Source organism: Methylobacterium oryzisoli (assembly GCF_046557895.1).
Taxonomy (GTDB): Bacteria; Pseudomonadota; Alphaproteobacteria; order Rhizobiales; family Beijerinckiaceae; genus Methylobacterium; species Methylobacterium oryzisoli.
Map to the genome: position 1 here is coordinate 54,913 of NZ_JBKIBX010000009.1, position 111,004 is coordinate 165,916.

Sequence of the window (111,004 nt, forward strand, 5' to 3'; positions counted from 1 at the left end):
TCGGCATCCTGCTCACCGTCACGGGCACGCTCGGCGCCTTCCTGGGCGGCCGGCTCGACGATCGGCTCGGGCCGCGCCGGGTGATCCTGGGCAGCCTCGGCCTCCTCGCCCTGGTCTGCGTCGGCCTGATCTCGCTCGGGCGCGAGCACGTGCTGTTCGCGATTCCCACCGCGCCGGCCCGGCCGGGCCACCTCTACGACAGCGCGCCGGAAAAGATGTTCGTCGGGCTCGGCCTCCTCATCGGCCTCGTCGCCGGCCCGCTCCAGGCCGCGTCGCGCAGCCTGCTCGCGCGCATCGTGCCCCCTGGCGAGGCCGGCCGCTACTTCGGCCTCCTCGCCCTCTCGGGCCGCCTGACCTCCTTCATGGCCCCGCTCTGCGTCGCGCTCGCCACCTCGCTCACCGGCACGCTGGGCGCAGGCCCCGCGGTGCTGATCGGGTTCTTCGGGCTGGGCGCGGCGCTGGTGTGGGGCGTCTCGGACGCCGCGAGGGCACGGAATGGGGCCTGATGCATCACTCTTCCCTCCGGCGGCGACGCCCGTGGGAAGTCATCCGCCCGTGTCCATTTGTGCCTCACACAACCCTTCAGACGAAGGAGCAAGGGCCGCGCGGGGCACACCTCTCCCGTGCGGGCGATGAGCTTCGCGAAAAGGGTCCGGTTGCGGCGAGTTGGGCATCTTTGCGGGTCAGCGGAGACGGCCGATGCGCGGACGGGGATCAGGCGTCGTACGGCACCGAAGCGCGCGGCGCGTGACCGTTCGAGCGGATCGTCACCACGGGCAGCGCGGTCCTGAGCACGGTGGGCGGCCGCTGGTTCGTCGGCGCGAGCTACCGGAAGGCTGAGCGCCGCCGCCCCTCACCGCCCGCGCGCCGCGATCGCCTCCGACCACGCCACTGCGCGGCGCGCCATGCCGATGTGCTGGCGCTCGAACATCCGTCCGTTGATCTGGATCGCGCCGCGCTTGGCGTTCTCGGGCCGGTCGAAGGCCGCGATCACGCTGCGGGCCGTCTCGACCTCGGCCTCGGTGGGCGCGAAGGCGGTGTTGGCGGGCTCCACTTGGTTCGGATGGATCAGGGTCTTGCCGTCGAAGCCAAGGATGCGCGCCTGGCTGCACTCCTCGCGCAGGCCGTCCACGTCCGCGAAGTCGTTGAACACGCCGTCGAGGATCGCGAGGCTCTCGGCGCGGGCGGCGGCGAGCGCGGTCATCAGCCAGGGCATCATCGGGGCGCGGCCCGGGACGATCTGCGTCCAGGTGTCCTTGGCGAGGTCGTTGGTGCCGAGCACGAAGCAGCTGAGCCGGGTGGCGGCGTTGCGCCGCGCCGCCGCGATCGCCTGGATGTTGAGGATGGCGGCCGGCGTCTCGATCATCGCCCAGACCCGGATATGGGCCGGCGCGTCGAGGGCCTCCAGGCGGTCGGCGATACTTTCCAGCACCGCGGGCGAAGAGACCTTCGGCATCAGGATCGCGTCGGGCCCCGCCTCGATGGCGGCCTTGAGATCGGCCTCGCCCCAGGGCGTCTGCGGGGCGTTGACCCGGATGATGAGCTCCCGGTCGCCGTAGCCGCGCCCGCGCACCGCGGCGCAGACCTGCTCGCGGGCGGTCTCCTTGGCGTCGGGCGCGACCGCGTCCTCGAGGTCGAGGATCAGCGCGTCGGCCGGCAGGGTCTTCGCCTTGTCGAGCGCACGCTGGTTGGAGCCGGGCATGTAGAGCACGCTGCGGCGCAGGCGGAGGTCGGTCATGGCGGTCGGTTTCCTCGGATGGCCGGCGGAGCACACGCGTCAATCGGCGAAGCGATCACCGGCTCGGCGGCGAAACGAATGCACAAACAAGACTTCGAGCGGAGCGGCCTTCGGTTCCGCTTCAAGCACAGTGCGCGACAGGCGCCCACCCGGCACCCGCTACTCCGCGGCGATGCGGCGGGGGGCGAGGTCGAGCGGCAGGCCGGCGACCTCCGCAAAAACCCCCATCAGGTTCTCCGTGAGCGCCGCGAAGCCGGGCTTCGGGGTGAGCGAGCGCTCGTCCATGTAGAGCGCGCGGTTGATCTCCACCTGCAGCGCGTGGCGGCCGAGCGCCGGCTCCCCGTAATGCTCGGTGATGAAGCCGCCCGCATAGGGCTTGTTGCGGATCACCCGGAAGCCCCGGCGGCGCAGGGCCACCTCCACCGCGTCCACGAGGGCGTGTCCGCAGGCGGTGCCGAAGCGGTCGCCGAGCACCATGTCGACCCGCGCCGCCTCGTCGCGCCCGAGACTCGTCGAGGGCATCGAGTGGCAGTCGATCAGGACCGCGTGCCCGAAGGCCACGGCCGTGCGCGAGACCAAGCCCCGCAGGGCGCGGTGATAGGGCTTGTAGAGGCCCTCGATCCGGGCGGTGGCCTCGGAAACCGGCAAGCGCCCGCGGTAGATCTCCTGCCCGTCCGCCACCACGCGGGGCACGGTGCCGAGCCCGCCCGCGACGCGCATCGAGCGGATGTTGGCGAAGGCCGGCAGGCGCCCGTCGAACATCCGCGGGTCGAGTTCGTAGGGCTCGCGGTTGACGTCGAGATAGGCGCGCGGGAAGCAGGCGCGCATCAGCGGGGCGCCGAGCCCGACCACGGGCGCGAACAGGCGGTCGACGAAGGCGTCCTCGGACCGGCGCAGCGACACCGCGTCGAGGCGCGAGGCGGCCAGGAACGAGGCCGGATAGACCGCGCCGGAATGGCCGGTGTTGAAGACGTAGGGCAGGCTGTGCCGCGCGGGCTCGTCGATGACGAAGGGCGGTGAGAACAGGCTCTCGGGGGCCGTCGTCTCTAGCATGCGGCCATCCGGGCTCGCTCGGCGGAGAAGGGGCGTTCGCGCGACAGCATCCCACCAATGTGACGCTGCCACCACGGCCTGTCCACTGCCGCGGTCGCGGTCGCGGGGCCGCATCTCACCGGCCGCCGGGCGGCGCGGCAGGCGTCGGCGGAAAGGCCCGGTCGGGCGGGCCGAGCCGGTGGCGCAGGCCGTCGGCAAGGCCCCGGCCGATCGCCCGGCGGACTTCGCGCGAGAAGCGGTTGTGGATGAGGTAGATTGCGAGCCGCGCGGGCATCAGCGCCAGGGTCTTCGCCTTGTGGCCGGGCGGCACGTGGGCGAGGCGGAGCATCGCCAGCTGGTTGCGGATGAAGGTGTAGAGCCGCCGCGGCGGCTGGTCGGTCAGGGTGAGGCCGAAGGGCATCCGGATGATTCCGCGCCCGAGGTCGTGGGCCATCGGCACGCCCGGCGCGACCCAGACCGAAAAACCGCGCGCCGCCGCCCGCATGCCCCATTCCACGTCGATCGCGTCGATGAAGAAGTCGGCCCGGAAGGGACCGACCGTTTCCAGGGCGGCGCAGGCGACGAGCGAGCCCGACGAGTAGGCGAAGCGCGCCCGCCGGGCCGGCGCGCCCGCCCCGGCCGGGGCGGCGGCGAGCGGCAGCGCCGCGCCGTCGGCGGCGACCGGCTGCGCCCCCACGAGGGCGGGACGCTCGCCCGACGCCGCGAGCTGCCGAAAGATCCCGGCGAGCGCCGGCACGGCCCCCGTCGCGGGCAGGCTGTCCTGATCGAGCAGGAACAGGAAGGCGTCGCCCTCGGCTTCCGCGCGGGCGGCGAGCGCGTTGTAGGCTTCGCCGAGCCCGTGATTGCCCGGCTGGTCGAGGATCGCGACCGGCGTGTCGCCCGCGGCGCGCACCAGGCGCTCCGCGAGGGCGGGATCGACCGGCGAGTTGGCGTAGACCGCGACCTCGCGCACGTCCGGCGCGACGGCCGCCACCAGCCGGGCGAGGTGCGCCTCGTCCGGATGGTAGACGACGATTCCCGCCAGCACGGCCGACCGCTCGCTCATGCCCGCCTCCCGCGGCGCCTCCGGGGAGGCGCGGTGGGCGGGGGGCATCGCCCGGGGAGCGGCCCCACGTCAACGCCTTGTTTACCAAGCCGCCGCTTTATGAAAAGAAATCCTCGAATCGACAGCCGGGACACCGCTCGATGAAGATCCTCCTCGCGGAAGACGACAACGACATGCGTCGCTTCCTCGCCAAGGCGCTCCAGAACGCCGGCTACGACGTGGCGTCGTTCGACAACGGGCTGTCGGCCTACAACCGGCTGCGCGAGGAGCCGTTCGAACTCCTCCTCACCGACATCGTGATGCCGGAGATGGACGGGATCGAGCTCGCCCGCCGCGCCACCGAACTCGACCCCGACATCAAGGTGATGTTCATCACCGGTTTCGCGGCGGTGGCCCTCAACCCGGATTCCAAGGCCCCGAAGGACGCCAAGGTCCTCTCCAAGCCCTTCCACCTGCGCGAACTCGTCAACGAGGTCGAGAAGCTGATGGCGGCCTGACGGTCCGCAGTTCCGTTTCGCGCCCGATTGCCTATATGCGGCGGCGAGCCTCATGGAGCGCGCGAACCGCCGGATGCAGCCCGTTACGATCTACACCACGAGCTGGTGCCCCTACTGCGCGGCGGCCAAGTCCCTCCTGCGGGAGAAGGGCGCCGCCTTCACGGAGATCGACGTCGAGGTGAAGGCCGGGGCGCGCCGCGAGATGATGGAACGCGCGGGCGGGCGCACCAGCGTGCCGCAGATCTTCATCGGGGAGACCCATGTGGGCGGCTGCGACGACCTCTACGCCCTCGACCGCCGGAGCGGGCTCGACCCGCTGCTGAAGGGCTGACCGGACAGCGCCGCCTGCGCTAAGGTGGGGCTCAACCGCCGCCCCGGAACACGCCCATGTCCGCACCCCGCTTCGTCGCCGCCTGCGTCCAGATGCGCTCGGGCCGCGATCCCCTGCGCAACCGGGACGCGGCGGTCGCCGCCATCCGCGAGGCGGCCTCGCGAGGGGCGCAATACGTGCAGACGCCCGAGATGACCTCGCTGCTGGAGCGCAGCCGCGAGGCCCTGTTCGACAAGATCACGGTGCCCGAGCAGGATCCGACGCTCGCCGGCCTGCGCGAGGCGGCGCGCGCGCGCGAGGTCGTGGTCCATGTGGGCTCGCTGGCGGTCCGCAACGGCGACAAGGTGGCCAACCGCGCCTTCCTGATCGACCGCGAGGGCAACATCGCGGCGACCTACGACAAGCTCCACCTCTACGACGTGGACCTGCCGAACGGCGAGAGCTGGCGGGAATCCGCCACCTATACGGGGGGCGCCTGCGCGGTCGTCGCCGACCTGCCATGGGCGCGGCTCGGCCTCGCCATCTGCTACGACGTGCGGTTCCCCGCCCTCTACCGGGCCCTGGCCGAGGCCGGGGCGGAGATCCTGACCGCGCCCGCCGCCTTCACCCGCCAGACCGGCGAGGCGCACTGGCACGTGCTCCAGCGCGCCCGGGCGATCGAGACCGGCTCCTTCATGATCTCCGCCGCGCAGGGCGGCCTGCACGAGGACGGCCGCGAGACCTACGGCCATTCGCTCATCATCGATCCGTGGGGCCGGGTGCTGGCGGATGCGGGCGGGGCCGAACCGGGCGTGATCCTGGCCGAGATCGACCTCGGGCTGGTGGCCGAGGCGCGTGCCCGCATCCCGGCCCTGCGCCACGCCCGCGCCTTCACCGTCGAAGCGGTGCGCGACTGAGCGGAATCGCACTGGGCAATTCTGCTTAGGCTTTAGGTACCGCGTCATGTCCGCCGCCGAACCGGTGACCCCTTCGGCGAAAGATGCCTGGGGTTGCGGATCGTCGCCGCACCCGCCCCGCGCCGCAGGAAATTCGCCGCGCGACCCCTCGCGCCACTCCCGTCCCGTGCCGATATTGACCCGCATGATCCGATACGCACTGGCCTGCGAGACCGGCCACGACTTCGAGAGCTGGTTTCCGTCGAGCGAGTCCTACGACGCGCAGGCCGCGCGCGGCCTCGTGACCTGCCCGCATTGCGACAGCCCGAAAGTGGCCAAGCGCATCATGGCGCCTGCGCTCGGCCGCGGCGAGACGCCGTCCGTGCCGGTACCCGCCGCGCCGCAGGCGGCGCCCGAGCCGGTACGGCTGATGTCGGAGCCCGAGCGGCAGTTGCGCACCATGCTCAAGAACCTGCACGACCACGTCGCGCGCACCTCCGACAATGTCGGACCGCGCTTCGCCGAAGAGGCGCGGCGGATGCATTACGGCGAGGTCGAGAGCCGCTCGATCCACGGCGAAGCCAGCCTCGACGACGCCCGCGCCCTCCTGGAAGAAGGCATCGCCGTGCAGCCCCTGCCGCCCCTGCCCGACGACCGCAACTGACGGGCGCCGGCCTTTTTCTTCGCGCCGCCACCGAACCTCGGGTGCGCCCCGGCGTCTACCCGCCTGAGGGGCGGCAGCGACGGGGCCGGTCATGCATGACGTCATCATCGTGGGCGGCGGGCCGGCGGGCCTGAGTGCGGCGCTCGTTCTGGGGCGCTGCCGGCGCCGCGTGCTCCTCATTGATGCGGGACGCCCGCGCAACGCCGTGACGCCGCGCATGAACGGCTATCTCGGCCACGACGGCACGCCGCCGGGCTCCCTGCGCGAGACGGCGCACGCCGAGATCGCGCGCTATCCCACCGTGACGGTGGATGCGACCGAGGCGGTGGACGCGCAGCGCGCCGAGCCCGGCTTCGCGGTGACCCTGGCGGACGGCCGCCAGGAGCGCGCGCGCCGCCTGGTGCTCGCCACCGGCCTCTCGACCGAACTGCCGCCCATCACGGGCGCCGAGGCCTTCTGGGGCCACGGCGTCCACCATTGCCCCTACTGCGACGGCTACGAGAACCGGGACGCGCCCATCGCGGTCTATGGCCCCGGCGCCCGGGCCAAGGGCCTCGCGCTGGAACTCACGGCCTGGAGCCGCGACCTCACGCTCTGCACCGACGGCCCCGCGCCGGACCTGTCCGACGAGGACCGCGCCCGCCTCGCCCGCCAGGGCATCCGGCTCGATGAGCGCCCGCTGGAGGGGCTCGAAGGCGAGGACAGGCGCTTGGCGCGGGTGCGCTTTCGCGATGGCGGCGCCCTCGCCTGCCAGGCACTGTTCTTCGCGCCCGCCGAATGCGCCCCCTCGGACCTCGTGCGCCGCCTGGGCTGCGACCTCAGCCCCAAGGGCACCGTGCCGACGCGCGACTACGAGCAGACCAACGTGCCGGGGCTCTACGTGGCGGGCGATGCTTCGCGCCGCGTGCAATTCGCGATCGTCGCCGCCGCCGAGGGCGCGATGGCGGCCTTCGCGATCAACACGGAGCTTCTGCAGGAAGATACACGCTGAGGGCGAACAGCTGAGCCGTTTCGCGCCAAGATTGCTTCCGGCGAGGCACCGGATCGCCGTGGAAGCCGGACATGCGGCGGGATTCGCCTCCGGCCGGCCAGGGTAGGGCAGCATTCCTACGCTTCAAGAATGTCGCATATGGTGAAGCTTTGGTAGCGTCCGGTCACTTTCCGAAGCCCGGGGGCAACAATGAGAGCTTTGGCAAAGGCTTGGCACATCGGCGTTTTCCGGGATCAGGGACGCCGCGTTGCGCCCGAATCGGCGCCCCGGCCGGCAGCCAGCCCGCCGCCCGAGCGGGTCCAGGAGCATCGCGGCCTGACTGCCCGCGAACTGATCCGCATGGCGCAGGCGGCCCGCACCGCGCGCGACTGAACCGGCCGCCCGTCCGGGCGTTCCTCCGGCCCGCCCTGCGCGCCGGAGGACCCCGATGCCGCCCCTTATCCATCCGCAGACGCCGCGCGTGGCGGTGCCGTGCGGCTGCGCGCTCGGCGAGCAGGCCGTGTGGGATCACCGCACCGGCACGCTCCTGTGGGTCGACATCGAGGAACCGGCGCTGTGGCGGCATCGGCCGGAGGGCGGCGAACCCGCGCGTCTGGCGCTCGACGAACCGCTCGGCTTCGTGGCGCTGACGGAGGATCCCGACACGGTGGTGGCGGGCTTCCGCTCCGGCCTCGCGCGCCTGCGCCTGTCCGGCGGCCCGCCGGAGACGATCCTGGTGCCGGAGCCGGACCGGCCCGGCAACCGGCTCAACGGGGGCACGGTCGCGCCGGACGGGGCGCTGTATTTCGGCAGCATGGACGCGGCCGAAGCGCAGGCGACCGGGACGTTCTACCGCTGGGACGGGCGGGACCTCACCCGGTTCGGCGGGCAGATGCCGGTCACCAACGGACCCGCCGCTTCGCCGGACGGGCGCACGCTCTACACCGTCGACACGGCGGCCGGGACGGTCCGCGCCCATGGGCTGGCGCAGGGCGGCGTCGGCGAGGCGCGCGCGCTCGTGCAGTTCGAACCCGGCTGGGGCAAGCCCGATGGCCTGACGGTGGATGCGGAGGGGTGCATCTGGGTGTGCCACTACGGCGGCTCGCGCGTCACGCGCTTCACGCCCGATGGCGAGGCGATCCTCGTCGTTCCGGTGCCGACCGCGCTGGTGACGCATTGCGCCTTCATCGGGCCGGATCTCGCGACGCTCGCCATCACCACTGCCCGGCGCGACCGCGATCCCCGGATCGATCCGATGGCGGGCCACCTGTTCGTGGTCGAGACCGGGAACCGCGGGCAGCCCTCCCGGAGCCTCGCGGTCTGACCCGGGATCGGTGTTCGCTGCACCGCACTCCAGTGTGCGCGTGCGTTGCCGCACATCCGACTTGTGATCATCCGCTTAGGACTTGGGTAGGCAATGGCGCCCGTCGCGCGGCTTCTTGCGCGGCGGGATTAGAACTTTTTCTCTACGCACCTGACCGGAAGCGGAACTGTTCAAGCCCGAGCCCGTTGGTGAGTATCCAGTATGCGTGTGCGTATCCCGATCAGCCACGGGCGATCCGCCCGGGGGAACCCATGCCCGACTTCGACGTCCGCCACCTCGACGACCTCCAGGCCCTGGCCCGTCTCGCCGAATTGCTGCATCCGAACGCGGCGGAGCGCGGGAAGGCCGTGGCGCGCGGCCGTCGGCGGCTGCGCGAGGGGCTGACTGTTCCGCCCAAGGGGACGAAGCCCGTCGTGGCCGCCTGAGCCCCGCTTCGCCCGAGCGCGTCCCCGCCTGCGCCTCACCATGCGTGCGGCGTGATCACGCCCTTGCTGGTCACCACCACCCAGGTCTTGCCGCGCCGTTCGACCGCCTCGACGCGTCCGACGCCCGGCACCGTGTCGCCCGGCCCGATCTCCAGCAGGCGCTGGTTGCGGTTCTCGATGATCGCGACCCCGTCGTAGACGTCGCGCAGGATCCAGGTCTCCACCGTGGCCGGCGCGGGCTTCGCGGCGGGACGCTCCGGCAGGCTGCCTGTCAGGGCGGGCTCCGGTGCGGCGGGTTTCGCGGCCGGCGCGGGCGCCGGGGCCGCGGCCACCGGGGCCGGTGCCGCACTGCGCGTCTTCTCCACCCTCTCACCGAGCGCGGCCACGCGGGCGGCCTGTTCGCGGTCGGTGTGGTCGAGTTTCTCGCCGAGCCCAACCATCTTCGCGGTGGTCTCGGTGCCGAGTTTCTGCAGCTTGTCGAGCCGGTCGCCGATCTGCCCGAGCCGCGTGGTGGTGTCGGCCCGGCCCTTCTCGGCGGCCGCGGCGGCTTCGGCAGCGCGGTCGCGCAGCAGCTTCAGGTCGGTGGCGAGGCGGGCCGATTCGGCCGCCTGCGCGTTGAGCCGCGTGGCGAGTTTCTTCCAGTCGGCCTGAGTGATCGCGGGACGCTCCGCCCGCGCGCCCTTGGTGAGCAGGGCGGCCCCCGCCCCACCTCCGAACGCGCCCAGGCACATCCCCCCGAAGAGCGCCGCCGCCACGGGCGGGCGCAGCTTCAGGCGGGGGAACGGGCGCCTGAACGGGCCCTTGGGCGTCGCCGTCTCAGGGTTCGCCGTCGCATCCTTGGCCGGGGTGGCAGCACCGGCCTGATCCTTGCCGTCGCTCATGACGAAGCTTCCCAACTCACTGGAAGCTTTTGGTAACGACGTTTGTTTACCGAACCCTTACCGGCTCACGCCGCCAGCAACCCTCGCTTGCGCAGCAGCGGCTCGATGCTCGGCAGGCGCCCGCGGAAGGCCGTGTAGGCCTCGCGCGCGTCGCGCAGGTTGCCCGCCCCGTAGACGAACTCGCGCAGCCGTCCGGCCGTCTCCGGGTCGAAGATGTCGCCGGCCTCCCGGAAGGCGTCGAACGCGTCCGCGTCCAGCACCTCCGACCACAGGTAGGAGTAGTAGCCCGCCGCGTAGCCCTCGCCCGAGAAGATGTGGGCGAAGTGCGGCGAGCGGTGGCGCATGCTGATCTCGGCCGGCATCGCGATCCGCCGCAGGGCCTCGGCCTCGAAGGCCGGGACGTCGAGCCCGGCTTCCGCCTCCTGCGACAGGTGCAGGTCGAGGTCGACGATCGCCGAGGCGGTGTACTCCACCGTGGCGAAACCCTGGTTGAAGGTGCGGGCGGCCAGCATCCGCTGGAGCAGCGCCTCCGGCATGGGCTCGCCCGTGCGGTAGTGGCGGGCATGCGCGCGCAGTACCTGCGGCTGCTCCAGCCAGTGCTCGTAGAGTTGCGAGGGCAGTTCCACGAAGTCGCCCGCCACCGCGGTGCCGGCGAGAAGCGGGTAGGTGACGTCCGACAGGAGTCCGTGCAGCGCGTGGCCGAACTCGTGGAAGAGGGTGCGGGCGTCGTCGAAGGACAGCAGGGCCGGCTCGCCCTCCCCGCCCTTGGCGAAGTTCATCACGTTGACGATGATCGGCGTCACGTCGTCGGTCAGGCGCTCCTGCGAGCGGAAGGCGCTCATCCAGGCGCCCGAGCGCTTGTTGGCGCGGGCGAAGTAGTCGCCGAGGAAGAGGCCGATCTCCGAGCCGTCGCGGTCGCGCACCCGCCAGGCCCGCACGTCGGGATGGTAGCGCGGAAATTCGTCCACCTCCTCGAAGGTCAGGCCGAACAGGCGCTGCGCCGTGTCGAAGCTCGCCGCGATCACGCCGTCGAGCGGCAGGTACGGCTTGATCTCGCCCTCGTCGAGGTCGTGCTCGGCCTTGCGCAGCTTCTCGGCGTAGTGGCGCCAGTCCCAGGCGGCGAGGTCGAAGTTGCCGCCCTCGCGCCCGACCATCTCCTGCAGCCGGTCGCGCTCGGCCGCCGCGCGGGCGCGGGCCGGCGCCCAGACGTCGCGCAGGAGCGCCATGGCGGCCTCGGGGGTCTGCGCCATCGTGTCGGCGAGCTTGAAGGCCGCGAAGGTCTCGTAGCCGAGGAGCCGCGCCCGCTCGGCGCGCAGCCGCATGGTCTCGGCGATGATGGCGCGGTTGTCGGTCTCGCCGCCGTTCTCGCCGCGGCGGATCCAGGCCGTGTAGGCGCGCTCGCGCAGGTCGCGGCGGGTCGAGAAGACCAGGAACGGCTCGATCAGCGAGCGCGACAGGGTGATGACGTGGCCGGGAAGCCCCCGCTCCTCGGCGGCGCGGGCCGCGGCCGTGCGCAGGAAGGGCGGCAGGCCGGCGAGATCCGCCTCGCTCTCCAGCGGCAGCACGAAGGCGCTCTCGTCGGCGAGCAGGTTCTGCGAAAAGCGCGTGCCGAGTTCGGCGAGCCGCGCGCCGATGGCGGCGACCCGCTCCTTGTCGGCGGGCGCGAGGTCGGCGCCCGCGCGCCGGAAGAGCGTGCGGTAGCGGTCGAGCACGCGGCCCTCCTCCGCGGAGAGGCCCTCGTCGGTCACGGCCGAGACGCGCGCCCACAGGTCCGGGTTGAGGAAGAGCGCGCTGCGATGGCGCGACAGCCGCGGGGCCATCACCCGCTCCACCGCCTGGAGGTCGGGGTTGGTGTGGCTGCCCGCGACGTTGAAGAAGGTCGCGCCGACGCGCTTGAGCGCCTGCCCCGACCGCTCCAGCGCCGCGACCGTGTTGGCGAAACCGGGCGGGGCCGGATCGGCCGCGATGGCGGCGATCTCGGCCTCGTGCGCGGCGAGCGCCTCCGTGAAGGCCGGCTCGTAATGGGCCGGCGCGATCCGCTCGAAGGGCGGCAGCCCGAACGGCGTGGTCCAGGCCGCCTCCGCGAAGGGGTTCGCCCCGGGGCGGGTGTCCTGACGCTCGGTCGTGCTGTCGGCCATGCTGGGCGATCCTGGAGAGGTGGAGGGCATGGGGCGACGATAGGGCCGGACGCGCTGGGCGCAAGCCGCCGGGCCGAACGGTCGCGGAACGGTCGCGCTTGCCCGCCGTTGGGCTCGGGCGGCGGGTTCGACCGTTGATGCTGAGAGGGCCGGACGCGGCTGCAGCGGCGAGGCTATGAAGAGCGCGGGTAACCCCTCTCCCGTGCGGGAGAGGGGCAGGGGTGAGGGTCCCGGAAGGGAGCCGCAGTGAAACGCTGCGTGTCGTGAGGGGAGCGGAACGGTTCCGCCTCACGCTCGGAAGGCAGTGCTGGTAGCGGCACGGTCCAGACTTCTTGCTGAACCCTCCCAGGACCCTCACCCCTACCCCTCTCCCGCACGGGAGAGGGGATCCCGCGCTGCCTGTGAGTCATTCGGAGGGGGCGCGGGATGCACCAAAGGTCGGCCACGCGGATGCTCGTGCTCGCGGCGCTTCTCTTGGCGCCCGCGGGCGGGCGCGCCCAGGTGCCGTTGCCGCCGCCGCGTCCGGATGCCGGACCGGGCGCCGCCGCACCATCGCCCCCCGCCCCTCCGGCCGGCCAGGGCCCGGCCGCGTCGCAGCCCGCCGCGCCGGTGCCGCCTCCGCCGTCCGCCGCTCAAACCCCTGCCACCCAGGCGCCCGCCGCCCCACCCCCCCTCCCCCCGGGGCGTCCGGCCGACGTGCCGTCCGGCCCGCCGCCGGTGCTCGTGCCGGACGACACCGCCTGCCTGCGCCGGCTGGAGCGGCTCGGCGCCAAGGCGACGCCCCTGCCGGCCATCGCCGAGGGGCTGTGCGGGGCGCCGAAGCCGCTGCGGCTGAGCGAGTTGCCGGACGGGCTCGCCGTGTCGCCCGCCGCCACCCTCACCTGCCCGGCCGCCGAGGCCTTCGCGCGCTGGAGCACGGAGGTGCGCGTGCAGGCCGAGCGCCTGCTGGGACGCGCCCCGAACGCGGTGCGCATCGCCACCTCGTACGAGTGCCGGGGGCAGAACCACGACCCGGATGCCAAGCTCTCCGAGCACGCCTACGCCAACGCGGTCGACGTGATGGGCTTCGCCTTCGAGGGGCGCGAGCCGGTGACCATCGGGACCGTGAAGGCCGGCACCCCTGAGGCCGCCTTCCAGGCCGCCGTGCAGGCCCGGGCCTGCGCGTTCTTCCGCACCGTGCTCGGCCCCGGCTCGGACGCCGCGCACGGCAACCACCTCCACCTCGACGAGCGCGAGCGGAATGCCGGTCACCGCCTGTGCCAATGATCCCGGAACGGTTTCGCCCCCTCCGTGCTTGTGAGCAGCGATCTCAGGAGGTGGCGATGCGGACGTGGATCGGGTGGGTCGGGGTGGTCGGTCTGGCGCTCGTGGGAGCCGGCGGAACCCAGGCGGCCGAGCGGCGCGCGCCCGCACTCGACCTTGAGACGGTGAACGCCGCGCGCTTCGATCCGGACGAGAAGCCGGCCCGCTCGTCCAAGCGCCCGGACCCGCTGCTCGTGAAGGCGCAGGTGCTCCTCGACCGCGCCCGCTTCTCCCCCGGTGCCATCGACGGCCGCGACGGCGAGAACCTGCGCGGCGCCCTCAAGGCCTTCGCGCAGGCCAAGGGCCTGAAGGCGAGCGGGCGGCTCGACGGCAAGCTCTGGGAGGCGCTCGCCGCCACGAATGCCGACCCGGCGCTCACCACCTATACGCTGACCGAGGCGGACCTGCGCGGTCCCTTCGCGGACAAGATCCCCGACAAGATGGAGGAGCAGGCCGACCTCAAGGCGCTCGCCTACACGAGCCCCGCCGAGATGCTGGCCGAGCGCTTCCACATGAGCCGCGCCCTGTTCGACGCCCTCAACCCGGATGAGGACCTGAAGGCCGGCAGCGTCGTGACGGTGGCGGGCGTCGAGCCGATGGGCACCGACCGCCCGAACGCGAAGGAGCTGCCGGACGACCCGAAGGTCAGCCGCATCGTCGTCGACAAGGAGGCGCTGCAGGTGCGCGGCTACGCCGAGGACGGGGCGCTGTTGCGCGTCTATCCCTCCTCGATCGGCAGCGAGGAGAAACCCGCCCCGAAGGGGAATTTCAAGGTGAAGGGCGTCGCCTTCAACCCGGACTACACGTACGACCCGAAATACGGATTCGCGGGCGTGAAGGCCGACCGCAAGTTCACCATCCGCCCGGGTCCCAACAACCCGGTGGGGCTGGTCTGGATCGACCTCTCGGCGGAATCCTACGGCATCCACGGCACGCCGGACCCCGAGAAGGTCGGCAAGTCCGAATCGCACGGCTGCGTGCGCCTGACCAATTGGGACGCTCGCGACCTCGCCCGTCACATCGCCAAGGGCGCCACGGTGGAGTTCGGCGAGTAGCGCTCTATCGCCGAAGGGCCGCGCCGGCCGCCTGCATCGCCGCATCGGCCAGGAAGGCCAGGGCCGCCACCGCGGCAGTGCCCTGGAGCAGGTAGAGCCCATTCTGGTTCTGCAGCCCGACCACGATCGGCGTGCCGAGGGTCGGCGCCCCGGCGAGCGCCCCGATCGCGGCCGTCGAGACCGCCGTCACCATCACGACCCGCAGGGCGGCCAGGATCGGGGTGGCGGCGAGCGGCAGGTCGACCCGCCAGAAGACCTGCGCGGGCGTGAGCCCCATCGCCTCGGCCGCGGCGCGCACCTCTGCCGAGACGGTGGCGAGCGCGTCCGCGGTGGCGCGGGTCACCGGCATCAGCCCGTAGAGGGCGAGCGCCAGGAGCGTCGGCGGCGCGCCGAAGCCGAGGATCGGCAGCGCGAGCCCGATCACCACCACCGGGGGCGCCGCCTGGGCGGCGGTCGCGAGGGCGTCGACCGTGCCGCGCAGGCGCCCGCCCGCCCGGGACGCCAGCAGGCCGAGGACGAGGCCGAGCCCGCCCGCGAGCGCGAAGCCCGACAGCGCCAGCAGCATGTGGGCGCGCGCGAGCCCGAGGAGGCGCGCGGTGCTGAGCGGCGACCCGGCCGTGAGGCCGAGCGCCCCCGCGAGGAATGCCGCCACCGCCGGATGGCTCGCGAGCCCGAGCGCGAGGCCGAGCGCGGCCGTGGCGAGGGCGGGGCCGAACCTCATGCGGCGCGCGCCTCGCGCGGGCCGAACAGGGCGAGGCCGCGATCGGCCGCGAGCGAGAGGGCGATCACCGGGATCGCGCCGAGCAGGATCAGGTCCGGGGCGAACTGCGCCATGCCGTCAAAGACCACCGCCCCGAGCCCGCCCGCCCCGACGAGGCCGCCGAGGGTCGACAGCCCGATGCTCTGCACCGCCGCGACCCGCAGGCCGCCGAGGAGGAGCGGTGCGCCGAGCGGCAGCCGCACGCGCAGGAGCACTTGGCCGCGGGTGAGGCCCAGCGCCCGCGCGCTCTCCAGCACCGCCGGGTCCGGCGAGGCGAGGCCCGCCGCGAGGCTCTGCACCAGCGGCAGCGCCACGTAGGCCGCGGTGCCGAGAATGGCCGGCGTCGGGCCGATCGCTCCGAGCCCGACCACCCGCAGGGCCGGCAGCCATGCGAGGAGGCCCGACAGCGCCGAGACGAGCGCCGCGAACAGCGCCAGGGCCGGCACCACCTGCACGCCGTTCAGCACGGTCTCGACGCCGCGCGCCGGCCAGCCGCCGCGCAGGAGCACGAGCGCGAGCGGGACCGAGACGAGGAGGGCGAGGCCGAGCGCCCCGGCCGAAAGCGCGAGATGCTGCCCCAAAGCCGCCTGGACCGTCCCCGCGCGGGCGCGGTACTCCACCGCGAGCGACACCGCATCGAACAGGCCGCTCCACCCGGCCAGCACCGCGAGCGCGATGCCGCCCGCCAGCGCGAGCGGCGCACCGAAGCGCCCCGGAATCGCGCGCGCGGCCTCCGCCGCGAGGAGGACGAAACCGAGCGCCGCGAGCCACGCCCCCGCCCCGAACGAGGCCCGCACCGCTGACGGTTGGCCCGCGACGAGCGCGGCCGCCCCCATCCCGACCGCGAGCCCCAGCACCGCGAGGCCGGCCAGTGCCGCGAGGAGAGCGGTGCGCGGGAGCACGCCGCCCCGCAGCGCGCCCGAGACGAGCAGCGCCGCACCCACTGCCAGACCGGCGATGCCGAGGCCTGGCCAGCCCGCCGCGACCGGGTCGCCCGGCACCAGACGGTTCGGCGCGAGGGTCAGGAGCGGCAGCCCCGCGAGCGCTCCCGCCACGAGCCCGGCTGCGAGGAGCGGCAGCAGGCGCAGCTTCATGTCACCGATCGGCGTCCTTGCGCGGGACGGCCCCCCGCAGGGGTCCACTTCGCCGCCAAAAGCGGCGCCGTGGCAAGCGATGCCGCCGGGACGACGCCCTGGCAGGATCCGTGACCAGGGCCTCCAGGGAGGCGCACCGCCCGATCGCGTCGATCCGGCAGGCGGATGGGTGCGCCCAAGCACGCCGCCAAGGTCCGCCGCATGCGACAGAGATCAGGACACGGATCGGATCCCACCGACGGATCGGTTCTCACGGAGATCGCCATGATCAAGCCCTCTCTCGCCGCTGCCGCCGGTCTCACCATCGGGCTGGTCACCGTCGCCCACGCGAGCCTCACGCTGAAGTCTCCGGCTCCGCCGGCTACGCCGGCGATCGGCCGGACGGACGCCGATCTCGTGCAGGCGCCCCCGCGCGCCGAGCCGAAGGCCTACGCCGAGGTGAGGAACCTCGCGCCCGTCAGCATGAGCGATGCCGACGAGACGCAGGGCACCAAGGGCGCTCCGCGCGTGATCGACCTGCCCCGGGCGGACGCGCCGAACCAGGGCTACGTTCCGGCGCCGGCGCGGCCCGTCCCGGCCGAGCGGCTGGCGCAGGCCACGCCGAGCCCGGCGGCTGCGCCCCCCTCCGCCTACGAGGAAACCCCCTCCCGTCCGGAGCCGGCCTACGCGCCTCCGCCGCGCCGCGGCGCGCGCACGGCCCCGAGCGCCCGTCCGGCCGAGTACCGCACGGCCAGCTACAACGGCGGCCAGGGCGCGACGTGGAAGACCGGCAGGAACGAGTACGGCTTCGAGGGCACCTTCGGCGGCTGCCGCTTCACGGGCTTCAGCGGACCGCGCGGCTTCAAGCTCGACCGCAACTGCCGCTGAGGCCGCGGTCCGGTCCACCCGAGGTCCGCGCGGCCCGGTGAACGCTGCGTCGACCCACCTCCCCTACCCTGACCTTTGAGGGGGAACCGTCCGGCGGACCGTGCGAGGCTGCGCCGGTTCGGTGCCGGTCCCCCAATCCCCCCGGCGCGGAACAGCGGGTCGGGCCGCGCAACCGTGCAGCGGTCGCGTGCCTGGCCCGTCCTGCCGATCGACCGCGCCGATGGCCGGCGAGCACGGCCGGGCAGGAGGACCAGGGTGCATCCCGCGAACGGTGCCCTTGCGGAGGCGCGCAAGGGGGAGGCCTCCCCCGCGGAATCGTCCGCTCCCCGCCGAGAAAAGTGATGCGAGGCTGAGGGAAGCGACGCAGGCTCCGGCGGCCCGCCACTGCGAACCGTCTCCCGCGCGATGAACGACAGAGCCCTGCGCTACTTCCTGGCGGTCGTCCGCACCGGATCGGTCCGGCGGGCGGCCGAGGTGCTGAACGTCGCGGCCTCGGCCGTCAGCCGCCACATCCACGAGATGGAGGCCGAGTGCGGCCAGCCGCTGCTGGAACGGCTGCCGCGCGGGATCGCGCCGACGGAGGCCGGGCGCGTCGTGGCCGAGCACGCGCAGCGGCAGGCCGACGAGGCCGCGCTCCTGGCGGACCGGCTGGAGCGTCTGCGCGGGGTCCGGCAGGGCACAGTGCGCCTGTGCTGCGGCGCCGGCTTCCTGGTCGATCTCCTCGAGAACGGTCTGGCGAGCTTCGCAGCGGCCCATCCGGGCATCACCTACACGGTCTCGCTCGGCACCACGGCCAGCATCCTCGGCGCGGTCGCGCTGAACGAGGCCGATCTCGGCCTCGCCTACAACCCGCCGGCCCATCCCGACCTGCATAGCGTCGTGGTGGCGCGCCAGCCGCTGCTGGCGGTCCTGCCCCTCGGCCATCCGGTCGCGGCGGGCTCGCAGCCCATCGCGCTTCGGGCCTTCGCCACCGAACCCGCCGCGCTCCTGCCGCCCGACCACGGCGTGCGCCAGCTCCTCGGGCGCGTCGAGGCGGATGGCGGCTTCCGGCTGACGCCCCGGCTGGAAACGAGCTCCTTCGAGCTGCAGCGCCGCTTCGTCGCCGTCGGCATGGGCGTCACCTTCCTACCCCGCTTCACCATCACGGCGGAATTGCAGGCCGGATTGCTCGCCGCGCAGCCGCTCGCCGATCCGATCCTGTCCTCCGCCACGGCCCACTTGGTGGTGCGCACGAACCGCCGCCTGCCCGAGCCCGTGGCGCGCCTGACCGGCTGGCTCGCCGAACGCCTCGTCGCCTTCCAGACCATCCCGTGATGTCGAAGTGTTCGCAAGATCAGAACGCTCCGTGCGAAAAGCTCTGATTGCCGCAACACAGTTCCTGCGCGATCGTTCAGCCGGCAACAGGACGGATCGGCATGGACATTCAGACAGTCGGCGTCGTCGGGCTCGGCAACATGGGCCTCGGGATGGCGGCAACGCTCGCCCGCAAGGGCTTCCGGGTCGTCGGCACCGACGTGAACGCGGCCCGCCAATCGGCCGCCGGGGCGGCGGGCGTGCGCTTCGTGCCGGCACCCGCCGAGGTGCTGCACGGGGCCGACGCCCTCGTGGTCTCGCTCCCCTTCGCCCGCGACGTCGAGGCGGTGGTCACCGCCGAGGGCGGGCTGCTGGCGCGGCGTGACCGCAAGGTGGTGGTGATCGACACCTCGACCTCGGACCCGCAGACTACGCGCCGGCTCGCGTCCCGGCTCGCGCAGGCCGGTCACGCCCTGCTCGACGCGCCGGTGAGCGGCGGTCCCTCGGGCGCCGCCGAGGGCACGCTGACCATGATGGTCGGGGGAGACGAGGCAGACTACGCCATCGCCCGGCCGGTGCTGCAGGCGATGTCGGCGCGCGCGCCGCATGTCGGGCCTTCGGGGGCCGGCAACATCGTCAAGCTCGTGAACAACCTCTTGGTCGCCGCCCACTTGGTGACGACCGGCGAAGCGATGCGCCTGTCGGAGGCCGCCGGCCTCTCGGCCGAGGAGGCGGTGGCGATCGTCAATACCGCCACCGGCCGCAGCGTTGTCAGCGAGGTGATGGTGCCGCGATGGGTCCTGCCCGGGACCTTCGACAGCGGATTCTCCGCCGGGCTGATGCGCAAGGACGTGCGCCTCGCGCTCGACCTCGCGGCCGAGTCCGGCCTCGACCTGCCGCTCAGCGCCCATGTCGGCCGGATCTGGGAGGAGGCGCGCGCGCGCCTGCCCGACACCGCCGACTTCACCCGCATGGCCGATTACCGCACCACCGAGGGAGAGAGCTGATGGCGGCGCATCCGCAGAGCGAGGCCGCCGCGCGGCTCGACACGCTCCTCGCCGAATTCCTGCCCGGACGGGACCTCGGCGACCGCATCGGCAGCGTGGTGGCCGGCGAGGTGCTGACCGGCGGCGGCGGCCCGCTCGACCTCGTCAACCCGGCGGACGGCCGGCTGATCGCCTCCTACCGCGACGCGGGCGAGGCGGTGGTCGGCGCGGCCATGGAGGCCGCGCGCGACGCGCAGCGGATCTGGTGGGGGATGACGGCCGCGGCCCGCGGGCGCGCCCTCTGGGCGGTGGGGCAACTCGTGCGCCGCCACGCCGCCGCGCTCGCCGAGATCGAGACGCTCTCGGCCGGCAAGCCGATCCGCGACACGCGCGGCGAGGTCGCCAAGGTCGCGGAGATGTTCGAGTACTACGCCGGCTGGTGCGACAAGCTCCACGGCGAGGTCATACCGGTGCCGACCTCGCACCTGAACTACACGCGCCACGAGCCCTTCGGCACGGTGGTGCAGATCACGCCCTGGAACGCGCCGCTCTTCACCGCGGGCTGGCAGATCGCGCCGGCGCTCTGCGCCGGCAACGCGGTGGTGCTCAAGCCCTCCGAACTCACCCCCCTCACCTCCCTGGTGCTCGGGATGCTCTGCGACCGGGCCGAGGGCCTGCCCCGCGGCCTGGTCTCGGTGCTGGCCGGCGCCGGCCCGACCACGGGCGCGCCGGCGATAGGCCATCCCGACACCCGGCTCGTCGTCTTCGTGGGCTCCGCCCAGGTCGGTGCGGAGATCGCCGCTGCGGCCGCCCGCAACGTGGTGCCGAGCGTGCTGGAACTCGGCGGCAAGTCCGCCAACATCGTCTTCGCCGATGCCGATCTCGGCCGCGCCATCCTCGGCGCCCAGGCGGCGATCTTCGGCGGCGCCGGGCAGAGCTGCGTCGCCGGCTCGCGCCTGCTGGTGCAGCGGGCGGTCCACGCCGAAGTGGTGGAGCGGCTCGCCCGCGCCGCCGCGCTGATCCCGATCGGCGCGCCCACCGATCCCGAGACGCAGATCGGCCCCGTCAACAACCGGCGCCAGCTCGACACCATCGCCCGGATGGTGGCGGCGGCGCAGGATTCCGGCGCCCGGCTCGCGGCCGGCGGCGGCTGCCCGGAGGCTCTGCGGGACACCGGCGGCCTCTACTACGCGCCGACCATCGTGGACGGCGTGGCGCCGGACGCATCGATCGCCCGCGAGGAGGTCTTCGGGCCGGTCCTCACCGTGCTGCCCTTCGAGACCGAGGAGGAGGCGGTGGCGCTCGCCAACGCCACGCCCTACGGGCTCGCCGGGGCCGTCTGGACCTCGGATGTCGGGCGCGCCCACCGGGTCGCGGGCGCGGTGCGCGCCGGGACCTTCTGGGTGAACAGCTACAAGACCATCAACGTGGCCTCGCCCTTCGGCGGCTTCGGGCGATCGGGGTTCGGCCGCTCGTCCGGCCGCGAGGCGCTGATGGCCTACACGCAGACCAAGAGCGTCTGGGTCGAGACCGCGGCCCAGCCCGCCGTCGCCTTCGGCTACGTCGGCTGAGGCCCCCCAATCCCACCCCCAGGAGGCCCGTCATGGATACCGGTTTGGCCGTCGATCGCGTCGCCGCGGGTTCGCCCACGGCGGCCGGGGGCACGGCGCGACTCTTCCTCTTCGCTCTCGTGCTCGTGGTCGCCGCCGAGGCGATCGGCACCGTGTCGATCCCGCTCGGCCCCGGCAAGATCGTCCTCCTGCCGCTGCTCTGGGCCCTGCTCCTCGGCGCGGCCATCGGCCTGGCAAGCCGGCGCCTGCCGGGGCCGCTCGCGGTCAGCCCGGCCCAGCAGCACCTCGCCGCCGCCTACCTGCAGCCCGCGCTGCTGATCTTCATCGCCAAGCTCGGGCTCCTGGTCGGCGGCTCGCTGCCCAAGATCCTCGCCTCGGGCTGGGCGCTGGTCTTCCAGGAATTCGGCCACTTCTTCGGCACGATGGTCTTCGGCCTGCCGGTGGCGCTGCTGCTCGGGATCAAGCGGGAGGCGATCGGCGCCACCTTCTCGGTCGGGCGCGAACCGAGCCTCGCCATCATCGGCGAGCGCTTCGGCATGGATTCGCCCGAGGGCCGCGGCGTGCTGGCGGAATATCTCACCGGCACGGTGTTCGGCGCAGTGTTCATCGCGCTGCTGGCCGGGCTCATCACCAGCCTCAACCTGTTCAACCCGCTGGCGCTGGCCATGGGGGCGGGCGTCGGCTCGGGCAGCATGATGGCGGCGGCCTCCGCGGCCATCGCGGCGCAGCAGACGCCGGAGGTGGCCAAGGACGTCGCGACCTTCGCGGCGGCGAGCAACCTGATCACCACGACGATCGGGACCTACTTCACGCTCTTCCTGTCGCTGCCCTTCACGATCTGGGCCTACAACCGGCTGGAGCCGCTGATCGGCCGCACCCGTCGGCAGGAGGAAGCGGCGCCGGCCGAGACCGGCCCGGCGCCGCACGAGGAGCCCGCCCTCGGCACGCCGGCCCTGATCCTGGCCTGGGTGCTGATCGGCGCCTACGGCCTGATCGGCAACCGGCTCACCTACGGCACCGCGCCCGACGCGGCGGTGATCGGCGGCATGGCGATCATCATCGCGGTGGTGCTGGCGGGCTGGGCGCTCTACCGCCTCGCGGGCCGCCGGCTGCCGGCGGTGATCTGGGTCTCGCTGATCGGCATGGCGCTGACGCATCCGGCGATGCCGTTCTCGGCCGACATCGCCGCGCTGACCGGCAAGGTCAACTTCCTGGCGCTCGCCACGCCGATCCTCGCCTTCGCCGGCCTGTCGATCGCCAAGGACGTCCCGGCCTTCCGGCGGCTCGGCTGGCGCATCGTGGTGGTGTCGTTCATGGCGAATGCCGGCACCTTCCTGGGCGCCGCCCTGATCGCCCAGTTCTGGCTGCACGCGGTCTGAGCGCCGCGCCGAGGCGGCGACCCGGACCGGAGCCTGTCTCCAGCCGGGGTCGCACCCGCGTCAGGCCGCCCGCTTCTGGTAGTCCTTGACGTCCGTGAAGCGGATCTCGGTCCAGCGGTCCTGCTCGTACTTCAGCGAGAAGGCCGTGGTGGCCATGAAGACCGGCGCGCCGTCGAGGTCGGAGGCCATCGAGGAGCCGTGGGCGGCCATGAACTTGTCGAGTTCGGCCTCCTGGTCCGCCTCGATCCAGCGGCAGATGGTGAAGCGGGTCGGCTCGTAGTCGATCGGCAGGCCGTACTCGGCCTGCAGGCGCTCCTTGAGCACGTCGAGCTGCAGCGCGCCGACCACGCCGACGATCGCGCCCGCGCCGTCGTGCGGCAGGAAGAGCTGCACCACGCCCTCCTCGCCCATCTGCTGGAGCGCCTCGCGCAGCTTCTTGGCCTTCATGGCGTCGGTGAGCTTGATGCGCCGCAGGATCTCGGGGGCGAAGCTCGGCACGCCGCGGAAGATCAGCTCCTCGCCCTCCGTCAGCGTGTCGCCGATGCGCAGCGTGCCGTGGTTGGGGATGCCCACCACGTCGCCCGCAAAGGCCTCGTCCGCGATGGCGCGGTCCTGCGCGAAGAAGAATTGCGGGGCCGACAGCGAGATCGGCTTGCCGGTGCGCACGAGGCGCGCCTTCATGCCCCGCGACAGCCGCCCCGAGCACACGCGCATGAAGGCGATGCGGTCGCGGTGATTCGGATCCATGTTCGCCTGGATCTTGAACACGAAGCCGGTCATCTTCGGCTCGGTCGGCGCCACCTCGCGCCGGTCGGCCGCCTGCCCCCGCGGCGGGGGCGCCACGCTGGCGAGCCCGTCGATCAGGTCGCGCACCCCGAAGTTGCGCAGGGCGCTGCCGAAGAAGACCGGGGTGAGGTGCCCCTCGCGGAAGGCCGCGAGGTCGAAGGGCTTGCAGCCGCCTTCGGCCAGCTCCGCCTCCTCGCGCCACGCCGCCGCCTCGCCGGCCTCGGGCAGCAGCTCGTCGAAGAGCGGATCGTCGAAGCCCGAGACCGGCACGGTGCCGGCCTCGTCCGCCGCGTCGAGCCGGCGCACGCGGCGCTGCGCGAGGTCGTAGGTGCCCGCGAAGCTGCGCCCGCGCCCGATCGGCCAGGTGACCGGCGCCACGTCGAGGGCGAGCGTCTTCTCGATCTCGTCGAGGAGGTCGAACGGGTCGCGCGCCTCGCGGTCGAGCTTGTTGACGAAGGTGACGATCGGGATGTCGCGCAGCCGGCAGACCTCGAACAGCTTGCGGGTGCGCGCCTCGATGCCCTTGGCCGCATCGATCACCATCACGGCGGAATCCACCGCCGTCAGCGTGCGGTAGGTGTCCTCGGAAAAGTCCTCGTGGCCGGGCGTATCGAGGAGGTTGAAGACGCAGTCGCCGTACTCGAAGGTCATGACCGAGGTCACGACCGAGATGCCGCGCTCCTTCTCGATCCCCATCCAGTCGGAGCGGGTGGCGATGCGGTTGCGCTTGGCCTTCACCTCGCCCGCGAGCTGGATCGCGCCGCCGAACAGCAGCAGCTTCTCGGTGAGCGTGGTCTTGCCCGCATCCGGGTGCGAGATGATCGCGAAGGTGCGCCGCCGCGCGACGGGGTCGGCGGGGCGCGCGGGCGCGGTCGTGGGGGCGGTCTGCATCAGCATGGGGAGCGTACGGCGGTGGGCCGCACGGCCTCGCGCGGCGGATGACGGACAAGATGGGGTGGCGCGGGCGCCGCGTCAGCGCCCGCGCGCTTCTACCTCATCCGGGCGCGCCCGTCAGCCGCGGCCGATGAACGGCATCGTGGTGGCCATCACGGTCATGAACTGCACGTTGGCTTCGAGCGGCAGGCTCGCCATGTGGACGACCGCGTCGGCGACGTGGCGCACGTCCATCGTCGGCTCGGGCCGGGTCGAGCCGTCCGCCTGGAGCACGCCGGTCTGCATCCGGGCGGTCATCTCGGTGGCGGCGTTGCCGATGTCGATCTGCCCGCAGGCGATGCCGAAGGCCCGCCCGTCGAGGGAGGCCGAGCGGGTGAGCCCGGTGATGGCGTGCTTGGTCGCCGTGTAGGGCGCAGAGTTCGGCCGCGGCGCGTAGGCCGAGATCGAGCCGTTGTTGATGATCCGCCCGCCGCGCGGATCCTGCGACTTCATCAGCCGGAAGGCGCCCTGCAGACACAGGAAGGCGCCCGTGAGGTTGGTGTCCACCACCCGCTTCCAGGTGGCGACCGGAAGCTCATTCAAGGGCACGGGCGGCGCGCCGATGCCGGCATTGTTGAACAGCACGTCCAGCCGACCGAACGTCTCCTGGATGTGCGCGAACAGCGTCGCCACCGATTCCTCGTCGCCGACATCGGTCGGTACCGCGATCACCCGCCGCCCCTTGGCCTCGACCTCGCCCCGGACCGCCTCCAGCGGTTCGGCCCGGCGCCCCGCGAGCGCGAGGTCGTAGCCCGCGCCGGCGAGCCCCAGCGCCACCGCCCGCCCGACGCCCGAGCCTGCTCCCGTCACCAGCGCGATCTTCTGCGGCCCCGTGCTCATGGCGTCCTCCCGTCCCGTTTGATGTGGCGCGTCCCGCTTAGCACCCGCCCCCGAGGTCTCCAACACGGCCCGGTTGCCACCCGGCCTCCCGATCGGCTAGGACACCGCGTCGGCACGATGGGGCGTCGCCAAGCGGTAAGGCAGCGGTTTTTGGTACCGCCATTCCCAGGTTCGAATCCTGGCGCCCCAGCCACTTTTCTCTTTAGATTTCAGCGCTTAGCGTGGCGGACATTTCCGCCACGTGAGAACAAAATGCGTTTTCCGACGCACAAGAGTCGGCACACCCCGCGCTCTGCGCCGCGCCCGGTTCGCTGATTTGCGTGCAGCCCCGACTGCACAAAAGTCGGCACAGGTTTTCGACGTGCGGCAGGTTGCCCCCTCCCCGCCAGCCCCCGTCACCCCTTAACGGTCGCTACATGACCCAAGACGAAGAGGTTCTGGTCCTCGTGCAGCAGGTGGAGAACCGGCTCTGGGAGGCTTTGAACAAGCGGTACACACCGGCGACCGCGGCCGACATCGAAGGAAGCCTCGTTCAGTGCGCGCTGGCGGCTCTCGGCGATTTCTCGAACCACATCGCGACCGCTGTGTCTCAGGCTGAAGAAGACCCGTCCGACATGCTTGTCTCCCTCACTCCGTTGACCGCCGTGGGCGAGAAGATGCTTCGTCGGATGGGCGGCGATGACGTGCCGCGGCTTCAGGCAATCGCACTCCGCCCTGAAGGGCCTGATTCCATCCGCTGAGGACAACGCCTCCTGCGCGGCTGGGGCGAATGCGCTCGATCGGCCGCATGCTCGACGCGCCTCCACCTGCCGCCCCCTCCCCCGCCGTCCTCGAATGGTCCCGCGGTCTCGCCAGCCTCTCGCCGGGCCAGGCGCCCTGCCCCGGCTTCCGGCCGGAGGACCGAGTCGAGACCCAGTTGATCTGCTTCCGGCAGGCACACCGGGGTGGCAGTTCGTCTGCAATAATATGAATGGTGGAAGGGACGCGTGATCGGTTCCGTGCGACAATCGATACGTCCCGCCCTTCAAGAGCGGGACAGCGGGCTGGGCGGCGGACCCCTTCAGAACACACGCCCGGCCCGCACTTCCCTTCAGCGCGCAGCCAGCGGGCTCCTGCGTCAATCGCGGCATCGGACCAGCGCGTCAGGGGCGTCGACCACACGGAGGCACGGCAGCTCGCTCTTAGCCTGATCGAGTGCACGTCTCGTATGTGGCTTTCATCGCGTCCGTTGGAAGGGCCGCTTCGCTTCGGCGGTTGGGCCTCGACTATATCGTGCGTTATTGATTTGCCTGCTACCCCACCTAACTTCCTCCCGCCGCCGCCTCACGGCGAGCAAGGGAGGGATCGCAATGGCGACCATCAATGGCACCTCGGGCGACGATAACCTCATCGGCTCACCTCTTGCCGACTCGATCTCGGGAGCGGCGGGCGCGGACATCATTTTCGCTGGTCTGGGTAACGACGTTGCACTCGGTCAGGACGGCTTCGACCGCATCAAAGGCGAGGAAGGCGACGATTTTCTCTCAGGCGGCAACGACATCGACTATATCGCAGGCGGTCCAGGAAAGGATTTGATTTTCGGAGACGAAGGAGATGATCAGATCGTCGGTGAAGATGATGACGATGTGATCTACGGCGGCACCGGAAATGACTACGCTGCGGGCAATGCCGGTAATGACACCCTGTTCGGCCAGGCAGGAAACGACTTCTTCGTCGGCGAGCCGGGTGCTGATCTTGTTTACGGTCAAGATGGAGACGATTTCGTTCAGGGCGGCTCGGAGAACGACTTCGTTTCGGGCGGGAATGGCCGTGATGCCGTGTACGGAGATGCTGGCGACGATCTCGTCTACGGTGACGAGGACGATGACGTCGTCAACGGCGGCAGTGGCGCTGATCAGGTCCGGGGAGGCACGGGCAATGATACCGTCATCGGCGCGCTCGGCAACGATTTGGTCTACGGTGAATCCGGCAACGACGCTGTCTATGGCCAGGATGGCAATGACTTTGTCTCGGGCGGCGAAGGCAATGACGCCACCTTTGGCGGGTTGGGTAACGATTTGATGTTCGGCGACACAGGCGACGACATCATGTTCGGCGACGACGGACGCGAGTCCGCGCGTGGCGACTTTGGCAATGATGACCTGCGCGGTGGTCAGGGCAACGACATACTCTACCAAAGCGAAGGCATCGACACACTCACTGGAGAGCAAGGCCGCGACATCTTCGAGTTCAAGTTCAACAATCCCCAAGCCATCGTGAGCGGCGCCACCGCTGCAGGGTTCACGAACATCACGGACTTCAACGCAGCTGAGGATCGACTGAACTTCGATGCCGCAGGGCTTGGGGTGGATCAACTTGGTGCAAACTTCGTAAATAACTCGTCGGCTGGAGCATCGACGCGGGTCAACAGCTTCTATAGCGGTGCCGCATCCGGAGCCAATGGTCAGAGCGTGATGGTGCTCACGGATCAGGCGTTCGCCTCGGCAGGTGCAGCCGCTGCGTCCGTGAACGGCGAAGCCACCGGCGATCTGATCGTCTACTATAATTCGACTGTGAACGTAGGCAGTCTGCTCTATGTTCGAGGCGAGAACGACGTCGTGTCGATCGCGCGCTTCACGGATGTGCAGTCAGTATCTGATCTGGCGGCCAAGAACTTCACGCAGGACAATTTCGTCTTCGTGTAAGTTGCGGCGCGCATTGTCATAACGAGAGCGTCAGGACTTTCCTCTCAGGATGGATGGTCCTGACGCTCCAGCTGGACGAGTGCCGCGACCTCCACGATGGTATTCGCGCGCGACCCTCTCGCAGGTTCGCCGCTCGGTGGACGACTTCGGCGCCGAGGCCGACCGGCTCGGCTGGGACACCCTCTCCCTGTTCAGCGTGCACCCGAAGTCCGGGGCGATCCGAGCGGACTGGTGTGGCGTGCTGATGCCCTGCCTCTACCCGGTGACAGAGGTGACGGGCGACTTCCTGCGGGTGCAGCTGTGGCGGTGCCAGAAGAACAAGCCGGCACGGTATCAGGGAATGCCAGTGTGGGAGGCTGGCAATTGAAAATGCGCCACGGGTTGAGCGAGTTCGAGGAGCGATCACAAGATGGCAGCAAGCTTTCGCGCCGGTTTTTGAAGTTGGAACGATCCCTCCTTGATCACGACATTGGCGGTATGATTTTAGAAATTGAGCCTTTGTGGATTATGTAAGACTGATGAAAGATTTCCTTGTTATGCTTCCACGGAAGAAAAAACCAAAGAATCATACTTCGACATGGATGGATTTGTCTTGATTGGGAAGGATGGGCTTGCACTGACGTCAACCCGTTGAACCGGGGACGCTCTCGCTTCAGGTGGCGTTGCCAGCGCGCGATACTGTAAATCGCATAAATATATCTGCATGTCCAAAACTATACCTAGATATATGCTCTGAGTCAGAGCATTACTAGTACATCTCACATTGCTATTTAGCCGCGTGGTATTAGGATAATTCCCGGCCAACAGGTCACGTACCAATAGCGAATGTCGTCATTGACCACAAAGGCATAGGAACATTCCGCGATTAATGCCGTTGGTGAATTGAAAGGAGCGCCAATGTCGAAATTTATGGCCACCGCGCTCGTGCTTCATGTTTTTCTAGGTACGGCCGTGCTTGCTCAATCGCCTGGCTCTTCGCAACGGAGCCGAAGCGACGCTCCGAACATGCCGCCAGTTCACGAAACCATCCCGGAGCGCATGCGGCCCGTAGATCCCGAAACCACTGGCAGCGTGCGCCGGGCTCCCTCTGGTAGCCGCGGTGGGGACTCGATTCCGGAGAAAGCGCCTCGTTTGCTGCAGGAATAAGCAGGTGTAACAGAAGAACGGCGACAAACATGTGTGTTAGCCTCTGTATTGCCGATTTTCCGGCGTGAAATTGCGCGGTTATTCCGATGTAGACGCTCCACCACCGATTTCCAGGCGATCGTCTTCATGCAGGCCGCTTCCGAAAAGATGGGCTTGGATCGCTGAGCCTAAAGGCAGAGACCAGCACGGATGGGCGTTGAGGTATGCCCGACACCCTCGCTCTCGGCGGCCTCTACAAGGCCAAGCGCCTGACCGACGACCTGAAATGCGCCGTCGCCGGCTACCTCGCCGACCCGACGCCCGGCCCGCGCGAGATCACGAAGGGCAACACGCTCGACATCGCCGCGGCCGTGCTGGCGAGCCCCTCACGCGACCGAGATCCTGGCGCGCGAGGATACACCTGAGGCGCGGCGGCGCATGGCGGTCCGTACCGCAATCTTGCTGGCGAGGGCGGCATAACCACTGTGTTGGAAATCTGACGCTGCACGCCGGCCCCATCTGCCACCCTCCTTTCTCTCGCGGTTCGGTGCTGACTGGCATAGGCTCGGCGCCGAGCGGGAGGCCACTGCGATGTCGGATCGCCGAGAACTTTACCGAAGCCCTAGCGGAGACACTTGGTACCTTGGCCGAGAGCCGCAGAATGGCAGGGCACTCATCATCCACCAACCCAATGGCCCGTCAGGAGGGCAGCGCAGGCACATCGAGTTGGGAGTGTTCTTGGCCGACGGTACGGGCAGGCCGGAACAGCAAGCCTTGCTCCGCCTGATCGGCACGCTCGTCGAGGTTCCTCCGTACGCAGAACCGCGCTGAGGGTTAGAGTCGGAAGGCGGCGCGCCCGGCGTGAGGTATGATGCGGCGCCGGAGCCAGGACGCTTTCCGATGCCGATCTCTTTCGACGCCACGTGGCTGCCGAGTGCTGATGGCCGAACGCGCGTCCGGCAGGTGTACCACAGCGGCGAGTCATCGGCCGGGTGCGGCGCTGGCAAGAGGCCGAGCTGGGCGAACGAGGACCGCGATCGTGCTGGCAAGGGCTGAGGCGTAAAGGGACCGCACAAGAAGGCGCCGGCTCGGGGTGAGGTCCGGCCGGCGCTGAAGTCGAAGATTCCGCTAAGCGGATCATTCGCGACGCGACCGGCTTGTTCCGTCTCTGCGGCCGGCAAGGCTGCGCGCATGCAGAACACCGGCCTCGCCTTCGCGATCGGTCTCGTCCTGCTGAGCTGTGCGACTCTCCTTTTGTGGGTGCTCGGCCTCTAAGGATCGAACAGCGCGCCTGATCACCAGCACGGCCGCCGCGAAATGGTGCCGTCCGCCACTTGATCTTTGTGGGGGAAGCGCCCCCGGGGCCGTGCGAGGCTGCGCGCGCTTCGTGCCAATTCATCCTTGGAGCGGAACAGCGGGTCGGGCGCCTAAACGTTTCTCCCAAGCAGCGAGGACGCCCGGCCCGTGCTGCACCTCCTGTCCTGATCTTGGTCAGGGAGCCGCCCCGTGGGCCGTGCGAGGCTCTGCCCGTTCCGCACGGTCCACGCGCTCCTGCTGCGGGACAGCGGGCCGGGTGTCGGATTCCTCCCTTGTGACACCCGGCTCGTACCTCTCCCTCTTCAGCGCGCAAAGGAACGCCGGCGCGGGGGGAGGGTCCGACCGGCGTGTAGAGAGATCCTATGTGCGTGTAGGGACAACCACCCCTGGGCGGGACTAATTCCTCGATGCGAGCGGCCTGTAGTCGGATGCGGCCAGCAGCTCGCGGGAAATCGCCAGAGCTTCGACGCTCCGACTGCAGCACTCTCGGTCGATGACGGCGAGTGCGTCGTTCCGCGCGAGGAGAGCGGCCGTCTGTGTCCTGGCGAGGGTGAGTGGGTCGTCGATCGGCTTCATGGCCTGCGCCATGCCCAGCCCGGGCCGGCCGCCGCATTCACTCAAGGAAATTTCAGGAGTGAAGGCGGCCCGGCCTGGAGGGGGCGTGCTGCCGGGCCGCCTGTGTGACACTGGCCGAGTGAGCGGCAGGGCCGGCATGACCACTTGGCATCTGGCATCGTGGGCTTACTCGACAAGTCCGCAGCAGAACGCCCGGCGGAGGGTTAGGACCTTGCCGGGCGTCTGGTCACAAGAGAGAAACCGAACGTCATGGTGCACGGGTTCAACAGGCCTGAGGAGCCCCTGTTCCCATCGCTCTGGGCTACAGAGCGGAGGAACTCGCATGGGCATCTAAGGTCAGCGACTGAGCTTCACTCATGAGGTAGGATGCCCGCATCATCAGCTAGACCGACCCAGGCGCTGATGGCCGGGAGAGCCGCGTGCTTCCGCCTGCAAGTAAGGCGGGCTCGCATGATCCCTCCGTCATCCTCACCGCTGCATCCACTCATTCGCAAGCTGGAGAGCATCGCCACCCTCACAGACGACGAGAAGCAGGCGGTCACCAGCCTGCCAGCCCGGTCGAGAACGCTGGAACCCCGCCAGGAGATTGTACGGGACGGTGACCGGCCATCCCAGTGCTGCCTCTTGGTGGAGGGCTGGCTGTACCGCAGCAAGACGCTGGGTGACGGCAAGCGGCAGATCCTCGCCCTGCATGTTCCTGGCGACATGCCCGACCTGCATAGCCTGCATCTGCCGGTCCTAGATCACACCCTGGCCACCCTGACCCGAGCGATCGTCGCGTTCATACCGCACGAGAATATGCACGAGCTGGTGACGGCTCACCCTGGCATCGCCGCGGCGCTCTGGCGTGACACGCTGATCGACGCGGCGATCTTCCGGGAGTGGATCACCGGGCTCGGTCGTCGCGACGCGAGGGCGCGCATCGCGCATCTGTTCTGCGAGATGTACGTCAAGCTGCACGCAGTCGGCCTCGCAGCGGATCAGTGCTGCGAATTTCCGCTCACGCAGGCTGAGATGAGCGACGCACTCGGGCTCTCGACCGTGCACGTCAACCGTACCGTGCAGGAACTGCGGGCCGAGCAGCTGATTAGCTGGTCAGGTCGTTCTCTGCAGATCCTGGACTGGACCGGGTTGGTGGCAGCAGGCGAGTTCGACCCCACCTACCTGCACGTGCAGAAGCGAGCCGCGTCATGAACCTGCATCTTCAGCCTGCGCGGGTCGCCACATACGGCCGGGACGGTGAGCAGGGTCTGCTGGTCTGGGCGGATCGCAGGCTTGTGGCGGTGCTGGTGCACCTCTCGGCTGAGTACGGCGACGATGCGGCCCAGTGGCATCTTGAGGCCGCGTTCGGGCGCGTAGCTCATCCGAGTACAAACATCTTTGCTAATCTCGATGAGGCGCAAGCCTGGATCGAGGACCAGCTGAGGCCGGCGGCCTGAGATCGGGTGCTGAAGGCGGGATGAAGCGCAACCCTCGCCGTGCCTAGGGCGCGCAGGCCGGGAGATCCCGCCGCCTACGGTCAGCCAATACACCGAAAGAGTATGCAGAAGGCTCTCGCATGCGTGCTACGTTGATCAAGTAGATCAATAATTGATGCCGCCTGGTAATGAATCATAGTTTCGTCTAATTTTGGATCTGCTGATAAGCATGGAGTATCACATTTACAGGATTATCGTGGCGAATTGCTCTCCGAGAACATCGTCGGAATTTTAGACGTGCATTTTGAAGCCAATTACGCTAAATGATTTTGCAAGAGCCTTTGTATGATTTTTCTGACATGTTGTCGAACCTCTATCAGCTCGGTCGGCAGAGCAGGATTGCTGATTGGGCCGGGGTGTGCGCCCAGAATTAACATGACGCTTCATCCTCAAGTTGAGACGAACATATGCACCACTAAACCGGCCCCCTGGGAGGCGGCATGCCACAACGCTTCTACTTCGACCTGACCGATGGCCTAACGATCACTCCCGATGACGAGGGCGTTGAGGCTGGTGATCTGCGTCTAGCTCTCATGTACGCCGAGGAGGCCATCCATGAGATGCGATTAAACGGCGAGCTGTGTCGCATCGATACCAATTGGCGGTTCGAGATTCGCACACACAGCGGAGACATCTTGGCGACGCTGCCAATCTCGTGACACTTAGCCTCGAGCTTGTACAACGCAGCCGCGTTCCCAAGCCGCCCAAGATTGTTGCGTCGCACATCTCTTATATAAGCTGTAAGCTACGCTATTAACGAGGGTCATTTTTATTTTTACAAATTTCTAAGAATTGCCTGCCGATGTCGCCCACAAATGCTAAACTTCTGATGTTGTTGTTGCTGTTTTTTTTGGCAGTGCAGCATGCGAATGCTGCGGTGCATAGAGGGTGCCAGTTGAAAATTGGGTACCTACCCGAGGCGCATTCCCTTCGACCGCCGATAAAGGAACCGCCTGATTGGGATCCAGCCTAACAGCCATGGCCCCTCGCGGGCGAGACGAGCCCATGGAGTGGGATCATCCCCTGTCGAAACAGTGCCCCTCCCGCGCGAGGGCGGAGGCTTCTCTGTTTCGCGTACGGGCAGCTTCATCCGCCGACCGGGGAGTGTGACACCTGGCCCGTGCTACCACTCCTGTCTTGCTCTTTGTGGGGGAAGCGCCCCGCGGGCCGTGCGAGGCTGCCCGTGTTCAGCGCATTGCCCGTCGTTAACGTGGAGCGACGGGTCGGGTGGCGGACCAATGCAGCGGCCACGTACTCGGCCCGTACAGCCACGCTCAACCCGAGAGAGCGACGGTCCGCGTGGCCCGCAGGATGCTCTAGGCAGATCGCTCAGCCCATGTGCCGCCGACTGCGAGACAATCTGGCTTGGTCTCACGTCAGAGGCAGGAGTCGAAAAACCCTATACCCTGCAAAGCACATCCAAGCCTCATCAGCCCTATAGATAAGCTCAAAGCGGCTGCAATTCCGCGGTCATTTCCTATGTTGCTTTGCAAAATGTCGTAGATCCAGGATACAAAATCAGCGTACGCCTCACGCTATGGAACAAGCGGTCGAGATTGTGCCCGCTTTCTTTAGGGGGAGAGAGCTTGCGGATCGAAAAGATGTTGCGGGCCCAGTCCGGTGGGCGTCTCGGGTTCGCTCGACCTAGCCGGCCCACCCTCCCAACCGTCGAGCTGGTCGCACAGCGTCGGACAGAGGACGTGTGGCAGCAGCAGGAGCGCCGCGGCCTGACCGCTCGCGAGTTGATCCGCATGGCCCAGATCGTGAGGCTGCGCGCGCCCACCACGGCCATGTGAGGATTTCTGGACCTGAGGTGGCCGCATGTCCGACCCACTCACCCCCGGCGACCTCATGTGTGCCGGCCGTCTCTCGAATGACGACGCGAACGCAGCTGTCACGGCCTACCTCGCAGATCCGGAGCCGGGTCCACGCCTGAGCGCGAAAGGTGTTACCGTCGATGTCGCAGCCGCGTTGGCGGCATCGAGTGCTCCGCTCGGATCTTGGAAGAGGACGAGAGCGAGGCGGTGCGGCGCGCGGCAGTCAGGACGGCGATCCTGCTGCCGAGGGCAAGCCTGTCGGCCTGGCCTTACGTTTCACCTACTGAAGGCTGCGACGGCGAGGAGACAGCACAATCAATGACCGACCCGTACCACTTCGCCCGCCTGCTCATCGACCGGACTGTAGCGGCTTCGTTGACGTTCGACGAGCTGGCTGCCCGTACAGGTCTCAGCAGAGCGCGCATCGGCCAGCTCGCGCGCGGCGAGGCTCTGCCGGAAGGTGTCGAGATGACGAAGCTCCGGCAAGTGCTAACCACCCTACCACACCCGAGCGCTTCGACAGGTCCGAGCCTCGCGCAGCTCAACGCCGCGGCATCGCCCGGCGAGTGGCGCGCCTACGGCGATGACGGCGAGGGCGGCGTCGACATCGTACGAGGCGACGTGTCTGTGGCGCATTCCTATGCGGAAGGCGGGCTGCTGCCCTTGGTAGATCGACGGTTCGCTGCAGCGCTCGTGAACGCCTACCGAGCCGGTCTCCTGCGCGAGATCGATCCTCCGCTGCCTGAAGAGGAGCCTCGCTTCTGACACTCCGCTGGGTCCGCGCGTGGGATTTGGGCACACTCGACGGCTACGCGCCTCACACGGATCGAGTTAAGGGCGCGCAACCCAGCTCGGCCTCGACCACCGGCATCTCAGCGAGCCACGTCGTGTAGCGCGGCGTGCGCATCTCAAGTTTCACAGTGCGCGGCGCTATGCCGCCGCCTCTGCGGAATATAACGTGGCTCGGCCTGCAATTGAATTGAACGCAACCGACCGGCTCAAGAAACGCAGGTCGCCATCTGCTATCGATCCGTCGAGCATCTACGTAGTCACGTTACGATTTTCTTCAGTAGGCCCCGGTGCGAGGTTGACAGGTTCTGCGCCCAACGCTTAGGGGAGGCTCCGAGGCAAAATTCTTTCACTTGAGGTCGTCGGTGAGCAACGAAGATCATAATGAAATCAGCCACATCCCGTTGGTGGCCGATATCGTGTCGGCTTACGTCTCACACAATCATCTATCTGTGGGCGAACTGCCGGCGCTGATCCAGAGCGTTCACGACCAGCTCAGCAAGCTCGGTCGGCCAGCCGAACCGGAGGCCGAGCCGTTGGTGCCGCCGGTGCCGATCAAGAGGACGGTGACGCCAGACGCCATCATTAGCTTGGAGGACGGCAAGCCCTACAAGTCGCTCAAGCGCCACCTCTCGACGCGGGGCCTCAGCCCTGAGGAGTACCGTCGCAAGTGGGGCCTGCCACACGACTACCCGATGGTGGCTGCGAACTACGCCGCTCAGCGTTCCGAACTCGCCAGGACCATTGGCCTGGGCCGCAGTCGTCAGCAGCGCGCAGCGTAGCTCTTCGGCGCGCGGCGGCCGGTCTAAGAATTTATCAGTCCGGCCGCTGCAGGCTCATCGGGCGCCTCGTGCCGACTGGCAGTCGAGGCCCAGTTGATCGTCCTCCGCTGGGGCCGCGCGGGCGGGTAGCTGTACTTCGCTGGTTTTTTGAGGGAGCACTGCCTCGCGGCACGTGCGAGGCTGAAGGCGTCCCCGCGTTATAGGCTTCGATCGTGCCGAGCCGGGGGCCGCGTGTCGGATTCCACCCATGTGACACGCAGCCCATGCCGCAACTCCGGTTCTGCTCTTGTGGGGGAACCGCCCCACAGGCCGTGCGAGGCTGCGCGCGTTTCGTGCCAATTCATCCTTGGAGCGGAACAGCGGGCCGGGCGTCCGGCATCGCCAGCTCCCAAACCTGGCCCCGGCCCGCACCTCTACGTTCAACCTGAGTGAACGACGGCCCGCGCGATCTACACGATACACGGTGCATGGTGCTGCTCGTGTCCTCACTGCACATGCCAGGATACGGGAAGCCCATCTGTGGGCCGGGTATCGGATCCCACCCATGTGACACCCGGCCCGCACCTCTCTTCCGCCCGCAAAGGAACGCTGGCGCGGGATGTGCTCGGCCGGCGCCTAAAGAGGAAGTGAGCCAATGAGGAACGGTCAACTGCTCGCAGTTGGTGCCAGGTCCGCTCGGTTGTCACGGTGCGCCTCGAGCTTGGTCACCTCTGCAGCTCCTCACATCAAGTGAGCGATTGAGCTTCACTCATGTGGTAGGCTGACTGCATCATCAGCCAGACCGACACAGGCGCTGATGGCCGGGAGAGCCGCGCAAGCTGGAGAGCATCGCCACCCTCACGGACGACGAGAAGCAGGCGATCACCAGCCTGCCGACCCGCGCGAAAACAACGCCGCGGTCGGCGGCTTCCATCCTTCCGTTGGTGCATACCATGGGGCGGACTTTGCGGAAAACCGGGGCAACCCACCGCGGACGAGGTTACGGGTACGGAGCTGCCGGATTAGGTGCGGGCCTCGGGCTTGGACTGGCTGCAGGCAGTCTCGGCTACAGCTACGGCGGCTATGACTATGGCTACTACGGAGATGGCTACGTCCCTACCGGGTATGGCGGATCTGCTGAAGGTTACGCGCCGGCTGCGGCCGAGACCACATCAGATACCGATCAGGTGACCTATTGCACCTAGCGGTTCCGCTCCTACGACCCGGCTTCGGGCACTTGCCTCGGCTATGACGGGCAGATACATCCCTGCCCGTAAGACATTCTGCCTGGCCAAGATGTGAAAGTGCAGCCCGGCGGCTGCGATCGGCTTGCCGGGCGTCACGGTGTCAGGGGTGCGGGCGCGATTAATGAGCGTCCGTAAGATCAGCGATCCGGGGGCTCCTCGATCGTGCCAAGGTGATTGGAATAGAATTATAGTTCCACTTGCGATATAAGGCGGAAATTCTGCGGTCAAGATACCGGATTATCGTTGAATTACATCAACTGATCCCCATATCGATACTACGAGAACGTCACCCGCATAGAGTGGCAAGGTTGCGAAGCCGCAGTACCCAACCCTGCCTCAGACCCTTATTGGACGGGCTTTCAGGCCAGGGATGATGTTCAGTCCTAGATGCAAGGCAAGCAGTTCTGACAGTGCTCTGTCACTGCCTGCATACCGACATCGGCTCGAGTTTGCTACCCGGCGTCCTCCGCACCCAAGTCACCGAGAGCGGTCGAATTGCACATAGGGCAGGGTCGAACAGCATTTGACGAAGAGGCATACCGCAAACAGGAGATTACCATGACCCGATCACGCTTGACAGGCCTTGAACGCTACTGGTTCGACAAAGGTCAGGTCTTGGTAATACGCTACATATATGGCGATGTCATGGACTTGGATAAGGCGACCGCCCACCTGGCGGCTACGGCCACTGAGGATGCGAAGGCAAGTTCGGCCGAGTCGGAATCACTGCGACGGGTGGCTGCCCGCTTCTTCTCGGATGCAAGCGGGATCGTGCGGGCGGCGGACGACGAATCCGCGACAACACCGCTGGATCGTGTCGTTGCAGCTCGCCACAGCAAGGCTCTGCGCGGGCTCGCAGTCAGCTTCGAGCGTGCGGCCGTTGAAATCCAAGGAAACAAACTTGAGACGGAAACTGTTTTAAATTAGCCTACCTTCATTCAAGTGAATATTATTAACAATCGTCCAATTGGTTCATTAGCTTCATATCTCGGGTTTCATTTCACGCCGGATGCAATAATTTCAACGGCTTTTATCTTATACATGCCGTTTAGAATTCTCACCACGCTGTCTACCCGATGGTGATATAGATGATACTGCCGCCAAGGCCATGAGGAGGATGCCAGCGATGTCTCACGTCTTTTTTATCCGCATCAGGCGTAGCGTTCCTGAAGTCATTCACAGCCTTCATTTCGAAAATTCCGATGCACAAGCGGCTCTAGCCCTCGCCAGAAATCTTGTTGGAACGCGCTTCTGGCCCACAGCCGCGACGGTGCTCCGGATTACCGATGAGGGCGGACAAACGCTCTTCGATTGGATGGTCCCCCTCGAACATACTCAGCTGCCTCAAATTGCGGCAGTCTCGCTGCCGCTTCGTGATGATCTTGGCGCGGCGCCACGATCGTCCGGACCGGATACGAGCGGTGCTCAGGTTGGAAACCGTCCGTACGTAGCGCACCGGGACCACTCGGCAACCGGAACTCCACATCCTCCACATAATCACCGCTTCGCTGCAGGACAGCCAATCTCTTACGCTCCGGGAGGCACGGCAGCAGTGTGGCGTGGCGGGTACGAGATCACCGAACTCCTCACATCACCTGGTCAGGAGTCGCGATACCTGATTAGGGGCGCAGATGAGTCTTACAGCCGAGTTGCCGACGAGCACGAACTGCGAGAAGACTTAGGCTCTCGATCTCGAGGGCAATAAAATCTTGATCGATGGGAATCTTTTCAATTATTTCTTGAACAAACAACAGAGAGAATGATCATGAAAACTTTGCGCACCAACATACGCAATCGCGCGTCTGATCGATGGGATGACGATGGCGGCGCAGCCGCTCCGAGTTCCAGTCATCGGAGACCTTGGCTGAAGAAGCCGACTGCCCAGAAATCGGTCCGCGTTATGCCAGCCGAGAATGCTCCGAGCGGTTGGGTTCGCTCGGCAGACAAGCGGCGCACCTGGCGTCCTCGGCCTGCCACCTACCACGCCCTGCCCGTCGGGGCTGGGGAGGTGAGATGAGCTGCGGGGGTCCAGCTGGCCCCCTCCCGCACTTCAGAGAGCATGCAAGTTGTTTCGTGAGGGAGTGCCGCTCCGCCCTGCGGTTGGTATATGTACTAGAGACTTTCGTTCGCCTCAATGTGAGGGCGCCGTCGTGAAAAATCTACCTGCGCGAACAATCATTCTCGCAGCTTTCATGCAAATCAGCACCGCATTTGCTGCCGATTTGCCAAGTTACGAGATAGTTGCTATTCGTCAGTGGTCCAGGCAGGACGGCGCGGTGAGAAAAGACAATTTTCATGCTTGGAAGATCGACAGATTGAATGGAAGATTACTAAACTGCAGCGTATCTGTGGCCTCAGGTCAATCGGATCCTGAAATAGATGGCTCATGTACCTTATTTTCTGATACTCTCGAATTGAAGCAGTCGTCTTTCTCCATCGCTCCGTATGCGGGCGGCGCTCCGGTGTCCGATAATCAATCGGTTTGGAAGATAAATTTGGCCAACGGCCACACACAATTTTGCTACGGGATCAATTATTCATCTTTTCAATGTAAGAATATCGAGGACGTTTTGCAGAAGTGATTCCTTACTCATAGTAAGAAAATGGAAGATCACTCGAGGGACGCTTGCGGCGCTCGGCTTCTTGCGGGCCACCGCCGCGAGGCTACTCAGGCTCGTTTCGACGCGATGGAAGGCTGGTCGCATGCCGAGAGTAGGACTGCCATCCTCTTCAGGTAGTTGGACTGCCGTCAGGCCGGCGGAGCTCTCCTTCCCACCACGCTGCGATGCAGACTGGGGGTGCGGCGGCACTCGACGGCGTCCGCGGGCGCGGCATCATCGCTGCCGGATAGGGTGGCAGAGTGTCGTCATCACTCCAGCGTCCGCGGCGGATGTACCGACGCGATCCGACAAGCGGCGCCGAGGCAAGCCCCCAGTGGTCTGGCGCAAGTTTGTCTCCAGAGACGGACTCCGGTCCAGTTCGATCAAAGCCGGCAAGCACAGCATCGACGGATACCAGCTCGGCCTTGCAGCCGGTAAGGCAGCGCAAGCTGGATGCATTCTCGAGGGCGCAAGCACGGAGCGCCGAGAGCGGCAGGCCGCTGGTGCTCGGGCGGCAACGGTGGGCGGGCTGTGGCTTGATGAGACTTGAGACGAAAATGCCCGCCACGGCTGAACCGAGCGGGCAGAAAGGGCCTCTTTTGCACCTCATGGAGGCAGCCGGAGCAGACCACACTTACGAGAGCAGCACCATCCAGGAACGTTAAGGTGCCCGCCGCGGCGGGGCCGGGCGGGCTTCGGGCGCGCGTCGGGGCGCCAAGTCAGCGGTGATCCCGGCGAGATCCGCGGTGCGAGCCGTGATGCACCGGCCGGCTGGGCTCGCCCTCGAGCTCGTCGAGCCGCTCGGTCAGCCGGGCCAGCACACTGGTCAGCTGGTTGTTGTGCCGCGCCTTGTCGGACTCGGTGTCCTCGCGAATGGCGGAGGCCAGATCCTTGATCGCGTCAGTCAGATCCTGCATCGCGAGCGAGTCGAGGACCGCCGTGCCGGTCGTAGCCACCACTTGGCGGGCCGTCTCGTCCTGCAGCTTCTCCGCCCGCCTCGCCTCCAGCCGGTAGTCGAGCAGCGTCTTGATGAACCCATTCAGCGGGACGAGGGCGCCGGCGATCGCCGCGGTGAGCGCGATCGCGATGGCCGGCCAGCTCTCAAGGGAAACGCCCGGGTCTGCCAACGCCCCGCCTCCTCTCACGCAAACCGAAGGTGTCCTCGGCCGCCATGTCTGACGCCGCGCGGCCGGAGGAGTGGAGTTCGGCAAGGGCCAGCACGCCGTAGACGGCGATGCCGGTAGAGGGGGGCGGGTAGGCGGCCGCGAAGCCGACGGCCAGCGCCAGCCAGAACGCGAACCCGGCGAGGCAGCCGATCGTGCGCACCAGCGACGTCTCCCGGCCGCGCCGGCCATTGATCCACAGCGCGAGCAGCCGGCAGGCGCCGGCCGCGACCGCGATGGCGCCGGCCCCGCGCTCGTTCACGAAGGTCGCGATGACCCGCCACTGCGGGCCGACGAAGGTCGGCTCGGGCCAGAGCAGCACGAGGCCGAACGTCACCATGATGAGCGACAGCCAGACCTCGGCCCAGCGGGTCTGCCCGTAGCGCACGGCCCGACGAATGCGCTCGTTGATGATCGGATCGGGGTCGTATTGGATCATGGCGCGCGCGTGCCACGGGGCCACGTAGGCGAGCCAGCGGCGCCTGGCGCTCGGGCGCGCGGTGGGGGTCCGCATCGGTACCTCCCGGACGGCGATAAGGGTCTGTCCATGCACGTCTGGCGTCCGTGGGTTCAGCCCCGGGACGCTCCTCATCTCGGTGTTGCGGGATCAGGCCCCGGGCGGCGTGCCCGCGCTGGTCGGGCCCACCGGAGGGCTACTCGCCGGCGTACGCCCGCCGGATCCGCTCGTAGTTGATGCGGGCTGTGTCGAGCGCGATCCCACGCTCCTCGGCGCACACGCGCAGCTTCGCCGCGTAGATCCGGGCGTCCTGCCCCTTAGCGGGGCGTGCGCACGCCATCACGGCGGGGATCACGTCCGCCGCCTGCGGGAGCTCCCGGCGGACGGCCTGGAACGCGGTGCTGTTGCAGGCCGTCAAGGCGCTCGACGTAGTGCCCGAGGCTGACCCCGCGCGCGCTCGGCACGTGGTCGGTCTGGAAGGCGGCGATCGCGCCCGCCGTGAGGCCGCCCCAGTCCCCGTCCGGCTTGCCGACCGTGACGTAGCCGAGCTCGCGCAGCCGCAGCTGGATCCCCTTGATCTCGTAGGCCGACAGGCTCTCCTCGGGCCACGTCTCGGCCGGCGCCGGCGGCTCGGCGTCCGCCGCGGCGAGGAGGCCGACCGGCCGCCCCTGCGCCGCCTCCTGCTCCTTGAGGTGCGCGACGTGCAGCCGCTTGACCTCCAGCGTCCACTGGTAGCGGCTCGGGTAGTGCTTGATGCCCGCGCCCTCGTAGGAGAGCTCGAAGGCGACGACCTTGTCGTAGAGGGTCTTCGCCTTGGCCAGCCGGGTCAGCGAGCCCTTGTAGGGCCCGCGCAGCTCGACGAGGATGTAGCCGAGGTTCGCCTCGTAGCTGTCGGGATGCAGCCCCTTGGTCTTGCACCACGCCTCGAACAGCCCGCGGCGGCCGCCCTTGCCGTAGCCGGTCCACTGCGGGAATCCCCGGCCGCCCTTGGATCCGGGCACGATCGGCTTCTTCTCCTGGAGCGCCTGGAAGCCCATGCACTCGTGCGCGAAGTTGCCCACCATCGCGTAGACGTCGATCCAGGCGGTCGCGTCCTTGCGCTTGGCGAAGGCGAGGCCGGCAAACAGGTCGTTGCACAGGCGCACCGCCGTCTGCCGAAAAATCGGCGACTGCATCGGGTTGGTCTTGGTCTTGGCCATGATGGATCCGGGGTGAGCGCCATCGGCGGCCGGCCACGGGGGGCCGTCCTCGATCGCGCAAGCGGGGGCCGCCAGGAGCGGCCGGTGGTTCGGAGGGGGGCGCGTCAGCGCCAGCGGGCGGCCCAGCCGATCAGGCGGGCCAGGATCAGGGGCGCCAGGGCGCACAGGATCGACGCGCCCGTGGGCGCGGCGAGCTCGATCAGAGACATCAGGCGTCGACAGTCAGCGACGCGCTCAACCCGAGTTCGTCCAGCACGGCCATGACGCCGGCCTCGTCGGCGGCGTCGATCCGCACGTTGGTCTGCATGCGGGCAAGCTCCAGCTGCGCGCTCTGCGCCGCCATTTGCACGATGACCTGGGCCATCTGCTCGGGGGTGATGCCTCGGATCTGGGCCTCGCCCGAGATCAGGTCGGACGCCTGGCCCGCCAGCACCGCGCGGGCCTCCTGCAGCTTGAGGACGTACATGGCCCGCAAGGTCGGCTGGGTGCCGTCGCTCTCGGCGATGCCGACGAAGTGGCGCTGCACGAGCGCCTTGGCGGCCTCGCGGAGGCCGTCGAGCGGGTGTTCGTGGATCACAGGACGCTGACCTTCAGCTCGATTTCGATGGCCCGGTACGGCCAGGGCTCGGCGGTGATCCGGTAGGTGCCGGGCACGCGGAAGCCGATCAGCGCGTCGCCGCGCGCGAGATGCGGCTGCTCGCCCTTGAGCGGCCCGGTGAACCTACCGCTTCCACGTCAACAACGACCTCGGCGGCCAGGGTGTCGGTTGTTCCATCTTCGTCACGGAGTTCTCGCGATGAGCGATATCGGAGCCACCGTCGAGCCCCCGCTCAGCACCTACACCCCCGTGGAGGAGAATGCGCCTCCCGCGGGCCCCCCGCCGGAGAACCCGGAACCGCAGGGGCCGAGCCTGCCGGTCCCGGTCCCGGCGGACGAGGAGCCGTCCACGCCCCCGGGTCCGCGCGAGCCGACCTACACCGAGAACCCGGCCTACTTCCTCAGCACCCAGCACTGCGTCCGCTACGACTTCATCACCGGGCGGATCCTGCCTCCATCACCTGCCGGGTGAAGCCGACCGTCGCCGTGTAGATGTAGGAGCCCTGCACGTACTGCGACTTGGTGTGGAAGATGGTGGCAATGATGACCGGCCCGCCACCGCGACCCAGATCCTCTTGGAACAGGTGCATCCGGCCCCCGCCTCCGACCTCGACGATGGGCACGCCGTTGGTCCCGGCCGAGTAGCCCTGCACCAGCAGGGGCGTGCCGCTCTCGCGGACGTAGATGTCCACGAAGGTGCCCTGGCCGCCCGTGGAGGAGTAGACCACCTGGGTCACGGCCTGCTGGTAGATGTGGCCGTTGACGATGAGCTTGCCGGTGGTGATCTCGTTCGTGGTAATGGCGTTGGCGACGATCGAGTGCGCGCCGAGCGAGCGCGTCCAGACCGCGCCACCGTGGTAACCACCACCGTTGAAGATCTGGGTGCCCCAGGGATCCCACAGCACGAGGCCGTAGGCCTGGGAGCGTTCGCCCGTGGCGAAGTCGCCGATGTAGCCGAACATCGCCCGGAGGTTGTCGTTGTCATCCCGAATGTACATCCGGCGGTAGATCGATCCGCCGCCGTAGGCCTCCAAGACGAAGCGATGGTTGCCGAGCATGATGTTCCCGGCCGTGATGGTGCCGGCTCCGATTTTATCGGCCGTGACTTGTCCTGCTCCAATCTTTTCGGCCGTGATCTGCCCGGCGCCGATGTGACCCGCGTTGATCTGGCCCGCAGCGATGCGCGAAGCGGTAATCGACCCGGCGGTGATCTTGTCGCCGTCGAGGATCGTGCCGCCGTAGGTCACGACGAGACCCGTTGAGCCCCCGGTGAAGGTCGCGAAGATCACCCTGTCGGCGTGGTTGAGATACATGGTCCAACCACCGTTGGTGTCGTTGTAGGCGTCGAGGTAGCCCGCCCCCTTCCACCACCCGATGCTGACCCATCCGCCCCACCCGACGCTGCCGGCCGCGATGTAGGTGGCCGCCGGGTTGCCATTGTCGTCGGTCCACAGGACGTGGCCGTCCGACCACGACACCGTGTTGTTGTTGCGGTTGACCTGAAAATCGCAGCCACGCACCACCAACCCGCGCGAGTTCACGGTGACGTGCTTGGACTGGACCGCGTTCACCGCGAGCTTGTCTGCCGTGATGTTGCCGGCCGCGATGTGCTCGGCCCAGATCTGCCCGGCCACGACGTGGCCTGCGCTGATCGAACGCCCGGCGATCTTGTCGCCCGTGATCGTAGAGCCGGCGATCTTGTCCGCCGTGATCGACCCCGCGATGATCCGGTCGGCATGCAGGCTGTTCGTGGCGAGAGAGCCGCCGTCGATGACCGTGGCCGCCTGTCGCGACCATGGGGTCCACTGCGTCTGGTTCGGGCTGGCGCTCCCGAGGTAGATGCCGCTCCACATGCTGTAGGGCTGGGCGATCCCCTTGAAGGTCGTGCGGAAGATCACCCGCACGTAGAAGGCAGTGGCGGGTGCCTGTCCCTTCACGACCAGGCGCGGCCAGTTGTTCATCGTCGTGGCGCGACCGACCTGCTGATCGTCGCTGACGTTGGAGAAGAAGAGGCCGACTTCCTGCTCCGCGGCATTCAAGAACTGGATCAGAACCTGGGCTTTGCAGCGGTGTGTGCTGACGTAGGACGAGGCCTCGTAATACTGCCCCGCCGCGGCGGGATAGCTGAAAGCCCAACTGTCCTGGGTGCGGCGTCGCATCTGCCAGTCAGCGACGACCCCGTTGCCGGGCGTATCCGGCCGGTAGAGCATGACGTCGTTGAGACCGACCGGCGCCCAGTCCGCGTTCCACTGAAGCGTGGGGGCGATGTTGTCGGACCACCACGAGCCGGTGACCCCGATGATGTTCGCCTGGAAGTCACTGTTTGCGAACTGGTTGGTGGTGGCGAGGCCGACCCCGAGCTTGTCGGCGGTGATCGCGCCTGCGGCCAGTTGGTTCACGCCGATCGCGCCTGCGGAGATCTGGCCCGCGGTGATCGAGTTCGCCACGAGGCGGTCGGCCGCGATGGAGCCAGCGGTGATCTTGTCGCCGTGGATGGAGTTGGCGACGACGCGCCCGCCGTCGATGATCGTGTTGCCGTGCTTGATGTCGAGGCCGCTGCCGTCCCAGGCGACGAGGCACATCCAATTCGCTCCGGCCTCCTGGGCGTAGTTGAGGTTGTTGCTCCAGGTGATACCGGTGGCGCCCTTGCTCCAATTCAGAGAGCCCCAGGTCGAGCTGGCATTGTCGATATAGCCCGCCGCAACATTCACGCCTTGGGTCACCCCGGCGTCATCGGGGTAGTAGATCCAGCCCTGATCCCACTGGAGGCGGTTGATCGCCCGTTCGTAGCGGAAGTTGAACCCGGCGGTCTGGATCGACCGCGAGGCCATCGTCAGCTTGTTGGCGGTGATCGAGTTCGCCGCGATCTCGCGCGCGCCGATGCTGCCCGCCACGATGCGGTCGGCGTTGAGCGAGTTCGAGATGATGCCGGTGCCGTCGATGGTCGTGAGGCCCGGCGCCACGTAGGGGCTGGTCTCGGTGGCGCCCACGTAGGTGGCCGCCATCATGAAGCCGGAGACGAACAGGTAAGGGTCGGCCGCCGTGGCGTCGATGCCCATGAAGTAGACGTAGGCGCGCACCGCCCCGGCGGGGGCCTTAACGATCAGTTTGACGCTAGGGTAGGTCGCGGGCGACCCCCCGGCGCCGCCGCCGGCCCCGTTCGCAAGAGATGCAATGTAGGTGCCCTTGTAGACCCCAGTCCCGTCCACGAAGTCGACGTAGATCTGCGCGCGGCAGCGGTGATTCGAGATGAACGCCGAAAACTCGTAAGTAACGCCTTCGGTAACGGTGTAGCCGTCCACGGCACCGCCGGCGGCATTGATGGGGGTGTTGTAGAACCCCCACTGCTTCGTGCCGGGGTTGCCGCGGTGGAGCACCCCGATAGCCTTGAAGCCGGACGGCGCCCAGGTCTGGTCGATGTAGGGCTGCTGGAGGGTGGTTGCGGACACAGTGGTGTTGCCGACGTAAAGGCTCCACCCGCGCATGCCCTGCGAGAAGTCGGGGTTGTAGGCGAGGTTGGCGCTGGCGATCGCGAGCTTGCTCGCGGTGACGCTGTTCGCCGCGAGCTTGTCGGCTATGATGGCGCCGTCCACGATCATCTGCGCCGAGGCGGCACGGCGGGCCTGAACCTTGCCCCAGAAGCAGCAGAGCGTGTTGTCCTGGGCCGTGCGCTCGTTCTGGAGCCACAGGCGGAATTTCTGCGTCCCGGGCGGCAGCTTGACCCGCCCTTCGATGCGGACCCAGGTGCTCTTGACGTCGGTGAACGCTGCATAGATCAGGCTGTTGGTCGGGGTGTTGTTGCCGGCACCATCGACCGAGTGCACGAGAAGGTTGGCCCGGCTCGCATGCTGCTGGTGCACCATCGCCGAGACGTAGATGATCTCGTCCTCCTGGCCCGAGATCCAGTTGGTCATCGCCTGATCGCGGAAGTTAGACCGAAAGCAGAAGTATCCTCCGACATCGGTACTGACGCCGCTGTTCTCGACATACGAGTAGGCACCCGCGGCCGTTGCGGTCCACCCGTCCGCGTTGCCCGAGCTGAAGTCGCCGTTCATCACCATGTTGGAGATGTCGGCGAGCGTGATCTTGCTGGCCGTGATCGCGCCCGCGAACACCTTGTCGGTGGTGACCGCGCCGGCCTCCAGCTTCGGCGTCGAGACCGCCCCGTCCGTGATCTGGGTCCTGGTGATCTGGCCGGTCAGCTTCGCCGCGCTCAGCCCGGCGATCTGCGCGTCGGTGAGCTGGCCGATCAGCTTGGTGGCCGTCAACCCGGCGACCTGGGCGTCGGTGAGCTGGCCCGTGAGCTGGTCGACGCGCAGGCTCGCGATCTGCGCGGCCGTGATCGTGCCGGTGATGTCGCCCGCCTTCACCGTGCCGACCGAGGACGTGTAGGCGCCCGCGACCGGATCCCAGCGATAGAGCAGGCCGTTGGTGGAGAGGGTGACGTATTCTGCCACCTTCGTGGTCGGCAGGGTGTCGACCGTGAGGTTCTTGGCGATGTTCGCGGCGAACTTCGTCGCGTCGATGACGCCGTTGGCGATCTGCTCCTTCTGGATCTGGAGCGTCTGCGCGGTCTGCGGGCCGACGTAGTCGCCCACCGTGCCCGAGCTGTTGACCGGGCGCACCCAGTAGCGGCGCACGCCGGCCGCGCGCAGACCCTGGTCGAAGTAGCTGGCGAGCGGGACCGGGACCTTGTCGAGCAAGGTGGCCTGGGCCACGCTCGCGGTCTCGCCGCCGGCCCACACCTCGACGTAGGCGAGATCGTTGTTCGAGGGGTTGACCCAGTCGAGCGCGGCGCTGTCGACCGCGCCCGTGGCCGTGAAGCCCGTGATGGCGCCCGGCTTCGTGGTGTTCTTGGCCGCGATGATCGTCTGGATCACGGACCAGCCGGACCAAGCGAAGCGCGTGTCGTTCACCGCGCGCACGCGCACCGAGTAGGAGACGCCCGGCTTGAGGCCGCGCCAGACCGACCGCTCGGCGTCGAGGAACTGCCGCTGCCCCCACGTCGAGAGCGGCGAGAGAAGATCACCTTCGAGGATCTCGGCCTCGTAGAAGCCGAAGTTGTCGCTCGTGACGGGATTCCACCCCGCCTCGATCTCCGAGGTGCTGACCCCGGTGGCCGACGTCACCAGCTTCGTGGTCAGCACTACCCCGGTCGGAATATCGGGCGCCGTGGTGTCGACCGGGAACAGCTGCGTGCGGATCGATTGCTCCGCGGAGATGTTCAGCTCCGCGGGGTTCTTCCCGAACAGATCGTAGGGCGCCACCCGGATGTAGTAGGTCGTGTCCGGCTCGGCCGGCACGAGCAGGAAGCTGCCGATCGCGTCGTGCGTGGGAGGCGTGGTGAGCGGGTTGAACCCGGCATCCTTCGACACCCAGGCGAGGAAGCCGGCATAGTCCGGGTCGTTCGGCCGCGAGAACTCGATGCCGATGCTCAGGGAGGTGTAGATCAGGGTCGGGAGGACGGCCGCGGGCGGCGGGTTTGTGACCACGAGCGCGGCCGGCACGCCCTCGCGGCCGATCGCGTCGCGGGCCGCGACGGTGATCCGGAAGGAGCGGCGCGGGCCGCCCTCGTTCACGTTCTCGTCGTAGTCGTAGGTGGCCTGGGCGGCCTCCAGTACCTCCTGATGCAGCAGCACGTCGGTGCCGACATCGAAGACCCGGAAGACGTAGTCCACGTCGTAGGGCGTCACGCCCTCGGGCCACGCCAGCGTCCACTCGACCGTGCACGAGCGGCCGTGGAAGGTGGTCCCGCCGCCCTTCACCTGCAGGTTCTCGATGGTCGGGCCGGCCTGGGCCTCCCACCCCTCCAGGGTGAAGTCGTAGATCACCGGCTCGGACAGGCGGCCGTTCAGCCCCTCGGTCTGAATCACGAACTGCCAGTCGCCGGAGGGCGCGTCGAGGAATTCGACCGAGAGCGACTGCGTCCGCGGCAGGCTGACCAGCGTGCCGTTCGGTTTCAGCGCGGTCACGTAGTAGGCGAGCGAATTGAACGGCTGACCCGCCGTCCACGACAGCAGGATCGCCTGCCGCGGCTGGTTCAGCTCGAAGTAGGTCGAGGGCCGCGCCGACACGTTCTTGGGCGGCAGCACGAGGTTCGGGAATTCGCTGATGGGCGACTCGACGAAGGTCGCCCCGTCGTCCACGGCGGCGTACTTGCTGGGCTCGTGCTCCAGCGCCACGACCTCGTAGATGTGCGGCTCGGTCTCCTTGATCGAGACGATCTTGAAGGTTTGGGGCAGTACGTCGCCCGAGATCTGCCAGACGGCGGCCGCGTCCGGCGCCACCGGCAGCGGGTTGGTCAGCGCCAGCTGCGCGCCATCGACCAAATGGTCGATCGCCCGCTCGACCACCGTGCCGTCCGGCAGGGTGACCGCCACGAAATACTGGACGCCGGCCTTGAGCGTGATCGTGCGGTCGAGCAACAGCTGGCTGGCGTTGGAGCCGCCCCGCAGGCGGCCGCCCAGGTCGAGGTTCGAGACCTGCGGGTCCTGGATGGCGATCAGGTCGCCCGGCCGGCGCACCGCGTGATCGAGGCCGGCCCGGTAGGTGACCGTCTGGGTTTCGTACAGCTCGGTCAGCAGCGTCCAGAGGCCGTGCCGATACGCCTGCCCCCGGCTCGTGCAGCCGAGCAGATCGATTTTGGTCGGGTTGTAGCCGTAGCGCGCGACGCCGCGCGGATCCTCGACGACCTCGATCTCCTGCTTGAACAGATTGCTCGGGTCGTTCCAGCTGACGATCGCTACCGTGTGGCGCGCGCGCCGGGCCGAGGAGGCGTAGGAGAACTCCCCGTCGATCACGTTGGCGGGCGTCAGCAGCGCCTTGACGTCGGCCGGGCGGTCCTGGGTCGCCGTGACCGTGCCGCTCGACCAGTAGGCCATGCCGCGGAAGATCTGGGCGATCTGCTGGAGCAGCTCGAACGCCTCGTCCTGCTGGTAGAGCGAGCCGTTGAACGTGAAGCGGGGCTCCTGGCCGCCCTTGCCGTCCGAGACCGGCACGTCGCAGTAGCGGCCGATCTCGTAGAGCGACCATTTGTCGATCGCCGCCACGTCGATGTGCTGGCCCAGCCCGAAGCGGTCGTTCTCCAGCAGCAGGTGGAAGGCCCACGCGGGATTGTCGCTCCATGCCTCCTTGAAGGTCCCGTCCCAGATCCCCGTATAGGTGCGCGTGGCGGGGTCGTAGTTCGACGGCACCGGCATCAGGATGCCGTCGATCAGGTAGGTGCGCGCCGGCACGCTCGACCCGAAGTTCGCCGCGTCGGCCTTGAGCCCCGCGAGCGCGCTGTGCGGATAGGTGAACTTCTCGTCCTGAAGCGCGGTCAGCGAGAAGAAGACGATGTCCGACTGGCTCGTCCACTTGTCCTGGCTGTTGTTGAACGGGTCGGTGTCCGGGGTGATCCGGGTGACCCGCACCTGCCAGGGGGACGACGTGCCCACCGGGTTGCGCGGCAGGTTGATCTCGAACGTGTCGAAGGCCGGGCTGGTGTTCTTGCCCGTGATCTGGATGTCGCCGAGTTCGTTGACCCACGGCCCGCCCGAGTACCGCACCTCGATGCGGAACTGGACGACGTTCTCGCGCACGCTGCCATCGCTCTTGGCGAGGAATAGCGCCGGGTATTCGATGATGACCCGCGCGCGATCGGCGCCCTCGTCCGAGATGCTGGCGGTGACCGGGACCGCCTGCCGGACCGTGGTGCCGATGTCCTGGGAGGTTTCGACGCCAGGGAACCCCGGCATGTAGGGCTGGTCGGGCGAGCCGTTGCGGAAGTCGACCTCGATGCCCTTGAAGTTGAGGCTGCCGTCCGCGTTCATGACCGGCACGTCGTTGAGGTAGACCCCCTTGAGTCCCCCCACGACGCCCTTGATCTCGCCCTCGCCGAGCAAGTCCACGATGCGGATCGTGGCGTTCGAGAACAGGGTGTCGGGCGCGCTGGATGCCGACTTGCCCCCGCCCTTGCCGCCGCCGCTCGACTTGGCGCCGCGGATCGGTCCGGCCGTGTCGAGGCGTGCGTCGTCGCCCGGCTCCGCGGCCGGGTCGCGTCGATCGAAGCTGTCCATGATCGCCTTAAGGCTGAGAGAGGCCGTTGGTGCGGACGGTCGACACGCCGGCCGAGATCGTGACCGGGTTGATCATCACGCGCCCGATATGCAGCGGGACCGGCGTCGCCGGGTGATCGAGCGTCACCGGCTTGTGGCCGAAGGTCTTGAGCGAGTCCGCCCGGAAGACCTCGTCGGCGTCCCGGTAGACCCGCACGATCGGCATGTCGGGCCGGCCGACCTCGGCGCCCAGGTAGTCCTGGATGTTGCCGCCGCGGGCGACCTTGGCTTGGACGACGAGCGAGCCGTTGCGCATCTGGCGCGCGCCCGCGATCTCGGCCGCTTGGCCGAGGCTCAGATGATCGAAGAATTGCATAGGATCCTCGGAAGGATTAGCCGTCGACGACGGGGCTTTGCTCGCGGGCTACATCAGGGATAGGCGCGGACCGCATTGCGGCTGATCTCAAGCCGCATCGAGATCTCGGAATTGGCCGCGAAGTCGATCCGGCACGCCTCGTGGATGGCGAAGGTCGGGTTGACCGCGAGCGTAATCTTCGGGGTTAGGAACTTGCGGTCGAAGGCGCGCGCCAGGGACGAGGACAGGGGCTGCAGCGGCCCCGCGTTGTACATGCACCGCAGGATGCCGTTCCCGGTCCCGCCCGAGTTCAGCATGTTGAAGATCTGCTTGATCCCCTTGTGGCCCGCGGCCAGCTTCATGCGGCACGAGGCGGCCACCGTCTGGCCCGCCGCGAGCCCGGAGAGGCTGCCCTGGAGCGCGATCGAGGGCGCCGAGGCGCCGGCGGTGCCCGACAGCTCGATCACCTGGGTCGCGTAGCCGTCGCTGTCGGTGCCCTTGCTGAAGACGGCCGTGATGCCCGCCATGTTCGCCGCGACCAGCGTGTATCCGGTGACCAGCTGGCCGCTGCCGACGCCGCCGGCCGTCGTGAAAGGCGTGATGTTGCCGGTGGTGCCGGCCATCGCCGGGTTCTGGTTGAAGGTCCCGTTGGGCGCCGTCGTCGCGTTGTAGACCGGGTGACCGGTCGCCCAGAGCGGCGCCCAGTCGGGCAGGTCGGCCCAGTCGGCCTGGATCAGCGGGCGAAGCGTCTGCTCCCAGATCACGCGGCAGCCCTCGTGCTCGGCGTGGAGCGCGTCGGGTACCGGTTTCGCTGCCGCACCGCTTCGCGCTGTTTGGCTAAGTCGCTGACGATCCATGTGCTCTTTCGCAATCCGGGCCATTAGGGCCCAGGTGCGGATCGCAGAGCGCTGCGATCTCGAAACGTCGAGGAGGGCAGGTGCGAGTTCGTCGTCCCAGACGTAACCGTCGGCCTCGAGGCGGACGATCGGGCCGATGATGGCGCAGCAGGGCGCGAGGTCGCCGAGGAGGGCGCGGCACCGGTCCAGCACCCGGTCGAAATTCTCCCTCGTCTGCCACGCGTCGCCGCCGCCCGAACCCGGCCCGGACTCGCGCCTCGCGGGGTGAGCTACTGGCGGCGGTGGTGATTCTCTTTCTTCTGTCTTGTCTATGTCCTGTCTATTGGACCTCGTTACGGTCGGAACATGCGGATCGTGACGTTGCTCGTGACGTACATCGTTACGTTCACCGTCACGACCTACGTCACGGTCATCGTGACGACCAACGTGACGTTCGTCCGTTTTGTTGATTCCATTGAGTTTTCTGGCTCCGGACGGAGGCGAAGGCTGATCGTCGCCCTTACGGCGGCGCGCTTCGGTCGCTCGTGAGGTTCGCTCGTGTTGCTCGCGTTTGTGCTTTGCAGCACGAGCGACCTCCTCACACAGAACGCGATGGTAGAGGCGTCCGTCGCTGCATTTCACGAAGCCGCGAAGGGCCATCTCGCGGACCTTCGGCCACCGCTTATGCGTGCCCGAGAAGGCCGCCAGGAGCCGGTCGTCGTCGGGCAGCGAGCCGGCCGGCGTCTGCTGCCATGCCCGGCCCCAGAGCGCCATCGCGGCCTTGAACTCCTCGCCAGTGGAGAGCGCCCAGAGCTCGGAGGCGAACAGCCGGTCGACGTCGAGCATGAAGCGAGCGAACCCGGAGATATCCGTGTCCGCGGGCACCGGGGGCGCCGGCAGGTCGGTGGTGGTCATGCGGGACCCCTTGCGTGCGAGGCGACAGACGACGCCGACACGTCGCACCAGAGGTCGAGGGTGCTCGTCGGTCCGGCGCGGTTCTTGCCGAGGATCAATTCGAGGGAGTGCTGGCGCTGGTAGAACCGATCCTGCAGCTCGGGATCCGTCTTCAGCTTCGGGTTCTTCTCGATGTAGAAGGCATCCCGGTAGAGGAGCAGGACCACGTCCGCATCCTGCTCCAGCTCGCCGGAATCACGCAGGTCGGCCACGGTGGGGCGCTTGTCCTCGCGGCCTTGGGCCTCAACCCCGCGGTTCAGCTGAGCGAGGAGCACCACGCAGATGTCTTCGGCCTTGGCGAGCTGCTTGAGAGCCCCGCTGATCTCGCCGATCTCAAGCACCCGGTTGCCGCGGTAGCGCTCCGACACCTTGATGAACTTGAGGTAGTCGATGAACACGACGCCGAGCCGCTGTCCCAGCCGCTCCAGGCGCTTCTTCTCGGCCTTCACAGAGAAAACAATCTGAGGCACCGAGATGCTGGGCTCGCACTCGACGGTCAGGTGCAGGCGCTGCAGCCGCTTGTGCGCGTCCTGAAGCCGCCACACGTCCTCGTCATCGAGGTCGCGACCGCGCATGATCTGGCCGAAGGTCAGGGGGCGGTGCGAGACATAGGCGAGGTCGGCCAAGTACCGCGCCCACTGCTGGTCGCGGGTGACCTCCAGCTGGAAGACGAGAACGCCGGCTTCCCGAGCCGCATACCGGCTGAGCGAGGTCATCGCGACGGTCTTGCCCATGCCGGGCCTGCCCGCCATGAGCCACAGCTGACCGCGCTGGAATCCGCCGCTGGTGACCCTGTCGAGCTCCTGGATCCCGGTCGGCACCGCTGTGCTCTCGATCGCACCGGAGCGGAGGGAGTTGATGCGATCGAGCATCCATGCGCCACCCTCGGCGGCCGTCATGCGGGCGAGGTGCGATTGTGCTCCGCCGGCACGAGCGGCGAGCAGGTCGGCCTCGGCCTCCTCGACCAAGCTCTCGGCCGAGGTCTCGAATCCTTCGTTGCGGGCGCGATCCGCCAGCCGCTCGGCCGTGTGAATCAGGCCGCGCCGTGTAGCGAGGTCGCGCACGAGCTGGGCGTAGCCTGGCGCGCCGGAGATGGTGACGGCGCCAGCGGCGAGGCGGGCAAGCGCCTCGCCGCCGAGCCGGCGGACTACTGGTTCGGCTCGGTGCTCAACCCGAGCCGGCCGGCCGACGAGTCCACGCCCTCGCAGATCATCGGCCGGGCGGTGCACACCCTGGTGCTGGAGGGACAGCAATCCTTCGCCGCCGGCTTCGTGCGCCGGCCCGACGACCTCGCCCGCCTCGATGCCAAGGCCCGGGCACGCCTCGCGCCGAACGGCGAGGAGGTGATCGCCGGCGCCGACTTCGATCGGATTCAGGAAGCGGCTGCGGCGGTGCTGGCAAACCCGCACCTCGCCGCCTCCTTCACGGGCGGCATGTCCGAGGTGTCGGTGTTCTGGACCGATACCGTCGACGGCGAGCCGGTGCGCCGGAAGGCACGATTCGATTACCTGAAGCCGCGCGCGATCGTCGACCTCAAGAGCACGCGGCCGACCCGCCCGACGTCGTTCCAGGCGAACTGCCTGCGCGCCGTGGCCGAGTACGACTACCCGGTGCAGGCCGCCGCCTACCTGCAGGGCCGCGCGCAGCTGGCGCGGCTCGTCGCCGAGGGCCGCGTGCATGGCGATCACGACCCGGCGTGGCTCGCCCGCGTCGCCGCCGCGCCCGCCTACGCCTTCGTCTTCTTGTTCTGGTCGACGGGTGATGCGCCGCTCACGTGGGGCTTCGCGCTCTCGCCCGGCAACGACGTGCTGACGATCGCCGACAAGACGGTCGACGCGGCGCTCTGGAACTATGTCGCCGCCCGCCGCGCGCACGGTCTCGACCAGCCGTGGGTCGACCACGCCCCCCTCGAAGAACTCGACCTCGACGCCCTGCCCCGGTGGTGGCGCGGGTCGCGCTGACGCCTGGAGACACCATGGGACAGCTTACCGTCGCACAGCAGCGCCAGCAGGCCGCCCAGGCCTTCCGCGGCGACTTCCAGCGCATGAGCGGCGAGATCGCCGCCGCGCTGCCGCCGCACATCCCGCCCGAGCGCTTCATGCGCGTCGTGCTGACCGCCGTGCAGGGCGATGCCGCGCTGCTGGAGGCCGATCGGAAGTCGCTGTTCGAGGCCAGCATGAAGGCGGCTCAGGACGGCCTGCTGCCGGACAAGCGGGAGGGCGCGCTCGTCATCTACGCCGGCAAGGTCCAGTGGCTGCCGATGATCGCCGGCGTGCTGAAGAAGGTGCGCAACAGCGGCGAGCTGGCGAGCATCGCCGCCCACGTCGTGCACGAGAACGACCGCTTCGCCTACGTGCTCGGCGATGAGGAGCGCATCGAGCACGAGCCGAAGCTCGACGGCCCACGTGGCTTGCCCCGGGCGGCGTACGCGATCGCGAAGACGAAGGACGGCGGCATCTACCGCGAGGTGATGAGCCTCGAGGAGATCGAGAAGGTTCGCCGCGTCAGCCGGGCCGCGAACAAGGGCCCGTGGGTCGACTGGTGGGAGGAGATGGCGCGCAAGACGGTGCTGCGCCGCCTCGCCAAGCGCCTGCCGATGTCGACCGACATGGACGACCTGATCCGGCGGGACGACGAGCTCTACGACTTTGGCCGCCGCGGCGGTGGCGATCGACCGTTCAAGGCGGTGGCGAACCCGCTCGCCGACCAGATCGAGCATCAGCCTTCGGCGGAGGCGCCTGAGGCGGACGAGGCAGACGACGAACTCGATACGGCCGATGACCGCGGTGGCGAGGGCGACGTCACCGACGATGGCGGCTTCCCCGGCGACGAGGCGCTGCGCGCGATGGAGCGCGAGCCGGGCCGCGGGCGCCGCGGCGCGAGCCGGGAGGGCTGATCCATGCAGTCCACCTGCCCGCCGCGCTCCCTCGGTGAGCGCATCATGGTCCGCCGGAAGCGCCTCGGCATCCTGCAGACAGAACTCGGCCATGCCATCGGCTGCAACGGCGACGCCATCTCGCGGTTCGAGCGAGGCCGAAACGTGCCGCCGGATCTGCTGCCGCGCATCGCGATGGCGCTCGGCGTTCCGGTCGAAGACCTGACCAGCGACGTCGCTCAGATCGAGCCGACCCGGGAAGAACTGGACGTGCTCACCGTGTTCCGAGCGCTGCCGGACAGCGGGCGCGCCTACGTCCGCGGCCTGATGCTCGCCCTCAAGGATGGGAGCATCGCCCGATGAGCCTGCGCGACGCGCTGCGCGACTTCGACCTCGCCGACCTGGGCCGCCGCCTTCAGTCTGCCGCCATCCACCAAGACCGCTGCCGGCGTCACGCCCAGCGCCTGAGTGTGCCGGAGGACTGCCCGGAGACGCGCCGGGCGGTGGCGAACATCGACCTCGCGGCCGACGCCCTGAGCTCTTCCGAGCGCCTCGTGGCCGCGGTGGTGCGCTTCCTCGCCGCCGAGGGTTCGGGCCGGCCCGCGCCGATCGACACGGCCCGCGGGATGCCGCCGGTGGTGCGCCGGCCGGGCAGCATGTTCTGCGCGACGGCGGTGCCGATGCGGGCGGAGGTGCGGTGATGCCGGCCGAGCCCCTGGTCTTGCCCAACCCGATTCCCTGCTGGGCGCTGGCCGCGATGCCGCGCCCCGCCAGCACGCTCAGCCTCTCTGGCGAGCCCGGGTCCCTGGCGGCCCGCGTCACGATTCCACGCGACGAGGCGCGCGCCTACGCTCGGGCGGCGCTGTGGACGGCCGTAGATTGGGCTGAGCGGACGTGGCCGGCGCAGGTGTGGGGCGCGATGAATCGTCCTGCCGTCATCAACGGCTTCCCAGCTAGCCCCGTACATCTATCATGCTGCGGCAGACCGAGCTTCGAGCTGGCGCTTGTGTCGACTCATTGCCTCAATAACATTTTGAGCGAACTTGAGGCGCTCCTTAACTGTGCCTCCTGCCGTTCTGACAGTGTATGCCGGAAAATGACCGCCGCCGCCTATTTCTACGAACTCGATGGCGACGATCTGTATAGGGCCCGCGCGGCTGTTGATCTCAGCCCTGACCTCAGATGCAACTCGATTCAGGGTATTATGGTCAAGATTCATAGCGGCGCTCCCGCTTTTCTCTGGCTATCCAGCCACTCTCAATCACATTGGCGCAAACCGGATCCACGGCGGTGCGAAAAATCACCGGCCAGTCGTAGGGTCATGTCGAATACCAATTACGGCCTTCACTCTAGCCAGGGGGACACCGAGCACCCGGGCATAGGACATCTCCTCCAGCGCGCTGATCCGCTGGACGCCCGTGCAGGACCTCGACGCACTCGCGGCCGGGAGGGTGGCGTGATGCGCTCCGTCGTAATCGACAGCTTCGCGGGCGGGAGCACCTCAATGAATAATGTAAGATTTAACGTCGTACGCCTCGAACAACCCGAGAATCGTTTCCCTCATGTGGTTTTTAGAAGCCTCATACTCATCTTCACTGCACGCGCTAACAAGAAGTCGAAAGGTTCTATATATCAATGGACCGTCGCCTTTTTCAAATCTCATACTCAGTATAAAGCGACCTTTGTACGAGGATTGTGCGCACGCAACTGCTATTTCCTCTATCTCACGATAACTCTTGCTTCGACGCTTCATCCTGGTGCTCTCCATCCCAAACGGAGAATGCAAGCCAGACAGGCCGCGGTCCTTGATCTTCGTCAAGGTGGTGTGTGGTGACCGCCGCCCGCCCCAGCCCCGACCGCCCGCTCGGCTCCCTGGACGACACGTACCTGACCGGCAACGGCGAATGGTGCCCGAGCTGCTGCCTGAACGGGGCGCCGCGCCTGATGCACACCCGCCTGTTCCGGCGCGGCTGGAACCACTGCTCGGGCCGGGGCCGCATCGTCTTCACCGCCGAGGAAATCGTCGCCCGGACCGTCGCTGAAGCGCGGGCCGCGCGTGAGAGGAGCGCTTGATGTCTGCCGCCCCATTGCCCCTGCCCGAGCCGCTCACCGGCTGGACGCTGGTGCCGGCGCCCCGCCCCGACGGCGCAGTCGACCTCGTGTTCAGCCTCTCGGGCCCGGCCGGTTTGACGACGGTCTGCCTCCTGCTCTCCCAAGTTGAGGCCCGGGCTTACGCTCGCGCGCTGCCACGCGCAGCCGGGGATGGGGCGGAGCGGGCGCATCGGATGTAGGTGGAGGCTTCACGGTGACCCGCTCCCTCGTCATTGACAGGTTCGGAATCAACGTTGAGCATCTAAGCTGCAGCGATGTATCGATTTTCAAGCTGACGCATGTGCCGTCCCATTACTTGGATGATATGCTTAGCAAGCACGAGCCGATCTTTCGCCGAGCCGCCCTCTGTTCTTACAGTGTACCCAGGAACAAGATCAGCGCTCGTAATATCATCGAAATCAATCGAAATAATTTTCATGGAATCAACGCGATTATTGATTTCTGCACGAACTTCAGACGCAAGGCGATCCAGTGCATTCCGATTGATTTTCATTGCGGCATTTCCGGCTCTAAGTGGTTCTCGAACCTCCCTCAATCGAAAGGCAGTGATTTGGTTCCAGATATTTTCATTAAATTATGGTCACATTGTTCCTTGACAGCACAAATCAAACACAATCGCCGCGCCGGCCAAAGCCCTCCCGAGCACCCGAGGCATAGACACCTTCTCTGGCGTGCTGATCCGCTGGACGCCGATCCAGAACCTCGACGCGCTCGTGACCGGAAGGGTGGCGTGATGCGACCCCTCGGCATCGACAGCTTCGCGGGCCGCAGAACGCCCACGTCAGTGGGCGCGCCCATCATGCGGGATCTGGTGGAACTTGGTCACTGCGTTGTGCAGTGCAGTGAACCCTCCCTTCAACTTACCAGCTTCAACCAAGAATTCGTGTGGCGCTCCAGGTGCACCAAGGCCTACAAAACCGATCATCCTTTTCCGCAGCGTCTTGGCAACATCGTCGGATTGGGAAATTTTGAACAGCAGGTTCTTCTGCGAGTTTTGATCGACAATGCTCACCGTACTAATGGCGCTCCACGGTATCCAGGCTGTGGAAATGCGCCGATCAAAGATCCCTTTATCTCCAATCGAGATAATAGACTTGTAATCAGTGAGGTCTTTGGAAAGAAAAATGATGCAAATTGCGACCACACTCATTGCAAAACAAGCAGCAAATTCGCCGACCCCTCCTGCTATCATGCTATTGGCTCCTGTCTCCCCTGGTCTGATGTAGAGGGAGAGAGCACAAAAATTCAGAGCCAATACCGACACAGCAAATATTATACCCGTTCTCGTGTGCGAGATGGATATGTCGATTTGTTCGTTGCCGGTCATAATAGCCTCCAGAGCAGAAAAAGTACGCTAATATATGCGACAAAATCGCGCAGAGATTTCTCCAGCTCTGCACTGACCGTACCGGCTTGCGGCGGGCCGACCGCACGCCAGCAGCAATTAGCCGGTGGACCCGCACCCGAGGCGAGCCGGGAGGTGCGGGGTGAGCGCGCCCCGTTCCCTCGTCACCACCAACTTCGCTGGCTGGCAGGGCCGGCGACGAGCCGACCGGCGATTTGCCGCTGGATGCCGTCTTCGCGGACGGCTCAGTGCAAATGCTGCCCGCGTGAGGTGACGATGCTCTCCTCTATGTTTGCAATTTTGAGAACCTTCGATTGGCGAGACTCAAACGATGCTGTGGAAGCGCGTCACGGCGCTGTGAAGCGCCGCGAATCCACCGTTGAGCCTGCCTGCTTCGATGTAAAATTCCCGCGGCGATCCCAAGGCGTTGTTTCTAGCAACGCCGAAGATTTTCCTCCGCAGAGCCCTTTGAGCATCTTCCGAATTAGACAGCTTAAACAGAAGAGCCTTCTGCGAATGGTGGTCGACGATGCTAATGTCGCGAACCGCATTCCATGGGATCCACCCCGTTGCAATTCGTCGGTCGAAAACGCCCTCGCGCCCGACCGATACAATCACATTAGAGTTCAACAAATCTTTCGCCAGAATGACACAATAAAATGCAAACAAAATTGCTCCGAATATCGCCGCAAACTCGCTCAAGCCGCCTGGAATCATGGTATTTGGACCATTCTGTCCAGGTCTTATATAAAGAAATATAACACAAAGCGCGAGCCCTCCTGCCGCTACGGCAAGTACAGACGCGCTCCTTGGGTGCGAATAACTGAGATTGATTTGGTCGGGGGCAGGCATCGTCGTCTCCTGATGCATTTTTGCAGCTTACCACAATTTAGGCAATCCGTAGGAATTATTTATCGTCGCCAAGCTTCAGTATTTTTAGCTTGTATCGCCTCTCGTCTACGGGAGATGGTCGTGGAAAATTTGGGGTCCTCCGCCGACAAGCTCCCGTGCGTCGTGCGCGAGCTGCGCCAGCGGCGCCGCGTCTATCCGCGCCTCCTCGAGAGCGGCCGCATGCAGCGGGCCGAGACCAACCGTGAGACGGCCTGCATGGAGGCGACCGCCGCGGTCTGCCGCGCGCTGGCCGCGGCCGAGAAGCCTGGCCTGTTCACCGGGATGCCGGAGGTGGGCGCATGATCCGCATCGCCTGCTGCGTCCCGCACTGCCGGGAGATGATCCGGGCCGAGCAGATCCAGGAGGGCGCCCCGGGATGGCTGTGCCGCGAGCACTTCGCCGCCGTGCCGGCGATCCGGCGCCGGGCCTACCGGAAGGCCTGCGAGAGGCTGCGGGACCGTCGGGCGGCGGCTGCGGTGCGCCTGTGGCGGCGGATCCGGGCCCAGGCGATCGAGGCAGCTCAGCTGGGAGAGCGCAGCCATGCCGCATGACCGCGTCTGTTGCTGCGTCCCGTTCTGCCGAAGGACCACTGCGGCGGACCGGCTGCGCCCGGACACCGAGTGGCTGTGCCAGAAGCATTGGTCCGTCATCCCCAAGTCTCGGCGCCGAGCCTACTCGCGCGCTCGTCGCAAGCGGGCGCCCTTCGTGAACTACGCCGCCGCCCGCCTATGGCGACGGCTGAAGGCTCAAGCCATCGAGGCGGCGGTGGGGATTGGGGGAGGTGGGCATGCCGGTTGATCTCGACCTCATGTTCGCCGAGCGGCGGCGCCTGCACGTCTACCAGCTGCCGGAGCGGCTGACGCACGGCTACTGCTTCGGCGGCGGCCACCCGATCGCGTTCCTAAACGTCGACTGGTTCGACTTCCCGCCGGCGGGTGATCGCGGCGAGCTCGTCCTCTTCATCAAGGGCAAGACCTACTACCGGCCGGACGCGCGATTCCTCGTGCTGGCCGATAGGCCGGAGCTGACCTTCGTCATAGAGCGGGAGGCGGCGAATGCGCACTGAGCAGCAAGACCTCGGCCGCGCCGCCTACGAGGCCCGATGGGCCGGCATGACGCTCGGGCCGCGCGGGGCCGCGCCGGCCTGGGACGACCTTGGGCCAGAGGGCCAAGCGGTGTGGCAGTGGGTGGCGGAGGCGGCGATTGCGGCGGCCATCCCGCAGCCGCTCCACGACGCGGCGGCCGCGTACCAGCGCGCGCCCCGCGATTCCCGACAGGAGGCAAACGCTTGGCTCCGCTTCAGGACCCAGGCGACCGCATTCGCATGGCAGCTGCTGCGGAGGGGGCCGTGAACGTCAGCGCCGCCCGCCTCGTCGAGGAGTTCGGCTTCACCGAGCGGCACTGGATCCGCATGGCCGCGGCCGGCCGCGTGCCGGGTGCTCGACAGCCGTTTGGCCCGCGGTCAAGTTGGAAGTTCGATCTGGTAGCGGTGCGTCGATGGTGGGAAGCAACCCGTAGGACGGTGCCCGAATGGCCGACATCTACCTCCGCGGCAAGACGTGGTGGGGCCGAGTCCAGAAGAGCGGCCAGGATCTCCGCGCGTCCCTCGGAACACGATCTGAAGTCGTTGCTCGACAGCGTCTTGCAATCTGGCTCTCCGAGCTCGAAGCCCAGGCGTGGGGCGCCAAGCCGCGGCTGACGCTGAACGCCGTCATGGCCGACTTCATCCGCGAGCATGGGCCGACCCTGCGCCCGAGCACGCTGCGGCGCTACGGCGTGTCGATCACGTGGCTGAACCAGCAGCTGGGCGCCCGCCTGCTCCTCGAGATCAAGACCGCCGACCTGAAGGAGTTCGAGACCTCCCGGCGCACGGCCGGCGCAACGGCCCCGACCATCCGGCGGGACCTCGCCTGCCTCTCGACCATCTTCGGATTCGCGATCGAGAAGGAGTGGGCCGACGTCAACCCGGTGACGGCCTTCCTGAAGCAGCGCAAGCGGCGCGGCCTGCGCGAGAGCCCGCCGCGGACGCGCTACCTGTCCCGGGCCGAGGAGGCGCGGCTGCTCGACGGCGCCCTCCCCTACGTGCGCGACGCCATCTTGTTCGCCATCTACACAGGCCTGCGGATGGAGGAGCAGTTCTCGCTCACGTGGCCGCAGGTCGACCTCGCCCGCAAGCACCTGACGATCTCGGCCGAGACCGCCAAGGGCAAGCGCGAGCGGACCGTGATCCTGCTGCCGCCGGCCGTCGAGGTGCTGCAGCGGATGCCGCGCCACATGACGAGTCCCTACGTCTTCCACCATGGGGCGGCGACCACCACCCGCGGCGCCACGCGGCGAGCGGCCCTCCCCCGCCCGGACCGGAACGACGGCGAGCGGTTCAATCATCTCGACCGCGGACTGAAGCGCGCGGCTGCCCGCGCGAAGGTGGCGGCGCTGCGCTGGCACGACCTGCGGCGTACGCACGGCTGCCGGCTGCTGCAGGAGGAGAAGTGGCGCCTGGAGATGGTGCGCGACCAGCTCGGGCACACCACCCTCGCGCAGACCGAACGGGCCTACGCGTTCCTGGAGGTCGAGGATCGACGCTCGGCCGCGCACGGGGCCGGCGAGGCGCCCGCGATCGACCTTGATCCGCGTACCGGCGAGCCGATCGTTGCACAAAAGCCGGCACAGGGGCGGCGGACTGATCTGGAAAAGCCTAAGAGATCAAGGCGGTAGAACATCGGTCGGGCGTGTTTTGGTACCGCCATTCCCAGGTTCGAATCCTGGCGCCCCAGCCACTCTTTCCTTGATTTCTCAGTGAGGCGAACGAGCCGCCGAGACGCTTGCGCCACCGCGCCGGGCGTCATCCTGCGACGCCGGACTGATTGACCGGCCGGCGTGCCGTCGACCTGCCGTCCCCGTAGCGAGACAGATCCGGCTCCGCGGGCGAGCCCGCGAACAGTCTCGCCGCGAGACCGCGCAACGGGGGTCGGCTCGCCACGCGCAGGGCCGCGTGGAGGAGGCGGATGCCGACCCGGCTGTGGGGATTCATCAGCCGCGGCGCGAGCTTGGGCACGCCCTGGGCCTGCTCGACCATGGGGCGCATGGCCCGCTCGTAGGCCGCGAAGGCACCGGCCACGTCGTCGGTGAGAGACAATTCGCCTGCCAGGACGCGAGCGCCGGTGATCGCCAACGTGGCGCCGATTCCGGCCAGCGGCGTGGCGCACCACGCGGCATCGCCGGTCAGCACCACGCGTCCCCGCGACCAGCACTTCATCCGCACTTGGCGGAGCACGTCGAAGTAGAAGTCGTCGGTGTCGTCCAGGGCGGCCAGCACGCGCGGCGCCTCCCAGCCGGCATCGGCGAACCGCTCGCGCAGGAAGGCGCGCTGCCGGTCGCCGTCCCAGTCCTGCTCGCCGCCCGGCTGCTGCTGGATCGACAGCATCGCCCGCGTGGTCCCGTGGCGATCCGGGCGCAGCGACACGCTGCGGCCGCCCGGGGCATTGTACCAGCGCCACATCCGGTCGTCGGTCGGAGTCCGGGGGATCGTGCAGTACGCGATGGTGAGATCCATCCAGCGCGGCGCGTTCTCGGCGGGAAAGACGCGCTCGCGGGTCGAGGAGCCCACGCCCTCCGCGACGATCACCGCGTCGTAGCGCTCGGCGTGGCCGCTCGCGAAATGGACGGTCGCGGCCTCGGCGTCCTCTTCGATCCGCTCCACGCGATCGCCGAACCGGAAGGCCGCGCAGGCGCGGGCGGGCTCGTGGAGGAGGCGCGCCAAGTCGCCGCGCAGGATCTCCACTTCGGCGGTCGGCCCGTCGCCCTGGGAGGGCTCGGCGATGTACCGCGCGGCCACCCTCCCCTGCGCGTCGACCCAGGCGGTGCCTTCCTCGCCCGTGCCGCGGTCCAGCGCGGCCTGCTCCAGCCCCATCGCCCGCAGCACCTCGCGGCCGATGCCGCGCACGTCGATGTTCTGGCCGCCATCGCGGAACGCGGGGGCCCGTTCGACCACGGTCACGTCGAAGCCGGACCGGCCGAGCCACCACGCCGCGGTGGTGCCCGCGACACTCGCGCCGGTGATCAGGATACGACGAGGCACGGTGCCATCCCTGGTGGCGCGGCGAGGTCCCGCCCGCGCAGGGGCCGCTCGGTCATCCAGGGGTGATAGATGATCACGGGCGGCGCAGGGCAAGGACCGCCGGAAACCCGCGCCCGGCGCCGGGCGCGGTCCGCGGCATCACGCCGCCGAGACCTCGCCCCGCTCGATCTCGATCGTGGAGTCGACCAGCGCCCGCAGCAGGTCGGGGCTGCTCTCGGTGATGAGGATCGCGACGTCCGGGAGCGCGGCGCGGAGCCGCGCCAGCGCCTCGGCGTAGCGCAGGGCCAGGGCCGGGGCGAGGCCCTGGAAGGGCTCGTCCAGCAGCACCGCCCGGGTGCCCACCATCAGCGCGCGGCCGAGGGCCACCATCTTGCCCTGGCCGCCCGACAGACCCGCGGCCTTGCGCGGCCCGAACTCCTTGAGCTCGGGCAGGAGTCCGTAGACGGCGTCGAGCCGGCGCGCGATCTCCGGGCCGGGCAGCCCCAGCACCTGCGCGGGCAGCATCAGGTTGTCGCGCACCGTGAAGCTGCCGAAGAGCCGGCGCTCCTCCGGCGCGTAGCCGATGCCGAGCCGCGCCCGGTGATGGGCCGGGACCGCCGTGGCGTCCTGCCCGTCGAGGATCACCCGACCGGCCCGCATCGGCAGCAGGCCCATCAGGGTGCGCAGGGTCGTGGTCTTGCCCGCGCCGTTGCGCCCGATCAGCGCCACGCGGCCGCCCGGCGGCACCGCGAAGGACACGCCGCGCAGCACCGTGACGCCCGCGATCTCGACCGCGGCTCCCTCAAGCCGGAGCATGGACGCCTCCCGCCGGCACGATGCCGATGACCGTGCGCTGCACGTCCGGGTCGTTGAGGATCTCGCGCGGCGGCCCGAGCGCGGCGATCTTGCCCTGGCCCCACACCGCCACCCGGTCGGCGAAGCGGCCGACCACGTCCATGTCGTGCTCCACGAACACCGCCGTCACGCCGGCCCCGCGCAGCACCCGCACCAGGGTCTCGACGATGGCCATTTTTTCCGAGGCCGCGACGCCGCTCGTCGGCTCGTCCATCATGATCAGGCGCGGGCGCAGCGCCACCGCCATGGCGATGTCGACGAGCTTGCGGGTGCCCTCGTTGAGGGCGTCGGCGCGGGTCTCGGCGACGCCCGAGAGGCCGAATCGCCCGATCAGCGCCGCCGCCTCGTCGCGGAAGGCGCGGCGCAGCAGGGGCGTCAGCACCGACAGCCCTCCCTCGCGGGCCGCCACCGCCAGGGCCACGTTCTGCAGCACCGTGTGCTCGGTGAAGAGCTGAGGCAGCTGGAAGCTGCGGGCGATCCCCAAGCCCACGATCCGCCGCGGCGAGAGGCCGAGGATCGGCTGCCCGTCGAAGCGGATGCTGCCGCCCTGCGGCTTCAGGTAGCCGGTCGACATGTTGATGAAGGTGGTCTTGCCCGCGCCGTTCGGGCCGATGATGGCCAGGAACTCGCCGCCCTCGACGTCGAGATCGATGCCGTCGGCCGCCTTGAGGCCGCCGAAGGCGAGGCGCAGGTCCCGGGCCGAGAGCAAAACACTCATGCGGCCCTCCGTCGGCGCGCGATCATCCCCCACAGGCCGCCCGGCGCGAACACGATCACGCAGAGGAGCACGATGCCGAGCACGGCCTGCCACGCATTGGCGACGAGCGCCGCCGCGTAGACGCGGGTGAGCTCGTAGGCCGCCGCCCCCAGGAACGGCCCCAGCACGCTGCCGGCCCCGCCCAGGATCGCGATGAAGACGAGTTCGCCGGAGGTGGTCCAGTAGGCGAGCGCCGGGGTGACGTGGCGCGTGGTGAGGGCGATCAGCGCCCCCCCGCAGCCCGCCATCACGGCGGAGGCCGCGTAGGCGATCAGCAGCACGCGCTTGGGCGAGACGCCCATGAAGTCGAGCCGGGTCTCGCGGGTCTTGATGCCGGCCAGCGCCTCGCCCCAGGGCGAGACGAGCGCCACCCGCACCAGCGCCCCGAAGCCGAGCACCAGGACGAGGGCGAGGCCGAGCACCGTCCACTCCGCCGCCTCGCCGGCGAGCGGCATCCCGAGGAAGGTGACGGGGCCGAGCCGGATGCCGTCCGCCCCGTGCGTGATCGCGTAGAATTTTTCCAGCACCGAGTAGAACACCATGCTCAGCGCGAGATTGAGCATGCCGAAGAAGATCTCGCGGTAGCGCACCACGAACAGCCCGATCACGAGCCCGACGAGGCCGGCGATGAGGGCGGCGGCCGGGACGAGCAGCAGGGCCTCCGGCACGACGGCCGTGCCGAACGCCACCGCGTAGGCCGCGAGCGCGAGGTAGAGCGCGTGCCCGAAGCTCACCTGCCCGGCGCGCAGGAGGAGCAGGATGCCGAGGACGGCCAGGCCCTTGGCGAGCGCGATGGTCAGCACGAAGCGCAGCCACGGCACCGCGTAGGCGAGGCCCAGCACCAGGGCGGCGCCGAGAAGCGCCAGGAGGGATTCGGCGCGGCGGCTCATCGGGCGCCGCCTCCGGTCGCGAGAGATGCGGGCTCGCTCATATCCGCCGTGTCTCCGCTACGCCGAACAGGCCCTGGGGCCGGAAGAGCAGCACCGTCACCATGATGGCGTAGGGCACCACCACCTCGAATTCCGGGGCGACGTAGACCGCGAAGGAGCGCCCGAGCCCGATCAGCAGGGCGGCCACCGCCGCACCCTCGATCTGGCCGAGCCCGGCGGTCGCCACCACCGCGAAGGAGAGCACGATGGTCGAGGCGCCGACCCCGGGCACCAGCGAGACCGTGGGGGCCGCGAGCGCGCCGCCCAGGGCCGCCAGCGCCGCCCCCGCCGTGAAGGTGAGTAGCGTCACCTTGGCGGCGTCGATGCCCATGGCGCGGGCGGCCTCCCGGTCCACCGTGACCGCCACGACCATGCGACCGACGAGGGTGTAGCGCAGCACGAAGGCCAGGATCGCCAGCGTCGCCAGCGCCACGCCCGGCAGCACGTAGAGCTGGTAGGCGGTGAACGGGATCGCATCCTGCCCGAAGGGCACGTCGACGGTGCCGAGCCACTTCAGCGGCGCGTCGAACACCACCGGCTGCACGCCCCAGACGAGCTTCTGCAGGTCCTCCAGGATCATGAACAGCGCGAAGGTGACGAGGAGCTGCAGCACCGGTTCCTGGTCCTGCATCCGCCGCAGCAGCAGCCGCTCGATCAGCGGCCCGAGGATGGCGCCGACCAGCACGGCCGCGGCGAGCAGCACCGGCAGCCCGACCCAGGGCGGCGCCCCGAGCGAGGCCACGAACAGCCCGAGCGAGGCCGCCGCGTAGCCGCCGATGGCGTAGAGGCTGCCATGCGCGACGTTGAGCACCCGCAGGACCCCGAAGACGAGGTTCAGCCCCACCGCCACCATGAACACGGCGGCGGCGTAGGAGAGCCCGTCGAGGAGCGCGAGGCCGACGAGGAGGCCGTTCTCGGCGAACCAGGACATCGCGGGCGCCTACTTGAACGCCAGGGCCTGGGGCACCTTGGCCACGATGTCGGGCGTGAGCGTCTTGAGCCAGTCCGCGCTCTTCTGGCCGACCGGCGTGGTGACGCTCTCGGCGGGAAAGACCACCATGTCGGTGAGCACCGGGAAGGGGTAGCGGTCGCTGTGGAGCGTCGTGCCGATCAGCTGGTTCTCCAGCCCCTGCCCGTCCTCGCGCAGGCGCACGCTCGCGGTCGGCGAGGGGAATTCCAGGCCCTTGAAGGCGGCGGCGAGTTCGGCGTCGGTGGGCCAGCCGCCGCCCTTGGCGGCCACCGCCTTCTCGATGCCGACCTTCATGGCCGAGACCGCCTGGGCCATGTGGAAGCAGGGATAGATCGGGTAGGCGTTGAAGCGGCTGCGGTAGGTGTCGGTGAAGCGCTTCAGGCGCTCCGGGTCGGCGGGCTGCGGGTGCAGGAACCAGTGGTCGCCCCGGGCGCCGACGATGTGGCCGGCGGGCAGGGCCTTGCCGACGCGCTGCAGCGAGGATTCGGCGAGCGGCATCACGAAGGTGGCGCGCTCGAACAGCTTGCGGTCGGAGGATTGCCGGATCAGCGCGTCGAGGTCGCCGCCCCAGGAGGTGGACAGGACCACGTCCGGCCGCAGGGCCAGCACCCGGGTGACTTCGGTCGAAAAGTCCGTGGCGCCGAAGCGCGGGAAGAGCTCGGCCGCGACCTTCACGCCCGGCTTCAGGGTGTTGAGGGCGGTGCGGAAGATGTCCCAGGAATCCCGGCCCCAGGCGTAGTCCTGGTTGATGACCGCGATCGACTTGAAGTCGGGCTTGGTCTTCAGGAGGTAGAGCAGCGCCGCCAGGATCTCGGGCGTCGCGTTGGCTTGGGTGCGGAAGGCGTAGGTGTAGCGGTTGTCCTCGAAGATGCGCTGGGTGCCGCAATCCCACAGCAGGGTCGGGCGCTTCAGCTCGTCCGCGAGCGGCGCGCAGGCGAGGCAATCGGCCGAAGAAATCGCCGCGAAGACGAGGTGCACGCCCTCGTTCTGCACGAGGCGGCGGTACTCGCCGACCACGTGGTCGACCCCCGGCCCCTCGTCGACGAAGATCGGGCGCACCTTGAGGCCGGCGATGCCGCCCGCCGCGTTGATCTCGTCGAACAGCATCTCGGCCGTCTGGCGCCCGGGCACGCCGAAGACGCTCGCGGGTCCCGACAGGTAGGTGGCGATGCCGACCTTGATCTCCTGGGGCTTGGCGCCCTGCGCCTGGGCCGTCCGCCCGGCGAGGGCGAGCCCTCCGACGCCGATCGCCCCGAGGGCGGCCCGCCGCGTCAGAGACGCGCGCGCGCTGTCGCTACCCACCATTGCATCCTCCCTCTCGTCTTGTCGTTCACGCGGGCGGTCCTTGGGGCCGCTCGCGCCCACGCTATGTCAGTTGCGGCGCTGGCGCACGACGTCAATGACCGTGCCGTCCCGGTATTCCACCACCGCCACGATCCGGCCCTGCGGGTCGACCTGCGGGCGCGGCGCGCCCTTCGTCCTGTCCGCCGCGAGGTCGCGCAGGCGCGCGATGTCGACGAGCGGCAGGCCCGCGGCGGCGAGGCGCGCGGCGAGATCGGCGCGGCGCGGGTTGACCGCGACGCCCGCTTCCGTGACCACGGCGTCCACCGTCTCGCCCGGCGTCGTCACGCACTCGACCGCATCGACGATCTTCGGGGCGCCGCCCGCGGCGAGCTTGGTGGTGACGAGGGCGAGCTTGGCGCCCGCCGCCGTGTCGGCGTGGCCGCCCGAGCCGCCGATGATCGCGCCGCCGTTCACCGCCGTGACGTTGACGTTGAAGGCGAGGTCGACCTCGGCGGCGCCCATCACCATGCAGTCGAGGTGGTTGACGAGCGCCCCCTTGGAGGCCGGGTTGGCGTAGAGCGAGGCCGACATCGCCACGTGGCCCCGGTCCTCCCGGTAGGAGGCGACCGCCGCGAGGTCGAAGCACTGCACGTCGAACAGCGTGCGAAAGAGGCCCTGGCGGAACATCGCCACGATGCCCTGGTGGACGCCGCCGGCCGCGAAGCCGCCGACCACGCCCTTGTCGCGCATGATCGCGGCCACGTCCTGCGCGACGGCGAGCGAGATGCCGCCCGCCCCGGTCTGGAACGAGAACCCGTCGACCAGGAGGCCCGAGGCGTCGATGACCCGCGCGGCGGTCGCCGCGATGGCGAGCCCGACCGGGTCCTCGGTGACGCGGGTGGTGCCCGACACGATCTTGGTGGCGTCCCCGATCGAGTCCACCGGCACGACGAAGTCGACGAGGTCCTGCGCGATGTCGATCGAGGCGAGCGGGTGGGGCGACAGCGCGTCGGTGATCGCGACCACGCGCGCGGCATGGCGGGCATCGACCATCGGGTAGCCGAGCGGCCCGCAGGCGGAAGGACCGTCGACCCCGTTGAGGTTGCCGAAGGAATCCGCGGCCGGTGCCGCCACGAAGGCGACGTCGATGGGCAGTTCGCCCGCCTCGATCGCGCGCGCGCGGCCGCCATGGGTCTGGAGCACGGCGGGGGTGGACAATGCGCCCGCCGCGATCGCCTCGGCCACCGGCCCGGTGACGTAGTTCGTCGCGAGCCGCGTGACGACGCCGCTGCGGATGTGCTCCACGAGGGGCGCGTGCACCGGAAACAGCGAACTCGCCGCCACCCGGATGTCGCGGAGCCCCAAGGCCGCGATCTCCTGCATCACCGCGCGCAGCACGTCGTCGCCGTTGCGCAGGTGGTGGTGGAACGAGACCGTGGCCCCGTCCTTCAGGCCGCAGGCCCGTATCGCCTCGCGGATCGAGGGCAGCACCTTGCCCTCGCCGGGATGCTGGGCGCGGATGCGGGCGCCGGCCCGGAGGCTGTCGCGCGGGGCCGCGAAGGCGCCGCGAAATAGCCTCACCGCGCCATAGCCTTCGATGAAGGAGGGGATCGACATCGGCTGACCCGTGCGGACACGCGCGCTGGAGACGCGGGGAGATCGAGGCTGTCAGGAAGCCGCGTCCGGTGCGCCCGGAGCGCGGATCCTCCGCGCCGAATAGACGCGAGGGCAGGCCATCCGTCCAATACGCGGGTCGGGGGCGCGTGATAACGGTGGCTTATGAGCGTGCGTGGGGGGTTGGAAGCCGGACGCGCGGCGATCCGGGTCTGCTCCGTGGTGAAGGCTCACTCGGCGTGGCAGCTCAAGCGGTGGCTTCGACCCTACTCGGACCTTCGAGCCTGCCCCTCGCAAAGATCGTAGATGATGAAAAGCGGCCGATCAGGTCGGATCGATGGGCACTTCAGTGGTCGCCTTGTGGACCTGCAAGACAATCTCGCTCGTGTAGGAGCGGATGCCAGGCGCGAGCTTCAGCACCCTGCGGGCGAAATCCTGATAGTGGCCCACATCGCGGCTACGGATCAGCAGGATGTAGTCGAAGTCGCCCGCAACGGTCATGCACTGCACGACACGGGGTAGCTCAGCCATCCGAGCCTCAAAGGCGTGGTTGGCGGCCTCGTTCGGCAACTCCAGCTTGACTCGTGCGACGGTCAACATCGGATAGCCCAACACCTCAGGCGACAGGATCGCGACGGTACGGGTGATCACCCCGGCCGACCGCAAGGCCCGCACGCGCTTCAGGCAGGCTGGAGGTGACAAGCCGACCTGCTCAGCCAACTCTTGGTTCGAGATTGTGCTGTCCCGTTGTAATCGGTCGAGAATGCGCCGATCGATCGCGTCGAGTACGCTCTCCTGCCCCTCGGCGCGCTTTCTATTTCGAAAGTCAGGCGGTGCTTTTCGCATTGAAGATTTCTCCTTCAGGCCGATCCTAGCACGTCAAGGCCCGAGACAAGGCTCAAAAGGAAATCACAGATGCCGTATCCTGCGCTACGTTGGCGGCGCACCAGAACGACGTAGCGCAGCCCCGATGAGCCTCATTGTCTTCAAGTTAATCCTGCCGCCGCTGCTGATCCTCGCCGCGAGCTTGGCGGGGCGACGGTGGGGGGACGCGATCGGCGGCTGGCTGGTTGGCCTGCCGCTCACCTCCGGCCCAGTCGCGGCCTTTCTCGCCGTCCAGTACGGCCCTGACTTCGCGGCGACCGCCACCAACGGCTCGCTGGTCGGCACGGCGGCTCAGGCGTGTTTCAGCCTCGGTTACGCCCTGCTGGCCCCCCTGGGCTGGGGCCTCGCCCTGGTGGGTGGCGCAGCGGCCTACGCCGGTTCCGGCTTCCTAGTCCAGATGCTGCCGCTGCCCCTCTGGGGCTACTTCGCCCTGGCGCTGGTCACGCTCACCGCTTCGGCGCACCTCATCCCGCGCCGCGAGGCCGTGCGCAGTACCATCGCCGCGCCGTGGTGGGACCTTCCGGCCCGCATGGCGGTCGCAACAACCCTGGTCCTGACCCTCACCGCCGCTGCTGCGTTCGTCGGAGCCAAGACGGCGGGCGTGCTCGCCAGCTTCCCGGTGTTCGGCGCGATCCTGGCGATCTTCGCTCACCAGATGCGCGGGACGGCCATGGCAACGCAGGTGCTGCGCGGCATGGTGCTGGCCCTGTACGGCTTCGCCACGTTCTTCTTCGTTCTTGGCTTGCTGCTGGTGCCACTCGGCATTCTGCCCGCCTTCATCGCCGCAACCGCGAGTACGCTATTGGTGCAGACCGGGGCGCTCAAGCTGATCCGCCGGGGTGCGGTGCCGAGGGCCGCATGACCGAGGATGTGCTTCCACTCGAACGGACCCGCTTTGCGCGTCTGGCGTCGCACGGGGTGTCGGTGCGCAGTCTCGCGGCGATGCTCGTGCTGGCCCTGATGTGGGGTCTGTCGATCCCGGTGACGAAGCTCGGCCTCGTGACCGTGCCCCCGTTGACGCTGACCGCCATGCGGTTCGCCGTTGCCGTGCCGCTGCTGTTCCTCTTCACGCTGGGCCAGCCCCGGCTTCGGCTCCGGGCGCTGCCCCACGCAGCCGCGCTGGGGGTGCTGGGCATCGGCGTGGGTCAGGTCGCCCAGGCGTTCGGCATCGCGGGCACGGCGGCCTCGGTCGGCACCATCATCTCGGCGACGATCCCGGTCTTTGTCGTCGTCTTCGCCGCTCGCCGTCTGAGGCAGCCGGTATCCGGACGGCAGCAATTGGGTCTGCTGGCAGCCTTCGCCGGTATCGCCCTCGTGGCCTTCGGACACGGCCAGGATGGCGGCACCATCCTGGCTTCGACCGTGAGCGGCGCGGCCTGGATGCTGCTCTCGGCGCTGGCGATCGCGTTCTACTACGTCTGGAGCGTCGAACTCACGGAGGCGTATGGCACCGCTCCCGTGGCGGCCTGGAGCACCTTGTTCGGGTTCCTCGCGCTGCTGCCCTGGGCAGGCTGGGAGTTATGGCAGGTCCCGATCCACATCACGGCTCAGGCCGTGGGCGTGGCAGTCTATCTCGGGGTCATGGTGAGCGTCGCGGGCCTGTTCCTCTGGCTGCATGTGCTGCGCACGGTGCCTGCGCCGGTCGCGGCAGGCGTCCAGTACCTGCAACCCGTGTTCGGCATTGCGGCGGCATCCCTGATGTTTGGCGACAGGCTCGGCCTCCTGTTCGCTGCTGGCGTCGTCCTGATCCTGGGGGGACTGACTATCGCCGTAGCGGGTAGCCGCAAGGCCGAAGAAGCCGTCCCACACGAATGATCCTCGTGGGTAAGGCGGCTGAACCGAAGAGCCGTTGAATGGCTGAATCGTCCGCTTCAGCCCGCGATCCGAACATTCGCCGCGCGATCATCGAGCCTCCGCGCCCCACCCCCAGCAGCCCTCCGCACAGTCGAGCCGATGGGTCCAGACCTGCAGGACATGTCGCCGCTCCGACCACCGCCGCATCAGCCCCCTCGCTACGCCTGCCCGGCGACCACGATCTCGGCGGTCAGGGGATCGCGCACGGCGTCCTCCAGGCAGCGGATGAAGTTGCGCACCGCCGCCGTCATCAGGAGGTCGGCCCCCTGCACCAGGGCGAGCGAGGCCGTGGGCGTCGGCGGGGCGAGCCGGAGGTAGGAGACGCCGGGCGCCCGGATCTGCCGCATCGAGGCGGGAACGAGCGCGACGCCGACGCCCGCCGCCACGAGGTTGACGGTCGAGGCCATCTGCGGGGCCTCCTGGACGATGCGAGGGCTGAAGCCCGCCCGGCCGCAGGCCGCCACGATGGCGTCGTAGAGCAGCCGGCCGTTCGCCCGCGGGTAGACGATGAAGCGGTCGGCCGCGAGGTCGGCGAGGGCGATCCTCGCCTCGCCGGCCAGCCGGTGCTTGGCCGGCAGGGCGGCCCAGAGCGGCTCCTCCGGGAGCGCCGTGCAGCGCAACCCCTCCGTCTCGTCGGCCGCCGCGCGCAGGAAGGCGAGCTGAATGCGGCCCTCGCGCAGGGCGCGCAGCAGGACCGCCGTGACCTGCTCCTGCAGGTCGAGCTCCAGGCCCGGATAGGCGTCGCGGAAGCGGCCGATGGTGCCGGTCACGATCGGGTTGAAGGAGGCCGAGGAGGTGAAGCCGATGCGCAGCTGCCCGAGTTCGCCCTTGGCGGCGCGCATCGCCGCCGCGGCGCCCTCCTCGGCGGCGGCGAGCACGGCCTTGGCGTAGGGCACGAAGGCGCGGCCCGCCTCGGTCAGTTCGACCCCGCGGGTGAGCCGGTGGAAGAGCTGCGTCCCGAGCTCGTCCTCCAGCTGGCGGATCTGCTGGCTCAGCGCCGGCTGGGCGACCCCGAGCCGCTGGGCCGCGCGCGTGAAATGGAGTTCTTCGGCCGCTGCCAGGACGTAGCGGAAATGCCGGAATTCCATAAGCCAGATGCATCGCCTGAGGACCTGCACCTTATTAGACCTTATCGGCCCGGGGGGCTATGGTTCGCCCAATGAGAGCCGCCGCAGACGGCGCTCGGAGGAAACGTCGTCGTCCGCGGGAGCCTTTCGTCGAGGCGCGCGGAGGCTCGCCGTCCGGCCGGCGCGGTTCTCCCCGCACAGGAGCCTGCTGCCATGTCCCGACCCTCGAACTTCATCGGTGGCGAATGGACCCGCTCGTCCGGTGAGGCGGTCCTCGACGTCTACGAGCCGGCCACCGGCGCGGTCATCGGCACCATCGCCGACAGCACCCCCGAGGATGTCGACCGCGCCGTCGCGGCGGCCCGGGAGGCCTTCGACCACGGACCCTGGGGCCGAACCACGGCACTCGACCGCAGCCGCCTGCTCATCCGCCTCGGCACGCTGATCCAGCGCGACGCCGACCGCCTGGCGGCCATCGAAGCGCGTGACACCGGCAAGCCTGCGAGCGTGGCCAAGGCCGACATCGTCGCGCTCGCCCGCTACTTCGAATTCTACGGCGGCGCCGCCGACAAGCTGCACGGCGAGACGATTCCCTACCTCGACGGCTACTTCGTCACCGTCACGCACGAGCCCCACGGGGTGACCGGCCACATCCTGCCGTGGAACTACCCCGCGCAGATGTTCGGGCGCACGCTCGCCCCTGCGCTCGCGGTCGGCAACGCCACCGTGCTCAAGCCTGCCGAGGATGCCTGCGCGACCGCGCTCGCGCTCGCCGACCTCGTGAACGAGGCCGGATTCCCGAAGGGCTCCGTCAACATCGTGACCGGCCGCGGCGCCGGTGCGGGCGCCGCCCTCGCCGCGCATCCGGGCGTCGACTTCGTGTCCTTCACCGGCTCGCCGGAGGTGGGGCAGATCATCCAAAAGCTCTGCGCCGACCACTTCATCTCCTGCACGCTCGAACTGGGCGGAAAGTCGCCGCAGATCGTCTTCGCCGACGCCGACCTCGACGCGGCGATTCCGGTGATCGTGAAGGCGATCATCCAGAACAGCGGCCAGACCTGCTCGGCCGGCAGCCGCATCCTGATCGAGCGCAGCGCCTACGACGCGGTGATCGGCCGGCTGAAGACTGCCTTCGCGGCGGTGCGGGTCGGCCCGCCCGAGATGGATCCCGATTGCGGTCCGATCATCACCGAGAAGCAGCGCAAGCGCGTCCAGGGCTTCATCGACCGGGCCGTCGCGGACGGGATCCCGATCCTGGCGCAGGCCGAGATCGCCGAGGGGTCGCCGTCGAGCGGCTACTACGTGCGGCCGACCCTCTTCGGGCCGACGCCGCGCGACAACGCCATCGCCCGCGAGGAGGTGTTCGGCCCCGTGCTGGTCGCCCTCCCGTTCGAGGACGAGGCCGACGCGATCGCGCTCGCCAACGGCACCGATTACGGCCTCGTCGCGGCGGTCTGGACCCGCGACGGCGGGCGCCAGATGCGGTTGTCCAAGCGCGTGCGCACCGGGCAGATGTTCGTGAACTGCTACGGCGCGGGCGCCGGCATCGAACTGCCCTTCGGCGGCTCGGGCAAGAGCGGCCACGGCCGCGAGAAGGGCTTCGCGGCGCTCCACGACTTCAGCAAGACCAAGACGACCGTGTTCAACCACGGCTGACGCCGCTAGCGCAGGCTTCGATCAGGTCGAACCGTGAAGCCTGCTCTCGGTTTTTGATTTTGCCGCATTTTCTGCGACGAACCGGCATCCACTTCGTCGGAAAATGCTCCAGTTCGGGGAGGAGGAGCCATGCGGCTCGAGAACAGGATCGCCGTCGTGACCGGCGGCGCCGCCGGGTTCGGCGAGGCCACCGCCCGGCTGTTCGTGGAGAACGGCGCACGCGTCGCCATCGCCGACCTGAACGGCGACAAGGCGGAGGCGGTGGCGCGGTCGCTCGGCGAGGACCGGGCGATCGCGGTCCGGACCGACGTCTCGTCGCGGGCCGACATCGACCGCCTCGTCGGCGAGGTCGCGCGCCGCTTCGGGACGCCGGACATCATCGTCAACAACGCCGGCTACACGCACCGGAATAGGCCGCTGCTGGAGGTCGACGAGGCCACCTTCGACCGGGTCTTCGACGTCAACGTCAAATCGATCTACCACATGGTCCAGGCGACGGCAGCGGCCATGCGCGACAACGGCGGCGGGGTGATCATCAACGTCGGCTCGACCGCCGGGATCCGGCCGCGGCCGGGGCTGACATGGTACAACGCCTCGAAGGGCGCCGTGAACCTGATGTCGAAGTCGCTCGCGGTGGAACTCGCGCCCTGGAAGATCCGGGTCAACGCGATCTGCCCGGTGATGGGCGCGACCGGCATGCTCGAAGACTTCATGGGCGTGCCCGACAGCCCCGAGAACCGTGCGAAGTTCATCGCCACGGTGCCGCTCGGCCGGCTCTGCGAGCCGCCGGACGTGGCGCAGGCCGCGCTCTACCTCGCCACGGCCGACTTCATCACGGGCGTCGAACTGCCGGTCGACGGCGGGCGCACGGTGTGAACGGGTGCCGGCATCGGTCCGCCGCCGGATGAGACGCAGGTAGCATCCCCTCTCCCGTGCGGGAGAGGGGATGCTACGATTCTCTGGAGAGCCACGCCCATGCCCGTGATCAAGGCCGCGGATCTCACCGACAGCGTCGCCGACGCGCTGCAATACATCAGCTACTACCATCCCCTGGACTACATCCAGGCGCTGGCCGGGGCCTATGAGCGCGAGGAATCGCCCGCCGCCCGGGACGCCATCGCGCAGATCCTGACGAACAGCCGGATGTCGGCCGAAGGCCATCGCCCCGTCTGCCAGGACACCGGCATCGTCACGGTGTTCGTGAAGTGGGGCCAGGGCTGCACGCTGGACTCGGAGGCGAGCCTCCAGGCCGTGATCGACGAGGGCGTGCGCCGCGCCTATCTCGATCCCGCGAACCCGCTGCGCGCCTCCATCGTCGCCGACCCCGCCTTCACGCGGAAGAACACCCGCGACAACACGCCGAGCGTGGTCCATGTCGAACTCGTCCCGGGCGACACCGTGGAGATCACCGTCGCGGCCAAGGGCGGCGGATCGGAGAACAAGGCCAAGTTCAAGATGCTCAACCCGTCGGAATCGCTCGTCGACTGGGTGATGGAGACGGTGCCGCTGATGGGCGCGGGCTGGTGCCCGCCGGGCATGCTGGGCATCGGCGTCGGCGGCACGGCGGAGAAGGCCATGGTGATGGCCAAGGAGTCGCTGATGGCGCCGATCGACATGGCGCAGCTCAAGGCGCGCGGCCCGGCGAACGACATCGAGGCCCTGCGCATCGAACTGCACGACAGGGTGAACGGGCTGGGCATCGGCGCCCAGGGGCTCGGCGGCCTCACCACCGTGCTCGACGTCAAGATCCTCGACTGGCCGACCCACGCCGCCTCGAAGCCGGTGGCGATGATCCCGAACTGCGCGGCGACCCGCCACGCGCACGTCGTCCTCGACGGCTCGGGCCCCGCCTTCCTGCCGACCCCGGATCTCGCCGCCTGGCCCGACGTGGCGTGGGCGCCCGACGCCCAGGCCCGCCGGGTCGACCTCGACACGCTCACGCCGGCCGAGATCGAGACGTGGCAGGCGGGCGACCGGCTGCTCTTGTCCGGCCGCATGCTCACCGGCCGCGACGCCGCCCACAAGCGCATACGGGACATGCTGGCGCGCGGTGAGACGCTGCCGGTCTCGTTCGAGAACCGCGTCATCTACTATGTCGGGCCGGTCGATCCGGTGGGCGAGGAGGTGGTGGGGCCGGCCGGTCCCACGACGTCCACCCGCATGGACGCCTTCACGGACATGATGCTCGGCCAGGGGCTGCTCGCCATGATCGGCAAGGCCGAGCGCGGGCCGGCGGCGATCGCGGCGATCAAGGCCCACCGGCGCGCCTATCTCAGCGCCGTGGGCGGCGCTGCCTACCTCGTCTCGCGCGCCATCCGGTCGAGCCGGGTCCTCGCCTTCGCGGATCTCGGCATGGAGGCGATCTACGAGTTCGAGGTCAAGGACATGCCGGTGACCGTGGCGGTCACGGCCGAGGGCGAGAGCGTGCACGCCACGGGACCGCGGGTGTGGCAGCGCCCGCCCATCCGGGCAATCGGCGGCGCCTGAGCCGCGTCGTCGGAGAGGCTGGAGCCGACGAGCGCCGGTCGGCGCTCGGGCTCGAACCAGTCACCGCGCCCTTTTCCCAGACGACTGGAGCGCCAGCGGAAGGAGATCCGGGACCCAGACACATCATGTCGCGAAGCGTCCGCCTTCAGTGACGGTGCCGCCACGCGGAAGCCGCTTCGCGGCCCCTATCCCCTGAAGCCCGAGTCGCATTCCGCGGACGCTGCATGCGCCCGGGAAAGAGGGGTGATCGTGGCGTGATCCGATCAGCCGGGGCTCACGGACGCGGTGCGGTCTCGCTGACGGAGCGCCGGTCGGCATGCGCGTCGCGCAGGGCCGCGATCCGCGGGGCGAGACTGCGCCAATCCTGGTCGGGGAAGCGGAAGACGAGGTAATCGAGCGCGGTCACGGCCGCGATGGTGGCGAGGTCGAACGGGCCGGGCCGGGAAGCAGGCAGCGCCGCGTCGAGGCGCCGGAGCCCCTCGCGCATGGTGCGGTAGCGCTTGGTGCCCACGAGGCCCGTATCGAAGTCCGGCGCCGATTTGCGCCCGATGATCACCGCGACCGCCGCGTCGAACACGCCGATCGCGAGCCCGGCGCAGGCCAGGGCGCCGGCGTCCCCGGTAAAAACGGCCGGCTCGGGCCGGACCGCTTCGAGGTGGCGCAGGATCAGCAGCGCTTCCGGCAACCGCACGCCCTCGCGGGTGACGAGGGCCGGCACGCGGCCGGCCGGATTGGCGTCGAGGAAGGCCTGGTCGTCCGCCCAGGCATCCACGAACACGGTCTCGACCGCGTCCTCCAGGCCCTTCTCGATCAGCGTCATGCGGACGATCCGCACGAAGGGCGAGGTGGGGTTGGCAAACAGCTTCATCGTGCGCGCTCCGGTCAGCCGGCGGTGAGGGGGCAGCCGCTCTTCTCGGCGGGGGTGAACAGTTTTTCGCCGGGGATCGTCTCCACGATGCGGTAGAGATCGGCCTTGCTCTTCGACTCCTTCGGGCTCTTCACCTCGACGAGGGACATGTCCATGACCACGCGGCCGTTCGCCTGGATGCGCGGGTTGCCGTAGATCCCGTCGGTGATCGGCGTCTCCTTCATCACCTTGTTGACGATGGCCGCGTCGTCGGTGCCGGCCTTCTCGACGGATCTCAGGTAGTGCAGGGTCGAGACGTAGGCAGCGGCGTGGCCCATGGTGGGCACCACGTTGCCGTTGCGGGCCATCAGGCGCTTGGCGAAGGCGCGGCTGGCGTCGTTCGCGTCCCAGTAGAAATTCACCGCCATGCGGATGCCTTGGGCGACGTCGAGGCCGAGCGCCGTGGTGTTGTTGGTGAAGACCAGCATCGCCACCACCTTCGAGGTGATGCCGAACTCGCGGGCCTGCTTGATCGTGTTGACGAGGTCCGGGCCGGCATTGGCGAGCCCGATCACGTCGGCCCCCGAGGCCTGCGCCTGGATCAGCTGCGAGGACAGGTCGGTGGCGCCGAGCGGGTGGCGGATCTCGCCGAGCACCTTGCCGCCGGCCGCCTTCACGGCCTTGCCCGCATCCGCCGCGAGGCCGTGGCCGAAGACGTAGTCCGCGGTGATGAAGTACCACGACTTGCCGCCGGCCTGCACCACCGAGCCCGCCACCGCGTTGGCGAGTTCGCCGGTCGAGGGGACCCACTGCGTGCCGTAGGGCGAGCAGTTCTGGCCGGAGAACGGCGAGGCGTAGCCGCCGGTCACCATCGTGGTGATCTTGCGGTCCCGGGCGTAGGATTGCACCGCGAGGCCGACCGAACTCGCGCCCCCGAGCACCAGGGCCGAGACGCCGCGCTGGTCCACCAGCTGCCGGGCGAGCGCGGAGCCGATATCCGGCTTGTTCTGGTGGTCGACGCCCGTCACCTCGATCGGGCGTCCGAGCACCTTGCCGCCGAACTCTTCCGCGGCGAGCTGGGCGGCCAGCACCATGTTCGGGCCGCCGTTGCCGGAATACATGCCCGACAGGTCCTCGATCACGCCGATCCGGAACGGCATCTGCGCGCCGGCCGGCGCGGCGAGGCAGGTGGCGAACAGGCTGGCGAGCGCGAGGCGTCGCGTCCAGGTGGTGCGCGGCATGGGCGTTTCCTCAGGCTGCATCGTCGTTGCGAGCCCGGTTCGGGCGTCGGAGCGATGCTGGTGGATCGCGCCGATTATCGTGATGAAGGACAATCCGCGTCCAATATCGGCGGGCCGCCTCTTCCATCGTTTTCGCTTATGGGAGCCCGTGGTCTTGGGCCGGACATCGATCTGACGGCCAAGCTGCCGGCTCGTGCGGCGCCATCATGTCTGATTATGGGTTTCGTCTGCGGTTCCTATTGGACGCGGCCCGCGCGGGGCGTCAACACCAAGGGAAGAGAGGCCGATCCGCCCCGTGCAGCGCGGGATTCAAGGAGCGGCCCGCCTTCGAGGAGACGTCCGCATGATCACCAGCTTCTACATGCCGACCCGGATCGTCGCCGGCCAGGGCGCGCTCGCGACCATCGGCACGCTCGCCCGCGACCTCAAAATGACGCGGATCCTCGTCGTGTCCGATCCCGTCATCTCGGCGCAGGGCTTCCACGCCGCCGCCCTCGACGCGCTGGCGGAGGCGGGCCTCCCGGTCGCGCGCTTCGACGAGTGCGGGATCGACGCGCGCTGCTCCCACATCGACCAGCAGGGCGAGCGGGTGCGGCGCGAGGGCATCGACGGGATCGTGTGCATCGGCGGCGGCTCGGTGATGTGCACCGGCAAGGGCATCGCCATCGTGGCGACGAACCGCAAGCCGATGGCCGAGTGCACCGGCGTCGGCCGCTTCGACCGCAAGGCCCTGCCGATGATCATGGTGCCGACCACGGCGGGCTCGGGCTCCGAAGTCTCGCAATGGACGATCGTCAAGGACGAGGAGCGCCACCTCAAGCTCCTCGGCGGCGGTCCCCTGAGCTTCCCGGACGCGGCGCTCCTCGATCCCGCCACCCTGCGCTCCCTGCCGATGCACGTTGCGGCGCTGCCGGCCGTGGACGCGCTCACGCACGGCGTCGAGGCCTATCTCAGCGGCATCGCCTCGCCGCTCACCGATGCGGTGGCGCTCGCGGCGGTCCGGCTGCAGCACGCCTCGCTCAGGGCCTCGATCAACGCGGACGACGACCGCGCCCGCGAAAACAACCTCGTCGCCTCCTGCATGGCGAACATCGCCTGCGGCAACGCCCGCCTCGGCCACGGCCACGCCCTGTCCCTCCCCCTCGAAGGCCATCTCGACCTGCCCCACCCCTACGGCGTCGGGGTGCTGCTGCCGCACGTCATGACCTTCAACCTCGCGGTGCTGCCCGAGAAGGTGAGGCCGCTCGCCGAGGCGCTCGACGTCGAGACCGCCGGATTGTCGCGCCAGGAGACGATCGCGGCCTGCGCGGAGGCGGTGCGGGCGCTCTACGCCGACATCGACTTCCCGGATCGCTTCACGGCCGAGCAGCTGCCGCGGGACCGCGTGCGCGAGATGGCGCGGCGCGCGGTGCCCGGCCTCTATGCGGGGATCGCCGCCCAGGGCTTCGATCCGGCCACGGCGCACGACCGGACCGTCATCGCCAGCCCGGCAGCCCGCCGGATGACGGTGCGCCAAGCCGAGGAGATCTTCGAGCGCTGCCTGTAGGCCCGCCCGGCCTGCGGCCCGCGTCCCGGACCGCAGCTCAGGATTCTCACCCGCGGCAATGCGGGTTCTCCCCGATGGGGCCGCCCTCGCCCATCCGCTAGCCTCTCGACCGTCCGACTCGGGAGGAGAGCATGAAGCGGCTGAGACTGTTGTCGCTCGCGGCCTTGACGCTCGGCCTGTGGCTCGGGGCGGGCTCGCTCGATCCGGGCCGGCCCGGAATCGCTCCCGCGCTGGCGGCGGGAGGCTGCGGGCCCGGCTTCCACCGCGGCCCCTACGGCGGCTGCCGACCGAACGTCTACGGCGCGCCTGGGGTTTACGGCTATCGCGGCGGCGGGGTCTACGGCTACCGGGGCGGCGCCGTCTATGGCGGGCGCGTCTACCGCGGCGGCCGGGTCTACGGCGGGCGCGCGGTCTACGGCCGCCGCGTCGGCGTCTATCGGGGCGGCGGGTTCCGGGGCGGCCGGGTCTACGGCGGCGGCGGGCGCTTCCGCCGCTGAACCTGCACATGGGGGGTGGCCCACTGCGGGCGGCGTCATGCTCCGTCCGTGCGCAGCATGGCTGTCCGGGGACATCGATGGCGCGGGGAACCCCTCTCCCGTGCGGGAGAGGGGCAGGGGTGAGGGTCCCGGGAGGGATCAGCAAGGGGGCGCAACGGTGCCCGCTACCAGCATGACGGGTGGTGGATCTGCCTGACCCGTCCCGCTCCCCTCACCACGCTCCCCGCGGCCCCACCTGGACCCTCACCCCTTCCCCTCTCCCGCACGGGAGAGGGGTTCCCGCGCCATCCTTGTCGAGATTTTTTCCTGGACAGGCCTGCGTGCGCAGGGGCAGGGTCGCGGTGACACGCAGGCCGTCCCCGGACCGCCTGACCGTCAGGGTGCCGCCCAAGGCTGCGAGCCGGCTGCGCATGCCCCGGATGCCGGCTCCCTCGACGACCGGAGCCCCCTCGATGCTCAGACCTGGGCTCGGAGCGGACGCGGCGCGCCGTACGGTCCCATCCGCCACGGACAGTTCCAGTCGCCGCCACCGCCGGACGCGGAGGGACAGGCGGGCCTGCGTCGCGCCGGCATGCCGCTGGACGTTGGTGAGCGCCTCCTGGGCGACCCGGTAGAGCGCCAGTTCGGCCTCTGGCGGCCAGCGGCGGTCCACGATCTCCGCGGCGACGCTCACCGCCACGGGGATGCCCGCGCGCCGCGCGAACCCGTCCGCCAGCGTCGCCAGGGCGACGCCCAGGCCCGCCTCCTCCAGAAGCGGCGGATGGAGGACGTAGGACAGCGTTCTCAGCTCCGCCACGCTGGCGTCGAGCAGCGCGCGCGCCTGTGCCAGGGCCGCGCGCACCTGCGGCGGCGGATCCGTGATGGCGCGCTCGACGATCCCGAGTTCGTACCCGGCCGCGATCAGGTTCTGCCCGGTCGTGTCGTGCAAGTCCCGCGCGATGCGCCGACGCTCCTCGTCCTCGTGGCGCAAAATCCTTTCCAAGACGGCGAGCCGGCATCCTCGCCCGAGTCGGTGAGACGCCTCCGACGCGACCGGCGTCGCTCGGCCGGGGCCGGCCGGTTCGGTCTCGCGTCGCGCGCGACCCGGTTCCACGTGCGAGCCTCCTTGCAGGACCGCTCATGAGGCTGTGGCGGGGCATGACCCGACACGTGGCCGGGCCTCGTGTCCGGCCGATATCCTGCGGGGACCAGGAGCCCCAGGCGAGCCTTCTCGCCCTGACGGTCTCGTCGGCCCCAGCCAGGACATCCTATCGAAGACGCTGAAACTCAACGCGGAAGGCGATCGGTGATCCGAAAGGCAGACCACATCCTCTTGCGAAGCCTGTAACGTATCTGCGCTGTACTGATCGGCGCATTAACAAAGTATCGGGGGTTTCCACCTGTCCGGCTCCGGATTCACCCTGATTGCGCGCGGGAGGGCGAGCCGGGGATTGTACCAGCCCGGCGCGTCCTTCCCGCGTCGTGGCCGAAGCCGGTTGCGAGGCGGTCGTGGGTGCGGCGAGGTGACGAATCGGGAGGACGTGATCGCGTGTCGGTGACCATCCTGACGGTGGATGACCACAGCGCCATCCGTCACGGCGTCCGGGCCATCCTCGAAGCACGGGATGACTTCGCGGTCGTGGCCGAAGCGAGCACCGGGGCCGAGGCCATCGACCTCGCCGCCCGGCACAGGCCGGACGTCGCCATCATCGACTACTCGCTCCCGGTCATGAACGGTTCGCAGCTCACGCGCCGCATCCGGGAAGCGAGCCCGGGGACGAAGGTCCTGGTCTTCACCATGCACGAGAGCGAGGCGCTGGTGCGCGAGGTCCTGGGCGCCGGTGCGCGCGGCTACCTGCTGAAATCCGACGCCGACCAGCAGCTCATCGCCGCCGTCGAAGCCCTCGCAAGCAACCAGCCCTACTTTACCGGCCGGGTGAGCCAGACCCTGCTGGCCCACTACCTCGCGCATCCCGCCGAGGGGTCCGAACCCGCCGCCCTCACCGCGCGCGAGCGCGAGGTGGTGCAGCTGATCGCCGAGGGGCTGTCGAACAAGCAGGTCGGCCAGACGCTCGCCATCAGCCTCAAGACGGTCGAGACCCACCGCGCCTCGGCGATGCACAAGCTGGGCTTGAGCACGACGGCTGCACTGGTCCGCTACGCCGTCCGCAACAAGATCATCGAGCCCTGAGGCTGTGCGCGGTCCGGCGTTCAGGATCCGTCTCCGGATGATCGCGGGTTTTCCCCGATGGGTCCCGGCGCGGCGCGGCTCTACTCTCGCGGAGGTGAATCTCATCAGTCGGGTGCCGACACGGGACTGAACGCCCGGGAGACGCTGCGGCGTCAGCGCGGCGGGCAGGTCCGTCGACGCTGCGCCCACGCCGCCCGGATGGGCCGTCCTCTCGCGGCGCGGCCGACGCCATCGACGACCTGCCGCTCCGGCGCGCGACGAGGTGCGACCGATGACGGGTGCGATCATCCCCGACCGCCCTCCCCCGGCGGCTGCCGGAACCCAGGCGTCGAAGCCGACCGGGTGCACCGCCCTGCGGGCGCGCGGCGAAGAATGGCGGGTCCGGTTCGGCGCGAGCCGGCGCCGCTCGCTCGGCCGCGGCCTGTCGATCGCCTTGGCGGCCTGCCTCCTGTCGCCGGTCGGCGCGGGCGGGCGCGACGGAGAGACCGTTCGGGTCGTCTACGAGCCCCCGAAAACGGCGGCCTTTCGCGAGATCCACGATGAGATGCGCCAGAGCCGCGTCCTGGAGCGGGTCGGAGCCATCATCGGCCTCGTCCGCCTGCCGGCCCGCCTCACCTACCGGCTCCAGGAATGCGCGGGCGAACGGAACGCCTGGTACGCGCCGGAGGACCACAGCGTGACGGTCTGCTACGAGCTGATCGACAGCGTCGTGCGCGCCGCGCCGCGGACGCGATCGGCCAGCGGCATCACGCGCCAGGACGCGATCCGGGGCCCGGTGATCCAGATCCTGCTGCACGAGAGCAGCCACGCTCTGTTCGACCTTCTCGACATCCCGATCCTCGGCCGCGAGGAGGACGCGGCCGACCAAGTCGCCTCGTTCATCCTGCTGCACCTCGCCCCGGCCGACGCCCGCATGGTGGTCGCCGGCAGCGGCCACTTCTTCGCGACGCTCGGCCGGCACGAGATCATCGACCAGGGCGCCTTCGCCGACGTGCACGGGCTCTCCTGGCAACGCTTCTACAATCTCGCCTGCCTCGCCTACGGATCGGACAAGCGGCGCTACCGGCCCATCCTCGCCAGGAACGATCTGCCGAGGGAGCGCGCCGAGGGCTGCGAGGAGGAGTTCGGTCAGGCCGCCTTCGCCTTCCGCAAGCTCATCGGCCCTCATCTGCGCATGCAGCCCATCGACGGCGAGCGGCTGCGGCGCGCCTTCCGGTCGGCCTTCAAGCCATGAGGGAGGGGTGGCGATGAACCGGCCCGAACGGCCCCGCCATCACCCGGGGCTCATGGGGTCTCCTCATCCCGGCCGTCGTCCGGATCGTCCGGCCGGCAGACCCGGCCGTTGCAGACGATCAGCACCCGGTCGGGCTCGGGCCCGAGGCAGGTGACGTCGTAGACGGTCAGCGCGCCTTGGCGCTCCACCACGGTCGTGCTGCGTGCGATGCAGCGCGCGTCCTGCAACGCGCGCTTGAGACGGTGGTGGTCCGCCAGCGCCGGCGAGGCGCAGCTCAGGCCGGACAGCAGAGCCGCCAGCGCGGCGGACGGGAGACTACTTGGTCTCAAAGCGCGCCTGCAGGCTGTGGCCGTGGACCTTGCTCGTCAGCACGACCTTGCTGCCGGCCGGGAGCGGCGCGGCGAGCGCCCCGGTGAACCTGTTGGGCGTCGCGGGCGCCAGGGTGATGGTCTGGGTCTTGCCACCCACCTGCACCACCGCGCGCGCGCTCAGAGGTTTGGTGTCGACGGGCTTGCCGTCCTCGCCGATCACGAAGAAGGTGATCTCCTTGTCACGGCTGACGAATTCGATCGGGTGACCGTCCGCAACGGTGGTCTGACCGCCGTTGGGGCCGGGTGTCTGCGCGACCGCGGAGCCGGCGAGCCCCGCAGCCAGCAGGATCGCGAGAGCAGGAATGCGCATCGGAACGTCTCCTCTGACAGGGGGCTACCCAGCCCCGGAAGAATCTCGCCGGAGCGGGGCTTAGAACGCCTCGGCGGGCGATGCTTCGGCGCCGTCCGGGCTCGTGCCATGGGCGGCGCGCAGCCGCTCCAGTGCTTCGCGGCCGAAGGTCAGGACCAGCACCGGCGTCAGCACGGCGTCGAGCAGCGTGGCGCTGATCAAGCCCCCGAAGATCGTCACGGCGACCGGGTGCAGGATCTCCTTGCCCGGCGCATCCGCCCCGTAGAGCAGCGGCACCAGCGCGACGCCGGCCGAGAGCGCGGTCATCAGCACCGGCGTCAGCCGCTCCAGGCTGCCGCGGATCACCAGATCCCGCCCGAACGGCAGCCCCTCGTGCAGGGCGAGGTTCAGGATGTGGCTGATCTTCAGGATGCCGTTGCGCGTGGCGATGCCGGCGAGCGTGATGAAGCCGATCATCGAGGCGACGCTGAGCGGCTGGCCGGAGAGCCACAGGGCCGCCACCGAACCGATCAGCGCGAGCGGGATGCTGCCGAGGATGATCAGCGTGAACACCGCCGAGCGGTAGCGGCTGTAGAGGATCGCGTAGATCAGCGCGAGCGAGACGAGGGAGAGCACGCCGATCGTGCGGCTGGCCTCCGCCTGCGCCTGGAACGAGCCTTCGAGACTTGCCGTATAGCCCTCCGGCCAGGACGTCGCCCCGACCTGCGCCTGGATGGCCGCGACGATGCCTGCCATGTCGGTGCGGCCGTCGGTGTTGGCGAAGACCGCCAGCCGCCGGCGGGCGTTCTCGCGCAGGATCTGGTTGGGGCCGTCGGTCTCGCGGATGTCGGCGATCTGCCGGGCCGGCACCCAGCCGGAGGGTGTTTCGACCAGGAGGTCGCCCAGGCGCTGCGTGGTGCGCAAGGCATCGGGCAGGCGCATCACCACGTCGAAGCGGCGGTAGCCATCGACCACCCGCGAGACGACGCTGCCGTTCGACAGCCGGCTCAGCTGCTCGACGAAGGCGGCGGGCTGCACGCCGTAGAGGGCGGCCCGGCCGTAATCGACGCGGATCTCCAGCTGCGGGATCAGCACCTGCTTCTCGACCTGCAGGTCGGCGATGCCCGGGATGCCGGCCATGCGGCGGCGCAGGTCCTCGCCGAGGCGCCGCAGGGTGTCGAGGTCCTCGCCGAAGATCTTGAGGGCGATCTCGGCGCGCACGCCCGAGAGCATGTGGTCGAGCCGGTGCGAGATCGGCTGACCGACATTGACCGAGACCGGCAGCACCGCGAGGCGGTCGCGGATGTCGGCCACCAGCTCGGTCTTCGGGCGGGCGTCGGGCTTGAGCGCGATCTCCAAGTCCGAGGAGTGCACGCCCTCGGCGTGCTCGTCGAGTTCGGCCCGGCCGGTACGCCGGCCGATCGACCGGACGTCCGGCATCTCGAGGAGCAGCGTCTCGGCGATCCGACCGACCCGGTCGCTTTCGGCGAGCGAGATGCCCGGGTTGAAGGTCATGTTGACCGTGAACGAGCCCTCGTTGAAGGGCGGCAGGAAGGCCCGCGGCAGGACGATGGCCGCCGTGCCGGCCGCGAGCACCGCCGCCGCCGCGAGGCCCATCACCGCGCGGGGATACCTGAAGGCGCCCGCGAGCAGCGCCCGGTTGCCGCGCTTGAGGGCACGCACGAGGCCGCTCTCGTGCGCGTTCAGGCGCTTGAGGCCGGGCAGCAGGTAGTAGGCCATCACCGGCGTCAGCGTGATCGACACCGCGAGGCTCGCCAGGATCGAGATGATGTAGGCTTGGCCGAGCGGCGCGAACAGCCGGCCCTCGATGCCCGAGAGCGCGAACAGCGGCACGAAGACCAGCACGATGACCATGGTCGCGTAGACGATGCCCGAGCGCACCTCCTGCGAGGCCGAGACCACGACTGCGAAAACCGAGCGGGGCTCGCCCTGCTCGCGGTTCTCGCGCAGGCGCCGGAAGATGTTCTCGACGTCGACGACCGCGTCGTCGACCAGTTCGCCGATCGCGATGGCGAGCCCGCCGAGCGTCATCGTGTTGATCGACAGCCCGAGCAGCTGGAAGACGATCGCCGTGACGAGGATCGAGACCGGGATCGCGGTGAGCGAGATCAGCGTGGTGCGCAGGTTGAGCAGAAACGCGAACAGCACCAGCGCCACCACCACGATGGCCTCCATCAGCACCGTCTCGACGTTGCGGATCGAGGTCTCGATGAAGTCGGCCTGCCGGAAGACCAGTTCCTCGGCCTGCACGCCCTTGGGCAGGGCGGCGCTCAGCTCCCTGAGGGCGGCCTGGACGGCCCCGGTCAGCCGCACCGTGTCGACGCCCGGCTGTTTTTCCACCGAGACGATCACCGCCGGCCGGCCCTGGTATCCGGCATCGCCGCGCTTCACCCGGGCGGCGAAGGACACCTCGGCCACCTGCCGCAGCAGGATCGGCCGCCCGTTCACGGTGGCCACCACCATGTTGCGCAGGTCGTCCAGGCTGGTGGTGCGGCCGATGTTGCGGATCAGGTACTCGCGGGCGTTCTGATCGGTGAAGCCGCCGCCCGCATTGGTGCCGAACTGGGCCAGCGCCCGCTCGACCTGCTCGTAGGTGACGCCGAGCGCCCGCAGGGCGGTCGGCTGCGGGGCGACGCGGAACTGGCGCACCTCGCCCCCCATCGGGATCACCTGCGCGACGCCCGGGATGGTCAGGAGCCGCGGCCGGATGGTGAAATCGGCGATCTCGCGCAGCTGCATCGGCGAGACCGTCTCGCCGGTGACCGCCACCATCACGATCTGGCCCATGATCGAGGAGACCGGACCGAGCATCGGCGAGACGGTGGCGGGCAGGTTCGGCCGCACCATCGCGAGGCGCTCCGCCACCTGCTGGCGGTTGCGGTAGATGTCGGTGCCCCAGTCGAACTCGACGTAGGTGACCGACAGGCCGACGCCCGAGACCGAGCGCACCCGGGTGACGCCGGGCAGGCCGTTCATCTGCGTCTCGATCGGGAAGGTGACGAGCTGCTCGACCTCCTGGGGCGCCAGCCCCTCGGCCTCGGTCATGATCGTGACGGTGGGCCGGTTGAGATCGGGAAACACGTCGACCGGCAGCCGCGTGACCGCGAAGGCGCCGTAGACGACGAGCACGCCCGCGATGGCGAGGACCAGAAGGCGGTTCCGCAGCGAGCGGGAGACCAGGAAGGTGAACATCGCCCCGGCTCCTCAGCGCACTTGGTTGAGGAGTTCGGCGCCCTGGGTGACGATCCGCCGGCCGGCCGACAGCCCCGAGAGCACCAGCACGCGCTCGGCGTCGAGGGGTTCGACGCGCACCTCGCGCGGCTCGAACCGCTCCGGCTTGGTGTGCTCGTAGACGATGGACTGGCCGTTGCCGCCGCGCACGACGCTCGCCCGCGGCAGGGCCAGCCCGTCCTGGGGCGTGCCGGTGGCCGCCAGCACGGTGACGAACTGGCCGGTGCGCAGGTCGGCCTCGGCCTCGGAGACGGCGAACTGCACCGGCACCGCCTGACTGCGGTCGGCGAGGCCCGCGCCGCGATAGGCGAGCGACAGCGTGCGGCCGTCCGCGAGGCGCGCGGTGGCCGTCTGGGCGGGCGAGAGGGCGTCGAAGCTCAAGGCCTCGACGAACAGCCGCCGGGGATCGACGATCAAAAAGACCTGCGCGCCGGGACCCGCCATCTGGCCCGTCATGGCGTTGATCTCGGCGATGACCCCGTCGACGGGGGCGACCAGCGCCTCGGGCTCTCGGCGGATCCGGTCGAGGGCGGCGCGCCGGTCGCGCAGGCCCTTCAGCTCGTCCAGGGCCTCTTCGAGCTGCACCTGGGCGACCGCTCCGCTGACGGTGAGCTTCTGGTAGCGCTCGACGCGCCGCTGGACGATGGCGATTTGCTGATCGAGTTCGCCCTGGCGCTGGCGCATGTCGGACACGTCCACCGCCTGCACGGGCGGCGTGACGTAGGCGAGCACCTCCCCCTGCCGCACCCGGGCGCCCAGGCGCGGAAAACCCTGCTCGGGGGGCGAGAGGCGCCCGCCGACCGAGGATTGGACCACGCCACTGGCATTCGGATCGGGGATCACCCGGCCGGGCAGCTCGATGGTGCGCGGCAGCGTCGCGCGCGCGGTGACCGCGGTGCGGACCGACAGGAGGCGCTGGGTCGCCTTCGGCACGAACACGCCGCCGTCCGGCAGGCGCTGGGCCAGGTCGCGGCTGCCCGGCGCCACGAAGGCGGCGTGGTCGCCGCCACGCCCCTCGTGCGCGAGGGCGGAGGTGGCGAAGACCAGCCCGGCGGCGAGCGCCAGCACCGCCACGGCCGGGACCACCCGGCGCCTGTGCAGCAGCAGCATCACCAGCCCGCCGAGCACGAAGCCGCCGCCGCCGATGAGCAGGGCGACCGGATCGCGCTGGATCAGGTGCTGGCGCACGTCGTGGGCGACCGCCAGGGTCGCGCTCCAGGCCGCGGCCGCGGCCGTCGGTCCGGGGGGGGCGGGCGCGTGGACGTCGATCGTCACCGGGAAGACGTCGGAGGTGCCGTCCGCCGTGACGGTGATCACCACCTCGTGCTCGCCGGGCTTGTCGCTCCAGGGCGCGTCGAGGCGATAGCTGCCGTCCGGCTGCGCCGACGCCGCAGCAGTGCCGGCGGGCGTGTCCGCCTGGATCACCGCGTCCGTGACGGGCGCGTTGGTGGCCGTGCGGTCGAGATAGATCGTCAGCGCCCCGTGGCGGGCCACCGCGACCAGCTCGAAGGCGTCCGAACTCGACGAGCCGCGCGGCGCGGGTGGGGCTGCCGGCGCAGCGGCCTCGCTGCCGTGGTCGTGCCCTTCATGGGCCAAGGCGCTGCCGGCCCACAGGCCGAGGGCCAAGGCGGCCGCCCGCAGGGCCGCGGTGAACGTGGTAGGCATGGAAACGACGGATCCTTCGCAGCGAGAGCCGGCCGCCGCAGCGGCGGCGGTGTCAGGCGCGCGGGCGCGCGCGTCTCACGCGATGGATCGAGGCGGACGGGGGAGAGCTTCGGACAGGGCGTCCGGATGCGCCGGATCGGCGGGAAGGCCGGTCAGCCGGGCCGGATGCGCGGCGCGCACCGGAAGGCCGACGGGCGCGGCCAGCACCACGCAGCACGGACCCGCGCAGCAGCAGCCCGCATGGGCCTGGCCGGGATGGGACCGATCGGAATCGGCACCGTGATCGCCGTCCGCCAGCGCGATGGTGTCCCCGACGGCGACGGTCGGTGGGGCGGCGCCGTGCGTCTGCGCGGCCATGCCATGGGCATGGGCGGCCACGCCAAAGGCATGGCCCGGATGGGCGTGCGCATCCGACAGCATGAACCCGGCGGCGATCATCACGATCGCCACCAGCACCTGCAGAAGGGGGCGCATCCGGGTCATGCCGCCAGTCTAGCACGGCTGGCCGCAGCGTCGCCAGAGCGGGCTGGCGAGGCGGGAGCGCGTGCGTCTCGGCACATGGCGGGTCGGCGCGACGCCCCTCGCGCCACGGCACCCGCCGGGACGCGCCGGACGATCAGCCGCGCCGGCTCATGGCGGCGGACATGCCCTCGCAGCAGCAGCCCTTCTTGCCCTTCTGGCCGCGCGGCATGCCGTGGCTCATCGCCATGGCGCCCTTGCCGCATAGCGCCGTCCGGCCCTTGCCGCCTCCGCAGCAGGTCATCGCCAGCGCCGGCGCGGCGCCTGCGAGCAGAAGGGCGGCCACGGCCGCGGCGAGCGTCTTCATCGGCTGAACCTCCGGCGGGATCCTCGGTGGCAGGCGACAACGCCGATCGCGTCGCAGCAGTTGCCGGCCGTTCGCCCGAAGCCGCCGCTCCGACGATCTAATCGTCGTCGATTTCGGCCGGCGAGCCGGGGGGCAGTGGCCCGCTGTCTTCGATGTCGTCGTCGAAGATCCCGGGCGGCCCGTCCCAGCCGACCACGCCATCGGGATTGTCGGGGGTGATGTTCGGGTTGCGGATCGGCGGCTGCTCGCTCCGCAGCCGGCGCTCCAACCGGCGCTCGCGCTGGAGGTCGCGCTGGATCGGAACCTCGTTCGGCGCCTGCGCCCAGGCTTCGGCCCCGGCCCCGAGCACGATCAGCGGAAGTGCAGCGATCACGGCTCTCATCGACGGGTCTCCGCGGGCGCGTGGTGTCCCGACTGCGCCACCATAGCGCATTTCCGGGTCCGGAGCCGGTCGTCACGCGGCACGCGTTCCGGGTCAGCGACGGATCGGGGCGGCTCCCCAGGCCTGCCGCTGAAACAGGATCGCTGCCGCCCGACCGGGACCGCCCCTCACGCGATCCGGCCGCACTTATCCACCAGAAGGTCGAATACCGGTGCAGGAACTTCCGCCCGCCCTGAAGCTTTTCCCTGCCAATGACGGCTGGAGGAAGACGCTATGAAGTCTACGACATGGATCGGTGCGGCGGCCATCCTGGCCATGACCGCTGGCGCTGCGCTCGCTGGTCCCTGCGATACAGGCTCGACCAAGGGCAAATCCCCCGATCAGCAGGCGACGAACCAGCAAAGCTCGGACGTTGATCGCGGCAGCAAGAACCTCGCGGGCGGCCAGCAGCCGGCCTCCCCGGGCACCGTCGGTGCCATGAACAACGTCGGCGCCAACCAGGGCATGGGCAACACGACCGGATCGACCAGCACGGGTGATCGCACCGACCCGGCCGCCAAGAATCTCGCGGGCGGGCAGCAGCCGGCCTCGCCTGGCACCGTTGGCGCCATGAACAACGCGGGCGCCAACCAGCAGGTCGGCAAGCGCGACGATTGCTGACCCGGACACCGTCGGCGCCGGACACGGTCCGGCACGACGGCTCCGATGCATTCACCTGTTCGACCCGGCGGGGGAAGGCCTCTGCCGGGGTTTCGGCGTGGTCGCGGGCGTCGGAGACTGCCGCGCGCCCGGGCCCGTTTTCCTGTCCGATTTACGCTTGATCCGCTCGAACAATGAGACAGCGCGGGATAACCTCTCCCGTGCGGGAGAGGGGTAGGCGATCGAAGATCGCGCGTGAGGGTCCCGGGAGGGTGCCGTAAGTACCCGGATCACTGCCGCTACCAGCATTGCCGTTCGAGCGTGATCCTGACGCGTTCCGCTCCCCTCACAACCCTCCGCGCTTCACTGCGGCCCCACCTCGACCCTCATCCCTGCCCTTCTCCCGCACGGGAGAAGGGTTCCCCGCGCTCTATTGGTTTCCCGACAGGAAATCGTGTGACGCCCTCTCGCCTGCGCCGCGCTGTCGACTCATGTTCACGTGCGATCCTCGCATCGCGGCGGCATGCACCCCGAGGCTCGTCCGAAGAGTTCCTGCAACGCTCCGACTCCGCTAAGCTTTTTCCCGGCGCAGCGTGAGCGTCCGTCGCCGGACCTTCGACGCGCGCGGTGCGGGATCGGCGTGGCGTCATGAATGCGGACGGCAGAACGGCGGCTTCCGGACCGCGGATCGCGCGACGGTTCTGGTTGACCTGCGCCGGACTGGGCCTCGCGCTCGCCGCTTATCTCGGCCTGGACGCCGTCGTCGCCTACACGGACGACGCCTATATCCGCTCCGACCTGATTCGCATCGCGCCCGAGGTCTCCGGCCCGGTCCTGAGCGTGCACGTGCAGGACAACGAGCGCGTGGAGGCGCAGGCGCTCCTCTTGACGCTCGATCCCGCGCCCTTCGCGCTGGCGGTGGCGCCGAAGAAGGACGGCGTCGCGAGCGCGGACGCGACGGTGACGGTCCGGCAGGAGGCGGAGGCCGAACAGACCGCGCGGATCGAGACCGCGGAGGCCGCGCTCGACCTCGCGCAGGCCGAGTTCCAGCGCTTCGGCCAGCTCGCCACGCGCGGCGACGCCTCCCAGGAATCGCTCGATCGGGCGCGGGAGAGCCTGCGCAGCGCCCAGGGTGCCCTGGCGCTGGCCAAGGCGCAGGCCGCCGTCGGGCAGCGCGAGACCGAGCAGGCGCGGCGGGACGCGCAGGCGGCCCGGGCGGCGCTGGACGTGGCCGAGTACGACCTCAGCCGCACCCGCGTCCGGGCCAGCGTCGCGGGCTACGTGAACAACTTCGACGTCCGCCCCGGCCGCTACGCCGGGGCGGGCGATCCCGTGGTGGGTCTCGTGGATGACGGGCAGTGGCGCGTCATCGCCAACTTCAAGGAGGATGTGGCGGCCTCGGTGCCGGTCGGCCGCGAGGTCTGGGTCTGGCTCGACACCCGCCCCTGGCGCCTCTGGCGCGGCCGGGTGCAGGGGGTGGCGCGCGGCATCGCCCGCGAGCCGGTGCCGGGCCAGCTCCTGCCCTACGTGGCGCCCACCACCGACTGGATCCGGCTGCGGCGCCGGCTGCCGGTGACGGTGCTGCTCGACGGGGCGGTGCCGCGCGACGCGCTGTTCATGGGCGCGGACGCGCGCGTGTTCTTCCTGCGCTGAGGCGGATCGCGATGGCGGATCCCCTCGCGCGCATCGCCCGGGACCTGGCCGAGGAGGTGCTCACGCTCGCCCGCGGCGGCGAGACGGTCCGGGCGGCCCTGTGCACGAGCGTGGGCGCCACCGCGGCGGTGCTGGTGGCGCTCGCCCTCAACCTCGACAACCCGTGGTGGGCCGGCATCACCGTTGTGTCGATCCTCCAGGGCCGCATCGCCGCCACGCTGCGGCGCAGCCTGGAGCGGGTCGCCGGCACCTTCGCGGGCGCCGTGGCGGGCTACGCGCTCACGCCCCTGATCGACCGGCACCTGCTGTTCCAGGTCGGCTGCGTCGTCGTCGTGGCGGCGACCGTCTACGGGCAGGAGCGCAGCCGCGCGAGCTACGCGGTGCTGCTCGCCGGCATCACGGCGATCCTGGTCCTGTTCGGGACGCTGGCGAACCCGGGCGACGGCCTGCACTTCGCGGTCTACCGCTTCCTCGAAGTGCTCACCGGCATCGTCGTCGGCTGCCTCGTCGAGTACGCGATCGGCAGCGGGGCCGGTGCGGCGGCCGACGCCGAGAAGCCGGGGATGTTTGCCCGCCCGATCGATGCCGACCTCCTGGCCGTGGCCGTCACGGGCGGCATCGCGGTCGCGCTGATTCCGGACGTCTGGGAGACCTTCCAGCTTCCGGGCTTCGCGCAGACGCCGATCACCGCCTTCGTCATCATCACCGCCACCCGGCACGAGCCGGGCCTCAAGGCGATCAACCGCATCATCGGCGGCCTCCTCGGCGGCCTCTACGGGCTCGTCGCCATGGCGATCGTGGCGGACGCCTTCCTGCCCTGGGTCGTGTTCCTGACCGGCGGGCTCCTGCTCGCCAGCATCGTCCTGCACGGGCGGGGCGACGCCTCCTATGCCGGGCAGCAGGCGGCGATCGCGGTCCTGCTCGCGATGGTGCAGGGACCGGCCGCCACCACCGACATCCTGCCGGCCATCGACCGGCTGGCCGGCATCCTCGGCGGCATCGCCTTCGTGCTGGCGCTGAACCCGCTCCTCGCTCCCCTGCGCGTCGCGATCGGGGCGCGGCTGCGGGGATCCGGCTAGGCTCAGTGCCGCGCCGCCGGCGCGAAGACCCAATCCGAGAGGCTGGTGGGCACCGCGAGATGGCGGATGTCGAGGCCGCAGGAGGGCTTGTAGGTCTCGCCGTGGATCAGCCGGTCGAGCGCCGCCTCGGCCGTCTCGTAGCAGCCCAGCGCCTCGCCTTCGTACGAGAGCACGACGCGGTCCCGCCCGGCCCACCGCGTGAGCACGATCCGGAACTCACCCTGCATGGTGTGGCAGAACCAGTATCCGCCCATGAGGTCCGTTCCTCCTGCCTGCTTCTTTCTTTGAGATGTCGAATAATCGGCCGATCTCGCCGTGCCAAGTCCGGGCTATGTGCCCTAGGGGCAGGATGCGCGCCGACCGCCTCGCGGAACGGCAGGTTGCCCAAACCCGATGCAAGCTGAGAGCAAACCGTAACCTGACCTCCATTGATAGAATGGAGCGACTGTACGGCCAAAATTCCAATCTCGACAATTTTATTAATTTTTGCGGCGTAACCCGCACCGGCTCTATCAGTGAGACGGGACGATGCGCAAAGGTTTATGGCTCGCACTGGCATTCGCCGGGATCGGTGCGACCGTGATGGGCGGCACCGCCGAGGCGCAGGAACGCGTGCTCCGGCTGGGCTATCTGTTTTCCCAGGGTTCGCAGCTCGGCACCGGCGCGCAGCGCTTCGCCGCCGATGTCGCCAAGAGGACGGGCAGCGCCTACCGGATCGAGCTGTATCCGAACGGCGCGGTCGGCGGCGAGGTCGAGATGGCCGAGGCGCTGCGGATCGGCCATCTCGACATGGCCTTCATCACGAGCGCGCCCTTCTCCGGGATCATCCCGGATTTCGGCGTCTTCGACATCCCGTTCCTGTTCCGGGATGCCCGCCACGCCCACGCGGTGCTCGATGGCCCGATCGGCCAGGACTACCTGAGAAAATTCCAGCAGAAGGGCTTCGTGGCGCTCGCCTGGGGCGAGAACGGCATGCGCCACATCACCAACGGCAGGCGGCCGGTGGCGAGCCCGGACGACCTCAAGGGCCTGTCAATGCGCGTGCCGCAATCGGACGTGATGCTGGCCGGCTTCCGTGCGCTGGGCGTCAAGGCGGAGCCCCTCGCCTTCCCGGCCCTCTACGGCGCGCTCCAGTCGGGCCAGTTCGACGGCCAGGAGAATCCCATCGCCGTCATCACGGCCTCGCATTTCCAGCGGGTGCAGAAGCACCTGACGCTCAGCGGCCACATCTATTCCTGGGCCGCCATCCTGATCTCGAAGCCCGCCTGGGAGACGCTGAGCGCCGCCGAGCAGAAGGCGTTCGTCGAGGCCGCCCGGGCCGGCGGCCAAGTCTCGCGCGAGGTGGCGGGACGCGCCGAGAAGGAGGGCGTGGACGACCTGCGCAAGGCCGGCATGAACGTCGTCGCGTCGGTCGACCGCGCCGCCTTCGAGGCGAGCCTCGAAGCGACCACCGCCGAGTTCGGCAAGCGCTTCGGCGCCGACCTCATCCAGCAGATCAAGTCCGTCCGTTGAGACCGCACGAGGCTCGTCCGATGTTGTCCCGTCTTCGTCTCGACCGTCTCACGGTCGCCCAGCGCATCCTGGCCGGCTTCGGCGTGGTGCTGCTGCTGCTCTGCGTCTCGGCGCTGGCCACCTTCCGGGGCGTGAGCTCCCTCACCGGCGGGGTCGCCGAGGCCGGCGCCCGGGTCCAGGCCGCAGAGGGCGCCAGCACGTTCGAACTCCTCCTGAACAACACCCGGCGCCTCGTCCTCAACTACGCGCGCTCCGAACAGGGCGAGATGCTTGCCGAGCTGAAGACCGGCCTTGCGACGCTGACCGCCGAGGGCGAGCGCCTCGGCCGGTCGGGCGATGCCGAGTCCCAGGCCATCAAGGCCCGGGTCCAGGGCTACGTCTCCGGCGCCGAGGCGCTGATCGGGGCCTTGCAATCGCGCAAGGCCGCCCTGGCCGACGTGGTGAAGCACGGCGCCGTGCTGTCGAACGCCGGCTACGCCATGGCGGAACGCGGCGCCCGGTCGCCCGACCTCGCGGCCGCGGCGTTCCGCGCCGACCGCGCCCTTCAGAGCGCCATGGTCGCCGTCGCGCAGTTCCGCATCGGCAGCAATCCGGCCGATGCCGACACGGCCGCCGTCGAGGCCGCGCGCTACGCCCGCGAGCTCGCCGCCCTCGCCCGCCTCGACGGCGAGGGGGCGCTCCAAGGGGCGCTCCAAGGGGCGCTCAAGGTCGTGCAGGCGAAGCTGCCGGCGTTCAAGGCGGCGCTCGAGGGCGTCGTCACGGGCTCGGCCGAGGTCGATCGCACCTTCTTGGCCCTGAAGCTCTCGGGCGACGCGCTGGTGGCGCTCGGCAGCGAGGCCAGGGCTAGCGCCGTCCGTCAGCAGCAGCACTTCATGACGACGGTGAGCGCCGAGGCCGGCGAGCTGCGCCTGTTCGTGCTCGGCATCGGCGCGGCCGCGCTGGCGATCGGCGGCGTGCTCGCGTGGCGCGTCGGCCAGGGCGTGGCCCGGCCGCTCACCGCCATGACCCAGGCGATGCAGCGGCTCGCCGCGGGCGATCTCGGCGTGAGCGTGCCGGCCCTTCAGCGCCGGGACGAGCTCGGCGCCATGGCGCGCGCCGTCCAGGTCTTCCAGGACGCCCTGATCGCCAAGCAGGCGGCCGACGAGCGCTCCGCCGTGGAGGCCGACGCGAAGATGCGGCGCGCCGAACGGCTCGACCACGTCACCCGCGGCTTCGAGCAGAACGTGTCGATCCTGACCCAGGGTCTCGCCGGCGCCGCGACCGAGATGGAGGCCACGGCCCGCGCGATGACCGCCACCGCCGCGCACACGGCGCATCAATCGGCGACCGCCATGGGGGCGGCCGCGCAGACCTCGGCCAACGTCCAGACGGTCGCGGCGGCGAGCGAGGAGATGTCCGCCTCGATCCGCGAGATCGGCCAGCAGGTCGGCCAGTCCGCGCGCATCGCCCATCAGGCCGCCGAGGAGGCCGACCGGACGGACGCCCTGGTCGGGCAGCTCGCCTCCGCGGCCGAGCGGATCGACGCGATCGTCGGCATGATCAGCACCATCGCGGGGCAGACCAACCTTCTGGCGCTGAACGCGACCATCGAGGCGGCGCGGGCCGGCGAGGCGGGCCGCGGCTTCGCGGTGGTGGCCGCCGAGGTCAAGGCGCTGGCGGGCCAGACCACCCGCGCTACCGAAGACATCGCCAGCCAGATCCGGGCGATCCAGGAGGCCACCCACCAGTCGGTCGGGGCGATCCGGGGCATCGGCCGGACCATCGCCGAGATGGCCTCGGTCTCGGCCGCGATCGCGGCGGCCATGGAGGAGCAGGGCGCCGCCACCGAGGAAATCGCCCGCAACGTGCAGGAGGCCGCGAGCGGCACCGGCCAGGTCACCGGCAGCATCGCGGATGTCCGCGACGCCGCCGGCTCGACCGGTGCGGCGGCGACTCAGGTGCTCGGTGCCGCTCAGGATCTGGCGCGCCACTCCGAGAACCTGACCCGCGAGGTCGGCGCCTTCCTGGCCGGGGTGCGCGCCGCCTGAGCATGGCGCGCGACGCCACCGCGACGACCGAGCGCCCCGCGGCCTTCCGCGGGGCGCTTCTCCATGCTTGGAAAAGCCGTGCGCCGCCGGGCCACCCCCGCACCGATCGGGTGGACGACGCGGAGCGCGGGCGCCAGAATGCGCGCGGGCCCTGCGGTGCCGGCCCGATCCGGATTCTGCGAGCGGCGCGGCAGGGCGCCCCGAGGATGGTGGGGCGATGATCGCCGGTTCAGCCACGTCCCCGACCCGGTCGGACCACCGGCGCGGCGCCGCTGCGGCGCTGCGGCGGCGAGACGTCATCGCGGGCCTCGCCGGCACGGCCCTGGTTCCGTCGGGGGCGTTCGGACAGGGGCCGGCGATGCCGGTGATCGGTTATCTCGGTTCGGAAACGCCCGAACGCTACGCCAGCCGCCTCGACGCCTTTCGCAAGGGGCTGGACGAGGCCGGCTATGTCGAGGGGCGCAACGTCGTCATCGCGTACCGCTGGGCGGACGGCCAGTACGACCGCCTGCCGGCGCTCGCCGCCGAGCTCGCCGCGCAGGGCGTCACCGCCATCGTCGCGCCCGGCGGGGCCGAGGTCGTGCTCGCCGCGAAGGCCGCCAGCACGACGATCCCCGTCGTGATCGAACTGGGGGGCGATCCGATCGCGCTCGGCGTGGTGGCGAGCCTGTCGCGGCCGGGAGGCAACCTCACGGGCGTGTCGAGCCTGAGCGTGGGGGTGACGCCCAAGCGGCTCGAATTCATGCACGAGCTGCTGCCGAGGGCCCCCGCCTGGGCGGCGGCCGTGAACCCGACGAGCCCCACCTCGCGCTCGCAGGTGAGGGACCTGAAGGCGGCCGCGGCCAGCCTCGGCGTCGAGTTGCACGTGCTGCAGGCCCGGGCCGAGGTCGAATTCGACGCCCTGTTCACCGAGACCCGCCGGCTGGGCGCGGCCGGCCTGGTTTTTTCGTCGGACCCCTACTTCGCCTATCGCAGCCAGCGGCTGGCCGAACTCGCGATGCGCCACGCCGTGCCGGCAGTCACGCAGTCGCGCGACTTCCCGCTCGCCGGCGGGCTGATGAGCTACGGGGGCGATTTCGAGCAGTCGCACCGGCACACCGGCCGCTACGCGGGGCGGATCCTCAAGGGCGAGGTACCGGCCGAACTGCCGGTCCAGCTCGTCACCAAGGTCGAGCTGTTCGTCAACCTGGAGGCCGCCGCCCGCCTCGGCCTCAGCGTCCCGGCGTCGATCCTGACGAGCGCCGACATGGTGATCGAGTGACCCGGGTCCGCGCTGCCGGCCGACGGCGCGGTCTCTGTACCAGTCAAGCCGCACCCGTGCCGGTCGCCGCGGCGCGCCGGGCGACCGCGAAGACCGGCGTGCGCTCCGAGAGGCCCTTCAGGGGCTGCGCCCCGAGCGGCACGACCTCGGCCCAGTCCCGCGCCTCGCCGGCCAGCGTGGCGTCCACCAGGATCTGCCGGTCCGCGGCGGCGGCGCAGAGCCGGGCCGCGAGGTTCACCACCGGCCCGATCGCCGTGTAGTCGAACCGGCTCTCGTAGCCGATCCGCCCGACGGTGGCCGGCCCCATCGCGGCACCGACGCCGAAGCCGATCGCGTAACCCCTGGCCCCCCAGCCCGTGACCAGCGCCTGAACCCCATCCTGCATGGCGAGGGCGAGTTCGAGAGCGGTCCGGCCAGGGTCGGGGCGGAGCACGGGGGCGTTGACCAGCACCATGAGGCCGTCGCCCGAGAAGGAGATCAGCGTGGCGCCGTGCGCCGTGATGGCCCGGCCGAGCGCTGCGAAATAGGCGTCGAGCACGTGCAGCACCTCCTCGGGCGGCGTCCGCGCCGAGAAGGCGGTGAAGCCGCGCAGGTCCCCGAAGATCACCGCGACCTCCTGGCGGCGGCCTTCGAGCACGCTGTCGTCGCCCGCGCGATCGACGAGTTCCGCCACCTGCGGCGCCAGGAAGCGCTTGAGCCGCGCGATGCGCTCCTGCCGGTCGCGCGAGAGGGCGAGTTCGCCCGCCATGACGTTGAAGCGGTCCGCGAGCCGGCCGAGTTCGTCGGCGGAATCGATCGCGATCCTGTGCTCGAAATGCCCGGCGCCGATCTGCTCGGTCCCCTGTTCCAGCAGGCGGATCGGACCGGTCATCCGGCGGGCGAGCCAGATGGCGAGCAGACCCGCGAAGACGGTGCCGAGGAGCAGCAGCGCCCCGGTGCGCCACAGCGCGTCGTAGATGGGGCCGAAGGCCTCGGCGAGCGGCTGGCTGACGATCACGGTCCAGTCAACGCCCGGCACCGGCGCCAGCGCGGCGATGACGGCCGCCCCGCTCCCGTCCCGTCCGATCGCAGCAGCGCCGCCCGCCGCCCGGACGACGTCGCGCAGCTGCGCCAGGGGACGGGCCACCGCCTCGTCGTCGCCACGCAGGACGAGGCTGATGTCGGGATGCGCGATCACGCGGCCGGGGCCGTCCAGCACGACGGCCTGCCCGGTCCGCCCGATGCGGATGGCCGAGATCACGTCCCAGATCAGCTTCAGGTTGATCTCCGCGACCGCGATGCCCACGGCCGCGCGGTTGCCGGCCACCGCGATCGTCATGAAGGGCTCGGAGCCGCGAAAATAGGTGACCGGCCCGTACCAGCGGCGCGCCGCCTTCGCCCCGGCGACCGCGGCCTCCCCGGACCGGTCGACGCCGCTGCCGATCCGGTTGAGCCCTACCCGCGAGACGTGGAGCCGCTCCCTCCCCTCCCCGTCGACCAGCGTGAGGCTCACGATCGCAGGGACCTGCCGCAGCAGGCGCAGCGCATCCAGCCGCTGGCGCTCCTCGGCGCCGGGCGTCCAGGGCAGCTGGACCACCCATCCGAGCTGATCCCGGATGCCGTCGATGAAGCTCTGGATGCGGGAGGAGGCCGCCCGCGCCTCCACGCCCAGGAGTTCGTCCAGCTGCGCGCGCTGGTCGCGGTAGCCGAACCACGCCTCCGTGGCGCCATTCGCCAGGAGCGGGACCACGACGGCGGTGAACAGCGCGACGAGGTATTTGGCGAACAGCGATCGGCCGGCGACGGCTCCGGCGAAAGGAAGGCGGCGTGCAGAGGGTTGGCTCACGCTGAACACCTCGCCGGCGAGCGCTGCGGCTGCGCTCGCGGCCGAACCCGTCCGGATCCGGGAAGCCCCTGCCGCGGAGCCCCGTTCGGCCTGAAGCTCCGAGGATCGTGGCGTGCGGCTTGCCCGGATCCGCATCGTGGCACCGGAGCGACGGCACTGTCGAGGCGCAGACGTCCTCGCCGCGGGGCGGCCCGGTCAAGGGCTGAGACCCGCTCGGCCAACGACGGAGGAGCGGGAGGAAACACCGCGTCGCAAGCAGGCTCGGCGCCCCGCTCGCGCGCACCATCCCGCCCGCCGCCGGTTCACGCTATGAGGAAAGTTCGTGGAATCTCGGGAATTTTGGTCGGAGTGGCAGGATTTGAACCTGCGACCCCCACGTCCCGAACGTGGTGCGCTACCAGACTGCGCTACACTCCGAAGCGTCGGCGGCGCCGACGTGGGGGCTTATAGCGACGGCTCACGTGGGCCGCAAGCGGCGAGGCGGCGCGAAATCGGGGAATTCCACGCGGGTTCTCATTCGCGGGGCGAGACCGGCCCTTCCCGTGACAACGCGCGCTCGTTCTGATGCGCGACGATCCTATATCCTGCCTGCGACGTAGGGGATGCCCGCCCACGCGCACCTTGCGCCCGGATGGGTGCCAGACTTCGGACGGATCAGGCCAGGTGCTGGATTGAGCGAGGACGAGCAGACGAACGGGTGTGGGGACGGGCCTGAGGGTTTTCCGGCACCGGGGCCGGGCGCCCGGCCGAGCCCGCACCTGCGATCCGCCACCGTCACCCGTCCGGGCCTCGATGAGCGCGGAAGCGTCTACTTCGCGGCGATCGAAATGACCCGGATGCCGATGATCCTCACGGATCCGCGCCAGCCCGATAACCCGATCATCTTCGCCAACCGCGCCTTCCAGGACCTCACGGGCTACGAGGAATCCGAACTCATCGGCCGCAACTGCCGCTTCCTGCAGGGCGCCCAGACCAACCGGCGGACGGTGGACGAGCTGCGCGACGCCGTGATGGCCCGGCGCGCCTTCGCCACCGAGATCCTGAACTACAAGCGCGACGGCACGCCGTTCTGGAACAGCGTGTTCATCGGACCTGTGTTCGACGAGGCGGGCGACGTCCTGTACTTCGTCGCCTCGCAGCTCGACGTGACGCGGCGCTGGGCCTCGGAGCAGGCCTTCCGGCAGGCGCAGAAGATGGATGCCATCGGCCAGCTCACGGCCGGGCTGGCGCACGATTTCAACAACCTGCTGCAGGTCGTCACCGGCAACCTGGAGATGGCGATCCAGGCGGTTTCCGAGGAGCGGCCGGCGCGCCAGATCAACCGCGCCCTCCAGGCCGCCGAGCGGGGCGCGAAGCTCACCCAGCAGCTCCTCGCCTTCGCCCGCGAGACGCGGCTCGAACCCAAGGCGCTCGCGCTCGACGCCCTGATTCTGGCCTTCGCCGAGGTGATCGGGAGCACGCTCGGGGACGCGATCACGGTGAGGCTCGACCTCGCGCCCGGCCTGCCCGCCGTCACCCTCGACCGCACGCATCTGGAGGTGGCACTGCTCAACGTGCTCCTCAACGCCCGGGACGCGATGCCGAAGGGCGGGACCGTGACGATCGCGACCGCCCCGGTGACGGTCGAGGGCGACGTGGTGGCCCAGGGCCTGCCGCCGGGCCGGTACGTGGCGCTGCGGGTGGTGGACGAGGGCGAGGGCATGCCCCCGCACGTGATCGCGCGGGCGACCGAGCCGTTCTTCTCGACCAAGGGCGCCGCCCGGGGGACCGGCCTCGGCCTCGCGATGGTGCACGGCTTCGTGCAGCAATCGCTCGGGCGGCTGGAGATCGCGAGCCGCCAGGGGTGCGGCACCACCGTCTCGATGATCTTCCCGGCGAGCGATGCCGCCGCCGAGGCGGCGCCCGCGCCGAGCAGCCACCGCCCGCGCCGCGGCAGCGAGACGGTGCTGGTGGTGGAGGACAGCGACGACGTGCGCTCGCTCGCCAGCGAGTACCTGGAGGATCTCGGCTACACGGTGCTGCTCGCCCGCGACGGGCGGGAGGCGCTGAGGGTCATCGAGGCGGAGCCAGGCATCGCCCTGCTCTTCTCCGACATCGTGATGCCGGGCGGCCTCGACGGACTCGGCCTCGTCGCGGCGGCGCGCGGCCGCCGTCCGGACCTGCCGGTGCTCCTGACCACCGGCTACACCGAGGATCTGGTGGCCGAGGGACCGGCCGCGCCGACCATGGACGTGCTGGGCAAGCCCTATCGGAAATCCGAACTGGCCGACCGGGTGCGGGCGGCCATCGACCGCGGGGCGGCGCCGCGCTTCGCCCCCGGCGAGCCCCACCACGGCTGATCCCGGGAAGAGGCGCGGGGCCGCTCAGATCCGGCCGGCGAAGCGTTCGACCTCGTGCGCCAGCAGGTAGCCCGGCCGCCGCGCGAGATCGCGCAGCGGGATGACGAACCCGTCGATGCGTTTCGGGCCGCGAAACCCCTCGACCGCGATGCCGTCCGGCGCGAGGCTCGCCCGGATGGTCCGGTGCGGGTCCGAATGGCGCGCCGCCACCTGCCCGATCGCCGCGAGGCCGGCGCAGATCTCCTGCGCGCTCAGCGGCCTGTCCATTCCCACCTCGTCCATGACGTCATGCCCTCCATATGAGGCCCGGCGCGGCGTGCCTCCTACCGCCGCGCGCCGACCGGAGACACGCCCATGCCCGATTTGATGCCGCAGGCCGAGTACTGGAACGGCGAAGTGGGCGAGCGCTGGGCGCGGATGCAGGCCGACCTCGATGCCGCGTTCGCGCCCCTCACGGATGCCTTCCTCGACCGGCTCGACCTGCGGCCGGGCCTGCGCGTCCTCGATATCGGCTGCGGGTGCGGCGAGACCACCCTGCTCGCCGCCGCCCGCATCGCCCCCGGCGGCCACGCCGCCGGGCTCGATCTCTCCCGCCCGATGCTGGCCCGCGCGCGCGGCCGTCCATCGCAGGGCGCGCCGGTCACCTGGATCGAGGGCGACGCGCAGGCGGTCGGATTCGCGCCCGACTACGACCTCGTCCTGTCGCGGTTCGGAGTGATGTTCTTCGAGGATTCGCGGGCCGCCTTCGCGAATCTGCGCCGGGCCTTGCGGGCCGGCGGGCGGCTCGGCGTGCTGTGCTGGCGCGGCCCACACGAGAACGAATGGGTGACGCTGCCGCGCGAGGCCGCCCTCACGGTGGTGCCGCCGCCCGACCCCCTGCCCGAAGGCGCGCCGGGGCCGTTTCGGTTCGCCGACGCGGACCTCCTCACGGCCCTCCTGGCGGAGGCGGGCTTCGCCGCGGTGGCGGCCGAGCGGATCGACCGCGCCATCACGGTCGGGCAGGACCCGGAGGAGGCCGCGCGCTTCGCCCTCACCATCGGTCCGGTCTCTGCCCTGATGCGCGATCTCGACCCCGAGACCCGGGCGCGCGCCCATGCGGCCGTACTGGCGGCGATGCCGCGCACCCGGCCGGTGCGCCTCGCCGCGTCCTGCTGGCTCGTGACGGCGACGAATCCGGGCTGAGTGCCCGCTCAGACCAACCGCACCAGGAGCGCCACGCCCGCCAGGGCCACCGCGGCCCCGGCCAGGGGAGCCGCGCTCCGCAGGCGCCCGCCGAGAAGGCCAAGGCCCAGGCCGGCCGCGTGCAGGAGCGCCGTGCCGAGGACGAAGCCCGCGCCGTAGGCGAGGCCGGAGGCGGTCTCCGGCATCTCGACCCCGTGGGCATGGCCGTGAAAGACCGCGAAAAAACCCACCGTAGCGGCGAGGCCCGCGACGGGCAGGCCCGCGCCCGCCGCCACCGCGAGGCCGAAGACCACGACCGAGACCCCGATCGCCCCCTCCACGTAGGGCAGGCCGAAGCCGAGGGCGCCGAGCAGGCCGCCGAGGGTCATCATCCCTAAGAAGGCCAGCGGCAGCGCCCACAGCGCCCGCCCTCCGCGCAACGCCGCGAGCAGCCCCACCGCCACCATCGCCAGCACGTGGTCGGCCCCGCCGAGCGGATGAGCGAACCCGGCCGAGAACCCCGCGGCCTCGCTGTGGCCGCCATGGGCGAGCGCGGCCTGGGGCGCGAGCGCGAGGACGGCCAGGAAACCAGCGAGGAGACCGGGAAGGAGGCCGGGCAGAGGACGCGTCATGGGGGGCTCCGGATCGGATGGGCGGGCGCGAGCTTAAGCGTCAATCGCCGCCCGGTCACGGGGGCGACGGCGCCGGGCCGCCTCAATCCTGACATGCTGGCGACCGACACGCTTCTCCCATCGGTCTTCGGTCCCGCGGCACGCGTCGGTTGATTTCGGCGCACGGGCTCAGCATGGTCGCTTACCCGATCGGCCACGACACGCGGCAACGACATCCCTGCAGGAGCCACGGTGAAGCGCGCGCGTCTCGAACCGGCCGGGAACCCGCCACCGCCCTCCCGCTCCGGGAGGGTCGGCGATCCCGGTCACGAGCCGCCCCTCAATCTGCTCGGCGCCGTCTCCCCGCAGGCCGACCGCCGCGACGTCAACCTGCGCTGGCTGGCGGCCTGCGTGCTCACCGGCATGACCGGGGCCGGGCTGATCGGCTCGGCGATCTACTGCGCGCTCCAGGGCGAGACGCATTTCGCGCAGGCCCCGCAGGTGGTCGCGACGGCGGCCCGCCCGCAGCCGAGCGACGGCGGCAGCAACCTCGCCCGCAAGGCCGACCGGCTGGTGCGCAACCCGATGGTGGCGCTGGCCAAGCAGAGTTTCCGGGCGCCGGTGACGATCCGCGCGGGCGAGCGCGAGATCATCAAGGTCCGCCCCTTCGTGCGGATCGCCACCGCGCTCTCGACCACGGCGGGCCTCGCCGCCACCGACATCCCGCCCTTCGATCCCATGCGGTTCTTCGCCGAACCGGGCAACGGGGAGCGTGCGCCCGAGGCGGGAACCGGCGAGGCGCCGGATGCGGACGTCTCGGTGGTCAAGCGCGACCTCGGCGAGGCGGAGGTGGGCGCCGGCGCGCCGGCGCTCGGCGACGACGACGTGGCGGCCCAGATCGAGGAGGAGCGGCGCCTCGCCGCCGAGGCCGGGCGCCTCGCCGCCCTGCCGATCGCCCCGCAGCTCATGCTGTCGCGCGCGCTGCGCAACATCGCGACGCTGCCCGGCCTCGACGGGGCCGAGGCGGCCCGCGACCCCTCCCCGTTCAAGTCGATCGAGGTGCGGGTCCTGCGCGAGAACGTGACCGACCTGCCCAAGCTCGAAGCGCGCTCGCGCGAGGCGCCGCTGGTGGAGGAGCGCGACGTCACCGTCAAGCGCGGCGAGACGCTGGAGGCGGTCCTGCGCGCCCATGGCGGCCTCGACGAGCAGGTGCGGCCGATCCTCACCGCGCTCGGCGGCCGGGCCAAGGCCGGCGCGGTCGGCGAGGGCCAGCAGATGCGGCTGCAGATCGGGCCGGGCGCCAAGCCGGGCGATCCGCGCCAGCTCACCCGGGTGATCCTGTACGGGACGGGCGGCATCGAGGCGATCGCGGCCATGAACGACCGCGGCGTCTTCGTGTCGGTGGCGCCGCCCCCCACCGAGGGGAGCGCCCCCCGGACGGACCCGGCCGCGGACGAGGAGGACGAGGGCACCGGCGCGCGCCTCTATGCCAGCCTCTACGAGACGGCCGCCCGCCACGACCTGCCCCGCAGCATGGTCGAGGATCTGGTGCGGATCTTCGGCTACGACGTCGATTTCCAGCGGCGCGTGGCGAGCGGCGACAACCTCGAACTGCTCTACACCTACGACGAGGAATCCGGCGGCTCGGCCGAGCGCCCGGACCTGCTCTACGCGGCCCTCAGCGTCGGGGGCGAGACCCGGCGCATCTACCGCTTCCAGTCCCCCGACGACGGCACCGTCGACTACCTCGACGAGGGCGGTCGCTCGCTCAAGAAGTTCCTGATCCGCAAGCCGGTCGCGGACGGCATCATGCGCTCGGGCTTCGGCTACCGCCGCCACCCGGTGCTGGGCTATGCCAAGCTCCACACGGGCGTGGACTGGTCGGTCCCGATCGGCACGCCGATCGTGGCGGCGGGCAACGGCACCGTGCTGAAGGCCGAGTGGGATTCGGGCTACGGCCGCCGGGTCGAGGTCCAGCACCTCAACGACTACGTCACCACCTACAACCACATGTCCCGGTTCGGCCGCGGCATCGCGGCCGGCAGCAAGGTGCGCCAGGGGCAGGTGATCGGCTATGTCGGCTCCACCGGCCTCTCGACCGGCGCGCATCTGCACTACGAGGTCATCATCAACGGCCACTTCGTGGACCCGATGAAGATCCGCGTTCCCCGCGGGCGCGAACTCGACGGCCGGCTCCTCGCCGAGTTCCGGCGCCAGCGCGAGCAATCCGACGGCCTGCTCCAGCGCTCGACGAGCGGCGGTCCCGCGCTCGCGCAGCGCGAGGCCATGCGCTGAGGCATCAAGCGCGGGGCGCCGGGTTCGCGCATCGTGTCCCGGCACTCGGAAAACCTGCTTCGTCAAAGACTTCCGACCAGCTGAGAGCGAGGTGCGGGATCCCCTCTCCCGTGCGGGAGAGGGGTAGGGGTGAGGGTCCCGGGAGGGTGCAGCAAGAAGGCGGGACGCTGCCGCTACCAGCACTGCCGTTCGAGCGCGACCTTGAAGCGCCCCGCTCCCCTCACCGCGCTTTCCGCTTCACTGCGGCTCCACCTGGACCCTCACCCCTGCCCCTCTCCCGCACGGGAGAGGGGTTCCCCCCGCTCAGAACGGGCCGAGGCGCGCCACGATCGCCTCCCGGGCGGCGCGCGATCCGGCGAAGCGGGTGCGCGCCCGCGCGACGATCTCGGCCGGGGCCTCCCGCGGGGTTCCGGCCCGGAAGGGCGGCTCGGGGGCGTATTCGAGCATGAGCTGGATCGTCTCGGCCTCCTCGCGGCCGAGCAACGCCGCCACGACGGCGAGCCCGAAATCGATCCCCGAGGTCACGCCGCCCGCGGTGATCAGCGTGCCGTCCTGAACGATGCGCGCCTCGACCGGCTCGGCGCCGAAGCGGGGCAGGAAGTCGAGGGCGTTCCAGTGCGTCGTGGCTCGCTTGCCGGCGAGGAGGCCGGCGGCGCCCAGCACCAGCGCGCCGGTGCAGACGGAGGTGACGTAGCGCGCCTGCCCGGCCCGCTCGCGCAGGAAGCCCAGCACCGCCTCGTCCTCCAAGAGCGCGTTCACGCCCGCGCCGCCCGGCACGCAGAGCACGTCGAGGGGTGGGCAGGTCGCGAAGGTCGCGGTCGGGACGAGCGGAAGGCCGGTCGCGGAGGCGACGGGTTCCAGATCCTTCCAGACGAGGTGCACCCGCGTGTCGGGCGTCGAGGCGAAGACCTCGTAGGGACCGGTCAGGTCGAGCTGCTGGACCTGCGGGAAGACGAGGATGCCGACGTTCAGGGTCATGGAACCGCTCCCGGATTGACGGCCCCCTCATACGCCACCAAGATCTGGCGGAAACGCCAAACACCCCTCGGATCATGCCAAACGCCGTCCGCCGCATCGAGATCCTGGCCTTCCCGGGCGTGCAGCTCCTCGACGTGACGGGGCCGTTGCAGGTCTTCGCCTCGGCCAATGACCTCGCGCAGGGTGCTAAGCCCTACGAGCCGGTGGTCGTGGCCGCCGAAACGCCGGTGATGTCGAGCGCCGGCCTCGCCCTGGCGGCCGGGCCGCTGGAGGATGGGGCGCCGCCGCACACGCTCGTGCTGGCGGGCGGGCGGGGCGTCGATGCGGCGAGCGAGGACCCCGCCCTCCTCGCCTGGATCCGCGCGCGGGCCGCGGGTGCCCCGCGCGTCGCCTCGGTGTGCAGCGGCGCCTTCCTGCTCGCGGCCGCGGGCCTGCTCGACGGGCGGCGCGCCGTGACGCACTGGCAGCGCTGCGCCCAGTTCGCGCGCCGCTTCCCGGCCGTACGCCTCGACCCGGAGCCGATCTTCGTGCGCGACGGCGCGATCTGGACCTCGGCCGGGGTGACCGCCGGCATCGACCTCGCGCTCGCGATGGTCGAGGAGGATCTCGGCCGTCCGGCCGCCCTCGCGGTGGCGCGCCAGCTCGTCGTCTTCCTCAAGCGTCCCGGCGGGCAGGCGCAGTTCAGCGCCCTCCTGGCGCTCCAGTCCGGCGACGGGCGCTTCGACCGGCTCCACGCCTGGATCGGCGAGAATCTGCGGGCCGACCTGTCGCTGACCGTCCTGGCCGAGCGCGCGGCGATGAGCGGGCGCAGCTTTTCGCGCCGCTACCGGCAGGCCACCGGGCGCACGCCCGCCCGCGCGGTCGAAGA

Annotated in this window: 102 protein-coding genes, 2 tRNA genes and 1 pseudogene (2 of these 105 running past the window's edge); 59 read left to right on the forward strand and 46 right to left on the reverse strand. The window is 69.6% G+C overall.

Annotated elements, in window-relative coordinates; all coding sequences use genetic code 11:
- A protein-coding gene (locus ACKUB9_RS11040; RefSeq protein WP_407521773.1) for an MFS transporter crosses the window boundary here: on the forward strand, window positions 1–506 show its final stretch. Its footprint begins 865 nt before the window's first position; only the last 506 of its 1,371 coding nucleotides appear in the window; the start codon falls outside the window, past its left edge; its stop codon occupies window positions 504–506.
- A 347-nt stretch (window positions 507–853) separates the two neighbouring features.
- On the opposite strand, the gene ACKUB9_RS11045 is transcribed toward ACKUB9_RS11040, so the two are convergent.
- The 3 genes from ACKUB9_RS11045 to ACKUB9_RS11055 form a co-directional block, all read right to left on the reverse strand.
- On the reverse strand, window positions 854–1,738 hold the full coding sequence (locus ACKUB9_RS11045) for an HpcH/HpaI aldolase/citrate lyase family protein (RefSeq protein ID WP_407521776.1): 885 nt from the start codon (window positions 1,736–1,738) through the stop codon (window positions 854–856).
- Window positions 1,739–1,897: 159 nt separating this feature from the next.
- Entirely contained in the window at window positions 1,898–2,791 is an 894-nt protein-coding gene (locus ACKUB9_RS11050) for an N-formylglutamate amidohydrolase (protein WP_407521778.1), read from the reverse strand.
- A 115-nt stretch (window positions 2,792–2,906) separates the two neighbouring features.
- The gene (locus tag ACKUB9_RS11055) at window positions 2,907–3,836 is read right to left on the reverse strand and encodes a glycosyltransferase family protein (protein WP_407521781.1); all 930 of its coding nucleotides are present in this window, start codon (window positions 3,834–3,836) and stop codon (window positions 2,907–2,909) included.
- A gap of 140 nt (window positions 3,837–3,976) precedes the next feature.
- On the opposite strand from ACKUB9_RS11055, the gene cpdR reads away from it, so the two are divergent.
- From cpdR to ACKUB9_RS11090, 7 genes are all read left to right on the forward strand, one after another.
- Window positions 3,977–4,333 carry a cell cycle two-component system response regulator CpdR gene (gene cpdR / locus ACKUB9_RS11060; RefSeq protein WP_012334928.1) on the forward strand — a complete coding sequence of 119 codons (357 nt, stop codon included), beginning with the start codon at window positions 3,977–3,979 and terminating at the stop codon, window positions 4,331–4,333.
- Window positions 4,334–4,406: 73 nt separating this feature from the next.
- On the forward strand, window positions 4,407–4,664 hold the full coding sequence (grxC, locus tag ACKUB9_RS11065; protein WP_407522067.1) for a glutaredoxin 3: 258 nt from the start codon (window positions 4,407–4,409) through the stop codon (window positions 4,662–4,664).
- Window positions 4,665–4,720: 56 nt separating this feature from the next.
- A complete protein-coding gene (locus ACKUB9_RS11070) occupies window positions 4,721–5,560 on the forward strand; it encodes a carbon-nitrogen hydrolase family protein (RefSeq protein ID WP_407521784.1) in 840 nt (279 codons plus the stop codon).
- Between the two features lie 184 nt (window positions 5,561–5,744).
- Window positions 5,745–6,203 (forward strand): DUF1178 family protein, encoded by a 459-nt coding sequence (locus tag ACKUB9_RS11075; protein WP_407521786.1) that lies wholly within the window; start codon window positions 5,745–5,747, stop codon window positions 6,201–6,203.
- A gap of 91 nt (window positions 6,204–6,294) precedes the next feature.
- Window positions 6,295–7,194, forward strand: a complete 900-nt coding sequence (locus ACKUB9_RS11080; protein WP_407521789.1) for an NAD(P)/FAD-dependent oxidoreductase — start codon at window positions 6,295–6,297, stop codon at window positions 7,192–7,194.
- Window positions 7,195–7,621: 427 nt separating this feature from the next.
- Window positions 7,622–8,497: an SMP-30/gluconolactonase/LRE family protein gene (locus tag ACKUB9_RS11085; RefSeq protein WP_407521792.1), complete on the forward strand. Its 876-nt coding sequence runs from the start codon at window positions 7,622–7,624 to the stop codon at window positions 8,495–8,497.
- Between the two features lie 251 nt (window positions 8,498–8,748).
- Window positions 8,749–8,922 carry a hypothetical protein gene (locus ACKUB9_RS11090; protein ID WP_407521795.1) on the forward strand — a complete coding sequence of 58 codons (174 nt, stop codon included), beginning with the start codon at window positions 8,749–8,751 and terminating at the stop codon, window positions 8,920–8,922.
- 35 nt (window positions 8,923–8,957) lie between these two features.
- Here the strand turns inward: ACKUB9_RS11090 and ACKUB9_RS11095 are convergent, their stop codons facing one another.
- Both ACKUB9_RS11095 and ACKUB9_RS11100 read right to left on the reverse strand, forming a co-directional pair.
- The gene (locus tag ACKUB9_RS11095) at window positions 8,958–9,803 is read right to left on the reverse strand and encodes a hypothetical protein (protein WP_407521797.1); all 846 of its coding nucleotides are present in this window, start codon (window positions 9,801–9,803) and stop codon (window positions 8,958–8,960) included.
- A 65-nt stretch (window positions 9,804–9,868) separates the two neighbouring features.
- On the reverse strand, window positions 9,869–11,941 hold the full coding sequence (locus ACKUB9_RS11100; RefSeq protein WP_407521800.1) for a M3 family metallopeptidase: 2,073 nt from the start codon (window positions 11,939–11,941) through the stop codon (window positions 9,869–9,871).
- A 696-nt stretch (window positions 11,942–12,637) separates the two neighbouring features.
- On the opposite strand from ACKUB9_RS11100, the gene ACKUB9_RS11105 reads away from it, so the two are divergent.
- Both ACKUB9_RS11105 and ACKUB9_RS11110 read left to right on the forward strand, forming a co-directional pair.
- Entirely contained in the window at window positions 12,638–13,207 is a 570-nt protein-coding gene (locus tag ACKUB9_RS11105; protein WP_407521802.1) for an extensin-like domain-containing protein, read from the forward strand.
- 56 nt (window positions 13,208–13,263) lie between these two features.
- Window positions 13,264–14,298: a L,D-transpeptidase family protein gene (locus tag ACKUB9_RS11110; RefSeq protein ID WP_407521804.1), complete on the forward strand. Its 1,035-nt coding sequence runs from the start codon at window positions 13,264–13,266 to the stop codon at window positions 14,296–14,298.
- 4 nt (window positions 14,299–14,302) lie between these two features.
- On the opposite strand, the gene ACKUB9_RS11115 is transcribed toward ACKUB9_RS11110, so the two are convergent.
- Together ACKUB9_RS11115 and ACKUB9_RS11120 are read right to left on the reverse strand one after the other, a co-directional pair.
- On the reverse strand, window positions 14,303–15,019 hold the full coding sequence (locus ACKUB9_RS11115; RefSeq protein ID WP_407521806.1) for an ABC transporter permease: 717 nt from the start codon (window positions 15,017–15,019) through the stop codon (window positions 14,303–14,305).
- Window positions 15,016–16,152: an ABC transporter permease gene (locus ACKUB9_RS11120; RefSeq protein WP_407521808.1), complete on the reverse strand. Its 1,137-nt coding sequence runs from the start codon at window positions 16,150–16,152 to the stop codon at window positions 15,016–15,018. Before ACKUB9_RS11120 ends, ACKUB9_RS11115 begins: the two co-directional genes overlap by 4 nt.
- Window positions 16,153–16,416: 264 nt before the next feature.
- On the opposite strand from ACKUB9_RS11120, the gene ACKUB9_RS11125 reads away from it, so the two are divergent.
- The 5 genes from ACKUB9_RS11125 (at window position 16,417) to ACKUB9_RS11145 (ending at window position 22,248) form a co-directional block, all read left to right on the forward strand.
- On the forward strand, window positions 16,417–17,019 hold the full coding sequence (locus tag ACKUB9_RS11125; protein ID WP_407521810.1) for a translation initiation factor IF-2: 603 nt from the start codon (window positions 16,417–16,419) through the stop codon (window positions 17,017–17,019).
- Window positions 17,020–17,424: 405 nt separating this feature from the next.
- Window positions 17,425–18,333: a LysR family transcriptional regulator gene (locus tag ACKUB9_RS11130; RefSeq protein WP_407521812.1), complete on the forward strand. Its 909-nt coding sequence runs from the start codon at window positions 17,425–17,427 to the stop codon at window positions 18,331–18,333.
- Window positions 18,334–18,434: 101 nt separating this feature from the next.
- Window positions 18,435–19,319, forward strand: a complete 885-nt coding sequence (locus tag ACKUB9_RS11135) for an NAD(P)-dependent oxidoreductase (RefSeq protein WP_407521815.1) — start codon at window positions 18,435–18,437, stop codon at window positions 19,317–19,319.
- A complete protein-coding gene (locus ACKUB9_RS11140; RefSeq protein WP_407521817.1) occupies window positions 19,319–20,869 on the forward strand; it encodes an aldehyde dehydrogenase family protein in 1,551 nt (516 codons plus the stop codon). Before ACKUB9_RS11135 ends, ACKUB9_RS11140 begins: the two co-directional genes overlap by 1 nt.
- Before the next feature lie 32 nt (window positions 20,870–20,901).
- Window positions 20,902–22,248, forward strand: coding sequence for a DUF3100 domain-containing protein (locus tag ACKUB9_RS11145; RefSeq protein ID WP_407521819.1), 1,347 nt, complete (start codon window positions 20,902–20,904; stop codon window positions 22,246–22,248).
- Window positions 22,249–22,308: 60 nt separating this feature from the next.
- Here ACKUB9_RS11145 and ACKUB9_RS11150 read toward each other — a convergent pair whose 3' ends face one another.
- Window positions 22,309–23,931 (reverse strand): peptide chain release factor 3, encoded by a 1,623-nt coding sequence (locus ACKUB9_RS11150; protein ID WP_407521821.1) that lies wholly within the window; start codon window positions 23,929–23,931, stop codon window positions 22,309–22,311.
- 114 nt (window positions 23,932–24,045) lie between these two features.
- On the reverse strand, window positions 24,046–24,807 hold the full coding sequence (locus ACKUB9_RS11155) for an SDR family oxidoreductase (RefSeq protein ID WP_407521823.1): 762 nt from the start codon (window positions 24,805–24,807) through the stop codon (window positions 24,046–24,048).
- A gap of 118 nt (window positions 24,808–24,925) precedes the next feature.
- Here ACKUB9_RS11155 and ACKUB9_RS11160 point away from each other — a divergent pair.
- The 13 genes and pseudogenes from ACKUB9_RS11160 to ACKUB9_RS11220 all read left to right on the forward strand — a co-directional run bounded on the left by ACKUB9_RS11160 (window position 24,926) and on the right by ACKUB9_RS11220 (window position 39,183).
- Window positions 24,926–25,000: transfer RNA gene (locus tag ACKUB9_RS11160), tRNA-Gln, on the forward strand.
- 223 nt (window positions 25,001–25,223) lie between these two features.
- Complete coding sequence (locus ACKUB9_RS11165; protein ID WP_407521825.1) at window positions 25,224–25,547, forward strand: hypothetical protein; 324 nt, start codon at window positions 25,224–25,226, stop codon at window positions 25,545–25,547.
- A 609-nt stretch (window positions 25,548–26,156) separates the two neighbouring features.
- Complete coding sequence (locus ACKUB9_RS11170) at window positions 26,157–27,491, forward strand: calcium-binding protein (protein WP_407521827.1); 1,335 nt, start codon at window positions 26,157–26,159, stop codon at window positions 27,489–27,491.
- A gap of 136 nt (window positions 27,492–27,627) precedes the next feature.
- Window positions 27,628–27,858, forward strand: a complete 231-nt coding sequence (locus tag ACKUB9_RS11175; protein ID WP_407521829.1) for a hypothetical protein — start codon at window positions 27,628–27,630, stop codon at window positions 27,856–27,858.
- 982 nt (window positions 27,859–28,840) lie between these two features.
- Complete coding sequence (locus ACKUB9_RS11180; protein WP_407521831.1) at window positions 28,841–29,041, forward strand: hypothetical protein; 201 nt, start codon at window positions 28,841–28,843, stop codon at window positions 29,039–29,041.
- 1,918 nt (window positions 29,042–30,959) lie between these two features.
- Window positions 30,960–31,703, forward strand: a complete 744-nt coding sequence (locus ACKUB9_RS11185) for a Crp/Fnr family transcriptional regulator (protein WP_407521833.1) — start codon at window positions 30,960–30,962, stop codon at window positions 31,701–31,703.
- Entirely contained in the window at window positions 31,700–31,948 is a 249-nt protein-coding gene (locus ACKUB9_RS11190) for a hypothetical protein (protein ID WP_407521835.1), read from the forward strand. The genes ACKUB9_RS11185 and ACKUB9_RS11190 overlap by 4 nt, the downstream gene beginning before the upstream one ends.
- 479 nt (window positions 31,949–32,427) lie before the next feature.
- Entirely contained in the window at window positions 32,428–32,646 is a 219-nt protein-coding gene (locus ACKUB9_RS11195; protein WP_407521837.1) for a DUF6894 family protein, read from the forward strand.
- Window positions 32,647–34,122: 1,476 nt separating this feature from the next.
- Window positions 34,123–34,569, forward strand: coding sequence for a helix-turn-helix domain-containing protein (locus tag ACKUB9_RS11200; RefSeq protein WP_407521839.1), 447 nt, complete (start codon window positions 34,123–34,125; stop codon window positions 34,567–34,569).
- Window positions 34,570–34,958: 389 nt separating this feature from the next.
- Window positions 34,959–35,375, forward strand: coding sequence for a Ros/MucR family transcriptional regulator (locus tag ACKUB9_RS11205; protein ID WP_407521841.1), 417 nt, complete (start codon window positions 34,959–34,961; stop codon window positions 35,373–35,375).
- A 1,190-nt stretch (window positions 35,376–36,565) separates the two neighbouring features.
- A pseudogene (locus ACKUB9_RS11210) lies at window positions 36,566–36,631 on the forward strand (BA14K family protein); the annotation flags it as partial.
- 528 nt (window positions 36,632–37,159) lie between these two features.
- Window positions 37,160–37,528 (forward strand): hypothetical protein, encoded by a 369-nt coding sequence (locus ACKUB9_RS11215; protein WP_407521843.1) that lies wholly within the window; start codon window positions 37,160–37,162, stop codon window positions 37,526–37,528.
- Between the two features lie 1,223 nt (window positions 37,529–38,751).
- Window positions 38,752–39,183 carry a hypothetical protein gene (locus tag ACKUB9_RS11220; protein WP_407521846.1) on the forward strand — a complete coding sequence of 144 codons (432 nt, stop codon included), beginning with the start codon at window positions 38,752–38,754 and terminating at the stop codon, window positions 39,181–39,183.
- A gap of 737 nt (window positions 39,184–39,920) precedes the next feature.
- On the opposite strand, the gene ACKUB9_RS11225 is transcribed toward ACKUB9_RS11220, so the two are convergent.
- The 5 genes from ACKUB9_RS11225 to ACKUB9_RS11245 all read right to left on the reverse strand — a co-directional run bounded on the left by ACKUB9_RS11225 (window position 39,921) and on the right by ACKUB9_RS11245 (window position 42,597).
- Complete coding sequence (locus ACKUB9_RS11225) at window positions 39,921–40,328, reverse strand: hypothetical protein (RefSeq protein WP_407521848.1); 408 nt, start codon at window positions 40,326–40,328, stop codon at window positions 39,921–39,923.
- Window positions 40,303–40,878, reverse strand: coding sequence for a hypothetical protein (locus tag ACKUB9_RS11230; RefSeq protein WP_407521850.1), 576 nt, complete (start codon window positions 40,876–40,878; stop codon window positions 40,303–40,305). The genes ACKUB9_RS11225 and ACKUB9_RS11230 overlap by 26 nt, the downstream gene beginning before the upstream one ends.
- A 139-nt stretch (window positions 40,879–41,017) precedes the next feature.
- Window positions 41,018–41,161 (reverse strand): hypothetical protein, encoded by a 144-nt coding sequence (locus tag ACKUB9_RS11235; RefSeq protein ID WP_407521853.1) that lies wholly within the window; start codon window positions 41,159–41,161, stop codon window positions 41,018–41,020.
- Window positions 41,139–42,020, reverse strand: coding sequence for a phage tail tip lysozyme (locus ACKUB9_RS11240; RefSeq protein WP_407521855.1), 882 nt, complete (start codon window positions 42,018–42,020; stop codon window positions 41,139–41,141). The genes ACKUB9_RS11235 and ACKUB9_RS11240 overlap by 23 nt, the downstream gene beginning before the upstream one ends.
- A gap of 208 nt (window positions 42,021–42,228) precedes the next feature.
- Entirely contained in the window at window positions 42,229–42,597 is a 369-nt protein-coding gene (locus ACKUB9_RS11245; protein WP_407521858.1) for a hypothetical protein, read from the reverse strand.
- Between the two features lie 219 nt (window positions 42,598–42,816).
- Between ACKUB9_RS11245 and ACKUB9_RS11250 the strand changes: the two genes are divergently transcribed.
- Window positions 42,817–43,089, forward strand: coding sequence for a hypothetical protein (locus tag ACKUB9_RS11250; RefSeq protein WP_407521860.1), 273 nt, complete (start codon window positions 42,817–42,819; stop codon window positions 43,087–43,089).
- On the opposite strand, the gene gpJ is transcribed toward ACKUB9_RS11250, so the two are convergent.
- Genes gpJ through ACKUB9_RS11270 form a run of 4 tightly spaced genes read right to left on the reverse strand, consistent with a single transcriptional unit; the run spans window position 43,052 to window position 53,862 of the window.
- Complete coding sequence (gene gpJ, locus ACKUB9_RS11255; RefSeq protein ID WP_407521862.1) at window positions 43,052–50,674, reverse strand: TipJ family phage tail tip protein; 7,623 nt, start codon at window positions 50,672–50,674, stop codon at window positions 43,052–43,054. The genes ACKUB9_RS11250 and gpJ overlap by 38 nt on opposite strands.
- Window positions 50,675–50,681: 7 nt before the next feature.
- Complete coding sequence (locus ACKUB9_RS11260) at window positions 50,682–51,029, reverse strand: DUF2213 domain-containing protein (RefSeq protein WP_407521865.1); 348 nt, start codon at window positions 51,027–51,029, stop codon at window positions 50,682–50,684.
- 53 nt (window positions 51,030–51,082) lie between these two features.
- The gene (locus tag ACKUB9_RS11265; protein ID WP_407521868.1) at window positions 51,083–52,759 is read right to left on the reverse strand and encodes a DUF1376 domain-containing protein; all 1,677 of its coding nucleotides are present in this window, start codon (window positions 52,757–52,759) and stop codon (window positions 51,083–51,085) included.
- Window positions 52,756–53,862: a replicative DNA helicase gene (locus ACKUB9_RS11270; RefSeq protein ID WP_407521870.1), complete on the reverse strand. Its 1,107-nt coding sequence runs from the start codon at window positions 53,860–53,862 to the stop codon at window positions 52,756–52,758. Before ACKUB9_RS11270 ends, ACKUB9_RS11265 begins: the two co-directional genes overlap by 4 nt.
- Here ACKUB9_RS11270 and ACKUB9_RS11275 point away from each other — a divergent pair.
- Genes ACKUB9_RS11275 through ACKUB9_RS11305 form a run of 7 tightly spaced genes read left to right on the forward strand, consistent with a single transcriptional unit; the run spans window position 53,827 to window position 57,964 of the window.
- Complete coding sequence (locus ACKUB9_RS11275; RefSeq protein WP_407521872.1) at window positions 53,827–54,759, forward strand: PD-(D/E)XK nuclease-like domain-containing protein; 933 nt, start codon at window positions 53,827–53,829, stop codon at window positions 54,757–54,759. The genes ACKUB9_RS11270 and ACKUB9_RS11275 overlap by 36 nt on opposite strands.
- Entirely contained in the window at window positions 54,738–55,694 is a 957-nt protein-coding gene (locus tag ACKUB9_RS11280) for a recombinase RecT (protein WP_410824669.1), read from the forward strand. Before ACKUB9_RS11275 ends, ACKUB9_RS11280 begins: the two co-directional genes overlap by 22 nt.
- 3 nt (window positions 55,695–55,697) lie before the next feature.
- Complete coding sequence (locus ACKUB9_RS11285) at window positions 55,698–56,036, forward strand: helix-turn-helix domain-containing protein (protein ID WP_407521877.1); 339 nt, start codon at window positions 55,698–55,700, stop codon at window positions 56,034–56,036.
- Window positions 56,033–56,374: a hypothetical protein gene (locus ACKUB9_RS11290; RefSeq protein ID WP_407521880.1), complete on the forward strand. Its 342-nt coding sequence runs from the start codon at window positions 56,033–56,035 to the stop codon at window positions 56,372–56,374. The genes ACKUB9_RS11285 and ACKUB9_RS11290 overlap by 4 nt, the downstream gene beginning before the upstream one ends.
- Window positions 56,374–57,507 carry a hypothetical protein gene (locus ACKUB9_RS11295; RefSeq protein ID WP_407521882.1) on the forward strand — a complete coding sequence of 378 codons (1,134 nt, stop codon included), beginning with the start codon at window positions 56,374–56,376 and terminating at the stop codon, window positions 57,505–57,507. The genes ACKUB9_RS11290 and ACKUB9_RS11295 overlap by 1 nt, the downstream gene beginning before the upstream one ends.
- Complete coding sequence (locus tag ACKUB9_RS11300; RefSeq protein WP_407521885.1) at window positions 57,504–57,746, forward strand: hypothetical protein; 243 nt, start codon at window positions 57,504–57,506, stop codon at window positions 57,744–57,746. Before ACKUB9_RS11295 ends, ACKUB9_RS11300 begins: the two co-directional genes overlap by 4 nt.
- Window positions 57,746–57,964: a hypothetical protein gene (locus ACKUB9_RS11305; protein WP_407521887.1), complete on the forward strand. Its 219-nt coding sequence runs from the start codon at window positions 57,746–57,748 to the stop codon at window positions 57,962–57,964. The genes ACKUB9_RS11300 and ACKUB9_RS11305 overlap by 1 nt, the downstream gene beginning before the upstream one ends.
- A 62-nt stretch (window positions 57,965–58,026) precedes the next feature.
- Here the strand turns inward: ACKUB9_RS11305 and ACKUB9_RS11310 are convergent, their stop codons facing one another.
- The 3 genes from ACKUB9_RS11310 to ACKUB9_RS11320 form a co-directional block, all read right to left on the reverse strand.
- Window positions 58,027–58,278 (reverse strand): hypothetical protein, encoded by a 252-nt coding sequence (locus ACKUB9_RS11310; protein ID WP_407521890.1) that lies wholly within the window; start codon window positions 58,276–58,278, stop codon window positions 58,027–58,029.
- Window positions 58,279–58,566: 288 nt separating this feature from the next.
- Window positions 58,567–59,112, reverse strand: coding sequence for a hypothetical protein (locus tag ACKUB9_RS11315; protein ID WP_407521893.1), 546 nt, complete (start codon window positions 59,110–59,112; stop codon window positions 58,567–58,569).
- A 342-nt stretch (window positions 59,113–59,454) separates the two neighbouring features.
- On the reverse strand, window positions 59,455–59,982 hold the full coding sequence (locus ACKUB9_RS11320; RefSeq protein ID WP_407521896.1) for a hypothetical protein: 528 nt from the start codon (window positions 59,980–59,982) through the stop codon (window positions 59,455–59,457).
- A 120-nt stretch (window positions 59,983–60,102) separates the two neighbouring features.
- On the opposite strand from ACKUB9_RS11320, the gene ACKUB9_RS11325 reads away from it, so the two are divergent.
- The 4 genes from ACKUB9_RS11325 to ACKUB9_RS11340 all read left to right on the forward strand — a co-directional run bounded on the left by ACKUB9_RS11325 (window position 60,103) and on the right by ACKUB9_RS11340 (window position 62,736).
- Window positions 60,103–60,324: a hypothetical protein gene (locus tag ACKUB9_RS11325; RefSeq protein ID WP_407521898.1), complete on the forward strand. Its 222-nt coding sequence runs from the start codon at window positions 60,103–60,105 to the stop codon at window positions 60,322–60,324.
- The gene (locus tag ACKUB9_RS11330) at window positions 60,321–60,572 is read left to right on the forward strand and encodes a hypothetical protein (protein ID WP_407521900.1); all 252 of its coding nucleotides are present in this window, start codon (window positions 60,321–60,323) and stop codon (window positions 60,570–60,572) included. Before ACKUB9_RS11325 ends, ACKUB9_RS11330 begins: the two co-directional genes overlap by 4 nt.
- 236 nt (window positions 60,573–60,808) lie before the next feature.
- Window positions 60,809–61,087 carry a hypothetical protein gene (locus ACKUB9_RS11335; protein ID WP_407521902.1) on the forward strand — a complete coding sequence of 93 codons (279 nt, stop codon included), beginning with the start codon at window positions 60,809–60,811 and terminating at the stop codon, window positions 61,085–61,087.
- A 464-nt stretch (window positions 61,088–61,551) separates the two neighbouring features.
- A complete protein-coding gene (locus ACKUB9_RS11340) occupies window positions 61,552–62,736 on the forward strand; it encodes a tyrosine-type recombinase/integrase (RefSeq protein ID WP_407521904.1) in 1,185 nt (394 codons plus the stop codon).
- 127 nt (window positions 62,737–62,863) lie between these two features.
- Here the strand turns inward: ACKUB9_RS11340 and ACKUB9_RS11345 are convergent, their stop codons facing one another.
- From ACKUB9_RS11345 to ACKUB9_RS11380, 8 genes are all read right to left on the reverse strand, one after another.
- A complete protein-coding gene (locus ACKUB9_RS11345) occupies window positions 62,864–64,099 on the reverse strand; it encodes an FAD-dependent monooxygenase (RefSeq protein ID WP_407521906.1) in 1,236 nt (411 codons plus the stop codon).
- Between the two features lie 138 nt (window positions 64,100–64,237).
- The gene (locus ACKUB9_RS11350; RefSeq protein WP_407521908.1) at window positions 64,238–64,894 is read right to left on the reverse strand and encodes an ABC transporter ATP-binding protein; all 657 of its coding nucleotides are present in this window, start codon (window positions 64,892–64,894) and stop codon (window positions 64,238–64,240) included.
- Window positions 64,881–65,651 (reverse strand): ABC transporter ATP-binding protein, encoded by a 771-nt coding sequence (locus ACKUB9_RS11355; protein ID WP_407521910.1) that lies wholly within the window; start codon window positions 65,649–65,651, stop codon window positions 64,881–64,883. Before ACKUB9_RS11355 ends, ACKUB9_RS11350 begins: the two co-directional genes overlap by 14 nt.
- A complete protein-coding gene (locus ACKUB9_RS11360) occupies window positions 65,648–66,580 on the reverse strand; it encodes a branched-chain amino acid ABC transporter permease (RefSeq protein ID WP_407521912.1) in 933 nt (310 codons plus the stop codon). The genes ACKUB9_RS11355 and ACKUB9_RS11360 overlap by 4 nt, the downstream gene beginning before the upstream one ends.
- Before the next feature lie 37 nt (window positions 66,581–66,617).
- Window positions 66,618–67,550 carry a branched-chain amino acid ABC transporter permease gene (locus ACKUB9_RS11365; protein ID WP_407521914.1) on the reverse strand — a complete coding sequence of 311 codons (933 nt, stop codon included), beginning with the start codon at window positions 67,548–67,550 and terminating at the stop codon, window positions 66,618–66,620.
- 9 nt (window positions 67,551–67,559) lie between these two features.
- Window positions 67,560–68,894: an ABC transporter substrate-binding protein gene (locus ACKUB9_RS11370; RefSeq protein ID WP_407521916.1), complete on the reverse strand. Its 1,335-nt coding sequence runs from the start codon at window positions 68,892–68,894 to the stop codon at window positions 67,560–67,562.
- A gap of 66 nt (window positions 68,895–68,960) precedes the next feature.
- The gene (citF, locus tag ACKUB9_RS11375) at window positions 68,961–70,490 is read right to left on the reverse strand and encodes a citrate lyase subunit alpha (RefSeq protein ID WP_407521918.1); all 1,530 of its coding nucleotides are present in this window, start codon (window positions 70,488–70,490) and stop codon (window positions 68,961–68,963) included.
- Window positions 70,491–70,811: 321 nt separating this feature from the next.
- Entirely contained in the window at window positions 70,812–71,333 is a 522-nt protein-coding gene (locus tag ACKUB9_RS11380; RefSeq protein ID WP_407521920.1) for an Lrp/AsnC family transcriptional regulator, read from the reverse strand.
- Window positions 71,334–71,457: 124 nt separating this feature from the next.
- On the opposite strand from ACKUB9_RS11380, the gene ACKUB9_RS11385 reads away from it, so the two are divergent.
- Window positions 71,458–72,234 (forward strand): hypothetical protein, encoded by a 777-nt coding sequence (locus ACKUB9_RS11385; protein WP_407521922.1) that lies wholly within the window; start codon window positions 71,458–71,460, stop codon window positions 72,232–72,234.
- 80 nt (window positions 72,235–72,314) lie between these two features.
- Window positions 72,315–73,187 (forward strand): DMT family transporter, encoded by an 873-nt coding sequence (locus ACKUB9_RS11390; RefSeq protein ID WP_407522069.1) that lies wholly within the window; start codon window positions 72,315–72,317, stop codon window positions 73,185–73,187.
- Between the two features lie 197 nt (window positions 73,188–73,384).
- Here ACKUB9_RS11390 and ACKUB9_RS11395 read toward each other — a convergent pair whose 3' ends face one another.
- A complete protein-coding gene (locus tag ACKUB9_RS11395) occupies window positions 73,385–74,314 on the reverse strand; it encodes a LysR family transcriptional regulator (protein ID WP_407521924.1) in 930 nt (309 codons plus the stop codon).
- 192 nt (window positions 74,315–74,506) lie between these two features.
- On the opposite strand from ACKUB9_RS11395, the gene ACKUB9_RS11400 reads away from it, so the two are divergent.
- From ACKUB9_RS11400 to ACKUB9_RS11410, 3 genes are all read left to right on the forward strand, one after another.
- Entirely contained in the window at window positions 74,507–75,949 is a 1,443-nt protein-coding gene (locus ACKUB9_RS11400; RefSeq protein ID WP_407521926.1) for an aldehyde dehydrogenase family protein, read from the forward strand.
- Between the two features lie 129 nt (window positions 75,950–76,078).
- Window positions 76,079–76,825 (forward strand): SDR family oxidoreductase, encoded by a 747-nt coding sequence (locus ACKUB9_RS11405; protein ID WP_407521928.1) that lies wholly within the window; start codon window positions 76,079–76,081, stop codon window positions 76,823–76,825.
- A 99-nt stretch (window positions 76,826–76,924) separates the two neighbouring features.
- Window positions 76,925–78,436: a fumarate hydratase gene (locus tag ACKUB9_RS11410; protein WP_407521930.1), complete on the forward strand. Its 1,512-nt coding sequence runs from the start codon at window positions 76,925–76,927 to the stop codon at window positions 78,434–78,436.
- Between the two features lie 274 nt (window positions 78,437–78,710).
- Here the strand turns inward: ACKUB9_RS11410 and ACKUB9_RS11415 are convergent, their stop codons facing one another.
- Entirely contained in the window at window positions 78,711–79,304 is a 594-nt protein-coding gene (locus ACKUB9_RS11415) for a glutathione S-transferase family protein (protein WP_407521932.1), read from the reverse strand.
- Window positions 79,305–79,318: 14 nt separating this feature from the next.
- On the reverse strand, window positions 79,319–80,524 hold the full coding sequence (locus ACKUB9_RS11420; RefSeq protein ID WP_407521934.1) for an ABC transporter substrate-binding protein: 1,206 nt from the start codon (window positions 80,522–80,524) through the stop codon (window positions 79,319–79,321).
- A 343-nt stretch (window positions 80,525–80,867) separates the two neighbouring features.
- Here ACKUB9_RS11420 and ACKUB9_RS11425 point away from each other — a divergent pair, with 343 nt between their 5' ends.
- Both ACKUB9_RS11425 and ACKUB9_RS11430 read left to right on the forward strand, forming a co-directional pair.
- Window positions 80,868–82,070 carry an iron-containing alcohol dehydrogenase gene (locus tag ACKUB9_RS11425; protein WP_407521936.1) on the forward strand — a complete coding sequence of 401 codons (1,203 nt, stop codon included), beginning with the start codon at window positions 80,868–80,870 and terminating at the stop codon, window positions 82,068–82,070.
- A gap of 131 nt (window positions 82,071–82,201) precedes the next feature.
- Window positions 82,202–82,567 (forward strand): GCG_CRPN prefix-to-repeats domain-containing protein, encoded by a 366-nt coding sequence (locus tag ACKUB9_RS11430; RefSeq protein WP_407521938.1) that lies wholly within the window; start codon window positions 82,202–82,204, stop codon window positions 82,565–82,567.
- Between the two features lie 211 nt (window positions 82,568–82,778).
- On the opposite strand, the gene ACKUB9_RS11435 is transcribed toward ACKUB9_RS11430, so the two are convergent.
- Window positions 82,779–83,537 (reverse strand): sensor histidine kinase, encoded by a 759-nt coding sequence (locus tag ACKUB9_RS11435; RefSeq protein ID WP_407521940.1) that lies wholly within the window; start codon window positions 83,535–83,537, stop codon window positions 82,779–82,781.
- A gap of 558 nt (window positions 83,538–84,095) precedes the next feature.
- Here ACKUB9_RS11435 and ACKUB9_RS11440 point away from each other — a divergent pair.
- A complete protein-coding gene (locus ACKUB9_RS11440; protein WP_407521942.1) occupies window positions 84,096–84,737 on the forward strand; it encodes a response regulator in 642 nt (213 codons plus the stop codon).
- A 271-nt stretch (window positions 84,738–85,008) separates the two neighbouring features.
- Entirely contained in the window at window positions 85,009–85,971 is a 963-nt protein-coding gene (locus ACKUB9_RS11445; protein WP_407521944.1) for a DUF4344 domain-containing metallopeptidase, read from the forward strand.
- Window positions 85,972–86,021: 50 nt separating this feature from the next.
- On the opposite strand, the gene ACKUB9_RS11450 is transcribed toward ACKUB9_RS11445, so the two are convergent.
- From ACKUB9_RS11450 to ACKUB9_RS11480, 7 genes are all read right to left on the reverse strand, one after another.
- Window positions 86,022–86,300 carry a hypothetical protein gene (locus tag ACKUB9_RS11450; RefSeq protein ID WP_407521946.1) on the reverse strand — a complete coding sequence of 93 codons (279 nt, stop codon included), beginning with the start codon at window positions 86,298–86,300 and terminating at the stop codon, window positions 86,022–86,024.
- Window positions 86,287–86,652: a hypothetical protein gene (locus ACKUB9_RS11455; protein WP_407521948.1), complete on the reverse strand. Its 366-nt coding sequence runs from the start codon at window positions 86,650–86,652 to the stop codon at window positions 86,287–86,289. Before ACKUB9_RS11455 ends, ACKUB9_RS11450 begins: the two co-directional genes overlap by 14 nt.
- Before the next feature lie 60 nt (window positions 86,653–86,712).
- Window positions 86,713–89,844, reverse strand: a complete 3,132-nt coding sequence (locus tag ACKUB9_RS11460) for an efflux RND transporter permease subunit (RefSeq protein ID WP_407521950.1) — start codon at window positions 89,842–89,844, stop codon at window positions 86,713–86,715.
- Between the two features lie 12 nt (window positions 89,845–89,856).
- Entirely contained in the window at window positions 89,857–91,548 is a 1,692-nt protein-coding gene (locus ACKUB9_RS11465) for an efflux RND transporter periplasmic adaptor subunit (RefSeq protein WP_407521952.1), read from the reverse strand.
- A gap of 75 nt (window positions 91,549–91,623) precedes the next feature.
- Window positions 91,624–92,031, reverse strand: a complete 408-nt coding sequence (locus tag ACKUB9_RS11470) for a hypothetical protein (protein WP_407521954.1) — start codon at window positions 92,029–92,031, stop codon at window positions 91,624–91,626.
- A 133-nt stretch (window positions 92,032–92,164) separates the two neighbouring features.
- The gene (locus tag ACKUB9_RS11475; RefSeq protein WP_407521956.1) at window positions 92,165–92,374 is read right to left on the reverse strand and encodes a hypothetical protein; all 210 of its coding nucleotides are present in this window, start codon (window positions 92,372–92,374) and stop codon (window positions 92,165–92,167) included.
- 97 nt (window positions 92,375–92,471) lie between these two features.
- On the reverse strand, window positions 92,472–92,756 hold the full coding sequence (locus ACKUB9_RS11480) for a hypothetical protein (protein ID WP_407521958.1): 285 nt from the start codon (window positions 92,754–92,756) through the stop codon (window positions 92,472–92,474).
- Window positions 92,757–93,029: 273 nt separating this feature from the next.
- Here ACKUB9_RS11480 and ACKUB9_RS11485 point away from each other — a divergent pair, with 273 nt between their 5' ends.
- From ACKUB9_RS11485 to ACKUB9_RS11495, 3 genes are all read left to right on the forward strand, one after another.
- On the forward strand, window positions 93,030–93,416 hold the full coding sequence (locus ACKUB9_RS11485; RefSeq protein ID WP_407521960.1) for an exopolysaccharide production protein YjbE: 387 nt from the start codon (window positions 93,030–93,032) through the stop codon (window positions 93,414–93,416).
- Window positions 93,417–94,100: 684 nt separating this feature from the next.
- Window positions 94,101–95,048 (forward strand): HlyD family secretion protein, encoded by a 948-nt coding sequence (locus ACKUB9_RS11490; protein WP_407521962.1) that lies wholly within the window; start codon window positions 94,101–94,103, stop codon window positions 95,046–95,048.
- An 11-nt stretch (window positions 95,049–95,059) separates the two neighbouring features.
- Window positions 95,060–96,127, forward strand: a complete 1,068-nt coding sequence (locus tag ACKUB9_RS11495) for an FUSC family protein (RefSeq protein WP_407521964.1) — start codon at window positions 95,060–95,062, stop codon at window positions 96,125–96,127.
- A 2-nt stretch (window positions 96,128–96,129) separates the two neighbouring features.
- Here the strand turns inward: ACKUB9_RS11495 and ACKUB9_RS11500 are convergent, their stop codons facing one another.
- Window positions 96,130–96,381: a hypothetical protein gene (locus tag ACKUB9_RS11500; RefSeq protein WP_407521966.1), complete on the reverse strand. Its 252-nt coding sequence runs from the start codon at window positions 96,379–96,381 to the stop codon at window positions 96,130–96,132.
- 274 nt (window positions 96,382–96,655) lie between these two features.
- On the opposite strand from ACKUB9_RS11500, the gene dctP reads away from it, so the two are divergent.
- The 3 genes from dctP to ACKUB9_RS11515 all read left to right on the forward strand — a co-directional run bounded on the left by dctP (window position 96,656) and on the right by ACKUB9_RS11515 (window position 100,927).
- On the forward strand, window positions 96,656–97,639 hold the full coding sequence (dctP, locus tag ACKUB9_RS11505) for a TRAP transporter substrate-binding protein DctP (RefSeq protein WP_407521968.1): 984 nt from the start codon (window positions 96,656–96,658) through the stop codon (window positions 97,637–97,639).
- Between the two features lie 23 nt (window positions 97,640–97,662).
- Complete coding sequence (locus ACKUB9_RS11510) at window positions 97,663–99,666, forward strand: methyl-accepting chemotaxis protein (protein WP_407522071.1); 2,004 nt, start codon at window positions 97,663–97,665, stop codon at window positions 99,664–99,666.
- Between the two features lie 280 nt (window positions 99,667–99,946).
- Window positions 99,947–100,927 (forward strand): ABC transporter substrate-binding protein, encoded by a 981-nt coding sequence (locus ACKUB9_RS11515; protein ID WP_407522073.1) that lies wholly within the window; start codon window positions 99,947–99,949, stop codon window positions 100,925–100,927.
- Between the two features lie 43 nt (window positions 100,928–100,970).
- On the opposite strand, the gene ACKUB9_RS11520 is transcribed toward ACKUB9_RS11515, so the two are convergent.
- Window positions 100,971–102,752, reverse strand: a complete 1,782-nt coding sequence (locus tag ACKUB9_RS11520) for a cache domain-containing protein (protein ID WP_407521970.1) — start codon at window positions 102,750–102,752, stop codon at window positions 100,971–100,973.
- Window positions 102,753–103,092: 340 nt separating this feature from the next.
- A tRNA-Pro gene (locus tag ACKUB9_RS11525) sits at window positions 103,093–103,169 on the reverse strand.
- Between the two features lie 254 nt (window positions 103,170–103,423).
- On the opposite strand from ACKUB9_RS11525, the gene ACKUB9_RS11530 reads away from it, so the two are divergent.
- Window positions 103,424–105,091, forward strand: coding sequence for a histidine kinase famiy protein (locus ACKUB9_RS11530; RefSeq protein WP_407521972.1), 1,668 nt, complete (start codon window positions 103,424–103,426; stop codon window positions 105,089–105,091).
- Window positions 105,092–105,115: 24 nt separating this feature from the next.
- On the opposite strand, the gene ACKUB9_RS11535 is transcribed toward ACKUB9_RS11530, so the two are convergent.
- Window positions 105,116–105,358 (reverse strand): hypothetical protein, encoded by a 243-nt coding sequence (locus ACKUB9_RS11535; protein WP_407521974.1) that lies wholly within the window; start codon window positions 105,356–105,358, stop codon window positions 105,116–105,118.
- Window positions 105,359–105,445: 87 nt separating this feature from the next.
- Here ACKUB9_RS11535 and ACKUB9_RS11540 point away from each other — a divergent pair, with 87 nt between their 5' ends.
- Window positions 105,446–106,273: a class I SAM-dependent methyltransferase gene (locus ACKUB9_RS11540; protein WP_407521976.1), complete on the forward strand. Its 828-nt coding sequence runs from the start codon at window positions 105,446–105,448 to the stop codon at window positions 106,271–106,273.
- Between the two features lie 8 nt (window positions 106,274–106,281).
- Here ACKUB9_RS11540 and ACKUB9_RS11545 read toward each other — a convergent pair whose 3' ends face one another.
- Complete coding sequence (locus ACKUB9_RS11545) at window positions 106,282–106,884, reverse strand: HupE/UreJ family protein (protein ID WP_407521978.1); 603 nt, start codon at window positions 106,882–106,884, stop codon at window positions 106,282–106,284.
- A gap of 231 nt (window positions 106,885–107,115) precedes the next feature.
- On the opposite strand from ACKUB9_RS11545, the gene ACKUB9_RS11550 reads away from it, so the two are divergent.
- Entirely contained in the window at window positions 107,116–109,158 is a 2,043-nt protein-coding gene (locus ACKUB9_RS11550; protein ID WP_407521980.1) for a M23 family metallopeptidase, read from the forward strand.
- Window positions 109,159–109,461: 303 nt separating this feature from the next.
- On the opposite strand, the gene ACKUB9_RS11555 is transcribed toward ACKUB9_RS11550, so the two are convergent.
- Window positions 109,462–110,136, reverse strand: coding sequence for a DJ-1/PfpI family protein (locus ACKUB9_RS11555; protein WP_407521982.1), 675 nt, complete (start codon window positions 110,134–110,136; stop codon window positions 109,462–109,464).
- Between the two features lie 74 nt (window positions 110,137–110,210).
- On the opposite strand from ACKUB9_RS11555, the gene ACKUB9_RS11560 reads away from it, so the two are divergent.
- A protein-coding gene (locus tag ACKUB9_RS11560) for a GlxA family transcriptional regulator (protein WP_407521984.1) crosses the window boundary here: on the forward strand, window positions 110,211–111,004 show its 5' portion. It continues 169 nt past the right edge of the window; only the first 794 of its 963 coding nucleotides appear in the window; the start codon lies at window positions 110,211–110,213; its stop codon lies beyond the right edge, outside the window.

What these genes read in the sequence shown, in the direction of transcription:
- ACKUB9_RS11390 (WP_407522069.1), top strand. Translation starts at nt 72,315, where the DNA reads ATGCTCGTGCTGGCCCTGATGTGGGGTCTGTCGATCCCGGTGACGAAG.
- dctP (WP_407521968.1), top strand. Translation starts at nt 96,656, where the DNA reads ATGCGCAAAGGTTTATGGCTCGCACTGGCATTCGCCGGGATCGGTGCG.
- ACKUB9_RS11355 (WP_407521910.1), bottom strand. Translation starts at nt 65,651, where the DNA reads ATGAGTGTTTTGCTCTCGGCCCGGGACCTGCGCCTCGCCTTCGGCGGC.
- ACKUB9_RS11140 (WP_407521817.1), top strand. Translation starts at nt 19,319, where the DNA reads ATGGCGGCGCATCCGCAGAGCGAGGCCGCCGCGCGGCTCGACACGCTC.
- ACKUB9_RS11455 (WP_407521948.1), bottom strand. Translation starts at nt 86,652, where the DNA reads ATGCGCATTCCTGCTCTCGCGATCCTGCTGGCTGCGGGGCTCGCCGGC.
- ACKUB9_RS11200 (WP_407521839.1), top strand. Translation starts at nt 34,123, where the DNA reads ATGACCGACCCGTACCACTTCGCCCGCCTGCTCATCGACCGGACTGTA.
- cpdR (WP_012334928.1), top strand. Translation starts at nt 3,977, where the DNA reads ATGAAGATCCTCCTCGCGGAAGACGACAACGACATGCGTCGCTTCCTC.
- ACKUB9_RS11535 (WP_407521974.1), bottom strand. Translation starts at nt 105,358, where the DNA reads ATGGACAGGCCGCTGAGCGCGCAGGAGATCTGCGCCGGCCTCGCGGCG.
- ACKUB9_RS11290 (WP_407521880.1), top strand. Translation starts at nt 56,033, where the DNA reads ATGAGCCTGCGCGACGCGCTGCGCGACTTCGACCTCGCCGACCTGGGC.
- ACKUB9_RS11110 (WP_407521804.1), top strand. Translation starts at nt 13,264, where the DNA reads ATGCGGACGTGGATCGGGTGGGTCGGGGTGGTCGGTCTGGCGCTCGTG.
- ACKUB9_RS11365 (WP_407521914.1), bottom strand. Translation starts at nt 67,550, where the DNA reads ATGTCCTGGTTCGCCGAGAACGGCCTCCTCGTCGGCCTCGCGCTCCTC.
- ACKUB9_RS11485 (WP_407521960.1), top strand. Translation starts at nt 93,030, where the DNA reads ATGAAGTCTACGACATGGATCGGTGCGGCGGCCATCCTGGCCATGACC.
- ACKUB9_RS11305 (WP_407521887.1), top strand. Translation starts at nt 57,746, where the DNA reads ATGTCTGCCGCCCCATTGCCCCTGCCCGAGCCGCTCACCGGCTGGACG.
- ACKUB9_RS11465 (WP_407521952.1), bottom strand. Translation starts at nt 91,548, where the DNA reads ATGCCTACCACGTTCACCGCGGCCCTGCGGGCGGCCGCCTTGGCCCTC.
- ACKUB9_RS11395 (WP_407521924.1), bottom strand. Translation starts at nt 74,314, where the DNA reads ATGGAATTCCGGCATTTCCGCTACGTCCTGGCAGCGGCCGAAGAACTC.
- ACKUB9_RS11555 (WP_407521982.1), bottom strand. Translation starts at nt 110,136, where the DNA reads ATGACCCTGAACGTCGGCATCCTCGTCTTCCCGCAGGTCCAGCAGCTC.
- ACKUB9_RS11385 (WP_407521922.1), top strand. Translation starts at nt 71,458, where the DNA reads ATGAGCCTCATTGTCTTCAAGTTAATCCTGCCGCCGCTGCTGATCCTC.
- ACKUB9_RS11370 (WP_407521916.1), bottom strand. Translation starts at nt 68,894, where the DNA reads ATGGTGGGTAGCGACAGCGCGCGCGCGTCTCTGACGCGGCGGGCCGCC.
- ACKUB9_RS11495 (WP_407521964.1), top strand. Translation starts at nt 95,060, where the DNA reads ATGGCGGATCCCCTCGCGCGCATCGCCCGGGACCTGGCCGAGGAGGTG.
- ACKUB9_RS11350 (WP_407521908.1), bottom strand. Translation starts at nt 64,894, where the DNA reads ATGCTCCGGCTTGAGGGAGCCGCGGTCGAGATCGCGGGCGTCACGGTG.
- ACKUB9_RS11055 (WP_407521781.1), bottom strand. Translation starts at nt 3,836, where the DNA reads ATGAGCGAGCGGTCGGCCGTGCTGGCGGGAATCGTCGTCTACCATCCG.
- ACKUB9_RS11415 (WP_407521932.1), bottom strand. Translation starts at nt 79,304, where the DNA reads ATGAAGCTGTTTGCCAACCCCACCTCGCCCTTCGTGCGGATCGTCCGC.
- ACKUB9_RS11165 (WP_407521825.1), top strand. Translation starts at nt 25,224, where the DNA reads ATGACCCAAGACGAAGAGGTTCTGGTCCTCGTGCAGCAGGTGGAGAAC.
- ACKUB9_RS11380 (WP_407521920.1), bottom strand. Translation starts at nt 71,333, where the DNA reads ATGCGAAAAGCACCGCCTGACTTTCGAAATAGAAAGCGCGCCGAGGGG.
- ACKUB9_RS11190 (WP_407521835.1), top strand. Translation starts at nt 31,700, where the DNA reads ATGAACCTGCATCTTCAGCCTGCGCGGGTCGCCACATACGGCCGGGAC.
- ACKUB9_RS11400 (WP_407521926.1), top strand. Translation starts at nt 74,507, where the DNA reads ATGTCCCGACCCTCGAACTTCATCGGTGGCGAATGGACCCGCTCGTCC.
- ACKUB9_RS11460 (WP_407521950.1), bottom strand. Translation starts at nt 89,844, where the DNA reads ATGTTCACCTTCCTGGTCTCCCGCTCGCTGCGGAACCGCCTTCTGGTC.
- ACKUB9_RS11070 (WP_407521784.1), top strand. Translation starts at nt 4,721, where the DNA reads ATGTCCGCACCCCGCTTCGTCGCCGCCTGCGTCCAGATGCGCTCGGGC.
- ACKUB9_RS11265 (WP_407521868.1), bottom strand. Translation starts at nt 52,759, where the DNA reads ATGACCACCACCGACCTGCCGGCGCCCCCGGTGCCCGCGGACACGGAT.
- ACKUB9_RS11315 (WP_407521893.1), bottom strand. Translation starts at nt 59,112, where the DNA reads ATGACCGGCAACGAACAAATCGACATATCCATCTCGCACACGAGAACG.
- ACKUB9_RS11075 (WP_407521786.1), top strand. Translation starts at nt 5,745, where the DNA reads ATGATCCGATACGCACTGGCCTGCGAGACCGGCCACGACTTCGAGAGC.
- ACKUB9_RS11500 (WP_407521966.1), bottom strand. Translation starts at nt 96,381, where the DNA reads ATGGGCGGATACTGGTTCTGCCACACCATGCAGGGTGAGTTCCGGATC.
- ACKUB9_RS11540 (WP_407521976.1), top strand. Translation starts at nt 105,446, where the DNA reads ATGCCCGATTTGATGCCGCAGGCCGAGTACTGGAACGGCGAAGTGGGC.
- ACKUB9_RS11235 (WP_407521853.1), bottom strand. Translation starts at nt 41,161, where the DNA reads ATGGCGTGCGCACGCCCCGCTAAGGGGCAGGACGCCCGGATCTACGCG.
- ACKUB9_RS11215 (WP_407521843.1), top strand. Translation starts at nt 37,160, where the DNA reads ATGACCCGATCACGCTTGACAGGCCTTGAACGCTACTGGTTCGACAAA.
- ACKUB9_RS11145 (WP_407521819.1), top strand. Translation starts at nt 20,902, where the DNA reads ATGGATACCGGTTTGGCCGTCGATCGCGTCGCCGCGGGTTCGCCCACG.
- ACKUB9_RS11335 (WP_407521902.1), top strand. Translation starts at nt 60,809, where the DNA reads ATGCCGGTTGATCTCGACCTCATGTTCGCCGAGCGGCGGCGCCTGCAC.
- ACKUB9_RS11475 (WP_407521956.1), bottom strand. Translation starts at nt 92,374, where the DNA reads ATGAAGACGCTCGCCGCGGCCGTGGCCGCCCTTCTGCTCGCAGGCGCC.
- ACKUB9_RS11180 (WP_407521831.1), top strand. Translation starts at nt 28,841, where the DNA reads ATGCCCGACACCCTCGCTCTCGGCGGCCTCTACAAGGCCAAGCGCCTG.
- ACKUB9_RS11090 (WP_407521795.1), top strand. Translation starts at nt 8,749, where the DNA reads ATGCCCGACTTCGACGTCCGCCACCTCGACGACCTCCAGGCCCTGGCC.
- ACKUB9_RS11135 (WP_407521815.1), top strand. Translation starts at nt 18,435, where the DNA reads ATGGACATTCAGACAGTCGGCGTCGTCGGGCTCGGCAACATGGGCCTC.
- ACKUB9_RS11250 (WP_407521860.1), top strand. Translation starts at nt 42,817, where the DNA reads ATGAGCGATATCGGAGCCACCGTCGAGCCCCCGCTCAGCACCTACACC.
- ACKUB9_RS11420 (WP_407521934.1), bottom strand. Translation starts at nt 80,524, where the DNA reads ATGCCGCGCACCACCTGGACGCGACGCCTCGCGCTCGCCAGCCTGTTC.
- gpJ (WP_407521862.1), bottom strand. Translation starts at nt 50,674, where the DNA reads ATGGACAGCTTCGATCGACGCGACCCGGCCGCGGAGCCGGGCGACGAC.
- citF (WP_407521918.1), bottom strand. Translation starts at nt 70,490, where the DNA reads ATGTCGATCCCCTCCTTCATCGAAGGCTATGGCGCGGTGAGGCTATTT.
- ACKUB9_RS11080 (WP_407521789.1), top strand. Translation starts at nt 6,295, where the DNA reads ATGCATGACGTCATCATCGTGGGCGGCGGGCCGGCGGGCCTGAGTGCG.
- ACKUB9_RS11470 (WP_407521954.1), bottom strand. Translation starts at nt 92,031, where the DNA reads ATGACCCGGATGCGCCCCCTTCTGCAGGTGCTGGTGGCGATCGTGATG.
- ACKUB9_RS11050 (WP_407521778.1), bottom strand. Translation starts at nt 2,791, where the DNA reads ATGCTAGAGACGACGGCCCCCGAGAGCCTGTTCTCACCGCCCTTCGTC.
- ACKUB9_RS11410 (WP_407521930.1), top strand. Translation starts at nt 76,925, where the DNA reads ATGCCCGTGATCAAGGCCGCGGATCTCACCGACAGCGTCGCCGACGCG.
- ACKUB9_RS11130 (WP_407521812.1), top strand. Translation starts at nt 17,425, where the DNA reads ATGAACGACAGAGCCCTGCGCTACTTCCTGGCGGTCGTCCGCACCGGA.
- ACKUB9_RS11260 (WP_407521865.1), bottom strand. Translation starts at nt 51,029, where the DNA reads ATGCAATTCTTCGATCATCTGAGCCTCGGCCAAGCGGCCGAGATCGCG.
- ACKUB9_RS11195 (WP_407521837.1), top strand. Translation starts at nt 32,428, where the DNA reads ATGCCACAACGCTTCTACTTCGACCTGACCGATGGCCTAACGATCACT.
- ACKUB9_RS11115 (WP_407521806.1), bottom strand. Translation starts at nt 15,019, where the DNA reads ATGAGGTTCGGCCCCGCCCTCGCCACGGCCGCGCTCGGCCTCGCGCTC.
- ACKUB9_RS11295 (WP_407521882.1), top strand. Translation starts at nt 56,374, where the DNA reads ATGCCGGCCGAGCCCCTGGTCTTGCCCAACCCGATTCCCTGCTGGGCG.
- ACKUB9_RS11360 (WP_407521912.1), bottom strand. Translation starts at nt 66,580, where the DNA reads ATGAGCCGCCGCGCCGAATCCCTCCTGGCGCTTCTCGGCGCCGCCCTG.
- ACKUB9_RS11155 (WP_407521823.1), bottom strand. Translation starts at nt 24,807, where the DNA reads ATGAGCACGGGGCCGCAGAAGATCGCGCTGGTGACGGGAGCAGGCTCG.
- ACKUB9_RS11085 (WP_407521792.1), top strand. Translation starts at nt 7,622, where the DNA reads ATGCCGCCCCTTATCCATCCGCAGACGCCGCGCGTGGCGGTGCCGTGC.
- ACKUB9_RS11320 (WP_407521896.1), bottom strand. Translation starts at nt 59,982, where the DNA reads ATGCCTGCCCCCGACCAAATCAATCTCAGTTATTCGCACCCAAGGAGC.
- ACKUB9_RS11100 (WP_407521800.1), bottom strand. Translation starts at nt 11,941, where the DNA reads ATGGCCGACAGCACGACCGAGCGTCAGGACACCCGCCCCGGGGCGAAC.
- grxC (WP_407522067.1), top strand. Translation starts at nt 4,407, where the DNA reads ATGCAGCCCGTTACGATCTACACCACGAGCTGGTGCCCCTACTGCGCG.
- ACKUB9_RS11095 (WP_407521797.1), bottom strand. Translation starts at nt 9,803, where the DNA reads ATGAGCGACGGCAAGGATCAGGCCGGTGCTGCCACCCCGGCCAAGGAT.
- ACKUB9_RS11310 (WP_407521890.1), bottom strand. Translation starts at nt 58,278, where the DNA reads ATGAAAATCAATCGGAATGCACTGGATCGCCTTGCGTCTGAAGTTCGT.
- ACKUB9_RS11125 (WP_407521810.1), top strand. Translation starts at nt 16,417, where the DNA reads ATGATCAAGCCCTCTCTCGCCGCTGCCGCCGGTCTCACCATCGGGCTG.
- ACKUB9_RS11340 (WP_407521904.1), top strand. Translation starts at nt 61,552, where the DNA reads ATGGCCGACATCTACCTCCGCGGCAAGACGTGGTGGGGCCGAGTCCAG.
- ACKUB9_RS11240 (WP_407521855.1), bottom strand. Translation starts at nt 42,020, where the DNA reads ATGGCCAAGACCAAGACCAACCCGATGCAGTCGCCGATTTTTCGGCAG.
- ACKUB9_RS11120 (WP_407521808.1), bottom strand. Translation starts at nt 16,152, where the DNA reads ATGAAGCTGCGCCTGCTGCCGCTCCTCGCAGCCGGGCTCGTGGCGGGA.
- ACKUB9_RS11480 (WP_407521958.1), bottom strand. Translation starts at nt 92,756, where the DNA reads ATGAGAGCCGTGATCGCTGCACTTCCGCTGATCGTGCTCGGGGCCGGG.
- ACKUB9_RS11545 (WP_407521978.1), bottom strand. Translation starts at nt 106,884, where the DNA reads ATGACGCGTCCTCTGCCCGGCCTCCTTCCCGGTCTCCTCGCTGGTTTC.
- ACKUB9_RS11150 (WP_407521821.1), bottom strand. Translation starts at nt 23,931, where the DNA reads ATGCTGATGCAGACCGCCCCCACGACCGCGCCCGCGCGCCCCGCCGAC.
- ACKUB9_RS11445 (WP_407521944.1), top strand. Translation starts at nt 85,009, where the DNA reads ATGACGGGTGCGATCATCCCCGACCGCCCTCCCCCGGCGGCTGCCGGA.
- ACKUB9_RS11045 (WP_407521776.1), bottom strand. Translation starts at nt 1,738, where the DNA reads ATGACCGACCTCCGCCTGCGCCGCAGCGTGCTCTACATGCCCGGCTCC.
- ACKUB9_RS11185 (WP_407521833.1), top strand. Translation starts at nt 30,960, where the DNA reads ATGATCCCTCCGTCATCCTCACCGCTGCATCCACTCATTCGCAAGCTG.
- ACKUB9_RS11285 (WP_407521877.1), top strand. Translation starts at nt 55,698, where the DNA reads ATGCAGTCCACCTGCCCGCCGCGCTCCCTCGGTGAGCGCATCATGGTC.
- ACKUB9_RS11405 (WP_407521928.1), top strand. Translation starts at nt 76,079, where the DNA reads ATGCGGCTCGAGAACAGGATCGCCGTCGTGACCGGCGGCGCCGCCGGG.
- ACKUB9_RS11330 (WP_407521900.1), top strand. Translation starts at nt 60,321, where the DNA reads ATGATCCGCATCGCCTGCTGCGTCCCGCACTGCCGGGAGATGATCCGG.
- ACKUB9_RS11230 (WP_407521850.1), bottom strand. Translation starts at nt 40,878, where the DNA reads ATGCGGACCCCCACCGCGCGCCCGAGCGCCAGGCGCCGCTGGCTCGCC.
- ACKUB9_RS11170 (WP_407521827.1), top strand. Translation starts at nt 26,157, where the DNA reads ATGGCGACCATCAATGGCACCTCGGGCGACGATAACCTCATCGGCTCA.
- ACKUB9_RS11430 (WP_407521938.1), top strand. Translation starts at nt 82,202, where the DNA reads ATGAAGCGGCTGAGACTGTTGTCGCTCGCGGCCTTGACGCTCGGCCTG.
- ACKUB9_RS11425 (WP_407521936.1), top strand. Translation starts at nt 80,868, where the DNA reads ATGATCACCAGCTTCTACATGCCGACCCGGATCGTCGCCGGCCAGGGC.